We start from the raw sequence: 115,343 nt of genomic DNA, 5'->3' as shown, positions 1-115,343 counted from the left end.
GTGCACCGCCCATCTGAGTCCGGCGGGCAGCGACCGGGCGCATCCCGGCTGGGAGTTCCGCGACGATCAGCTGAAGGCACTGGTAGCGGCGGTTCCCGCACGACGCACGGTGTACGGCGGTGATCTGAACGTGAATCCGCCGGGCGGCGGCAACTCCGCCTCGTGGGTGTGGCCTTCCGCGCCGTACGGCGTCCACCGGGAGTGCGACGGGTCCCCCGGTTCCGCCCGCGGCACCCACGCCTCCGGACACAAACTGGACTACCTGTTCACCGGTCTGCCCAGGACGCGATGCGCCCTGCGCGACACCGGCGCCTCCGACCACTTCGCGCTGGTGATGCGTGTACGGACGGGTTGAACGGACCACACCGGCGGCGCGCTCACGCCGCGGTGGCTGGACGCGGCTGACGGCAAGCGCCTGGGGTGTGCCTGTGAGTGGCGCGCTCATGGCGCGTCGCGGCCCTCTGACCCGGGCGGACGCGGCGGCCGTACGCGCCGGTCGCTCCCGGGGCAGGTACCCGGCGTCACACGACCACGTCCTCGACGGCCCTGCCCTCGGACGCCTGGGCCTGCGAAGGCGTCGTGAAGGGCACGAACCGCTGCATCGTGCGAGGCACCTGGGCGCGCGGCTGCTCGGTGCCGTCGGGATCACCGGCCCACCCGGCGCCCGTCTGCCCGGCCGCCGGGCCGTGCTCCTGCGCCTGGGGCACATCGCCCGTCGGCCCGTGTCCCTGATGCGCGGACTGGCCGGGAATCATGTTCAGCAGCTCGGCCGGGGTCTGGGCAGGGCCCTGCCTGGGAGCGAACCACTGCTGGGCGTTCCAGCGGATGGGGGTGAGCGGGCGTCCCGCGTGGCTGTTGTCCACCGTGCCGACGGCGGGTGCCCGGGCCGCATCCGGAGCGAGGTCACCGCCCGCGACCAGCATCCGGTCGGCGAGCCGCGCCGAGGCATAGCCGTCGTCGAGGTCACAGAACTCGCTCTGGAACCAGCGGTAGCGCTCGGCGTACTTCTCCTGGATCCCGTCGATCTCGCGGATCGCGGTCACCAGTTCCCGGGAGGTGTACACCAGAGGGCCGGGAGCACTGCTCTGGAAGTCGAAATAGAAGCCGCGCAGGGTGTCGCGGTAATGATCCAGGTCGTACGTGAAGAAGAGGATCGGGCGTCCGGTGTTCACGTAGTCGAACATCAGCGACGAATAGTCCGTGATCATCACGTCGGTGATCAGGGACAGGTCGGCCATGTCCGGGTAGTCGGAGACGTCGAAGACGAAGCCGTCGCCGGCTCCTGGCACCGGGTCGACGACGTTGGGGTGACGGCGCACCAGAAGGACGTGGTCGGCACCGAGCCGGGCGCGGGCGTCCGCCAGGTCGATGCGGAAGTCGAGCTTGTACTTGCCGGGGGCGTAGAACTGGTCGTCGCGCCAGGTCGGTGCGTACATGACGACGCGCTTGCCCTCCGGAAGGCCGATGCGGCGCCGTATCTCCCGCTCCCGCCCCTCCATACCGGGCAGTCGCAGGATGTCGTTGCGCGGGTACCCGGACTCCACCATCTCGCCGGGGAAGCCGAATGCGCGCTTGAGGATCGGCGTGGAGAAGCTGTTGGGTGACACCAGCATGTCCCAGTTCTGCACCTCCTTCTCCACGCGCTCCAGATAGCGCTGGTCGGCGAAGTGGATGGCCTCGATGTCATGGCCGATCTTCTTCAGCGGCGTGCCGTGCCAGGTCTGTACGACGACCTGGCCCTCCCGCTTCTGGAACCAGTCGGGCAGGTGGTTGTTCGCGACGATGTACCGACTGGTGGCGAGCGCCTCGTACCACTGGGGGGACCACATGCGCACGGGTGTCGCCGTGGGCGGCACCTCCACCTGGTCGTCGCGAACGACGAACAGATGCTCGAGATCGACGCCCCGCCGCACCAGCTCCTCGTGCAGGGCGCGGGGGCTGTCCGAATACTGGGTGCCCTTGAACGCGTCCAGGAGAATCGCCGGACGCACCTTCTCGCGGCGCGCGGCCGGGTAGGTCTTGGTGCGCAGCAGCTTCTGGCGGTACGGGCCCCGGGCGTGATCGGGCATGGCCGAGTGGACGAGGAGGGAGAGCCTGTCGTAGGCCTCCGCCTCGAGCTCGTACCGGCGCTCGCTCGCCTCGTACTCCTGCGGGAAGGACTCGATGCGGTCCTGCTCGATCTTCAGCATCAGGTCTTCGAGCCGGTCCTCGCGGGCCACCGCCGAAAGGTCCTGACGACGCAGGAAGAAGTCCCAGCGGCCGGCCGCGAGGGGGATGTCACCGGCGAGGGTGCGCATGGCCGCGGGGGTGAGCACAGCGTGGAACTCGTTGCCGTCCCAGGTCAGGGGGACGGGGCGGTCAGCTCCGTGGGCGCGCGACCGCACCACCAGGTGCGCGTCGTGGTACTCCTGCGGGGTGAGGCGGTCGGCTGCCAGATACCGTCCGCTGATCTGCAGCGAGCCGTCCTCCCGCCAGGCGGCGTGCGTCGCGGTGGGCAGGGTCGCACGCTCGAAGAGCACGAGGTAGCCCGAACCGTTGCGGTGGACCACGACCTCCCGGTCGCCCTCGCGGGTCTGCAGCGACGCGGGCATCCGGTAGTGTCCGTCGGTCGTCTCCTCCGCCATGACCGGATACATCGTCATCTTGCGGCCCTCGACGTGGAACGTGGTCTTCCAGCCGTTGCTGCCCATGCTCCAGGACTTCGGGATCTGCCCTTCCGCCTGTGCGTCGGCCCGGAACCCCGGCACCAGGACGCGCAGCGGAACGCGGGCGGCGAACGTGCACCAGCCCTCGCCGCCGGGCGTGAAGTACACCCGGGCATCGTGCCGTCCCGCCCCGCTCATGCTGGTGACGCGGAGTTTGCCCCATTCCGGCACCTTGGGGCCGAGGTAGACGCCGCGCAGCTCCAGCTGGTCACCGCTGACGCGGTGGCCGGTGATGCGGCAGCGCACGATCTCCACGCGTAGCTTGAGCTTGCCCTGCAGGAACAGCGGAAGGACCCGGGTGTTCTTGTCGACATACCGGTACGGCGGGTTGGCGGCGCTCCCCGCGCCGCCACGACCGATGCCCCGGTAGCGGAACAGGCCGCGGCTGAGGACGCCGGCGGCGACGTCCCAGGTTCCCTCGACCCACTCCCCCTTGCGCTTGAGGCGAGTCGTGTCGATACGAGCCTCGAAGCCCGCCCAGTCGTAGCAGTAACGATTCTGGTTGGAGCGTTCGGTGGCCTGCGGTGCGTAGGTGGTCCTGGCCGTGGTGACCACCATCCGCCCCTGCTTCTTGTTCCGCAGGGCGATCGCCTTGACCGACATGTGCTTCTTGTGCACGTTGATGAAGCGGACGTAGGCGGCACCCGTGAGGGTCAGCTGTTCGCCGTTGGCACTCCAGCGCGCGCCGCTGAGCGACCCGTGCAGCGAGAATTCCTTGTCCAGTCGGTAGGCCTTCTTGTCGAGGCCGACCTCGCGATCCCCAAGGAAGGGGTAGTTCAGGTAGCGGCGGACCCGCCGCTGGACCGGCATCGGGCCGCCCTTGCGCTCGAAGTGGACGACCTCCAGGAGCTCGGGCAGCCGCCGGGCGCGTACCAGGAGCCACTTCACCCGGGCGTCCGCGGGGAGTTCGTCGATGATGCTGAGGTCGGCCTCGTCCAGGAAGGCGTTGGCCCACTCCAGGAACGCCTGCTGGTACTCCTCGTCGGCGTCGGGCAGCACCTTGAGATGGAGCATCAGGTCGGACTTGAGACAGGCCAGGTCGTACTTGCGCTTGCTGCCCTCGTACTGCCCGGAGCGCTCGTCGGCGAGGAACCGGCTCACCGACTGCACCGCCGCGACACGGTCGCGCAGGTTCGACAACTCGGTGTGGCGCTGGGTGATGGACGGCGCGCCACCGGCGTCACGGCGGCGCCAGAAGTAGACGATGTCCGATATGACGTCGACCTTGGCGGCCCGGAAGTGGGCGTACATGTTGACCCACGAGTCCTCGTAGAGGACGCCCTCGGGGAATTCGATGGACTGGCGTTCCCAGAAGGAGCGCCGGAACATCTTGTTCCAGACCGTGCGGTCGTAGATCAGCGCGTCGAACTTCGTTATGTGGGTGCCGCGCCGGTTCTTCTCCATCGGGCCCTTGTGGAGCGGGGACTGCCACTTGCTGGTGGAGTTCATCATCTGCACATTGCCGGAGACGAAGTCGGAACCGGACTCCTCGACGGTGCGGATCAGCAACTCGTAGGCGTACTCGGGGATGACGTCGTCGCCGTCGGCGAAGGCGAGGTACTCGCCGCGGGGGTGCATGCACCGCAGACCGACGTTGCGGGCGTGGCCCGGCCCGTGCGCGTGCTGCCGGATCAGCCGGAAGCGCCGGTCCGCCGCACAGAAGTCGGCCGCGATCCGGACGGATCCGTCGGTGGAGCCGTCGTCGACGAGGATCACCTCGAAGTCGCGGAACGACTGCCGGGCGATCGACTCGAGACATTCGGCCAGGTAGAGCTCGACATCCTGAAAGGGCACCACAACACTCAGGCGCGGATGATCCGCCAACTCGCTCTCCTACCCACACATTTCGCCCGCCAGGACATCAAAAGGCCCCGATCGAACGCCCACCCCTTCAAGCGGTGATGCCCGGCCCCGTTGCCGACGACGCATCACCAGCACCTGTGAACCCGACAGAACCCCCTCCATCTTTGTTCACAGATGAACCACATCTTATGTGACTCTTACCTGCGGTCAAGACCTGTTCATGTGCCATGCATCTCAGGTCCGCATCATGGTCACCCGCTCCCCAAAGGCCCTAGCCGCGGCGCCTATAGTGCTCCCACTGCACCGACAGCATCAGCGGGCCGGCCTTCCCCCCACCCGGGCCCCGATCCTCCGCACCGCGGAGCCCGTGAGGAGAGGAACCGAAGGCGATGACGCACAGCGCCACCACCGAGCCCCGCCCCGACGGCCAGGCCCCAGCGAGCGGCGGGCGGCGTCGGCCTCGGCGCGGCGGGAGACGCTGGGGCCGTATCGTCCTGTTGTCCCTCCTCGTCCTCGTGCTGGCGGCGGGCGGCGTCGGCTACTGGCTCTACAGCGACCTCGACAACAACATCAAGGGCGTCGACATCGACACGGCGATCGGCGACGACCGTCCCGAGAAGCTGCCCACCTCCGGTCAGAACATCCTGATCCTGGGCTCCGATTCGCGCGCCGGCGCCAACGCCGCGCTGGGCACGGGCAACGTCGCGGGCGCTCGCTCCGACACCGCGCTGGTGATGCACATACCCGAGGGCCGCACCAGGGCCGTCGCCGTCAGCATCCCCCGCGACACCCTGGTGACCCGGCCCGAGTGCACCAAGTCGAACGGCTCCACGGTCGCGTCCGCGAAGCGTGTGATGTTCAACTCCATCTACTCGCAGGTGGGCCCGGCCTGCGTGGTCAAGACCGTGGAACAGATATCCGGGGTCCGCATGGACCACTACGTCGAAATCGACTTCGCCGGCTTCAAGGGACTGGTGGACGCGATAGGCGGGGTGACCGTCACCGTCGACCAGGACATCCACGACTCCTCCAGCGGCCTGGACCTGGCCGCCGGCACGCATCGGCTCGACGGCACGCAGGCGCTCCAGTTCGTCCGTACCCGGCACGGCATCGGAGACGGCAGCGACCTCGGCCGCATCGGCCTGCAGCAGCAGTTCATGCTCGCCCTGCTCTCCGAGATCAAGAAGCAGGACCTGCTGGGCAGCCCCACCAAGACATACAAGATCGCTGACGAGCTCACCACGGCGCTCACCACCGATTCCGACCTCGCCTCGCTCACCAAACTGGCGGACTTCGGCCGCAGCCTGAACGGCGTGGACCCGTCCACCATGGAAACGATCATGCTCCCCGTGGCCTACGACAAGGTCGATCCCAACCGCGTCGTGGCGGCGCAGCCGCAGGCGACGCAACTGTGGAAGGCGATCCGCTCGGACGCCGTCATCCCCGAGTCCGCGAAGAAGTCTCCCGCGACGGGCGGCTGACACGTTGCCGTCGGCCGATCGCTCCGGGCGAGGCCGGCCGGCACCGGCGGTGGATCACAGCGAGGCCCAGCGGCCGAGGGAGAGGCCGGCGCCGTCGTCCTGACGGGCCACCTTGGGCACGCCGCCGGTGTCGATGAGTGCCATGACCACCCGCCCCAGGCCGTCCCTCGCCAGGGCCGGACCGCCCTGGCAGGACTCGGTCAGCGCGTACCACCAGAAGCCGTCCTCCTCGTTCTCGGTGCCGCCCATGCCCAGCACGGCCGAGCCGTCGGTGCCCCGGCAGGCGAGGACGAGGCAGTCGTAGCCGTCCAATGTGGCGCGCAGCACCGCGTACGGCCGTTCGGCCGGAGACCCGCCGAGCATGCTCGGCCAGCCGCCGATCCGCCAGGCCGCGGCGCCACCGCTGTCGACGTCCGTCCAGAAGAAGGTGGCACGGTCGAGTCCGGTCCCGGCAGCGGCGAGAGTTCCGGGTGCCGCGCGCAGTGAGAATCCGCGCGGCCCGTTGAAGTCGCCGCTCGGGGCGGCCTGACGCCAGATCAGCAGACCCGTCTCCGCGGCGGCGCAGACCTCCACTCTCCCGTCCTCCAGGGCGACCGCCGCGGGCAGCGCGTCGATGCCGCTGCCCCGCAGGTCCTCCCACGCCCGCCATTTCCCGTTCGGGGCCTCGCGGCGCAGCATCAGGCCGCCGTGCGCGCCGCGTACGAAGACGTGCACCGTGCCGTCCGCCGCGACGGCGCCGACCGGCCGGCCGAGTTCCCCGCCGGGGTGCGGGTTGCCGAGCGAACGCCAATCGGTGAAGGCCAGACCGGTCTGATACTGGATGGCGTGGACGACGTCGAAGCTGCTCGCGCCGTCGGTTCCGGCGCGCTCCCTGCGGCCCAGGAAGTGAACGTAGCCATCGGCGCCCTGCAGCACCGTCAGGTCGGTGACCCCCGGGGCCTCGACGAAGTGCGGGCCGCTCCAGGCGGGGCCACCGACCGCTGTCTCCGTCCAGCGCAGGAGTCCGCCCCCCGTGGGAGCGTAGAGCGTGAGCCGACCGCCCTTGCCCAGCGTGAGCCAGTTCCCGTGAGCGGCGCCGGACGCGAACCGCTGCTGCTCCTCGCGCGAGCGCCCGACCGGACGGGCGGCATCCACGGGGCCTTCCGGCCTTCTCCGCATGGCCTCGTGCACCTTCCTCAAGCCCGCCGCATCACCTGTACGGGAACCCTCAAACTCGACACATCATAAGCCGTTCGCGCAATTGTTCCCCGGCGTCCTCCCCGCGGCACGACAGGTCGACGGCGACGGCCCCCGCCCGCCCCTTCAGAGCCGCTTGGCGGTGCGGAACAGCTTGGCGTAGAAGCCGTTGCCGTCCAGGCGTGAGACGCCGCCCTGGTCGCCGATCGTGGGCCCGTTCTGCTCCTTGCGGCTGGAGATGAAGACCTTGTGGCCCTCGGTGTCCGGACCCAGGTAGATGGCGGAGTGGTCCATGTGGTTGCCGGTGCGGTGGTCCATCTTGAAGAACAGCAGATCACCGGGCTGCAGCACGTCGATGTTCTTCGGCCGTTCGTACCAGGGGCTCGGGCCCTGGAGCTTGATGATGTCGACGCCCTCCTTGCCCCGGGCCATGCCGTCTGCGGTGCGCGGCAGCCCGTCGCCCTGGTCGTTGCTGGACATCAGCGGGAAACGGGCGCGGTAGCCGTAGACGAGGCGCAGATAGCCGGAGCAGTCCACGGAACGCAGGCGGTCCGGCTGCGGGTTCACGGTGACCCCGTCCCGGAAGGTGTACGGGATGCCCAGGTAGTCGTAGAAGTCGGTCTGCTCGTAGCGGTCGACGCCGTCGGCCTTGAGCGGGCCGTAGTTGGCGTGGCCGGCGTACTGGACGCCCTGGTCGTCCTTTTTGGCCGGGGCGCCCTGGATGTACTGGAAGGAGAACGCGAAGATGTCGTCCTCCTCGCTGCCGTAGTACTGCTTGAACCAGTCCTTGAACCACTGCTGCTTCTCGGAATCCTTGGTCCAGGTCTCCGGCATCAGACGGACCCAGTCGTCCGTGACCACCTTGGTGCTGGTGTTGGCGGGTTCGCCGAAGGTCCGGGTCGGGCCCTTGAGGGTGGCGGTACGGGCGCCGTCCGTGAAGGTGCCGATGACCGCGCCCTTGCCGTCGCGCAGCACCGAGCGCGCCGGGTTGTTCAGCCGCTCCCAGGTCTGCTCGCCGGCCGCCTTGCCCGAGGAGCGCAGGTTCTCGGTGATCGTCTGGGCGGCGGGGAGCTTGGCCTGCTCGTCCTTGCGCAGTTCGTAGGTGAAGTAGGCGCTGCCCGTGAGCAACGCGAGGACCGTCACCGTGTGCAGAACGGGGCGGCCTTTGCGCTTAGGCATGGTGAGGGCTCCAGAGATACTTCGGATACGGGCGGGGTCAGGCGGACGGCATGGCGCCCAGGAGGATTCCGGCGGTCAGCACCACGTAGGTGGCGAGGGTGACGGATCCGACGGACAGCAGGGTCGCGCCCTTGGGCTGGCGGACCAGCTGGTAGCCGATCAGGCCCGGAACGATGAAGCCCAGCGTCTGGTTGGCGTACAGCAGCGGGAACTCCATCTGGAGCACGATGATCACGGTGGCCTGGATGAGCACGCCGCTGAGCACGACGGCCGCGAAGAGCCGCTTGCCGTACAGGATCACGAACTTCTGCATGAGCAGCGTGACGAGGTACGTCAGCACCGTCACGCCGACCACCAGCGCGGCCCGTTGCAGGTCCTCGATGAGGGTGAGCGCGAGCCAGCCCGGAGTGATCATGCCGCCCGGCGACAGATTGGTCGTCAGGTAGCACATCAGCGAGAACAGCAGGCCCAGACCGATGCCGATCGCGGCGATCTCAGGGGTGAGGACGGAGGGGATCAACGGTGTTCTCCTGGGCTTTGCCACTGCTGGTTGTCGTCGGTCAGGGGCTCGGGAGGGACGTGGGGTTCGAACAGGCCGCGGGGCGAGGCGTGCCCGGCCGGCGGGCCCGGCTCCGGGCGCGCCGGGAACACGGCGGGTGCCGGCCGTTCGGCGTGGTGCGGCCGCCTCTCGGGGGCGGCCGCCGGGCCCGTCGGGTCCTGGTGCGGGTAGGGCCGTACGGCGTCCCGCTGGACGGGGATCTGCGGCACGTACGGCTGCTGCTGGGCGTACCGCGACTCGTACGCCGGGGAGTAGCCCTGGTACGGGTCGAGCCGGGGTGCGTACAGCTGGACGGTCTCGACGTGCTCGACGGTCGCGGCGGCCGGCTCGGGCCGGCCGGCCGGGGCGGTGGCCGCGGGGTCGTCGGCGCTCTCGTCCGGGGCCAGTTCGGCGAGGTGTTCCAGCAGGATCTCGCCCTGGCCGTGGATGTTGCCGATCGCGACCAGTGAGGAGTCGGGGCCGAGCTGTGACAGCAGCTTGGCCATGAACTCCTCCGGGTCGCGCCGGTCGCCGCCGAGGTCCACGGCGCGCGAGCGGAACTCGGCGGGGATGGCGTCGATGGCGGACTTGGCCGGATGGCCGATGACGAAGACCCGCTCGGGGTCGAGTTCGGGGATGATCTCGCCCATCTGCCCGTTGCGTTCGACCCGGTCGGGGCGGCAGTTGATGACCACGTTGAGTGGGCGGTGGATGGCGCCGAGGTCGAGCAGCTGGTTGATGTTCATCAGCGTCGACTCGGGGTCGTTGGCCGCGAAGACGTTGGCGAAGCGCAGCTTCCTGTCCTCGGGCGTCACATAGCGTTCGACGGAGAGGACTCCGGGGTCCGGCGGGGCGTCGTACATGCCCTGCAGGGCCGTCTCCCGGTCGACGCCGAGGAGTTCGGCGACGGTGAGCGCGATGGCCACGTTCTCCTTGAAGGTGAACCAGCTGAAGCCGCGCAGCTCCTCGTCCGTCACCATGTCCGGATCGGCGTAGACGAGTCGGCAGTTACGGGCGTCCGCCTCCTCCTGGAGGATGTCGAAGCGGTCCTTCTCGGCGGTGACGCAGATGCCGTCCTCGGGCATCGAGCGGCACAGCGAGCGCGCCACGTCGTCCAGGGTGGGGCCCATCTCGGCGAGGTGGTCCTCACGGACGTTGCACAGCACGCCGATGGTGGAGCGGATCAGTTTGGACTGGTTGATCTCCTGGAGGGCCGGCATGACGGCCATGCACTCGATGACGAGCGCGTCCGGGTTGTACGCGGCGGCGCGCCGCACGATGCCGATCTGCTCGACCACGTTGGCGATGCCGAACTTGCGGTAGACCGGCTCCTCGGTGGCGTCCGGGTGGATGAAGCGGGCCGCGGTGCCGGTCGTCTTGGCGACGGTGACCATGTCGCCGCCGCGCAGGGCGCCCGCGCACAACCGGGTGATGGAGGACTTGCCGCGGATGCCGTTGACCAGGACCCGGCTGGGTATCCGGTCCAGGTTGGCGAAGTGCCGCCGCTGTTCCACGACACCCGCTATGAGCAGGATCGCGCAGCAGACCAGCAGCACGGTGTAGAGGAAGAGCACTGGTGATCAGTTCCTTGTGTACTGCTGAGACTGGGGCGGGGTGCGGCGGGGCTGCTGCCGCCGCTGGTCCTGCAGCTGCTGGCGGACGAGTTCGAGGGACCGGGTGACGGCGCCGACCTCGTCGTGGTGCTGCGGGAAGAGCACGGTCTTGCGGTCGCCGTCGGCCAGCGCCTCGGCCCGGTCGGCCAGGGTGCGCAGCGGCCGGGCGACGACGATGTGCAGCCAGCCCAGGCAGGCGACGGCCGCGGCGGCGCCGAGCAGCCCGGCGAGCACGGTGCGGTTCTGGGCCTCGTACTGCGGGATGGCGAGACGGTCGACCGGCTGCCAGCTGACCACGCTCCAGCCGAGCGGTTCGGCGGCTCCGCTGCCGGAGAACGGCGCGGCGGCGGCGATCCGTACGCCGTTCTCGCGGTAGAGCACGCCGCTCGGCCGGGGCTTCTTGCCGAGCCGCTGGGCGCTCGCCGCGGCGAGGTCCCGCAGGTGGCCGTCGGGCAGCGACTGGAAGGCGAGGAAGCCGGTGTTGCCGGCGATGACCTGGCCCCGGTCGTCCACGAGCCGGACCACGCCGAGGCCGGGCCGGGTCAGCAGCGCGTTGAGGAACGGGACGCGGAACTCGCCCACGAGTTCGGCTCCCGCGCGGCCGGGGATCTCGGCGGCGGCGACGACCACGGGCTGTCTGCCGCCGTGACCCATCAGTCGCAGCGGCGTGCTGGAGACCCGCTTGGACTGGGTGACCTGGGGTTTCTTGCCCTCGCGCGCCTGTATGGCGCCGTCGGAGTCGACGACGTAGAGGGAGCGGTAGCGCTGGTTCTCGTTGTAGGTGCGCTCCAGAACCCTTTCCATGTCCTCGGGCGTGGTGCGGTCGCCGATGAGGGAGGCCACCGACTGGAGGTCGGCGTCGCCCTCGTTGAGCGCGCGGCGTACCCGGTCGCTGAGGGTGTCGGTGCGTTCGCGCTGGTCGTTGACGAGCTGGCGGGGCACCTCGGCGGTGCGGTCGGCGCGGTTGACCAGCAGCATCAGCGGTGCGGACCAGGCCAGCAGCAGCACCGCGCAGCCGGTGAGGAGGGCCCGGGTGCCGATCCGGCGCACTCCGCGCGGGCGCGGTTCGGGGCCGGTGGTGCCGGTGCCCTCCCCGAGCAGCTGCCGGCGCAGCCGCTCGAGGGCGGCTCCGATCCGGTGCGCCTCGCCGTAGCCGGGGACGGTGACGGGCCGGTTCAGATCGCCGCGGGTGAGCCGGCGGGACTCCAGGAAGAGCCGGATGAGCGGGCGCTGCACGGTGCCCAGCAGTACCGCCACGGCCAGTGCGCCGATGACGAGCAGTGAGCCGCCCGCGAGCAGGCCGAAGACCGGGGAGTGGACACGGGCGGACTCCTCGGTCACCTTGACCATGGCGATCACGGACAGCCCGAGCCCGGAGGCGGTGGTGGTCTCGCCGGGCGACGGCGGGGCGAGCGTGGCGTATCCGGCGACGGACCGGTCACTGAGCAGCATGCCGCCGAGCAGGCTGCCGCTGACACCCTGGTAGCCGCCGCTGCCGGGCTCCTTGCTGCTGCGCGGGTCCTGCCGCGCCTCGCCGGCCGACTGCCGGGCGAAGTCCGCCAGCTGCTTGCGGGAGTCCTTGATGTCCTTGCGGTCGATGCGGTTGTGCGCCGACTCGGGTTCGGCGATGCCGTCGCTGCTGAGGATCGCGCCGCTCGCGTCGGCCACGGCGATGGAGCGGAACTGGCCGAGGCTGATGCCGGGGAACTTCAGGTTCCTGGAGGCCACCAGGAGCAGCTGTGGCTTGCCGGGCCAGTTCAGCAGCCCGAAGGAGAGCAGCCGCACCTCACCGTTCTTCAGCCGGACCATGCGCGGCGCCAGTCCGTTCTCGCCGCTGAGGGAGGAGGTGTCCACATCGGTGAGCGGCACCGTCTCGCCGCGGGCCGCGAGCAGCTTGCCGGTGCGGATCTCGACGACCGCGGTGCCCATCCACTTCTGGTAGGTGCTGCCGAGTTTGTCGAGTACGGCATCGCCGGAGACCGGCTGCCCGGCGCTGAACAGCGCGGCGGAGCGGGTGACGTCGGTCACGGACTCGTCGATGGAGGCGCGCAGGGCGATGGCGCCGTCCTCGGCGAAGTGCTGCTGCGAGGTCAGGACCGCCTTCGGTACCCCGGCGTCGTCGGCGTCGCCGAGCACGAGCGCCGTGAGGGCCGCGAGTGCCAGCAGGAGCGCCGAGAGGACCGCGATCGGCGGGCGGATCCCGCCGATGAGCGACATATCGGCTCGACGGCGGGCTCGGTGATGCCGCGCCGGGGGCGATGACGCCAAGGGGACAGTCCTCTCACGCATACGGTTCCGGGCGTGCCGACGGTAAGGCGCGCCCGGAAATCAGACATGTAAAGGGCAAGTGAAGTTGCAGTGAGTGTGGCGTGATCTGCGCAACATCGCACAAGTGTCGGACAGGAACAGACAAATCCGGTTCGTGTTCGACTGATGGTCATGACTCCTTCAGTCACTGTTCATGAGTCGTGCTGCTACCCGGGCAGGCTCGTCAGCGGCCGCAGACCGTCCGCGGCCGCGCCCCGGTTCAGCAGCGTTCCCTCGGTCCGCTCGAAGGCCAACCGCAGCCGTGAGCGCTGCCTGTCCGTGAGGTCGTGGTCGTCGCGGAGCGCGGCGGGCACGTCCAGCAGACGGTAGTCCCGCACGTCGTCCTCGCCGTAGGCGGCGGTGCCCCCGTCCCGGACGTTCTCGGCGTCCGGCGGGATGGTGAGCATCGTCGGCTCGAAGCGGGGCCGGACGTCCCAGTGGCCCTTGCCGTGCTCGGTGAAGGTGAACCAGGCGATCACCCCCTCCTCCGTCAGCCCGGTCGGCACCTGATGCCGGGCGATCTGGTTGCCGAGGCCGTAGGTGATCCAGGTCCCGTCGACCTTCTCCATCGGCTCCACGACGTGCGCGTGGTGGCCGATGACCAGGTTGATGCCGGTGTCGCGGGCGATCTGCCGGGCGAAGGAGATCTGCGAGGCCGACGGTTCCGGGTGGTGCTCACGGCCCCAGTGCAGGGAGAGGATCACCACCTCGGCGCCGGCCGCGCGGGCCCGCCGCTCGGCGGCCTTGATCCGGCCCAGGTCCTGCAGGTTGGCCAGCCAGGGCTTGTCCTTCGGCAGCGTGTGCGGCTCGTTGAAGCCGTAGCTGAAGGAGATCTGCGCGACCTTGACGCCCTTGACGTCCATGACGAGCGGGCTCAGCGCCTCCTTCCGGGTCCGGGAGGAGCCGGTGTGCTTCACCCCGGCGGCGTCGAGCGCGTCCAGGGTGCGCTTCACACCGTCGTAGCCGTGGTCGAGGCTGTGGTTGGAGGCGGTGGAGCAGGTGTCGTAACCGAGCTTCTTGATCGTCTTCGCGGTCTGCGGCGGCACCTGGAAGTCCGGGAAGCCCTCGAACGGGCCGTTCGCCGGGCCCATCACCGGCTCGAAGTGGCAGATCGCCAGGTCGGCCTTGCTGATCACCGGCTCGATGCCGGCCATCATCGGTCCGAAGTCCAGCCCGTTCACGCCCTTGCCGGTGCGCTTGGCGTCCTTGCGCGCCTGCTCGACCAGCTCGGGGTGCATCAGGATGTCCCCGCCGGCCGCGACGGTGAAGGAGCGTCCGCCGCCCTGGGCCGTGTCGTCGTCCGACAGGAGCCCACAGCCGGAGACGGCGGCGAGCAGGCAGAGCGGGGTCAGCAGGGACAGCGGGGTCCGACTACGGCGTCTTTTCACCGGGATATCTTGATACAACCATGAAAGCCCCTCGCACCCGGGTCATAACGATCGCAACAATACTGCTGGCCGTCGCCGCTCTCGCCGGAGGCCTGACGGCGCTGCTGCGCCCCCCGGGCGCGGCCGGCCGGCCCGCTCAAGGCGGTGGCGAGCGGGTCGATCTGGCACGGTCGGTGGCCGACTACACCGGCCGCTTCGGTCCCGACCAGGCCTTTCTGCCTCCCGGCAGAGCCGACCGCGAGGACATCGCCGAGGCGATCGGCCTGCTGCTCGACGGCCACCGCGATCGCGCGGAACGACGCCTCGCGCAGCGTGACTTCACGGTACGCACCCTCGTCGACCGCGCCTTTGGGCACCGCTACGCCGAGGTGGCCGACCGCACCGACACCGCCGTGACGCCGCGCGGCTGGGGCCGGGTCTACGTCGATCTGGAGCACCGTCCGAGCTGGTCCGTCCAGGTGCCGCACCCTGTTTCCGACCGCGGCACCGAACAGCTGGGGGTACGGGTGCTGCGCGGCTCCCCCGGCGGAGTCCTGGTGATCGCCGGTGCGCATCGCAAATCCGGATCCGACGACTCCGCCGATGTGGCGCACCGCCGGGACACGGTGTTCCACGCCATCTGCGCAGAGCTGGCCCGCCGCGGGATGCCGGGGATCCAGCTGCACGGTTTCGCCGCCTCCTCGGCGCCCGGTTACGACGTCATCGCCTCCACCGGCGCCGGGTCGGAGGGCCGGCAGGAGGGCCGGGAACTGGCCGACCGCCTGCGCGGCCGGGACTTCCGGGTGTGCCGGGCGTGGGTGCGGTCCTGCCCGCTGGAGGGCCGGACGAACCTTCAGGGCCGGGTCGCCGACGCCGAGGACGTGTCCTTTCTGCACGTCGAGTTCTCTCCCGAGGTACGCGCCGGCGGACGGGCCACGGCGCGCGCGGCCGACGCGGTCGCCGGGATCACCCGCGCCTGGGCGGACACCCCCGTGCCAGACTGAACCCGTCACGAACGCGACGAACGGACCGAGGCTCCATGACGGACACGGCGGGCGCCACGGACCCGGCGGACCAGACCCCGCTCCTGCTGATCGTCGACGGCGCGAACGTCGTCGGGTCGCGGCCGGACGGCTGGTGGCGGGACCGCCGGGGCGCCGCCGGGCGGCTGCGGGACCGGCTGGCCGCCGAGGGGCTGCCGGGGCATGACGGCGCCGTGGAGATCGTGCTCGTGGTCGAGGGCGCTGCTCGCGGGGTGGAGTCCGTGCCGGGGGTACGGGTGGAGTCGGCGCCCGGCAGCGGGGACGACCGCATCGTCGAGCTGGCCGCCGAGTACGCCGGCCGGCGCCGTCTGGTGGTCACGGCCGACCGTGAACTGCGGCGCCGGGTGACCGGGCTGGGCGCGGAGGTGACCGGCCCGCGCGCGGTGCTCGGCTGAGCGCCGAGCCGTCGAGGCGTGGCCGGGCGTGCGCGCGACGCCGCCCGAGGACGCCGTCAGCCCGAGAACGCCGCCATCAGGACGAAGAAGCCGGCCAGGCCGAGGGTGCCGAGGACCGTTCCGGTCACGGCGGGCCACATGCGGCCGATGCCCCGGCGGGCGTAGTGGATGCCCGCGAGGCCGAAGGTGACGGCGAGGGCGCCGGCCAGCCACGACCACGGCATCACGGCGAACATGAGGCCGGGCCAGACACCCGGCGCGGCGATGGCCCCGAGGACAAGCGCGGTGGGGCCGAGGGCGACGGCGGGCGTGTCGGTCGGGTCCGGCGTGATCGGCGCAGACATGTGATCCCCCTGGTTCGCATTATTTGAACGTGTTCAAATGACCGTCCCGAGCATAGCAGGGGGGACTCCGCCCGGCTCGGGTCAACTCCCTCTCAGTGACCCGGGATCCGGGCGTAGAGCACCGCTCCGTCGACCCGGCCCACCTCCTCGTACCGCCCGTTCAGCAGCCGGCGCAGGCTGGGGACGCGCTCGGGGCGGTACGGCTTGCCCCTCGAGTCGTCGACCACCAGGACCGGCGCCCGCGCGGCCAGCTCCGCGCGGAAGACGGGCCAGGCGCCCGGGACCGCGTACTTCTCGCCGACCCGGGGGCCGTCGCGGCCGCCGCTGTAGTTGGTGAGCAGGCCCGCCGTGAGGAAGCGGCTGGCCGGGGTGCGGTCCGCCAGCCAGTACGTCTCGGGGTGCATGCCCCACACCAGGACCCGGTCGGCGGGTGCCGTGCGGTGGGCGAGTGCGGCGGCGAGGCGCTGGGCGTGGGCGAGTTCGGGGCGCGGGGCGAGCAGGCCCCAGGTGAGGAACAGGGCGCAGCAGCAGGCCGAGGTGAGGACGGCGGACGTCGGACGGGCGCGGGGCAGGAGCCGGAGTGCCGCCGTGGCCAGCAGGGCGGCGGGCGGGAGGAGTTGCAGGTAGTAGTGCCCGAAGAAGTGGAAGCCCAGGACGACCGCGCCGGCCGAGGAGGCCAGCCAGAGCCACAGGTCGGGCCCCATCGTCCCCACGGCCCCCCGCGCTCGGACGGTGCCGGCGGCGCGGGCGGCGCGGGCGGCGCGCAGCACCCGTAGCACCGGTGGGATCAGGCCCGCGCAGGCCACGGTCAGGATCGCGGCGTTGGCCAGCCCCCGGCCGAGGACGAGCAGTTCCGAGCCGGTGAAGGAGGCGTAGGCGGCGGATCCGGTGACCGTCCAGAACAGGAACCCGGCGGGGTCGGTGGCGAGGGCGGCGCCCAGGACGGGCAGCGCGAAACCGGCCGCGAGCCGTACGGCTCCCGCCAGCACCGGCCCCGTTCGCACCGCACCGCCCACCCGGACGGCGGCCCCCGCCCGCGCCCCGCCCCGCCGGTACAGCAGCCAGGCGACCGGCAGCAGTACCGCGCCGCCCGTCTGCTTGGTGAGGAAGGCGCAGGCGACGGCGGTACCGGCCGCGCCCCAGCGGCCGCGGTCCGCGCACCACAGGGCGGCCGCGGTGCCGGGCAGTATGAACACCTCGAAGGTGGCGGCCTGCGCGTCCTCCGGGTTGAGTCCGACCGACACCAGCAGGTACAGCACCCCGGCGGTGCGTCCGGCGGTGTCGCCCCAGCGGCGCCGGGCCACGGAGGCCAGCAGGGCCGCGGTGAGCAGTTGCGCGACGACCGCCAGCACCCGGAGCGGGGTGAGCGAGCCGGAGCCGCAGACCGCGAAGGCGGCCTCGTACAGCCAGGGCAGCAGCGGCGGCTTACGGTCCACGACCGTCTCGTACAGCCGGCCACCGTGCGCGAGGAGGCCCGCCTGGACGGCCAGATAGCCCTCGTCGGGGTTCCACAGCGGGCGGACGAAGGACGGCACCCGGGTGACACAGGCCAGCGCCGCCAGGGCCGGGAGCAGCCGTATCCAGTACGCCGTCCGGGTGATCGCGGGCCGTGCGGAGCTGGACTGGGCGGCGAGCATGGGCAGCACGCACAGCACGTTATCCGGCCCCGCGGTTCCGGCGAAGCGGAACATACGGGGCCGAAGGGAGCGGTCGGCTGCTTACTGCTTCTTTCCGGGCGGCGCTCCCGGCACCTCACCGGCCGGGGCCTTCTCCCGCAGGGCGAGCAGGCTGTGCTTGCGGCCGTAGAGGAGGTAGACCGCGATGCCGATGACCATCCAGATGGCGAAGCGCAGCCAGGTCTCGGCGGGCAGGTTGAGCATCAGCCACAGCGTGGCGCACACGGACACGATCGGGACCACCGGGACCCAGGGGGTGCGGAACGCGCGGGGCAGGTCCGGGCGCGTCCTGCGCAGGATGATGACACTGATCGCGACGACGACGAACGCGAACAGCGTGCCGATGTTCACCAGTTCGGCCAGCTCGCTCAGGCTGGTGAACCCGGCCACGATCGCGATGATCACGCCGAGCAGGATGGTCGGCCGGTGCGGGGTCTTGAAGCGCGGGTGGACGCGGGAGAAGAAGCGCGGCAGCAGGCCGTCACGGCTCATCGCGAAGAACACCCGGGTCTGTCCGAGCAGCAGGATCATGCAGACGGTCGTCAGGCCGACGGCGGCGCCGAAGCTGATCACGCCCGCGTACCAGGGATGTCCGATGGCCTTGAAGGCGTCGGCCAGCGGGGCCTCCACCGACAGCCGGGTGTACTTCTCCATGCCGGTGACGACGACGGAGACGGCGACGTAGAGCACGGTGCAGATGAGCAGCGAGCCGAGGATGCCGCGCGGCATGTCCCGCTGCGGGTTGCGGGTCTCCTCGGCGGCCGTGGCGACGATGTCGAAGCCGATGAACGCGAAGAACACCACCGAGGCGGCGGTGAAGATGCCCATCACACCGAAGTTGGCGGGCGCCCAGCCGAACATGAGCTGGATGAGCGGGGCCTTGAGATTGCCGCCGGCCGACACCGGCTCCGGGTGCGGGATGAACGGCTTGTAGTTCTCACCGCGGATGAAGAAGGCACCGGCGATGATCACGATGAGGACGACGGCGACCTTGATCGCGACCACGACCGAGGTGATCCGGGCGGACAGCTTCATGCCGAGCACGAGGATGCAGGTGAGCACCAGGACGAGCGCCGCGGCGAGGATGTCGAAGCCGAACCCGGAGGCCCCGTCCCGGCCGGCCAGGTAGTCCGGCAGGTGCCAGCCCGCGTTGTCGAGCAGCGAGCGGATGTAGCCCGACCAGCCGACGGCCACCACCGCCGTACCGAGGGCGAACTCCAGGACGAGGTCCCAGCCGATGATCCAGGCGGGCAGTTCACCGAGGGAGGCGTACGAGAAGGTGTACGCGGAGCCCGCCACGGGGACCGTGGAGGCGAACTCCGCGTAGCAGAGCGCGGCGAGCGCGCAGACCACGCCGGCCGCGACGAAGGCCAGGGACACCGCGGGACCGGCGTTGTTCTTGGCCACCTGTCCGGTGAGGACGAAGATGCCGGTGCCGATGATGACACCCACACCGAAGACGGTCAGATCGAGGGCGGAGAGGGACTTCTTGAGTGAATGCTCGGGTTCCTCGGTGTCCCGGATGGACTGTTCGACGTTCTTCGTCCTGAAGAGCGCGCTGCTCACGTGCCTACCTCCCACGCTTGTCGTCCTCGACATGATCGAGAGGGCCGGGTGTGCGTATGCCCCGGCACAGGCAGGTTCACGCAGAAGGGCCGGTTCCGCCACCGGGGAACGGGGGCGGAACCGGCCCTGAAGCCGCTTTCTCCTAGTCGCGCGCCGGCTGGACGGAGTCGACCTCCGCCGCCGTACGGTCGAACCGGCCGTCCAGCTTGGAGACCAGACCGGTGACCTGGCGGGCGATGTCGGGCGCGGTCAGCCCGATCTCGGTCATGACCTCGGCGCGGGAGGCGTGGTCGAGGAAGCGCGGCGGGATGCCGAAGTCGCGCAGCGGCACGTCCACGCCGGCGTCGCGCAGGGCCTGGGCGATCGCGGAGCCGACACCGCCGACGCGGCTGTTGTCCTCGACGGTGACGACGACCCGGTGCCGCTCGGCGAGCGGGGCCATGGCCTCGTCGACGGGCTTGACCCAGCGCGGGTCGACCACGGTGGTGGAGATGCCCTGCCGCTCGAGCAGGCCGGCGATCTCCAGGCACATCGGCGCGAGGGCGCCCACGGAGACCAGCAGCACGTCCGGGCGGTCGGTGCCGGGCTCGCGCAGCACGTCCATGCCGCCGACCCGGCCCACGGCCGGTACTGCGGGGCCGACGGCGCCCTTGGAGAAGCGGACCACGGTCGGCGCGTCATCGACGGCGACCGCCTCGCGGAGCTGCGCCCGGACCTGGTCGGCGTCGCGCGGGGCGGCCAGCCGCAGGCCCGGCACGACCTGGAGGATCGACATGTCCCACATGCCGTTGTGGGAGGCGCCGTCGGTGCCGGTGACACCGGCCCGGTCCAGGACGAAGGTCACCCCGCACTTGTGCAGGGCCACGTCCATGAGGACCTGGTCGAAGGCGCGGTTGAGGAAGGTGGCGTAGACGGCGAAGACCGGGTGGACGCCGGCGTGGGCCAGGCCCGCCGCCGACACGGCTCCGTGCTGCTCGGCGATGCCGACGTCGTAGACGCGGTCGGGGAAGCGCTTGGCGAACCTGTCCAGGCCGACCGGCTGGAGCATGGCCGCCGTGATGGCGACGACGTCCTCGCGCTCCTCGCCGAGCTTGACCATCTCGTCGCCGAAGACGGAGGTCCAGTCGGCGCCGGAGCTGGCGATCGGCAGACCGGTGTCGGGGTGGATCTTGCCGACGGCGTGGAAACGGTCGGCCTCGTCCTGCAGCGCGGGCTGGTAGCCGCGGCCCTTCTCGGTCAGGCAGTGCACGATGACGGGGCCGCCGAACCGCTTGGCCCGGGCCAGCGCCGACTCCAGGGCCTCGATGTCGTGCCCGTTGATCGGGCCGACGTACTTCAGGCCCAGGTCCTCGAACATGCCCTGCGGGGCGATGAAGTCCTTCAGCCCCTTCTTGGCGCCGTGCAGGGTCTCGTACAGCGGCTTGCCGACGACCGGGGTGCGGTCGAGGATGTCCTTCGTCCGGGCGAGGAAGCGCTCGTAGCCGTCGGTCGTGCGCAGGGTCGCCAGGTGGTTGGCGAGGCCGCCGATGGTCGGCGCGTAGGAGCGCTCGTTGTCGTTGACGACGATGACCAGCGGGCGGTCCTTGGCCTCGGCGATGTTGTTCAGCGCCTCCCAGGCCATGCCGCCGGTCAGCGCCCCGTCACCGATGACGGCGACGACGTGGCTGTCCCGCTTCTTGAGCTGGTTGCCCTTGGCGATGCCGTCCGCCCAGCCGAGCACCGTGGAGGCGTGGCTGTTCTCGATGACGTCGTGCTCGGACTCGGCCTGCGCGGGGTAGCCGGACAGGCCGCCCTTCATCTTCAGCCGGGAGAAGTCCTGCCGGCCGGTGAGCAGCTTGTGGACGTAGGACTGGTGTCCGGTGTCCCACAGGACCTTGTCCTTCGGGGAGTGGAAGACGCGGTGCAGGGCGATGGTGAGCTCGACCACGCCCAGGTTGGGGCCGAGGTGGCCGCCGGTCTTGGAGACGGCGTCGACCAGGAAGGTCCGGATCTCCTCTGCCAGCTGGTCCAGCTCCTCCAGGCTGAGCCGGTCCAGATCGCGCGGTCCCCTGATGCGGGTCAGCAGCGGCACCCGTGCCTCCTTGCAGTAGAGCTGATCGAGCTGTTGCCGGGCTTGTCGAGTCTAATGTTCCGGGTTTGCGGGACACGACAGTGCCCGGCACCTTCCGGTGCCGGGCACTGTTTCGACCCGGGACGCTACGCGCGGCCCGCGGTCTTCTGGGTCTTGCGGGTGACGGAGTCGATGACCACGGTGGTCAGCAGCACCGCCGCGGTGATCATGTACTTCACCGGCTCGGCGATGGACTCCAGCTGGAGACCGTACTGGATGGACACGATCACCAGCACACCCAGCAGGGCGTTCCAGGTGCGGCCGCGGCCACCGAAGAGCGAGGTGCCGCCGATGACGGCCGCGGCGATCGCGTTCATCAGCAGGTCGCCGGTGCCGGCGCTCTGGTTGGCGGAGGCGATCTTGGAGGCCAGGAACAGACCGCCGATCGCGGCGAACCCGCCGGAGATGGCGAACACGGAGATCCGCACCGCGGTGACGTTGATGCCCGCACGCCGGGAGGCCTCGACGCTGCCACCGAGCGCGAAGATCTTGCGGCCGTAGGAGGTGCGGCGCAGCAGGAAGTCCGTGCCGACCAGGAAGGCGAGGAAGATCACCGTGGCCAGCGGCAGGCCCTTGTACTGGTTGTACATGTACGCCGCGGCGAAGGAGACCACGGCCAGCAGGACGGTGCGCAGGACCGTGTCGCTGAGCGGCCGGGACGGGACGCCCGCGGCCTCGCGGCGCCGGTTGCCGAGGAAGGAGCTGACGAAGAACAGCACGACCACGACGGCGGCCAGACCGTAGGCGGCGGCCAGGTCGGTGAAGGTGTACGTGGTCAGCTTGCCGATCAGACCGTCGCTGTCGAGGTTGATCGTGCCGTCCTCGCCCAGCACCTTCAGCATGAAGCCGAGCCAGAACAGCAGACCGGCCAGGGTGACGGCGAAGGCGGGGGCGCCGAGCACCGCGAAGAAGAAGCCGTGCAGCGAGCCGATGGCGGCACCGACGGCGACGGCGACCAGGACGGCCACCCACTCGGGCCAGCCCTGGTTGACCGTGAGGACGGCCGCGAGGGCGCTGGCCGCGCCGCTGACCGAGCCGACCGACAGGTCGATCTCACCGAGCAGCAGCACGAAGACGATGCCGACGGAGATCATGCCCGTGCCGACCATCGTGACCGTGATGTTGCTGATGTTCTGCGCGGAGAGGAACTCGGAGTTCAGGACCTGGAAGATGATGCAGATGATCGCGAGGCCCAGGATCACCGGGAGGGAACCCAGCTCACCGGCCTTCATCTTCCGCTTGAACTCGGTCCAGTAGCCGAGCAGGCCCTGCTCGCGCACCAGCAGCCGGGGATCGACCGCGGTGACCGCGGCGGAGGCGGCCTCGGGGTTCACGACGGGCGCGTGCTTGCCGGGCTCGGGCGTCTTGTCGACGTTCGCGGAGGTCTTGTCGACGCTCACTTGGAAACCTCCCCGTTCGTGCGCGCCGCACGGCGGGTCACGGCGTTGTCGGTGGCGCCGGTGATGGCGGAGATGATCTCCTCCTGCGAGGTCGTCTTGACCTCGAAGACGCCGTTGTTGCGGCCGAGGCGCAGGACGGCGACCTTGTCGGCCACCGCCTTCACGTCCGCCATGTTGTGGCTGATGAGGATGACGGCGTGACCACGCTCGCGCAGACGCTCCACGAGGTCGAGGACCTGGGCGGTCTGCTCGACGCCGAGGGCGGCGGTGGGCTCGTCGAGGATGACGAGCTTGGGGTCACCGAGCATCGAACGGGCGATGGCCACGGTCTGGCGCTGACCGCCGGAGAGCGAGGCGATCGGGATACGGACGCTGGGGATGCGGATCGACAGCGTGGTGAGCAGCTCGCGGGCGCGGCGCTCCATCTCGACCTCGTCCAGGACGCCGAACTTCTTCAGCTCGCGGCCGAGGAAGAGGTTGCCGACGACGTCGATGTTGTCGCACAGCGCGAGGTCCTGGTAGACCGTCGCGATGCCCAGGGCCTGGGCGTCGTGCGGCCGGCTGATCGACACGGGCTTGCCGGCCCACTCGATGGCGCCCTCATCGATGGGGTGCACGCCGGCGATCGTCTTGACCAGCGTGGACTTTCCGGCGCCGTTGTCGCCCACCAGGGCGACAACCTCACCGGCGTGGACCTCAAGCTCTACGTCGGTGAGCGCCTGAACGGCACCGAACCGCTTGGAGACCCCGCGCAACGCCAGCACGGGCGTAGCGGACACGTGAACCATCTCCTTCGCCGCCTGACCCGGCGGGAGGTTGTGCAGAAGAGTTTGGGGGGTAGTTCCGTCCGGCGCCCCGCGCCGAGCTTGCGGGGCTGCGTGAATACGCGGGGCACCGGAGGAGCCTGGGAGCACCCGGTCCGGCCCGGTACCGGCGTTCTCGACCGAACGCCGGTACGGGGGACTGGATTTAGGTGCTGCTTACTTCAGGCCGAGCTTGTCGCAGGCGGACTTGTACTTGCCCGTGCAGATGTCGGCGACGGTGTAGACGCCGTCCTTGATGACGGTGTCGTTGATGTTGTCCTTGGTCAGCGCGGTGACCGGGACGAGCACCGAGGGGACGTCCTTGACGGAGCCGGAGGAGACCTTGTCCTTGGCGACCGAGTCCAGGCTCTCGCCCTTGGCGAGGGCGACGGCCATCTCGGCGGCGGCCTCGGCCTCGGGGGCGTACGGCTTGTAGACGCTCATGTACTGCTCACCGGAGACGATGCGCTGCACACCGGCCAGCTCGGCGTCCTGGCCGGTGACCGGGACGGAGATGCCCGCGGCCTTCAGAGCGGTGATGATACCGCCGGCCATGCCGTCGTTGGCGGAGTAGACACCCGCGATCTTGCCCTTGCCGACCGAGGAGATCGCCGCCTCCATCTCGGAGTTGGCGTTGTCCGGCGACCACTCCTTGGTGTCGTACTCCTTGGCGATGGTGACCTTGCCGTCGAGGACGGAGTGCGCGCCCTTCTTGAACTGGGCGGCGTTCGGGTCGGTGACCGAGCCGTTGACCATGACGATCTTGGAGGACTTGGTGGCCTTGCTGCCCAGCGCCTTCAGCAGGGCCTCACCCTGGGTCTTGCCGACCTCTTCGTTGTCGAACGAGGTGTAGGCGCTGATCGGGCCCTCGGCCAGGCGGTCGTACGCGACGACCTTGATGCCGGCGTCCTTGGCCTTCTGGACCGAGTTCTGGATCGCCTTGGCGTCGACCGCGTCGACGATCAGCACGTCCACCTTGTTGGTGATCATGGTGTCGACCTGCTGGGCCTGCAGGTTCGCGTCCTGACGGGCGTTGTTGTACTGGATCTCCGCCTTGTTGTTCGTCAGCTCCTGGATCTTCTTCGTGATCAGGGGCTTGTCGAACTTCTCGTAGCGGGCGGTCTTGTTCTCCGGAAGCAGGAGACCGACCTTGATGTTGTCGCCCTTCTTGGCGGACGCCGAAGAGCTGTCGTCTCCCTTGGACTCCTTGGCACTGCCACAGGCGGCCAGCGAGACGGCCATCGCACCAGCGGCAACGGCAACGGCGGCACGACGCATACGCGTGTTCACTCTGTAAACCTCCCTGACGAGGCCGCGTCGTTGCGGCCGAGGTGGCTGGAAGTCAACTCGGCCACACGTGCGACGTCAAGAAGTAAATCCTTAACGAGATGGCAACGGTGCCATCCGTTCTCTAAGTGAAGGCAGGGGTGGCCGCCGCGAGCGCACCCGCGACAGATCCGTCCAGAAGGGTCGAATCGCCCATCTCGCTGAGTGCGAGAGCGAGCGCTCCGAGCACCTCCGCACGGCCCCCAAGTGCCCCGGGAAGAACGGACAGTTGGCGCGCCGCGCTGGGGATCGCGTAGCGGCCGACGGACTCCCTGATGGGCCCGAGAACGAGCTCTCCGGCCTCGGCGAGATCACCACCGAGGACCACCCGGCTCGGGTTCAGCAGATTGCAGAGATTGGCCACTCCACTGCCGATGTGGCGGCCGACGTCGGCGATCACCCGACGACAGCCCGGGTCTCCGTCCCTGGCCAGCCGAACGACGCCTTCCATGGTCAGATCGGTGCCGTGGCTGGGCTGGAGCAACGGAAGCACGTAGCGCGCGGCCGTGAAGGTCTCCAGGCAGCCACGGTTTCCGCATCGGCAGACCGGGCCGGATTCGTCGAGTGTAATATGTCCTATTTCGCCAGCCGTGCCGCCCGGGCCGCGATAGATCTTCCCGTTGATCACGAGACCGGCGCCGACACCGCTGGCGACCTTGATGTACGCCAGGTCGCGGACACCCTTGCCGCTGCCCCAGACCAGCTCGCCGAGCGCGCCGAGGTTGGCGTCGTTGTCCACGTGCACGGGCACGCCGAGCCGCTCGCGCAGCTCCTCGGCGGGCCTGGTGCCGGTCCAGCCCGGCAGGATCGCGGTGGACCCCAGGGTCCCCGACTCCACGTCGATCGGGCCGGGCACACCGAGCCCCACGCCGGCCACCTTGGTCCGGTCCACGCCGGTGGCCGCGATCAGCCGGTTGACCAGCTCCTCGGCCCGGTCGAAGCCCTGCGAGGAGGAGGCGTCCACGTCCAGCGGCTCGGACTCCTCGGCCAGCACCTGGTGCGCGAGGTTCCCGATCGCGACGCGCAGGTGCGTGTGCCCGAAGTCCACGCCGATCACGATGCCGGCGTCCCCGCTCAGCGAGACGCTGCGGGCCCGCCGCCCGCCCGCAGACGTGGGCGTGACCTCGACGGTTCCGCCGTCCTTCAGCTCCCGCACGATGTTCGAGACCGTCGCGGCGGACAGGCCGGTCGTCCGTGCGATCTCCGCCTGCGTGAGCGACCCGGCAAGCCGTACTGCCCGCACGACCCGCTCCAGGTTGGCTCGGTGCAGCGACGACTGCGACCCCGGAGTCTCCATCGACCCATCCACTCCCGCCATCGGCCGGGCGGCCCCAGTGCCGCCCGTGGCCCAGGTCACATCCGCGGAACCGGGCCACTTACAAGTTGTGAACTCCAAGCTCGGCTGTACGGGTTACTTGAGTCAAGTCCTTGACGGAAATCGCTCTCGCTTTCACCGTTCCGCCCAGGACACCCCGGGGACATGTACAGGCCACCCGCGAGCAGGGCGGAAGGGCGCCGAGGCGGACATCCCGGAAGGGGGCCGGAGCGGGCGGTGCTCGGCCGGGGCGGGTCCCGGCGCATCGTTCAGCCGCGGAATGCGGAGACCTCGCCGTGACCTGGCCGTGCCCCGGAGCGGGACCGGGGCTCGGGACGGCGGTGCGAATCGCGAGTGCGAAGAACGCGGGGCGGCGGCGGGCACGGGCCGCCCGGTGCGACGGGGCCCGGCGGGCGGACGCGGGAGCCGTCGGGACGGTCGCGGACAGGGACGGGCCCGGGCGCCCCGTGGGGGACGCCCGGGCCGTCGGCGGGGCTGCCGCTACTTCAGGGCCCCCGCGGTCAGTCCCGCCACCACCTGGCGCTGGAAGACGATGTACGCCGCCAGGACCGGCAGCATCGCCATCACCAGGCCGGCGAACAGGCCGGACCAGTCGCCCTTGTAGCCCTGGCTGACCGCGAGCTGGACCAGGCCCTGGGTGAGGACGCGCTTGTCGGGGTCGGTGTTGAGGACCGTGGGCAGCATGTACTGGTTCCACTGGCCGAGGAAGTTGAAGATGCCGACGCTGATCAGGCCCGGCTTGGCCATCGGCAGCATGATCTGGAAGAACGTACGCGTGTGCGAGGCGCCGTCCACGAAGGCCGCTTCCGCCACCGAGGTGGGCAGCGTGCGGAAGAAGGCGGTCAGGAAGAACACCGTGAACGGCAGCGAGTACGCGATGTAGACCAGGATCAGGCCGTGGATGGTGTTCAGCAGGCCCATGTTGTTCACCACGTAGAACAGCGGGACCAGCGCCAGCATGATCGGGAAGCTCATGCCGCCGATGAACAGGAAGTAGATGAAGCGGTTGCCGGGGAAGTCGAAGCGGGCCAGGACGTAGGCCGCCATGGAACCGAGCACCAGTGTGCCGACGAGCGAACCGCCGACCACCAGGATCGTGTTCAGGAAGTAGTCGCTCATGTTGGCCTGGGTCCAGGCCCTCGACCAGTTGTCGAAGTGCAGCCGGTCCGGCAGCGACCAGGGCGAGCCGAAGATGGAGGCGTCGTCCTTGAAGGACGTCATCACCGCCCACAGCAGCGGCAGGACCACCATGATCGCCCACAGGACCAGCATGCCGTGGGAGAAGACGTTGAGGACGGAGCCCTCCCTCTTCTCCACGGCCGGCCGCGCCGGCGCCACGTCGACCTTCGATACGGTCGCGCCGGACTCGGCCGGCAGCGGGGCGGGGGTCTCGGTCGTCTTCATCGCTTCAGTACTCCAGCCGCTCGCGACGGCCCAGCCGCATCACGACCGCCGCGAAGGCGAGCGTGACCACGAGGAGGGCGACGCCGATGGTGGTGGCGTAGGCGGCCTGACCGTCCCGGAACGCCTTCTGGTACACGTACAGGACCATCACGGTGGTCGAGTAGTCGGGACCGCCCGGCCCGGTCGTCATGATCTGGACGACCGCGAAGGACTCGGCGCCGAGCGCGAGGATGCCCATGTAGACCCAGCCGGACTGCACCGTGTCCCACAGCAGCGGCAGGGTGATGCGGAAGAACGTGGTGAAGCGGCTCGCCCCGTCGAGCAGGGCCGCCTCGTACATCTCGGCCGGGATCGACGCCATGCCCGCCGAGAACAGCACCACGAAGAAGCCGACCGTGGACCACACGAGCACGGCCATCACACACCACAGGGCGAGGCCCGGATCGCCCAGCCACAGGGGCTGCACGCTGTCCAGACCGATTCCGCGCAGGAAGGAGTTGATGGCGCCGCTGTCCGGGTTGTAGGCGAAGGCGAACAGCAGCGCGACGATCGCGATCGACAGCACTTGCGGGAAGAAGTAGACGATTTTGTAGAACCCCGAGCCGCGGACACCGGAGATCACCGGGCCGCCCCTCCGGCGCCGTCCGCCCACATTGATCATGAAGGCGAAGAACAGCGCCAGAGCGATCGTCACCAGCGGCAGGACCAGCGCGAACAGCAGGCTGTGCTGCAACGACTTCCAGAAGATGTCGTCGTCGAACATCCTCCGGTAGTTGTCGAAGCCGACCATCTTGAATTCGGGACTCAGTCCGGTCCAGTCCGTGAACGAATAGTAGATGGACTGGATGAAGGGCCATACGACGAAAAGCGCGTAGAGCCCGAGGGGTGCCGCGAGGAACCCCACGATGAACCGGTACTTGCCGTGCTGCATTACTGCCGACCCCGATCTCCGGTCAGGTGCTGCCGCTGGTGACGGGCCCTCACTTCGGGCCTACTGGTGCTTGTAGTGCTTGATCGACGTGTCCTTCGCGGCCTCGTCGGCGAAGCCCTGGATCTTCTTGATGGCCTCCGCCGGGGTGAGGCGGCCGGCCATCATCTCGCCGAGCCCGGCCACACCGATCTTCTCCTTCTGGAGCTGCACGTACCAGTCCTGCAGCCGCGGATTCACCACGTTGGCTCCGGCCTTGTCCAGCGCCGCCACACCCGACTTCAGGCCCGGGGTGAGGGTGATGCCGTCGGTGCCGCCGTTGAAGGCGGTCAGCGACTTCACCTTGGCGGTGAAGTTCTTCGAGGAGGCCTCGGAGAGCATGATGCGCAGCTGCTCCATGCCGCCCTCGGAGTTCGCCGCCTTGGCCGGCACGACGAAGGGCTCGCCGCCGGAGGCCCAGATGGTGCCGAACGGCATCTTGTCGGAGCCGTCGAGGCCGGTGGGCGCGGAGACCGCGAGGTTGAAGTCGGCCGGGATGACGTTGGCCGACTCGTTCTCCACCCAGGAGCCGTTCGGGATGAACAGCGCCTTGCCCTTGGCCCACGCCGTCTGCGACTGGATGTGGTCCAGGCCCGGGGTGCCCCTGAGGACGTAGCCCTTCTTGTAGAGCTCGTAGTAGGCCTCGAAGCAGGCCTTGACGGCCGGGTGCTTCCAGGCGTTCGGCTCCAGGTTGTCGATGGCGTCCAGCACCTCGCGGCCGCCGACCTTGCCGATCATCGGGTACAGCGAGAAGGGCAGGTAGTACGGGTACTTGCCCGCGTACGTCCAGCCCGCCATGCCCTTCTTCTTGGCCTTCTCGCAGACCTTGAGCATCTCGTCCCAGGTCTCCGGGTACTTCTCGTCGAGCGAGTCCAGGGCCTTCTGCGAGTACCAGACGCCGTACACCGTGTAGGCGTAGTACAGGATCCAGACCTTGTCGCCGTCGAACTGGCCCATCTCCACGATGCCCGGGCGCAGCGTGTCGCGGACCTTCTTGCCCGGGTCGTCGAACGACGGCGCGTCCAGCAGCGGGGTGAGGTCGGCGAGCTGGTTCTTGCCGACGAGCACGCCCATGTCCATCTGCTCGGCACCGGAGTTGTCGATGAGGTCCGGCGGGTTGCCCTGGTTGAAGCGGGGCTGCAGGGTGGACTGGATCTTCTGGGTGGCGGCGAACTTCACCGTGGCCTTGGGGAAGTCCTTCTGGTAGATCTTCACCGCGTCCTGGGCGTACTCCTTGCCGAAGCCGCCGTCGAAGAGGACGAACTCCATCTTCGCGCCGTCGTTGACGCCGAGCGGGTTCTTCGCGGTCTTCTTGCCGGCCTTCGCCTTGTCCTGTCCGTCGCCGCCGCTGCTCGCGCAGGCGGAGAGCAGACCCATTCCGGGGGCGGCCACCAGGCCGAGCGCCGCGGACCGCTTGATCAGATCGCGGCGGCCGACACCCTCGCCACCGTGGTGCGCAGTGGATCCCATGCTCAAGTCCTCGCCTTCTCCAGGACTCAGGCGGTGAACCGGATCCTCCCCGGCACCGCTGTCGGGTAGTGCAGGGTCATGCGGGAAACGTCGACAGGTATAGTCCACTTCCCGCCAGCGGAGCAAGATCGAATGCAAGGTTCGCGATGGGTCTTTTCCGACTTGAGACCTCGCGGAAATATGAAGCGCCTGTGGGCGCCGTGCTGGAAAAAGTCGCGACATAAGACCCTGAATGCCACGCTCAACACCCTTGACATCACCGGCCACTTGACCACCTACTGGTTCCTGCGCGTCGAGCTGACAACGTTGTCCGAAGTGAGCGCAGGAGGGGAAGCTGTAGATGCAGCGCAGAAGTCGACTCAGAAACGGTCCGGCGGTCGTGCTCACGGCCGCCTTTGTCATGGCCGTCGGCACCCAGGGCGCGGCGGTCGCCCTGCCGGCGAAGGCACCGGCCGCCGACCGGGAGTTCGCATCCTCGTTCGAGGCGGGCGATCCGGCGCCGGACTGGCTGAACACCGTGGACACAGGGGCGGATGGGGGCAAACGCGCCTCGGGCGTGGACGGCGGCTACAGCACGGGCATCCCGGGCAACGTCGACGACCATGTGACCGAGGTCCGGGCCAGCGACGAGAACGCGGGCGCGGGCGAGGTGAAGGAGAACCTCGTCGACGGCGAGCCCGGCACCAAGTGGCTGGCCTTCCAGCGCACCGGCTGGGTGGAGCTCGACCTGGACAAGCCGGTCAAGCTGGTGACGTACGCGCTCACTTCGGCCAACGACTACGCCGAGCGCGACCCGAAGGACTGGACGCTCCAGGGTTCGGCGGACGGCAAGGACTGGAAGACGCTCGACACCCGCTCGGGTGAGAGCTTCAAGGAGCGGTTCCAGACGAAATCGTTCGATCTGGCCGAGCCCGCCGAGTACCAGCACTTCCGGCTCGACGTGACCGCGAACAACGGCGCCTCGGGCATCCTGCAACTCGCCGACGTGCAGTTCTCCACCGGCGGCGGGGACACCACGGTGCCCCAGGACATGCTGTCCCTGGTCGACAAGGGACCGATCGGCTCGCCCACGGCCAAGGCCGGCGCCGGATTCACCGGAAAGCGTGCCCTGCGCTACGCCGGACGGCACACGGCGGACGGGCGGGCGTACTCGTACAACAAGATCTTCGACGTGAACGTGAAGGTCGGCGGCGACACCCGGCTGTCCTACCGCGTCTTCCCGTCGATGGCCGACGGCGACCGCGACTACGACGCCACCAACGTCTCCGTCGACCTCGCCTTCACCGACGGCACCTACCTCAGCGGCCTCGGCGCCACCGACCAGCACGGCTTCGCGCTGACACCGCGCGGCCAGGGCGCGTCGAAGGCGCTCTACGTCAACCAGTGGAACGACGTGGCCTCCCGGATCGGCTCGGTGGCGGCCGGCAAGACGGTGGACCGGATACTGGTGGCGTACGACTCGCCGGACGGCCCGGCGAAGTTCCGCGGCTGGATGGACGACATCGCCCTGAAGCCGGTGGCGCCCGAGAAGCCGAAGGCGCACCTGTCGGACTACGCGCTGACCACCCGCGGCACCAACTCCAGCGGCAGCTTCTCGCGCGGCAACAACTTCCCGGCGACGGCCGTCCCGCACGGCTTCAACTTCTGGACGCCGGTCACCAACGCGTCTTCGCTGAGCTGGCTCTACGAGTACGCACATGCGAACAACGGCGACAACCTGCCGACGATCCAGGCGTTCAGCGCGAGCCATGAGCCGAGCCCCTGGATGGGCGACCGGCAGACCTTCCAGCTCATGCCGTCGGCCGCCTCCGGCGCCCCGGACACCGGCCGTGCGGCGCGCGAGCTGGCCTTCCGGCACGAGAACGAGACCGCGCGGCCGTACTACTACGGCGTCCGGTTCGAGAACGGCCTGAAGGCGGAGATAGCCCCGACCGACCACGCGGCCGCACTGCGCTTCACCTACCCGGGTGATGACGCGAGCGTGGTGTTCGACAACGTGACCGAGCAGGCGGGGCTGACCCTGGACAAGGAGCACGGCGTCGTCACCGGCTACTCGGACGTGAAGTCGGGCCTGTCCACGGGCGCGACCCGGCTGTTCGTGTACGGCCGGTTCGACAAGCCGGTGTCCGGCGGCGACTCCAGCGGGGTGAAGGGCTTTCTGCGTTTCGACGCGGGCGCCGACCACACGGTCACTCTGCGGCTCGCGACCTCGCTGATCAGCGTGGACCAGGCGAAGGACAACCTGGCGCAGGAGATCCCGGACGGCACCTCCTTCGGCACGGTGAAGGAGCGGGCCCAGCGGGCCTGGGACAAGCTGCTCGGCAAGGTCGAGGTGGAGGGCGCGACCCCGGACCAGCTGACCACCCTGTACTCCAGCATGTACCGGCTGTACCTGTACCCGAACTCGGGCTTCGAGAAGGTCGGCGGCAAGGACCAGTACGCCTCGCCCTTCTCCCCCATGCCGGGCCCGGACTCCCCGACGCACACCGGGGCGAAGATCGTCGACGGCAAGGTGTACGTCAACAACGGCTTCTGGGACACGTACCGGACCACCTGGCCCGCGTACTCGTTCCTGACCCCGTCGCAGGCGGGTGAGATGGTCGACGGGTTCGTGCAGCAGTACAAGGACGGCGGCTGGACCTCCCGCTGGTCCTCCCCCGGCTACGCGGACCTGATGACCGGCACCTCCTCGGACGTCGCGTTCGCCGACGCGTACGTCAAGGGCGTGAAGTTCGACGCGAAGGCGGCGTACGACGCGGCGGTCAAGAACGCCACGGTCGTCCCGCCGTCCTCGGGCGTGGGCCGCAAGGGCATGAGCACCTCGCCGTTCCTCGGCTACACCAGCACCGACACGCACGAGGGCCTGTCCTGGGCGATGGAGGGCTACGTCAACGACTACGGCATCGCCAGGATGGGCGAGGCCCTCTACAAGAAGACGGGCGAGAAGCGGTACAAGGAGGAGTCGCAGTACTTCCTCAACCGCGCCCGGGACTACGTGAACCTCTTCGACTCCAAGGCCGGCTTCTTCCAGGGCCGGGACGCCAAGGGCGACTGGCGCGTGGACTCCTCGAAGTACGACCCGCGCGTGTGGGGCTACGACTACACGGAGACCAACGGCTGGGGCTACGCCTTCACCGCCCCGCAGGACAGCCGGGGCCTGGCCAACCTGTACGGCGGCCGGCAGGGCCTCGCCGACAAGCTCGACGAGTACTTCGCCACGCCCGAGACGGCCTCCCCGGACTACGTCGGCTCCTACGGCGGTGTCATCCACGAGATGACCGAGGCGCGGGACGTCCGGATGGGCATGTACGGCCACTCCAACCAGGTCGCCCACCACGTCATCTACATGTACGACGCGGCCGGTGAGCCCTGGAAGGCGCAGGGACACGTGCGCGAGGCGCTGTCCCGGCTCTACACGGGCAGCGAGATCGGCCAGGGCTACCACGGCGACGAGGACAACGGCGAGCAGTCGGCCTGGTACCTCTTCTCCTCGCTCGGCTTCTACCCGCTGGTCATGGGCGGCGACGAGTACGCCATCGGCTCCCCGCTGTTCAAGAAGGCGACCGTGCACCTGGAGAACGGCCGCGACCTGGTGATCAAGGCACCGCACAACAGCGCGAAGAACGTGTACGTGCAGGGCGTGAAGGTGAACGGCAGCCCCTGGACGTCCACCTCGCTCCCCCACTCGCTGCTGTCCAAGGGCGGGGAGCTGGAGTTCTTCATGGGGTCCAGGCCCTCGACGTGGGGCACCGGCGCGAAGGCGGCGCCGGTCTCCGTCACCCAGGACGACAAGGTGCCGGCGCCCCGCGCGGACGTGCTGAAGGGCGACGGCGCCCTGTTCGACAACACGTCGGCGACGAGCGCGACGGTCACCACGGTGGACCTGCCGGCCGCCGACGGCGCCAAGCCGGTCCAATACACGCTGACCTCGGCGGCGGACCACACGAAGGCACCGGCCGGCTGGAGCCTGCAGGGTTCCGCGGACGGCACGGCCTGGAAGACCCTGGACCACCGCTCCGGCGAATCGTTCCGCTGGGACCGGCAGACCAGGGCGTTCACCATCGCCGCCCCGGGCACCTACGCGAAGTACCGCCTGGTGCTCGACGGTGAGGCGACGCTGGCGGAGGTGGAGCTGCTGGGCTGACCGGCGCATCAGCGAGGGGGCGGACCCGGCCGGGTCCGCCCCCTCTTCGTGTGCGCGCTCAGCCGGTGGCGAGGGTGAAGAGGTGCAGATCGGTGTCGTTCGGGAGGGTCACGCTGCGGACGGCCTTGCCGTCCGGGGCCGCGACGGGCTTCGTGGCGAACACGTAGGTCGCCACCGGGTCCTTGTCGGCGCCCGCGACATTGCGGTACGCCGCCTTCGCGACCACCTCGTTGCCGTAGGCCACGGTGCCGCCCCCGCCGCCGACGGTCCAGTCGGTGAAGGCGAGGTCGACGGTGCCGGTGGTGCCGTCGGTGTAGGTGACGGTGGCCTTGGTCTGCTGGTTGCCGTTGACGGCGCTGCCGATGAAGGACAACCGGGCCGCGGGCTCGGCGAGTTCGATCGTCTGGCCGGAGGCCGAGGCGTTGTCCGGGCGGCCGGCGGGCGAGCCCGGCCAGGTGAAGGCGAGACCGTCCACCGTGCCGTGGCCGCCCGGGGTCAGACCGGCCGCGGCGAGGGCCTGGCGGGAGTAGCTCCAGCCGCCGCCGTCGTAGTCGGCCTCGTCGTGGTCGCCCGCGTCGTCCGAGACCCCGGTGCTGTCGTAGGCGGCCAGCAGGGTGCCGGGAGCGGCCACGGTCAGGGAGACCGGCTGGTCGTAGGAGGTGTCGCCGGAGGTCACCGTGACCTTGACGTCGTAGAAGCCCTGGGTGGCGTCCTTCGCCGCGGCCAGGGTGATCTGCCGGGCGCCGTCGGTGACCGTGCCCTCGGCGGGCGTGGCCGTGACACCGGCCGGGGCCTGGACCCGGAAGCGCACCTCGGGTCCGGTGCCGCCGCTCAGCGCCAGCGCGCGGATGCCGATGCTCGTGCTGTCACCGGGTGCGACCGTGGCGGTGGTGGGGCCGACGCCGATCTGGTAGGGCTGCTCGCCCTCCCGGAAGGACGGCGGCGGCGAGGACGCGCCCCAGGTGCGGTTCGGGGTGGCGGACAGGGTGTAGTCCAGCCGGCCGCCGTCACGGACGAACGAGGCGGGCAGCCAAGGGCGGTCACTGTCGCGGCCGTCGACCTTCAGGGACTGGACGTACGGGGCGTCGGCCGCCGCTCCGGTGGCCCGGACGGAGATGTCGTTGCCGTGCGGGCGGGCTATCTCCACCCGCTCGAACAGCGGTGAGGCCAGGACGAGTTCGGCACGGGAGGGCACCTGCGGGTACATGCCGAGCGCGGAGAAGACATACCAGGACGACATGGCGCCGAGGTCGTCGTTGCCGGGGATGCCGCCCGGCTCGGTCGACCAGAGCCGGCTCATCGCCGCCCGGACGGTCTCCTGCGCCTTGTACGGGGCTCCGGCGTAGTCGTACAGGTAGGGCACGTTGATGGACGGTTCGTTGTCCAGTTCGGACTTGGCGCCGCCCTTGCCGCTCAGGGCCCAGCTCCCGTCGGCGTTGTGGAAGAAGGTGTCGAGCCGGGCGAGCGCCTTGCCGGTGCCGCCCATCGCCGCGAAGAGCCCGGCCGGGTTGTGCTGGACCATCCAGGTGTACTGGGCGGCCGAGCCCTCCACGAAGCCGTTGCCGGTGTCCGGCGTGAAGCCGGTGACCCAGCTCCCGTCGGCCTTGCGGTTCGCGATGTAGCCACCGCCCTGGTCGGCCGCGAGATTGAAGTTGTTCTGCCACCACTGGGCCCGGCGGGCGAAGGTGCCGGCCGTCTCCTTCTCCCCCGCCGCGGCGGCCAGTTGGGCGAGGGAGAAGTCCGCGGTGGACATCTCCAGGGTCTCGGCGGCGCCGCCCCAGGCGTTGGAGACGCTCGGCATGTAGTGCAGCTTCAGGTACTTGTCGAGCGACGGGCGCTGGCCCACCGACAGCACCGGCTTGCCGGCCGCCGACAGGTCCTGTGCCGTGGGCACGGTCGCCGCCTTCACCAGCGAGTCCAGGGCGCCCTCGAGGTCGAAGCCGGTGCCGCCGAACGCGCGGATGCCGGCCAGGGCGGTGGGCGCGGGGTCACCGTTCATGACGTGGGTGCCGCTCGCGCCGTGCAGCCAGCGGTCCCAGACGCCGCCGTTCTGCCGGGCGAGTTCGTACAGCGACTGGGCGATGTCGGAGCCCGTGTCCGGGTCGAGCAGGGTCAGCAGTTGCACCTGGTCGCGGTAGACGTCCCAGCCGGAGAAGGTGCCGTACTGGGCGCGGTGGCCGCGGCCGGTCCTGTGCACCTTGCCGTCGGAGCCCCGGTAGCGGCCGTCGGCGTCACTGATGACGTTCGGGTGCAGCAGGGCGTGGTAGAGGGCGGTGTAGAAGGTGGTGCGTTCGGCGTCCGTGCCGCCGCCGACCCGGACGGCGCCGAGCCGGTCGCGCCAGGCGCGGCGGGCCGCGTCCGCGACCGCGTCGAAGGACCGCTTCGGGGGGTTCTCCGCCTTGAGGTTGGCCGCGGCGGCCGCCTGACTGACGTAGGAGATGCCGACCTTGGCGTTCACCGGTCCGGTGCCGGGCGCGAACTCGACGTACCCGCCGGCGCCCTTGCCCGCCACGGGCCGGCCGCCGTGCGAGAAGCCGCCGGTGCCGCCGGTGGCCCGGGTGGAGCCGGCCTGGAGCTTGTCGTCCTGCCAGGTGCCGGTGGCCTTGAAGGCGCGGTCGAAGCGGGCGGTGAAGTACAGGGTGTAGTAGGAGCGCTGCCCCTCCGGGTCGAGGTAGCCGCAGAAGTCGCCGGAGGTGACGGAGCCGGAGACGGTACGGGTCGCCGGGTCGATCGTGACCGAGGAATTCTCGGAGCCCAGCTCGGAGTTGGCGGTGCGGACGAGCAGCGAGGCGGGCTTGTCCGCGGGGTAGGTGAAGCGGGCCGAGCCCGTGCGGGCGGTCGCCGTGAGGTCGGCGGTGACGCCGGAGGCCAGGTCCACCTTGTAGTGCCCGGGCCCGGCGCTCTCGTCGGAGTGCCGGAAGTCCGAGGCGTAGACGGCGTCCTTGGTGTCACTCGCCGGGGAGGAGGTGACCTCGCCCGCGTACGGGAAGAACGGGATGTCACCACTGCCGCCCGCGCAGCCGGTGCCGGACATGTGGGTCAGGCTGAAGCCCCGGATGCGGGTGGCGTCGTACTGGTAGCCGCCGGGCGCGGCGGTGCGGGTGGCGTCGCCTCTGGTGTTCTCCGGGCTCCAGGAGAGCATGCCGAACGGCACCACGGCGCCCGGGAAGACGTTGCCGCCGTTCCTGGTACCGATCAGCGGATCGACGTACGGGGTAGGGTCCTTGACGAGTTCGGGGGGTGCTGCGGTCGCCGCGAGGGCGGGGGTGGCCCCGCCGGTCGCGAGCACCGCGGCCAGCAGCAGGGACGTGGAACGGAAACGCATGACGCGGCCCTTCCTCGGGATGGACGGGTCGCGCACCACAGGTCGCACAAGCCGCAGGGACAGTAACGCGCTCCACCGGTGACACGGAAGACCGCGTGCTCCCCCACGGGCACACTCCGCTGCCACCCGGCCGGGCTACCCCAAGTGGGTTGACATCGTTGTCCGTTGACGCGGTAGAGTCTTGTACGGACCATACGACAACGTTGTCGCGCTCCACTCGGTCGAGGCCTGCCCACAGCCCGGCCGCCACAAGCCAGCACCACCCGGACAGGGACCGAACCCCCCTCACCTGCCCGGCTCGCGGACCCGGTGCGTCACTTCACCGGGTCCGCCCAGAGCGGCTCAGCCGACCCGGCAGGGAAGGCCGGCGGAGTCGTCGGCGCCGGAGCCCCGGACCACATAGCCGAACGTCGTGCTCCGCCCCGGACTCAGGGAGCCGTTCCAATCGGCGTTGTGCACCATCACGTCCTGCCCGGTGTAGGTGGCGTCGCCGTTCCAGAGACCGGCCACCGACTGGCCGGCGGGCAGGGTCCAGTCGACCATCCAGCCGAGCATCGGCACGGTCCCGGTGTTGGTCACGGTCACCTCGGACTGATGCCCGCCGGACCAGGTACCGGTGGTCCTGCGGCTCGCGGTGCAGGCGCCGGGCGGGGGCTCGGCGGGGCCGCCCGGGTCGTGGATGCCGGTGACCTCCCCGTCGCCGCCGTCGAAGACGACGTCGGAGCAGGAGTAGAAGGTCTCCGCGCTGTCCGAACGCTGCCACACCATGTAGACGATGTGGCGGCCCGTCTTCCCGGCCGGCAGCCTGCCCGACCAGGAGTAGTCGGCGTCGACCGTGCCGGGCGTGCCGTTCAGCGGCGGGTGGTCGACGGTGAGGAACGGCTGGTCCTCCATCGCGGACCAGGTGAGCGGCTCGGCCGGGTCGTAGCCGTCCTTCGTGACGTACACGTGGAACCAGCCGGGGTGGGCGGCCCAGGCGTTGTAGGAGAAGTCGACCGTGGCGCCGGCGGTCAGATGGGTCACCGGCCAGTCGTCGCGGGCCAGGTCGAACCCGGTGAAGTCGGGGTTGCCGCCGCTGCAGAGCCGCCCGTCCGGCACGAAGCCGCGGGTGCGGCCGGCGCCGTCCGAGCGGAGCACCGAGAACCAGTTGTAGAAGGGGGTGGTGCCGCCGGCCTGCTGGGCCGCCCTGCAGGCCGGGTTCACGGGCTTGATCTCACCGGTTTCGGTGAGCCCGTCCCGCCAGCACAGGAAGGTACGGCTGCCCGGCTTCATGGGGGTGCCGTGGGCGGCGGCCGGGATGCCCGCGGCGAGCATCAGGCCGAGGGCGGGGAGAGTGGTCAGCAGGGCGAGGACCACCAGGAACAGGCCTCTGCCGCGGGTGGGGTGAGGTAATCGCGGGCCCCTCGGGAGACCGGGCGCGGTGATTGGCGCAGACATGACACGTACACCTCCGACTGTGTCCGGGGCCGTACGGCCGGACGGGAACGGGGCGGGCGGAAAAGGGAAGGGCGGGACGGGGTGGGAGCGGACCCGGCCCGGCCACGGCGGGTTCCGGTCCGCCGGGACCGATCCTTATGTGGGAGCGCTCCCACCCCTGGTCTGTGAAGTTAGCGCGCCCGGCACCCGCTGTAAACGCCTGCCGCCACACCTGTGACACGGCACTGGTGAGAAGGCGTGGGGCGCACGAGGCAGGAGGGGCCGGGGCGTCCACGGCTCGGGACGGACGTAGCCATCGTCAATCACCCAGTGCTAGAAATGTCGCATGTCGGACCAATTCGGCCGATTCAGGCGCCTGTCTTGGCGCTCGATGGTCGGCAGAAGCCCACGCAGTGTCGCCGGACAGGTCTTCCTCCTGCAGGTGGTCCTGGTGGTCCTCCTCGTGGCCTGCGCCGTCATCGCCCTCGTGCTGCAGTCGGAGCGGGACACCACCACGGAGGCCAAGCGCCGTTCCATAGCCGTCGCGCAGACCTTCGCCCACTCGCCTGGCGTCCAGCAGGCACTGAACAGCCCCGACCCCTCGAAGGTCCTCCAGCCGCTCACCGAGGCGGGGCGCAAGACCGCGGGCGTCGACTTCATCGTGGTCATGGACACCAAGGGCATCCGCTACACCCATCCGATACCGGACCGGATCGGCAAGCGGTTCGTGGGGCGGATAGGCCCCCCGCTGGCCGGCCGGGTCTACACCGAGAGCGTGCACGGCCCACTGGGCCACGAGGTGCAGGCGACCGTGCCCATCCGGGACCACGACGGCAAGGTGAACGCCCTGGTCTCCGCCGGCCTGAAGGTCAAGAACGTCACCAGCCAGGTCGACCGGCAGCTGCCGATCATCCTGGCCGCCGGGGCCGGCGCGCTCGTGCTGTCGACCGGCGGGACGGCCCTGGTGGGCCGGCGGCTGCGGCGGCAGACCCACAGCCTGGCCCCGGAAGAGATGACCAGCATGTACGAGCACCACGACACGGTGCTGCACTCGGTACGGGAGGGCGTGCTCATCGTCGGCCACGACGGGCGGATGCTGCTGGCCAACGACGAGGCCAGGCGGCTGCTGGAGCTGCCCCCGCAGGCCGAAGGACGCAATGTGCGGGAGCTGTCGCACCTGGAGCCGGACACGGTGGAACTGCTCGGCTCCGGGCGCGAGGCGAGCGACGAGGTGCACTTCGCCGGCGGGCGGCTGCTGGTGGTCAACCAGCGGCCCACCGACGGCGCCGGCGCCTGCGGCGGCACCGTGGTGACGCTGCGCGACTCCACCGAGCTCCAGGCGGTGTCCGGCAGGGCCGAGGTGACCCGGGAGCGGCTGGAGCTGCTGTACGACGCGGGCCTGGGCGTCGGCACCACCCTCGACGTGGTCCGCACGGCCGACGAGCTGGCCGCGGTCGCCGTCCCCCGCTTCGCGGACTTCGTCACCGTGGACCTGGCCGACAACGTCCTGCACGGGGAGGAGCCCGCCCCGACCGCCACGGACATCCGGCGGGTCACCGTGAGCGGCATCCGGGACGACCACCCGCTCTACGAGAAGGGCCGGCTGATCGACTTCCTGCCCTCCACCCCCCAGGCGCGCGGTTACAACGCCGGTCGCTCCGAGCTGGTGCCCAATCTGGCGAGCGCCCCGGGCTGGCAGGCCCAGGACCCCTCCCGCACCCAGCGAATACTGGAGTACGGCATCCACTCGCTCATCGCCGCCCCGATCCAGGCGCGCGGTGTCGTCCTCGGCATGGCCAACTTCTACCGTTCCAAACAGGAGCCCTTCGACGAGGAGGAGCTGTCCCTGGCGGACGAGCTGGTGGCCCGGGCCGCGGTGAGCATCGACAACGCCCGCCGGTACACCCGTGAGCACGCCCTCGCGGTCACCCTGCAGCGCAGCCTGCTGCCGCGGGCGCTGCCCGAGCAGAGCGCCCTCGACGTCGCCTACCGCTACCTTCCGGCGCAGTCCGGCGTGAGCGGGGACTGGTTCGACGTGATCCCGCTGCCCGGGGGCCGGGTGGCGCTGGCCGTGGGCGACGTGGTCGGGCACGGCCTGCACGCGGCGGCGACGATGGGCCGGCTGCGCACCGCGGTGCACAACTTCTCCACGCTCGACCTGCCGCCGGACGAGCTGCTCAGCCATCTGGACGACCTGGTCGGCCGCATCGACCAGGACGAGGCCCGCGCCGAGGCGGCCGCGGAGATCGTCGGGGCCACCTGTCTGTACGCGATCTACGACCCGGTGACCCGCCGCTGCGCGATGGCGCGGGCCGGGCATCTGGCGCCCGCGCTGGTCTACCCCGACGGCGGTGTCACCTTCCCCGACGTACCGGCCGGACCGCCGCTGGGCCTGGGCGGCATGCCGTTCCGGACGGCCGAGCTGGAGCTGCCCGAGGGCAGTCAGCTCGTTCTCTACACCGACGGGCTCATCGAGGACCGCAGGCGCGACCTGGACGTGAGCATGGAGCTGTTGCGCCTGGCGCTGTCGGGCCATCCCGACCGGTCGCCGGAGGAGAGCTGCCGGGCGGCGCTGGACGAGCTGCTGCCCGAGCGCCCCAAGGACGACGTGGCCCTGCTGATCGCGCGTACCCGGGCGCTGCCGCCGGAGAACGTCGCCGACTGGGACGTGTCGCGCGACCCGGCCGCCGTGTCGGGGATGCGCGGTGCGGTGTCCGCCAAGCTCGAGGAGTGGGGCCTGTCGGAGCTGGGCTTCGGCATGGAACTGGTCCTGAGCGAGCTGATCACCAACGCCATCCGCTACGGCTCGGACCCGATCCATGTGCGGCTGATCCGGGACCGTGTGCTGATCTGCGAGGTGGCCGACGGCAGCAGCACCTCGCCGCATCTGCGGTACGCCGCGACGACCGACGAGGGAGGCCGGGGTCTGTTCCTGGTCTCCCAGATGACCGAGCGCTGGGGCACCCGGTACACGCCGCAGGGCAAGGTGATCTGGGCGGAGGTGGCGCTGCCGGACCTCTCGGCGCTCCTCGGGGAGTGAGCGGAGCGCGGACGGCGCGAGGGCCGCACCCCCGGTGCCGGGGGTGCGGCCCTCGTCCGCACCGTGCCGTGCCGCTTACTTGCGGATCAGGCTGCGCAGCACGTACTGCATGATGCCGCCGTTGCGGTAGTAGTCGGCCTCACCGGGGGTGTCGATGCGGACGACCGCGTCGAACTCCACACCCGTGTCGGTGGTGACCTTCACCGTGCGCGGGGTGGTGCCGTTGTTGAGCTCCTCGACACCGGTGAAGGAGAAGGTCTCCTCGCCGGTCAGGCCGAGGGACTCGGCGGTCCGGCCCTCGGGGAACTGCAGCGGCAGAACGCCCATGCCGATCAGGTTCGAGCGGTGGATGCGCTCGTAGGACTCGGCGATGACGGCCTTGACGCCGAGCAGCGCGGTGCCCTTGGCGGCCCAGTCGCGCGACGAGCCGGAGCCGTACTCCTTGCCGGCCAGGACGACCAGCGGGATGCCCTGCTCGATGTAGTTGCGGGAGGCGTCGTAGATGAACGACACCGGCGCGTCCGCCTGGGTGAAGTCGCGGGTGTAGCCGCCCTCGGTGCCCGGCGCGATCTGGTTGCGCAGGCGGATGTTGGCGAACGTGCCGCGGATCATGACCTCGTGGTTGCCTCGGCGGGAGCCGTAGGAGTTGAAGTCACGACGCTCCACACCGTGCTCGGTGAGGTACTGGCCGGCCGGGGTGTCGGCCTTGATGGCACCGGCCGGGGAGATGTGGTCGGTGGTGACCGAGTCGCCCAGCTTGGCGAGCACGCGGGCGCCGGCGATGTCCTCGACCGGGGCCGGCTCCATGCCCATGCCCTCGAAGTACGGGGGCTTGCGGACGTAGGTGGACTCGGCGTCCCACTCGAAGGTGTTGCCGGTCGGGACCGGGAGGGACTGCCACTGGGCGTCGCCGGCGAAGACGTCGCTGTAGGACTTGGCGAACATGTCCTCGCCGATGGCGTTGGCGACGACGTCGTTGACCTCGGCCTCGGAGGGCCAGATGTCCTTCAGGAAGACCGGGTTGCCGTCGGTGTCGGTGCCCAGCGCCTCACGGGTGATGTCCACCTTCATGGAACCGGCGAGGGCGTACGCGACGACCAGCGGCGGGGACGCCAGGTAGTTCATCTTGACGTCGGGGTTGATGCGGCCCTCGAAGTTCCGGTTGCCGGAGAGGACCGAGGTGACGGCGAGGTCGTGGTCGTTGACGGCCTTGGAGACCTCCTCCGGCAGCGGGCCGGAGTTGCCGATGCAGGTGGTGCAGCCGTAGCCGACCAGGTTGAAGCCGACCTTGTCGAGGTACGGGGTCAGGCCCGCCTTCTCGAAGTAGTCGGTGACGACCTTGGAGCCCGGGGCGAGGGTGGTCTTGACCCACGGCTTGCGGGTCAGGCCCTTCTCGACCGCCTTCTTGGCCACCAGGGCGGCGGCGACCATGACGTACGGGTTGGAGGTGTTGGTGCAGGAGGTGATGGCCGCGACCGTCACCGCACCGTGGTCCAGCTCGTAGGTGGTGCCGTCGGGGGCGGTCACCCGGACCGGGTTGGACGGGACGGAACCGGTGCCCTGGCCGTGCTGCGGGGCGCCGGCGCCGTTCTCCTCGTGGCCGTAGGCAGGGGCGTCGGAGGCCGGGAAGGACTCGGCGCTCGCCTCGTCGACCACCGAGGCGGCGGCGGCCGGCGTCTGGGCGACGGGGGCCTCGACGTAGTTCAGGACGTCCTTGGCGAACTGCTGGGCGGCCTCGGCCAGGACGATGCGGTCCTGCGGGCGCTTCGGGCCGGCGATCGACGGCACGACGGTGGACAGGTCCAGCTCGAGCTTCTCGGAGAAGTCCGGCTCGGCCTTCGGGTCCAGCCAGAGGCCCTGCTCCTTGGCGTACGCCTCGACGAGCGCGACCTGCTGGTCGGAGCGGCCGGTCAGGCGCAGGTAGTTCAGGGTCTCGTCGTCGATCGGGAAGATCGCGGCGGTGGAGCCGAACTCCGGCGACATGTTGCCGATGGTGGCGCGGTTGGCGAGGCTCGTCGCGGACACGCCCTCGCCGTAGAACTCGACGAACTTGCCGACCACACCGTGCTTGCGCAGCATCTCGGTGATGGTGAGCACGAGGTCGGTGGCGGTGGTACCGGCCTGCAGCTCACCGGTGAGCTTGAAGCCGACGACGCGCGGGATGAGCATGGAGACCGGCTGGCCGAGCATGGCGGCCTCGGCCTCGATGCCGCCGACGCCCCAGCCGAGGACGCCGAGGCCGTTGACCATGGTGGTGTGCGAGTCGGTGCCGACCAGGGTGTCGGGGTACGCCTGGCCGCCCCGGACCATCACGGTGCGGGCGAGGTGCTCGATGTTCACCTGGTGGACGATGCCGGTGCCCGGCGGGACGACCTTGAACTCGTCGAAGGCGGTCTGGCCCCAGCGCAGGAACTGGTAGCGCTCCTTGTTGCGGCCGTACTCCAGCTCGACGTTCTGCTTGAAGGCGTCGTTCGTGCCGAACTTGTCGGCGATGACGGAGTGGTCGATGACCAGCTCGGCCGGCGCCAGCGGGTTGATCTTCGCCGGGTCGCCGCCCAGCTCCTTCACGGCCTCACGCATGGTCGCGAGGTCCACGACGCAGGGGACGCCGGTGAAGTCCTGCATGATCACGCGAGCCGGCGTGAACTGGATCTCCTGGGACGGCTGGGCCTGGGAGTCCCAGCCGCCGAGGGCACGGATGTGGTCGGCGGTGATGTTCGCGCCGTCCTCCGTGCGGAGCAGGTTCTCCAGCAGGACCTTGAGGCTGTACGGCAGGCGAGCGGAGCCCTCCACCTTGTCCAGCCGGAAGATCTCGTACGACTCGTCGCCCACCTGCAGCGTGCTGCGGGCGTCGAAGCTGTTCGCCGACACGACAGTCTCCTTCATTGATGTGCGCGTACCACCGTCAATCGTGCCGCCACGTCGGCTTGGCCGATTCAGTAAGGTCAGGCTAAGTTAGGCAAGCCTTACTGAAGTGGCGGCTACGGTGCGCCTCGGCAGATATCTCGATGTCGAGATAACTCTAGTACATGGGGCCCGGCTGGTCATGTCCGGCCGGGCCCGGCCCCGCCGTTTTCCGGTGGCGTCCGCCACAGCGGAGCCCGTCGCGCCGGGCGGATCGGCGCACACCGGACACGGCCGCGCGACCGCCCCCGATCACCTGCCATCCCTCCGCACTTACGGGGTATCCGAGTTGAGCGCCACCCAGCCCCGAAGACCACCGAAGGAGGCACCCATGCCGCTCACTTTCCGCAAGAGCTTCCGGATCCTGCCCGGGGTACGGCTGAACATCAACCGGCACTCCTGGTCCATCACCACCGGCGGCGGCAAACACGGCCCGCGGCACACTCACAGCAGCACCGGACGACGTACGACATCGATGGATTTGCCCGGACCTTTCGGATGGCGCCGCACGACCAAGGGGCATTGACGGGGCATCACCCGAACGGACCCCCCAGGAGGCGCCATCTCATATCTGAGATAACCTCGGCCTCATGGCAGACGACTACCTCGTACGCATCGGCAAGCTCATCCGTGACGCCCGGCAACACCGGGGCTGGACACAGGCACAGCTCGCGGAGGCGCTCGGCACCAGCCAGAGCGCCGTCAATCGTATCGAGCGCGGGAACCAGAACATTAGCCTTGAGATGATCGCCCGGATCGGTGAAGCCCTGGACAGCGAGATCGTGTCGCTGGGCTACGCGGGTCCGATGCATCTGCGGGTGGTCGGCGGCCGCCGGCTGTCCGGTGCCATCGACGTCAAGACCAGCAAGAACGCCTGCGTGGCGCTGCTGTGCGCCTCACTGCTCAACAAGGGGCGCACGGTGCTGCGCCGGGTGGCCCGGATCGAGGAGGTCTACCGCCTGCTGGAGGTGCTCAACTCCATCGGCGTGCGCACCCGCTGGATCAACGACGGCGTCGACCTGGAACTCGTCCCGCCGGCCGAGCTGGAGATGGCGGCGATCGACGCCGAGGCGGCCGTCCGCACCCGCTCCATCATCATGTTCCTCGGCCCGCTGCTGCACCGCATGGACAGCTTCAAGCTGCCGTACGCCGGCGGCTGCGACCTCGGCACTCGGACCATCGAACCGCACATGATCGCGCTGCGCCGGTTCGGCCTGGACGTCGCGGCCACCGAGGGTCAATACCACGCCCAGGTGGACCGCACCGTCAGCCCCGACCGCCCGATCGTCCTGACCGAGCGCGGCGACACGGTGACCGAGAACGCGCTGCTCGCCGCCGCCCGGCACGACGGCGTGACGGTCATCCGCAACGCCTCCTCCAACTACATGGTCCAGGACCTGTGCTTCTTCCTGGAGGCGCTGGGCGTCCGGGTCGAGGGCATCGGCACCACCACGCTGACCGTGCACGGTGTGCCGAATATCGACGCCGACGTCGACTACTCCCCCTCCGAGGACCCGGTCGAGGCGATGAGCCTGCTGGCCGCCGCCGTGGTGACCGAGTCGGAGCTGACGGTGCGCCGGGTGCCGATCGAGTTCCTGGAGATCGAGCTGGCGGTCCTGGAGGAGATGGGCCTCGACCACGACCGGTCCCCCGAGTACTTCGCGGACAACGGCCGCACCCGCCTGGTCGACCTCACCGTCCGCCCCTCCAAGCTCGAAGCCCCGATCGACAAGATCCACCCCATGCCCTTCCCGGGCCTGAACATCGACAACGTCCCCTTCTTCGCGGCCATCGCGGCGGTGGCCTCCGGCCAGACCCTGATCCACGACTGGGTCTACGACAACCGCGCGATCTACCTGACCGACCTCAACCGCCTCGGCGGCCGCCTGCAGTTGCTCGACCCGCACCGCGTCCTGGTCGAGGGCCCGACCCGCTGGCGCGCCGCCGAGATGATGTGCCCGCCGGCCCTGCGCCCCGCGGTCGTCGTCCTGCTGGCGATGATGGCGGCCGAGGGCACCTCGGTCCTGCGCAACGTGTACGTCATCAACCGGGGTTACGAGGACCTGGCGGAGCGGCTGAACTCGATCGGGGCTCAGATCGAGATCTTCCGGGACATCTGAGGATCCTCACAAGGACATCACCGCACCCTTCCGGCCCGCGCGAACGCCGGCCCGGAGGGGTGGGGTGGCGTCACCCCGTGGGGTTCGAGGGCTTCTCGCGCTTCCCGGAGGTGACGACGAAGGCCATGATCAGCGCGCCGGTGAGGAACACCCCGGCACCGCCGGCCAGGGCGCGCGTGTAGCCGTACGTCATGGCGTCCTGGGCGCGCGCCACGAGGGCCGTGTCGCCCCGGTCGACGGCGTCTAGGTACACCAGGCCGGCCCGCGGCAGGCGGGTGTCGGCGACGGTGGCCGCCAGCATGGCGAGGCCGGCGATGCCGAGCGCGCCCCCGATCTGCTGGGCGGTGTTGAGCAGGCCCGACGCGCTGCCCGAGTCGGACTCGTCGACGCCGCTCACCGCGCCGAGCGTCAACGGCACGAAGGAGCAGCCGAGTCCGGCGGCGGTGACGAACATGGCGGGCAGCAGGGTGCTCGGGTAGGAGGAGTGCGGGGTCAGCCGGCTCAGCCACAGCATCCCGGCCGCGGCGACGGCGAGGCCGGGAGCGGCCACCAGCCGGGGCGGCAGCCTGACCACCAGCTTCGAGGCGATCGGGGCCGTCATGCCGATGCCGACGCTGAACGGCAGGTACGCCAGGCCGGTCCTGACCGCTCCGTAGTCCAGCACGTGCTGCATGTAGAAGGTCAGGAAGTAGAAGGTCGAGAACATGCCGAACCCGGTGAGGAACAGCGTCGCGTACGTGCCCGCGCGGTTGCGGTCCTTGAGGATGTGCAGGGGCAGCATGGGGTGTGCGATGCGGGCCTGCCGCTCCATGAACACCACCAGCAGCACCGTGGCGACCGCGATGTAGACCGATGTGACCAGGCCGGTCCAGTGGGTCTGTCCGCCGCGGGTGACCCCGTAGATCAGGCAGAGCAGACCGGCCGTGCCGACCGCCGCGCCCAGGGCGTCGAGCCGGCCGTTGTCGCGGTCGGCCTCTTCGAGCACCGTCGTCCCGGCCAGCACGCCGATCCCGATGGGAATGTTCACCAGCAGCACCCAGCGCCAGTCGAGGTACTCGGTGAGGAGTCCGCCGAGGATCAGGCCCAGGACCGACCCGACGCCGGCCATCGCGGCGTACGTGCCCATGGCCCGGTTGCGCGGCTTGCCCTCGGGGAAGTTCGTCGCGATCAGTGCGAGCGCCGTGGGTGCCGCGACGGCCGCGCCGAGGCCCTGGAGCACCCGCGCGGAGATGAGCAGCGCCGCGTTGGGGGCCAGGCCGCCGAGCACGGAGGCCAGCACGAAGGTCACGATGCCGAGCCGGAACACGCGGCGGCGGCCGAAGAGGTCGCCGGCCCGGCCGCCGAGGAGCATCAGCCCGCCGAAGGTGACCGCGTACGCGTTGACCACCCAGGCCAGGCCGCTGTCGGACATGTCGAGCCCGCTCTGGATGCTCGGCAGGGCGATGTTCACGATGGTGGCGTCGAGCACCACCATCAGTTCCGCCGCGGCGATGACCAGCAGGGCGAGTACCGGACGGCGGCTGAACCCCGCGGCCTTCGTGCCGGGGCTCGCGCCGGTCTGTACTGCGGATGACATGGGACCTCCAGGTCGTGGCCCCCGCTACCGTGGACTCCTCGTCCTCGCGGCGATGTGTGCAGCAAGAGCCTGATTGCTCAACTGAGGGAAGACATATGCGTGTTCGCGTAACGAAGGCCATTGCGGTCACCGCCACCGGACTGCTCGCCGGCGCGTTCGGCTACGGCGCGGTCAATCTGGCACCGACCTTCTGGAGCGTGCCGCTGGACACGCGGCTGTCGTTCCACGCCGAACTCATGAAGATGAACTCTCCGGTGATGCTGACGGCGATGGGCACCGCCGCTCTCGGCTCACTGGCCCTGGCCCTGCAGACGCGTGGCCGCGAGCGCGGGCTCGCGGCCGCGGCGACGGCGTTGACCGCGACGTCGTTCCTGGTCACGCGCTTCGGCAACGTACCGATCAACGCGCGGATCAAGACATGGGCGGTCACCTCGCCACCGGCCGACTACGCCGAGATCCTGCACCGCTGGGACCTGTTCAACCGGACCCGCACCGTCACGGCGCTGGCCGCCTTCGTGCTGCTGGTCATCGCTCAGAGTGGTTCCGGGCCGCGTGAGACCCCTTCCGACAGCCCTTCCAGCTGACGGTCGAGAGCCAGCTCCGTCTCCGTCAGGGGCTGGTGCCAGAGCATGCTTTCGGGGTGCCCGGGTGCCGCCGGCCGGCCCGGGTCCGGGCCGGGGATGAAGAAGTGGCTCTGGCCGTAGGCGGTGAAACCGTCCGCGCAAAAGCGCCACAGGGACCGCAGGAACAAGCGCATGTGAACATCGTGGCCGGTCATGAAAAAGCAGGGATAAAGCCCGGATTTCTTCATGACCGGCCGTCGTCCGTCCCTCAGGCGGACGCGCGCAGCAACGTGTGGAACGCCTCGTCGTCGGCGAGCACGGTCTGGTGGGCCATGCGCAGTTCCAGCCCCGGTTCGATGCCGAGTTCCTCGATGAGGTGCGCACGGGTGCGACGGTAGGAGGCGAGAGCGTCGCCACTGCGGCCGCTGCGGTGCAGCACCGTCATGAGCCGGGCGCAGAACCCCTCGCTGAGCGGGTTCTCCGCCACCAGCCTGCTGAGTTCACCGATGAGTTCGAGGTGCCGGCCCAGCTCCAGGTCCAGGTCGATGCGCCGCTTGAGCGCGCTCATCCAGGCCTCGTCGTACTGCAGCGCGGTGCCGGAGAGGGCCGAGCTCTCCCGCAGGCCCTCCAGCGTGGGCCCCCGGCGGAGGTCCAGCGCCTCCCGGTACTGCTTCGAGGCCAGTTCATGGTGGCCCGCCGCCGCGGACTCCGCGGCCATGGCGCAGAGCCGGTCGAAGCACACGGTGTCCAGGATGCCCTCGTTGACCTGGAGCTGGTACCCGGGTGCCCGGGTGCGCAGGGTGCACCAGCGGCCGTCGAGCTCGTAGCGGATCAGGAACTTGCGCAGCTGCGAGACGTACACGCGGAGGGCGGCGAGCGCGGTGGTCGGCGGCGTGTCGCCCCACAGCTCGCGGATGAGGGCCTCGTTGGACACCGTCGCGTTGGGCCGCACGAGCAGGGCGGCCAGGAGCTGGCGCAACTTGCGCTGGGGCAGCGGGACCTCCGACGCCCCCACGACGATCTCGAGCGGGCCCAGCAGGCGCAGCGCGACCCCGCGCGGGGTGATGTCCTGCAGCCCGTGCGTCGGCTGTTCCTCCATGGTGACGGTCATCCCTGCACCTCCAGGCGCGGGTGGCCGCTGCGGAAGTACGTCAGCGGCTGCTCCTCGCGCAGCAGGCCCAGGTCGACGACCTCACCGACGACGATGGTGTGGTCCCCGCCCGGGAAGGTGGTGTGCAGCCGGCAGTCGAGGAAGGCCAGCGCGTCACCCAGAACCGGGGAGCCGGTCACGCCGGCGTCGTGCGGCAGGCCGCCGAAATCCGCGGTGTCGCGGCGTGCGAAGGCCCGGCACAGGGCCGCCTGGTCGGCCGCCAGGATGTTGACGGCGAAAGCGCCGGCCTTCTCGACCGCGGCGAGCGCCCGCGAATCCCTGTGCATGCAGAACAGCACCAGGGCCGGGTCGAGGGAGACCGAAGTGAAGGAATTCACAGTGACCCCGACCGGGTTTTCTCCACCGGCTCCCCGGCACGTCACCACGGCGACTCCGGTCGGATAGCGGCCGCAGATCTCGCGCAGCACCCGTGTCTCCACAGGTGCTGCGCCCCTATCTCCAGTCACGGAAACGGTCATGCTGTCCAACGTGTTTCCCCCTAGAAATACAGCGCTCGCCTCTCTCACCGGCACCAAGCCTGCGCCGGGAACGGGCCGCGCTGACACCCGACCCTAACGAGACCGGTCGGCACCGCCTACGTCCCAAAGGACGAGGCGGGACGTACTTTCGGCCGGGCAGCCCCTGCCTGAGCACGGTACTGATCACATAACCCCTGCTCAAGGCCTGGTCTGGAGGACGATTCGAGCCAGGACGACACCACCGACTGGGCAATCTGGGAGAGCCGGGGGTGCGGGCACGCGGCCGGCCGCCGGCTCCGGCCGCGGCCAGGGGCGCCGCGCGGCGCCCCCGCGTTCGCCGCTCTTTCCCCGGCCGTTTTTCCCCGCCCTCATCCGCGCTTTATCGCACCGAGTGAATCTGTTTTGGCCGGTCACCCAGCGACCGGACCCGGAACGGAAGGAATCCGAATGCGCAGCACTCTCATCGTGGCTCGCATGAAGCCGTCCGCCGAATCTGACGTGAAGCGCATCTTCGCCGAATCCGACTCCGGCGAACTTCCCCATCTGATCGGCGTGAAGGAACGCAGGCTGTTTCGCTTCCACGATCTCTACATGCATTACATGGCGTCCGACGAGGACGTGCGCGGACCGATCTCCGAAATGAAGGGGCACGAGCTCTTCGCCTCTGTCAGCGAGCGGCTGAGCCCCTACATCGCGGCTTACGCCCCGGAGACGTGGCGCGGCCCTCAGGACGCCATGGCCCAGGAGTTCTACACCTGGCGCGCGGAGGGCTGAGGCAACCCGCGCCCGCACGGCCCGGCGACGACGCGTCACCGGTTGGGGGGCCCGCACCGCCGGTGCGGGACAGCGAGAGGAGGCTGGCGTGGCCAGCGAAGGAATGACCAAGATCGCGGTGAAGGACGTCGAGTCGAACCGGCGCCGGGGCGGTGACCTGCGCACGCTGCTCAGCCCGGCCACCGCACAGGCCACCGCGGGCTTCATGGGGGTGCTCACTCTCCAGCCGGGCGAGGTCGTCACCGAGCACTACCACCCGTACTCCGAGGAGTTCCTGTACCTGGTCAGCGGGAACCTGCTGGCGAGGATCGACGGGGAGCCCGTCCCGCTCGCCTCGGGTGAGGCGCTGCATCTGCAGATCAACGTCCGTCACCGGCTGGAGAACCACGGCACGGAGCCGGCCTTCATGGTCTTCCAGCTGGGCCCGCTGGCGCCCCGTCCCGAGCTGGGGCACGTCGACACCGAGCCCCTGCCGGGCCAGGAGCCGGCGTGACCCGGCGCAGGGCCGTCATCACCGGGATCGGGGTCGTGGCTCCGGGCGACACCGGCACCAAGGCCTTCTGGCAGCTGCTGACCGACGGCCGTACCGCCACCCGCGCCATCTCCCACTTCGACGCCTCGGCCTACCGCTCGAGGATCGCGGCGGAGTGCGACTTCGACGGCACCGCCGCGGGGCTCGCCCCCGAGGAGGTCGAACGCATGGACCGGGCCGCGCAGTTCGCCGTGGTCGCCGCGCGGGAGGCGCTGACGGACAGCGGTGCGGTGACCGAACGGGTGCCGCCGCACCGCATCGGCGTCTCGATCGGCAGCGCGGTGGGTGCCACCAGCACGCTGGAGCAGCAGTACGTCAAGGTCAGCGACCGCGGCGACAACTGGGTCGTGGACGCCTCGAACCCGTACCCGCACCTGTACGGGGCGCTGGTTCCGGGCACGCTCGCCGCCGAGGTGGCGTGGACCGCCGGTGCCCAGGGGCCGGTCCGGGTGGTGTCGACGGGCTGCACCTCGGGGCTCGACTCCGTGGCCCAGGGCGCCCAGTTCATCGAGGACGGGTCGGCGGACGTCGTCCTGGCCGGCGCCACCGAGGCGCCCATCTCGCCGATCACCGTCGCCTGTTTCGACGCGATCAGGGCGACCTCGCCCAACAACGCGGACCCCGCTCACGCCTCGCGGCCCTTCGACCGCGACCGGGACGGCTTCGTGCTCGGCGAGGGCGCGGCCGTACTGGTGCTGGAGGACGAGGAGTCGGCGCGGCGCCGGGGGGCGCGCGTGTACTGCGAGGTGGCGGGATACGCGCAGCGCAGCAACGCGTTCCACATGACCGGGCTGCGCCCGGACGGCAAGGAGCTGGCCGAGGCGGTACGGGTGGCGCTGGACCGCGCACGGGTGCCGGCCGATGCCGTGGACTACGTCAACGCCCATGGTTCGGGCACCCGCCAGAACGACAAGCACGAGACGGCCGCGGTGAAGGTCTCGCTCGGCGAGCACGCGTACCGGGTCCCGATGAGCTCGATCAAGTCGATGGTGGGTCACTCCCTCGGTGCGATCGGTGCCCTGGAGGTCGCCGCCTGCGCCCTCGCCATCGAGCAGGACACCATCCCGCCCACCGCCAACCTCCATGTCGCCGATCCCGAACTCGGTCTGGACTACGTTCCGCTGACGGCTCGTGAGCAGCGGACCGACACCGTGCTCAGCGTGGGCAGCGGCTTCGGCGGGTTCCAGACGGCGATGGTGCTGACCGCGCCGGGGAAGGCGGGCCGCCATGTCTGACACCGTGACGGCCACGCGCCGTGCGGTGGTCACCGGGATCTCGGCGGTGGCACCGAACGGGGTCGGCGTCAAGGAGTTCCGCGAGGCCGTGCTGGAAGGCCGCGGCGGTCTCGGTCCGGTGACGCACTTCGAGGCGGACGGCTTTCCCGTGCGTACCGTCGGCGAGGTCTTCGGGGACGGCACCCTGCCCGGCGTCGATCCCCGGCTGGCGGTGCAGACCGACCGCTGGAGCCAGTTCGCGCTGCTGGCGGCGGACGAGGCGCTGGCGGACGCCGGCGTGCGTCCGGAGGAGTTCTCCCCGTACGACCTCGGAGTCATCACGGCGTCCTCTTCCGGGGGGAACGCCTTCGGCCAGCGCGAGATCGCGGCCCTGTGGTCGAAGGGGCCGCGGCACGTCGGCCCGTACCAGTCGATCGCCTGGTTCTACGCGGCCACCACCGGCCAGCTGTCCATCCGGCACGGCATGAAGGGACCGTGCGGTGTCGCCGTGGCCGAGCAGGCCGGCGGCCTGGACGCGATCGCGCAGGCCCGCCACGCGCTGCGGCGGGGCGATGCCAGGGCCGTCCTGACCGGCGGCACCGAGGCGCCGCTGAGCCCCTACGCGCTGACCTGCCAGATCACCTCCGGGCGGCTGAGCGACAGCGCGGACCCGGAGCGTGCCTACCTGCCGTTCGACGCGGCCGCCCGGGGCCATGTGCCCGGTGAGGGCGGAGCGATCCTCGTGCTGGAGGACGAGGAGAGCGCGCGCGAGCGCGGCGTCGAGACGCCGTACGGAGAGATCGCCGGTCACGGGGCCACCTTCGACCCCGCTCCCGGCACACCGGGGGCCGGGACCGGCGACGCGCTGCGCCGGGCCGTCCTGCTCGCCCTGGCCGACGCCCGGGTCCGGCCGGACGAGGTCGACGTCGTCTTCGCGGACGCGGCCGGCACGCCCGGACTCGACCGGGCCGAGGCGGACTGCCTGGCCGAGGTCTTCGGGCCGTGCGCGGTGCCGGTCACGGCGCCCAAGGCGCGCTACGGGCGGCTGTACGCGGGCGGCGCGCCACTCGACGTGGTGACCGCCCTGCTCGCCCTGCGCGAGCAGGTCGTCCCTCCGACCGGGCCGGGTGTGGTGGCGGACGCCTCCTACGGCCTCGACCTCGTGACGCGGCCGCGGCCCGCGCGGCTGCGCACGGCCGTGGTCATCGCCCGCGGCCACGGCGGCTTCAACTCCGCGCTCGTCGTCCGGGCCCTGACCCCATGACGACGCATCAGACGAATCCAGACCCGCGCGACAGCGAAAGGACCCCGCCCATGACCGCGGCGCCCCTTGAGTACGACTTCTTCCTGACCATCGTCGAGCAGTGCACCGGCGTCTCCCGGGACACGCTCCGGACGGACGACCCGACGACGAGCGTCGTCGACCTGGGCATCGACTCGCTGGGCCTGATCAACGTCCTCACCGAGGTGGAGAACCGCTACGACATCCGCCTGGACGCCGAGGGCCTCACCCGCCTCCCGGAGGTCTGTGCCCTGATCAACGAGCAGCTCCGGCCGGCGGCCGCGCGCACCGGGAACAGCATCGTCATCGACGCGCCGTTCGACCTGGTCTGGGAGATGACCAACGACGTGGCGAACTGGCCGAACCTGTTCAGCGAGTACGCCTCGGCCGAGATCCTGGAGCGGCACGGCGACACGGTGCGCTTCCGTCTCGCCCTCCACCCGGAGGCCGACGGCAAGGTCTGGAGCTGGGTCTCCGAGCGCGTCATGGACCGCGCCGGCCGGACGGTCAGGGCGCACCGGGTCGAGACCGGCCCGTTCGCCTTCATGAACATCGACTGGACGTACGTGGAGACCGGCGCCGGTGTGGAGATGCGCTGGGAGCAGGAGTTCCGCATGAAGCCGGACGCCCCGGTGGACGACGCCGCCATGACGGAGCGCATCAACAGGAACTCGAAGATCCAGCTCGCGCTCATCAAGGAGCGCGTGGAGGCGGCCGCCCGCGCCGGCGCGGGTGCGGTGGTGGCCCGATGAGCGGCCTGGACTTCGCTCTCAAGGGCCGGCACGCCCTCGTCACCGGCGGCGCCCGGGGCATCGGGCGGGCCACCGTGCTCGCCCTGGCGGAACAGGGCGCCGCGGTGACGGCCTGCTACGTCCACGAGAGCGAACAGGTCGCGACGCTGCGCGCGGAGCTGGCGCAACTGGGCGCCGACGGCACCCTCGTGCGCTGCGACGTAGCCGATCACGGGCAGGCCGCCCGGCTGTCGGCCGAGGCGTACGAACAGTACGGGCCCATCGACGTCGTCGTGAACAACGCGGGCGTCATCAGCCACCTCCCGCTCACGGACCTGTCTCCCGACGAGTGGCACCGCGTGCTCGACACCAACCTGTCCGGCATGTACCACGTGATCCGCGGGGCACTGCCGCACCTCACCAAGGCCGCCTCGATCGTCAACATCAGCTCCGCGGTGGCCCACCACGGCATGCCGGCCGCCGCCCACTACGTGGCGTCCAAGGCCGGCGTGATGGGCCTCACCCGGGCGCTGGCCAAGGAACTGGGCCCGCGTGGCGTCCGCGTCAACTGCATCGCCTCCGGACTGGTCGAGACGGACCAGATGAAGGCCGTCACCGCCGAGGGCCGGGCCGCCTACGAACAGCGGATCTCGCTGCGCCGGCTCGGCCGGCCGGCGGAGATCGCCGACGCGGTGCTGTTCCTCGCCTCGGACGCCGCCCGCTACGTCACCGGCGCCACGCTCGACGTCGACGGTGGCATCTGACTGACGAGGAGACCGAACGCCGTGCTCCGCACCGTGTTGGAGATGACGGTCCGGGAGGGCTGCGAGGACGCGTTCCGAGCGGCCTGGCTGGAGACCGCGCGGGCCGCCGCGCGACTGCCGGGCTCCGTGGCCCAGTCACTGCTCCGGGACCCGCGCGACCCCAGGACGCACCTGGTGATGGCCGACTGGGCCGACCGGGCAGCCCTCGAGGCCTTCCAGAACGGCCCCGAGAGGGAGCGGCTCAGCGCCCGTCTGGAGCCGTTCCGTGAATCCGCCCGCAAGCACGTGCTCGACGTCGTCGAGCACGTGCCGGGCGCCGCATCGATGAAAGGTGGTCCGTCGTGACCGTACGCATCATGGTTTCCGCCCGGGTCCAGGAGAAGGACCGGGAGGCCTTCGAGGAGGCCTACCGGCAGGTCACCGCCGTGGTCCAGGGCACCCCGGGCCACCTGCGCGACGAGTTGCTGCACGACGCCGAGCAGCCCGGCCGCTACATCCTGCTCGCCGAGTGGGAGAGCGAGCAGGCGTTCCGCGCCTGGGAGGACGCCCCCTCCCACCGCGAGATGGCGGCCCCGATGTACCCGTACTGGAGCGGCGGTGACATCGAGCGGCGCATCTTCGATCTGCGCGCCCGCCTCGACGGCGTGCCGTCCCAGGCCTGAGCGGGTCACTTCCATGGCGACCATCCGCAAGGCCCTGGTGATCGGGGCCGGTATCGGCGGACTCACCACGGCGGCGGGCCTGCTGCGGCAGGGCATCGCGTGCGAGGTCTTCGAGGCGCGTCCGAGCCCCGGCCGGCTGCTGACGGGCGGTGGGTTCATGCTCTGGCACAACGCCTTCCTGGCGCTGCGGCGGATCGGACTCGACGAGGCCGTCGCCGCGGACGCGGTGCGCATGCGCTTCCACGAGTTCCGTTCCGACTCCGGGCGGCGCCTCGCGCGATGGCCGCTGGACGGTCCGACGGAGCAGGCCGGCGCGCCGGCCTGTGCGCTGCGGAGGTCCGTTCTGCACACGGTGCTCACCGAGGCGGTCGGTGAGCACCGGATCCACCTCGGCCGCCGGCTGACCGGCTTCACCGAGGACGCCGACGGAGTCGTCGCGCACTTCGAGGACGGATCCACGGCCCGGGGCGACGTGCTGGTCGGGGCGGACGGCCTGCGCTCCACCGTGCGCGCCGCGATGCGGGGCGGGTTCGAGCGGCCGCCGCGGTACGCCGGCTACACGGCCTGGCAGGCCATCACCCGGCTGCCCGGGGAGTCGCTGGTGCCCACCGGCACGTTCTTCAACCTGTGGGGCAAGGGCGGGCTGCGCTTCCTGTACTGCCGGCTCAACGAGAACGAGGTCTACTGGGACGCCATCACCAGTGACAGGGCGTCGGCCGGTATCGACACCCTGCGTCTCACGCGGGGGGCGGCGCTGTCGGCCGCCTACCGCGACTGGCCGGACCCGATCGGCAGGATCATCTCATCGACGGACGAAGAGGCGATCCTGCCGGTGCCCATCCACGACCGGCCGCCGGCCGGCGGCTGGAGCAAGGGCCGGGTCGTGCTCGTCGGTGACGCCGCCCACCCGATGACCCTCAACCTCAGCCAGGGCGCCGGACAGGCCGTCGAGAGCGGCGTGGTGCTCGCCGACATGCTGGGGCGCTGCGAGCCGGACGCCGTGCCCGCGACGCTGCGTGCCTTCGAGGCGGCGCGTCGTCCCCGAGCCGCGGACATGGTGACGACCTCGTGGCGGATCGGCACGCTGGGGCTGGTGCACTCCGGTCCGCTGTGCCGGCTGCGCGACGTGATGATGTACGCGTTCTTCGACTCGGTCGCGCGTGCCCAGAGCTACTCGCTGATGCTGGACGACCGGCTGGAGCGGGCTCCGCTGCGGACGGCCGAGCCGCTCGGCCACGGGGCGGGGTGAGCCGGCCCGTGCTGGTCGAGTTCCTGGCCGTCGTCCTCGTCCTGTGCACGGGGGTCCTGGCGGGTGCCCTGATCGCGGTGGAGCGCGCCGTCGTGCCCATGCTGCTGCGGCTGCCGCGGCAGACGTGGTCCGACGTGCACCGGCTGCTGGATCCCGGGTTCGACCCGCTGATGCCGACCGTCAACAAGGTGGGCCTGGCAGCGGGTCTGGGCCTCGCCGTACTGGCGCCCGGTGCCGCCGCGAAGACCGTCTTCGCGGCGGCACTGGCCGCGGTGGCCGGCGTCGCCCTGGTGTCGGAGCTGCGCAACGTCCGGATGAACCGGCGGATCGACGACTGGGCCGCGGCCGGGGAGATCCCCGACGACTGGGACACGCTGCGCGCCCGCTGGGCGCGTGCCAACCGGCTGCGGACGCTCTTCGCCGCCCTCGCGTTCTGCGTCACGCTCGGCGGCTGCTGGCTGGTGTGGGCCTGAGCGGGCGCCGCGGGTCCTCCCGGCCCCGTCCGTTGCCCGCCCGCGCTTCGTTTCCGTACTCCGTCCTCCTGACGACGAGTACCCGTTCCCGATGTGAGGAGCTGATCCGGTGAACCCGGCACACATGGAGCCCGAACCGCACACGTCCGAGCCCGGGGCCGCCGGGCGGACGCCCGAACCCCCCGAGTTCCAGGGCCGGGTCGCCCTGGTCACGGGCGCCGCCCGCGGCATCGGCGCGGCCACCGCGCGCATCCTGGCGGCCCGCGGTGCCCGGGTCGCGGTCAACTACCACAAGAGCGCGGACCGGGCCGAGGAGGTCGTGGCCGCGATCCGGCAGCGCGGCGGGGATGCGGTGGCCGTCCAGGGTGACGTCACCGACCCCGACGGGGTGTCGGCTCTGGTCGGGTCCGTCGGGGCCGAACTGGGCCCGGTCGACGTCCTGGTGCTCAACGCCGCCGGCCTGGGCGCCCACGAGGCGCGCATCGCCCCGGCCGCCGACCTGGCCTGGGAGGACCTCGAGCACGTGGTGAACCAGCAGCTCAAGGCGCTGTTCCTGTGCGTGCGCGCGGTGCTGCCGGAGATGACCGCCCGGGGCGGCGGCTCGGTGGTGGCGGTCGGGGCGGCGCTCGCCCGCCGGCCGGCGCCGCGGTTCCTGCCGCTCACCGTGGCCAAGGCCGGTGTCGAGGCCGCCGTGCGCACCCTGGCCCTGGAGGCGGGCCCGCACGGGGTGCGGGTCAACGCGGTGGAGCCGAACCTCGTTCTCACCGAACTCGCCCGCTTCATCCCCGAGGAGCAGCGCCGGGCCGCCGCCGAGCGCGCCGCGCTGCGGCGCAACGGCACTCCGGAGGACATCGCCGAGGTCATCGCGTTCCTCGCCTCGGAGCGCGCCGCGTACCTGACGGGCAGCTGCCTCGTCGCGGACGGCGGCACGGCGCTCGCCTGACCGGGCCGGCGCCCGCCGCCTTCGGATTTTCCCCGTCTTTATCAGCGCCTTTGCGGCCGCTGATTGCCTGTCACCACGGTTGCCGTCCGCTTCGGACGACCCCAGCGAGAGGAATGAACCTTGTCGAAGACCGAACGGAAGGTCGTCAGCCGCGACGACGTCGAACCCGTCTGCTGGTTCGGTGAGGAGGGCCGGTTCCTGCTGCGCAAGGAGGACACCGGCGGGCTGTACAGCTTCTACCAGATCACCACTCAGCCGGGCAGCGGCCCGCCGCTGCACGTCCACGAGAGCGCCGACGAGGCGTTCTTCGTCAGCGAGGGCACCTACGAGTTCGAGGTCGGCGGGGTCACCGAGACGATCGGTGAGGGCACCGTGATCTACGGCCCGCGCGGGGTGCCGCACCGTTTCCTCAACATCGGTGACGAGCCGGGCCGGCTCCTCGTCATCGCGACACCCGGTGGTGTGGAGAACTTCTTCATCGGCCTGTCCGAGCTCGTCTCGGGCGGCGGCATGCCGGACTGGGAGAAGATGCAGCAGCTCGCCAACGACAACGAGATGCGCGGGTTCATGCCGAAGCCGGGCGCACGCGGCGACCTCGGCGGTCCGCCTGCCGGGCTGCACGGCCGCCCCGGCGGCGCACCGGCCGGCGCGCCGTCCCGCGGCTGACCGCCCGGCCCCCGGGCCGCGCCGCCGCCTCCCGGCGCCGGCCGTCCCGCGCGTCCACCGCCGCGGGCCGCACACCCCCGGCCGGGGCAGCGCGCCGTTCCGCGCCGCCCCGGCCGGCCCCGTTCCCCTCCGGCGCACTTCCGGCGCCGCCCCACCGCTTCCAGTCCGACCAGTCCGACCAGGAGGACACATGCCCGGACAACCCTCCGGCGACCGCGCCGGTCTGCGGCTCGCCGCGCCGGCCCCGCACGACGTGATCATTCTGGGTTCCGGCATCGCCGGGTCGACCCTGGGGGCCATCCTGGCTAAGCAGGGCGTCTCCGTCCTCCTCCTCGACGGCGGCACCCATCCCCGGTTCGCCGTGGGCGAGTCGACGACGCTCTACACCCTGAAGGTCTTCCGGCTGCTCGCCCGCCGCTACGGCGTTCCCGAGCTGGAGTCGCTGACCTCCACCGACGGCATCCGCGACGACATCGCGCCGACGTCGGGTACCAAGCGGCACTTCGGGTTCATCCGGCACGAGGAGGGCAAGGAACCGGATCCCGCCGAGTTCCTGCAGTTCAGCCCGCCGTCCAAGGCTCTGCAGACCGGCCACCTGTTCCGTCAGGACACCGACGCGTATCTCTTCCACACCGCCATCCGCTACGGCTGCGACGTCCGGCAGGCGTTCCGTGTCGAGGATGTCGAGCTGGCGGCGGACCACGTCGCGGTGACCGGCCCGAACGGCGAGCGGTACGAGGGCCGTTACCTGGTGGACGCCAGCGGTTTCCGGTCACCGATCGCCGGCAAGCTCGGGCTGCGCCGGCCGCCGGAGGCGCTCGAGCACCACTCCCGTTCCATGTTCACCCACATGCTGGGCGTACGGCCGACCGACGAATGCCTGCGCGTGGGCCCCGAGGACGCGCCGCCGATCCCGTGGGTCGAGGGCACCATGCACCACCTCTTCGATCGCGGCTGGTTCTGGTCGATCCCGTTCAACAACACCTCGGGATCGAGGAATCCGCTGGTCAGCGTCGGGCTGACGCTCGACGAGCGGATGTACCCGAAGAACAACGACATCTCCCCGGAGCAGGAGTTCCGCGAGTTCGCCTCGCGCTTCCCCGCGGTGGAGCGGCTGTTCGCGGACGCGCGCACCGTACGGCCCTGGGTGTCGGCCGACCGGATCCAGTACTCCTCGACGAAGTCCGTGGGTCACCGCTGGTGCCTGATGTCGCACGCGGCCGGGTTCATCGACCCGCTGTACTCGCGCGGCCTCACCAACACCGGCGAGGTGGTCAACTCGCTCGCGTGGCGGCTGCTGGACGCGCTGGCCGAGGACGACTTCGACGAGGAGCGCTTCGCTTACGTCGACGAGCTCCAGCAGGGGCTGATCCGGTACAACGACGAACTGGTCAACTGCTCCTTCGTCTCCTTCCAGGACCACTCGCTGTGGAACGCCGTCTACCGCGTCTGGTGCGCCGCCGAGGTACCGATCAACCTGCGCTTCGACCGCTTCACCGAACGCTTCACGGAGTCCGGTGACGACAGCGTGCTGCGCGCGATGGAGAAGGCGGACCACCCGGGACTGCCCGTCCCCGGATCCCACGGCTACAAGGCGCTGTTCGACGACATGGTGCGCGTCTGCCGGGCGGTGGACCGGGGCGAGCGGACGGCCGCCGACGCGGGCGCCGAGCTGCTGAAGACGGTGGTCGGGGCGCCGGTGGTGCTGGACCACCTGGGGCTGCGCGACCCCGAGTGCCGGTTCGTCTTCCCCATGCCCGACGATCTGCGGCGGATGGCGAAGTGGCTGCGCCACGAGGGTCCCGACGAGCTGCGCTACCTCATCACCGGGGTCGACGGTCACGGTGCGCCGCTGCCGGCCGAGCCGGACACCGAGAAGGCACTGCCGCACTGACCCGGAAGAACGCGGACACAGCGGTGAGCGGGCGGACCCCACGGATTCGTGGGAGCCGCCCGCTCACCGCTGTGCGCGGCCCGCGGGCGCGCCGCGGGCCGCGCCTCAGGGCGTGCGGGGAACGACGCGGAAGACGGGGCAGCGCGCCGCGGCCGCCGCGAAGTGCTCCGGGGATCCGGACTCGACCAGCCCGTTGCGTACGAACGCGGCGACGCCCCGCGGTACTTGGCCGGGGAACTCGCGCAGGACGCGGCCCCGCTCCTCCTCCGGCAGCTCGACGAGGTCCACCTCCTGCGAGTGCCGGCCCCGGGTCAGCACCCCGTGTCCCGCGGCCCGGGCGTTCCTGACCCAGTCGGACCGCGGGTACGCCTGCGCGATGTAGCGGGTGCCGTCGACGACCACCGGGGCCACGGGACTGGTCCGGGGCAGGCCGCTGCGGCGGCCGGGCACCGTGAGCAGGTGCATGGGGCCGAACGGGAGCCCGAGCCGGTGGAAGAGGATGACGACCTTGTTGCGGGCCCTGTGCCGGGGCGACAGGGAGCGCTGCGCGGCCATGCGGGTCACCTCTCGTGGACGCGTCGTGTGATGGCCCGCACCACGGACCTCGGCATCGCCCGCATGAGGGGCAGCCTGATCCGGTAGGCCAGCCCCGGCACGGTGGACGTCCGCCCCTCGGCCACCGCCTCCAGGCCGGCCGCTGCCACCTGCTCTGCCGTCAGCCACTTCATACTGGGCAGCGCCTCCGTCGGCACTCCGGCGGCCTCGTGGAACCCGGAGCGGGTCAGGCCCGTGTGCACGGTGGTGACGTGGACGCCGTGGCGGGCGACCTCCATGGCCAGGCTCTCGCCCAGTGACGACAGGAAGGCCTTGGAGGCGGCGTACGTCGCGGAGCGCGGCTTGGGCAGGACGGCGACGAGCGAGGAGACGTTCACTATGCCGCCGGCGCCGCGGGCGATCATGCCCGGCAGGCAGGCACGGGACAGGCGCAGGGGGACGACCGCGTTGAGCACCGCCGTGTGCAGCTCGCGTTCGGCGGGCAGCTCCGCGAAGTAACCGGAGCCGCTGGAACCGGCGTTGTTGACCAGGAGCTCCACCGGCCGCTCGGGGTCGGTGAGCCGTTCCTCGGCTACCGCCAGCTGCTTGTCGTCGGTGAGGTCGAGCCGGAGCACCTCCACGGTGACGCCGTGCGCGGACTCCAGGTCGCTCGCGAGCCGCTCGAGCAGATGTCCCCGCCTCGCCACGAGGACGAGATCGACCCCCTTCTGGGCGAGGAGTCCGGCGAACCCCTCACCGATTCCGCTCGACGCCCCGGTCACCATCGCCGAGGCGTACGGAAATCGCCGCATGACATTCCTCGAATCTCTTCGGAAATACGACTGGATACGCCTCGACACATTAGCTTCCGAAGCAGGTGACGAGCCAGTGAATGGCGGACTTGAAACAGGTCCGCGGGACGGGTTTATTCGGCCTTAAGCGAGGGTTCATCGACCGGTGGTGAAATACTTCCGCACGATTGGCCGGCTTCGAGAGTCCGCCGCCCGCACCACGTCCCCGTCCCCGTCGAAATGGCTGGTGTCGTCTCCATGAATCCCTCCGCGCAAACGCGGAATTCACAGTCCCCGACGGCTCTCGCGTCCGGCGGTACGGCCGACCGGCTGCCCTCCCTCACCGGCCTGCGCTGGATCGCGGCCCTCGCCGTCTTCCTCAACCACGTCGCCACCCTGCTGCCGCTGCCCGATGCCAGGCCGGTGCTGATCCTGGGCTCCTCCGGCGTGACGTTCTTCTTCGTGCTGTCCGGCTTCGTCCTCACCTGGACGTACACGGCGGGCGACCGGGCAATGCCGTTCTACGGCCGCCGGTTCGCCCGCGTCTGGCCGATGCTGCTGGTGGGCGTGCTGGTGCCGCTGTTCCTGCAGCTGCCCGACGCGGCGCCGGGCCAGGGCCACGACCTGGAGCTCATGGCGCTCTCCGCGGTGCTGCTGTACCAGGCGTGGGTGCCCGGCCACATCCTGGGCAGCACGAACCCGGTGACCTGGTCCCTCGCCTGCGAGGCGTTCTTCTACGCCCTTTTCCCGTTCGTCGTGAGGTTCACGGTGCGCCGGTCGGTGCGCTGGCTCGGCGGGGCGGCCGTGGCCCTGGTGCTGGTGGGCTGGGGCATCAAGCTGTGGCTGTGGGACGCCTATCCGCCGCAGATCCCTCCGGCGTTCACGGGCGTGGACGGCCTGATCTTCGGCGTCTACTCGCCGATCGCCCGGGTCTGGGAGTTCCTCCTCGGCGTGGTCGCGGCGGCCGCCCTGCGCAAGGGCCGGCGCCTGCCGCTGAGCGTGGCCTCGGCCACCGCCCTGCTCGCCGGCGGCTTCCTCGCCCTGTGGGTGCTGCGTTTCGAGACCTGGCGTTTGTTCACCATCTACGACGCCCTGCCCCAGTTCACCGCTCCGCTGTTCGCGCTGCTGGTGGTCACCGTGGCCCAGCGGGACATGGCCGGCGGCCGGTCGTGGCTGAGGACGAAGCCGATGGTGGCGCTCGGCGAATGGTCGTACGCGTTCTACCTTCTGCACTTCACCGTGCTTTTCGAGATCGCCTCCGCGGTGTTCGACAGGAAGAGCGTCATGGAGTTCTACACGCGTCCTGCCGCGGCGAGCTGGTCGAATGCCGGATACGCGGCGCTCGCGCTTGTCATCAGCGTCGCGATCGCCGCACTTCTGTACCAGTTCTACGAGCGCCCCGTGGAGCGCCGGCTGCGTCTGCGGATCGGACGGCGGGATCCACGGATTCCGGCCTCCGGCCTTCCGTCGGCGGCCTCCGGGAAACCACGCGCCGAAAGCGGTGACGGGCCGAGGAAAGAGGTTCGGCAGGCATGACGTCGACAGAATTCGAAACGGACGCGGCCGCCCTGCGGCGGTCCCGGCGGACCGGGGAACAGCCGCTGGAGGACCCGTTCGACGTGATGTTCGTCGGATGGTCCTTCTTCCGGAGCAAGCTCCTGACCGCGGCGATGGAGCTGCGGGTCTTCTCGATCCTGGGCGAAGGCTCGCTGGAGGGAGCGGAGCTGGCCGGCCGGGCGGGGCTGCACCCGCGCGCCGGCCAGGTCTTCCTCGACGCGCTGGCCGCCGTCGGTCTCCTGGTGCGGCAGGACGGCCGCTACCGCAACAGCCCCGGCACCCTGCGGCACCTGCTGCCGGACCGCGACGGATTCGTGGGCGGCTTCCTGCGGATGACCACCGAACTCATGGGCAGTGACCAGGAGTCCTTCACCGGACTGCTGCGTGGCGGCACCGCCCGCGGCCAGGGCGCCGGCGGCGAGGTCCCGTTCACGAAGATCTTCCACGACCCTGAGCGGCTGCGTCAGTTCCTGTCCGCCATGGACAGCTTCAGCGGAGCCGTCGGGGCGGAACTGGCGGAGGTCTTCGACTGGTCGCGGGTGGCGTCGTTCAGCGATGTCGGCGGTGCCCGCGGCAACCTGGCGGCGCACCTCGCGGCCGCCCATCCCGGTCTGACCGGCACCGTGCTGGACCGGCCGTCCATGGCCGAGCACTTCGACCGGCTCGTGTCCGAGCGTGGCGTCGGGGAGCGACTGCGCTTCGTCGGGGCCGACTTCTTCCAGGCCGAACTGCCGCGCGCGGACGTCGTCATCCTCGGCGGCGTGCTGCACGACTGGCCGATGGGGCAGCGTGCGACCCTGCTGCGCAAGGCGTACGACGCCGTCCACGACGGGGGCTGGGTGATCGTGTACGACACGATGCTGGACGACGAGCGGCGCGAGGCGGACAGCCTGATGCTCAGCCTCATCATGATGCTGCAGTCCGCTCAGGCCGGCGGTTTCACGCCGGCCGAGTGCGGCGCGTGGATGACGGACGCGGGTTTCGCGGTCGAGCGAACGGTCCGGCTGCCCGCCCTGACGACGGCGGTGGTCGGGCGCAAGATCTGACGGAAACGGCGAACCGAACATCCGCTGCCGGACCGGCGATCGGCCCGGCAGCGGATGTTCGGCACGTCCTCCCGACGGCTCGCACTACGGCGGAAAGCCGGCCACAGTCCTGCATCCGCGGGCAAGAGGGACCGAGTTATTCTGGCCAGTCACTGCACAACTGCGCTCGGGGGAGAAACATGTCTGTGACGCCACAGCTCAGCATCCTCGTCATCGATTCCCACCCCATCTCGCTGACGGGACTGCACACAATTCTCGACAATTACCCGGATTTAAGGGTGGTTGGCACGGCGCACGACGGCGAGACCGCGGCCGCCCGGTACCACGAGCTGCACCCCGACGTGGTCGTCCTCAATACGCACAAAGACGCGGGCCAGGCCCTGGACATCGTCCGAGCGATGTCCAGGGCCCGTTCCCCGCTGTCCGCGGCCAGGGCTCTCGTCCTGATCGACGACGTCGACGCGACCACTGACCAGGTCCTGCAGGCCGGCGTCCAGGGCGTGCTGTCGAGCGGGAGCAGTCCCGAGGAACTCGCGGCCGCGGTCCGTATCACGGCCACGGGCCGGTCACTGCTCATTCCCCGGGCCCGCAAGGAGGCCGGCGAGTCTCCACTGGAAATTCTCACGGACCGGGAGGCCGAGGTATTCCGCCTCATGACGCGCGGATACAGCAACGCCGAGATTTCAGCGGAATTGGCACTCAGCCAGAGCACCGTCAAATCACACATCCAGAAAGTAATGGAGAAACTGTGCCTCCGCAACCGCGTACATGCCGTCATCTTCGCCTACGAGAACAACGTCATCCGCGAAGGTCCGTAGCGAACGGAGCCGGCCCCGAGACCTTCCCGTCCGGCGTCCGCAACTGGCGCAGGACCCGCTGCACATCGAAGACATTGCGGTCCTCGACGACCAGACCGTTTTCCACCCGCCACAACTGAATTCCCTCCGACGAGATCAGGCGTCCGGTGGGCGCCACCCCGGCGAACTCCCCCACGTGCGAACCCCGCGTCGTGTACCAGCTGGCCACCCACGGGCCCTCGGCCACCTGCAGCCCGACCTCCACCGTGAGCCCGGCGAACGCCGCGCGCCGCAGCCGCACGCTCTCCTTGGGGCCCTCGGGGCCGACCGGCTTGCCCCCGAGCAGGAACCGCGGGGCGAAGATCTCGTCGGCCACGTCCAGCGCCCCGCGGCTCCAGCCCTCGTCGAACCAACGGCGGGCGAGGACCTTGTTGGCTTCCTGGACGCTGGTCCGCCCGTCCTGGGCCGCGGCTGTCACCGGCCCGCCGCCCCGGGACGGGAGGCCGGCGCGCCGCCCGCGGAACGCAGCGCCTCGAGACTCTCCCGGCCGATGCCGCTGAGCGCCGGAACGGGGGACCGCGCGGCCCATTGCAGGAAATCGGCTATCTGGTCACGGCCCGGGTGGATGAAGCGCTGGTTCACGTCCTTCCAGCCGAACCCCGGGTGCACCGCCTCGGATTCCTCGATCAGCCCGAGAACGATATCCGCCGCCCGGTCGCCGTCGATCTCCTTCGCCTCGTACTGCGCGCAGGCACGGGCCGTTCCGTCGAGGAGGGCCTTGAAATGATCGTTGTCGGGCCACCAGAGGCCGGTGTGCGGCACCTTCTCCAAGGCGTCGAAGACGCTCGCGTCGCGGTCGGCCCGGTACTTGCGCAGCGCATTGTTGATCCGCAGGGTGCCCGGCGTGTTGCCGCTTCCCCAGATCCGGAATACCGCGTCCCAGAGGCGGAAGTGCGAGAAGGCGATGAACGAGCAATTGACGAGCGTGTCGTTGTAGTCGAGCAGACCCTGCTCGAGCTCCTCGACGTAGCGGAACCGCTCCTCGTCGAAGTCGTCGTCCGCGAGGGCGGCGAGGAGCCGCGGGGCGAGGGCGTGGATGATCTCGAACGTGTTGGACATGCCGCGCGAGTACAGCGGGTCCAGGAAGCCCGCGGCGTGCGACATCAGGCACCACCGCTGTCCCACGGTCCGGTCGGAGGAGTACTGCAGCCGTCCGGTGGACACCCACTCCCTGACCTTCCGCGCCCCCTCGAACTGCCGCTCCACCGCCGGGAACAGGCTCACCAGCCGCGCGAACTCCTCCTCCGCGCCGATCCCCTCCGGCTTGGGGTACAGCCTCGGGTCGAGTGTGACGCCCACGCTGCACAGCGGGTTGCGGGACAGCTCGTGGTTGTCGAAGGGGATGATCCAGAACCAGCCCCGCTCGAAGAGGTGGTGCATGGTCCCGTTGTGCCAGGGCACCGGCGGCCGGCTCTTCTCGGGCACGTCCAGCACGTCGTCGAAGGGCTTCACGCCGATCATGTGCGTGAACAGCGACCGGGAGTGGTGCCGGAACCGGGCCGGCTGCTCGCGCAGACCGAGCTTGTCGGCCAGCGGCGAGCGGAACCCGCTCGCGTCCACCAGGTAGCGCGCCCGGACCACGTGTCCGTCGGTGCCGGTCACGGTGACGCCGTGGTCGTCGAAGTCGACGGTCTCCGCGCGCCACTGCTGGCGCGTGTCGCAGCCGTGCCCGACCGCGACCCGCAGCAGGTAGGCGTCGCTGTCCTGGCGGAAGAGGTGGCTGGCGGAGGTCAGCGCGTCGGGGATGACGAACTGGTGCGACTCGTCCGGATCGGGCTCCTGGCCCGGCCGGTGCAGCATGAAGCCGAAGTGCTGCTTACGGCCGAAGGTGTTGCTCACCTTCTCGTTGATGGTCGTCGCGTCGGTGAGGGCCTCGAACTCGGGGATGTCGTAGCGCTCGGCGAGCACCTGGAGCCAGGCGACGAGCTGGGGAATCATGGACTCCCCGACCGCGAAGCGGGGGTGGGTGCCCGCGTCGGCGATCAGCACCTTGGCCCCGCTGCGGGCCAGCACCGCGCCAAGGGTGGAGCCGGCGATTCCCGATCCCAGGATCACCACGTCGTGGCTGGGCCTGTGTGTGGACACTGTCGGTTCCCTTCGCACTCGTATGGTCGGGCCGCCGTACTGCCGTCGGCGCCCGCGCGACCACCCTTGCGTACACCGATGAAGGCGTGAGAAAGCGCGCGCAGGTCACCGCGCCGCGGCGCGGTGACCTGCGTGGTCAGGCGCGGCTTCGGGAGCCGGCCTGCTCGGTGGGGTCTGCGGCGGCGGACGCCGCCTCCTGCCCCCCGCACCCGGCCGCGTCGTCTTCGGCGGGGTGGGTCCTCGGGCCGGGTGCCTGTCCGGGGGTCGTGACGAGCAGCCGGCCCAAGGAGCGCGGGAACCACCAGTTGGACCGCCCGAGAAGGGTGACCAGAGCCGGGGTGAGCAGACCCCGGACCACGGTGGCGTCGATGACGATGCCCGCCGCCAGAGCGGTGGCGAACACCTTCACGTCGGTGATCGGAATGCTGGCCAGCGCGGTGAAAGCCAGGAAGAGGATGAGCGCGGCGGAGGTGACGAGCCGGCCCGTGCGGCTGATGCCGGTCACGACGGAGGGGACCACGGTGTCGCGTTCGCCCCCGGCCGTCAGCTCCAGGTGGGTCTCCCGGATGCGGTGGAGGATGAACACCTCGTAGTCCATGGAGAGCCCGAAGAGGAAGGCGAAGACGGCCATGGGGATCCAGATGGTGATCGCGCCGATCGCCGGGGTGTCGAACAGCGCCTCGCTGCCGTAGCCCTTCTGCCACACGAGGACGACCACACCGTAGGCCGCGCAGGTGGAGAGCGCGTTGAGGACCAGGGCCTTGAGGGGCAGGACGGCCGAGCGCAGGGTCCGGGCGAGCACGACGAACGTGAGCAGGGCGACGAAGGCCAGGATCAGCCCGAGGGAGCCGTAGACCGCGTCGATGAAGTCGACGTCCGTGGCGGGTCCGCCGCCGGCGAGGGCGCCGGGGGTGTCCTTGGCCAGGTCCATGACCGCGGTGACGGTGGACCGGCCGGTGCCGCTGGACGGGTCGGCCGTGGTCCACACGTCGATGACGCGCTGTCCGCCGCGGGTCCAGTCGGCCGGGGCCGCGGATCCCGCGACGCCGTCGATCCCGGCGAGTGCGGTGTGCACGGCGTCGCCGCGCCCCTCGGGAACGATGACCTCGAGGGGTCGGGCGATGCCCTCGCCGAAGCCCGCGTCGACGATCCGCTGGAACGCGGCGGCGGGCTTGCCGCCCTGGGCGAGGGTCGCGGTGGCCGGCTGCCCCAGCCGCAGGGCGAGGACGGGCGCGGCCAGAGCGAGCAGTACCGCGCCGCTGAGCACGGCGCACAGCGCCGGACGGCGCGTGGTGAGCCCGGCGATCCGGCTCCACACCTTGCTGTCCGGGCGGTGGGCCCGGCGCGGCCGGTCGAGCTTGTCGCCCCAGCCGTACAGCATGACGGGCAGCAGGGTGACGGCGATGGCGACGCTGACCAGCGGGATCAGCAGGCCCGCGTATCCGACGCTGCGCAGGAACGGAACGGGCAGGACCACGAGCGCGGCGAGGGAGATCGCCACCGTGGCGCCGCTGAGCGCGACCGCGTGACCGGCACTGGCGACGGCTCGTACGACCGCCTCGCGTCGCGCCTCGGGGTCGGCGCCGTCGGCCCCGGGCTTCTGCCGCTCCTCGCGCCAGCGGGTGACGATGAGGAGCGCGTAGTCGATCGCGATGCCCAGTCCGATGAGTGCCACCAGGAACTGGACGATGAACGAGACGTCGGTGACACCGGTGACGCCGCGCACCAGCAGGAAGGTGGTCGGGATGGCCACCGCGGCCATCAGCAGGGGCACGACGGCGAGGCCGCTGGCGAAGACCAGGGCCAGGACCACCAGGGCCCCGAGGGCGCCGATCAGGGTCTCGTAGATCGGGCTCCGGGTGGCTCCGCTGTCACGGCCGGAGAGGACCGGCTGGCCGGTCAGCTCGACCGGGGCGCCGGCGATCCTCGCGTGCTCGACGGCCGCCTTGACGCCGGGGAGGGACTGGGCGTACGGGGCGTTGGAGCGGTTCGCGGGCGGATAGACCAGCGCCACGGTGGTGCGCTGGTCCTTGGAGACCAGGGATTCGCCGCCGGTGCCCGCGTAGGAGACACTGCGGCCGCCCTTCGGGGTGACCTTGGCGATCAGGTCGCGCCACTCTTCCCGGACCTCGTCGTCGTCGACGGTCGCACCTCGGGGCACGGTCACCACGAGCAGCAGCGGGGCGTTCTTGCCGCCGGTCTGCGAGAACCGCTGGGCCAGGGCGTCGTTGGCCGCCTGCGACTGCTTGTCGGGAAGCCTCGACTCGTAGGAGAGCTTGTCGATCGTGCTGCCCGACAGGGCACCTCCGGCCAGGGTGAGCACCACCCAGACGAGTACGACGGGCAGCCGATGGGAGAGCACCCATCGCGTCATGCGCTCCAAGGTAACCCTCCTGTAGGGACGCTACTGTGTAGCCACGCTACATATGTCGATGGACAAGCTAGCCCGGCCGTCGGCATGACGCAACATCAAATGGGCTTCATTCGGCACCAGTTGGCGTGGAGCGGCGCGCTCCGCAAACGACGGAGCCCTCGGTGGGCGGCGCTCCTGAGCCGGGAGCGCCGCCCACCGAGGGCTCTCTTCGACCGATGTCCTAGGGTCGGTCGGCTCCGCGCAGGACGCCGAGGAAACGCTTCAGGGCCGTGCCGAAGTACGCGCCGGCCAGGAGGGTCAGCGTCGCGGGGACGGCGACCATGGGCCAGTCCAACGACTCCGGGTGGCTCAGGCCCCGGTTGAGCAGCAGCAGGACCAGCGCGGCGAGCACGCCGAGCATGCCGATGAGCGCCGCGAGGGTGCCGGTGGTCACCATCTGGTCGCGCCGGGCGGCCGCCGCGGCGATACCGGTGCCCTTGCGGAGCCCGGAGAACGCGCCGGCCAGGGACAGCACGCAGCTGAAGGCCACGACCGACAGCCCCGTCAGCAGCAGCGGCGGATGGTACGGCCAGGGCCCGGCCGGGCCACCGAGCAGCGCGGACGCCCAGGTCGCCGCGAGCAGCGGCAGGGCGCAGATCGCGTGCAGGGACAGCCGGTTGGCGCTGATGCGCAGCGTGGCGTCGTTGTAGGCGCGGGCGACCTCGGACGGCGGGCCCCACTCCAGTACGGCGCGGTTCGCCGCTTCGTCGACGTCGGTGCAGTCGTCCAGATTGCACTCGGCCGCGCACTGCAGCCCGTCCAGCACCTCGTCGAGGATCGCCGAGCGGCGCGAGTCGGGTCCGACCAGGTGCCGGGCCAGATGGTCGGTGTAGCGCTCCAGTACGGCCGTCACGCCTGCCCGCCCAGTACGACCGAGATGAGGGAGGAGACCTCCTGCCACGCCGTCCGCTTGTCGGCCAGGGCCCGACGTCCGGCGGCGGTGAGGAAGTAGTTGCGGCGGCGACGGCCGTTGTGGGTGTTCCACTCGCTGCCGACCAGTCCCGCGGCCTCCAGCCGGTGCAGTGCCGGATAGACCGTGCCGGTGGGGAGGTTGATGGCATCGCCGCTGCGCCGCCTGAGTTCCTCGATGACGGCGTAGCCGTGCTGCGCGCCGGGCTCGAGCACCGACAGCAGCATGCCTTCCAGGTTGCCTCTCAGGTTCTCCGCCTTCACGTCTCCCCACATTACACAGCGGGACCGGACCCGGACACGCCCGTTTGCGCCGGACTGTCCGGCACCGCGGTCGCGTTGGGGCGGGCCCTCCCCGGGACGGCCGGCCGGCGGACCGGTTCAGCCGGCCGCACGGGCGTCCCGTCCGGCGGTGTCCACGCCTTCCCCGGCCGGGTCGGCGCCGGCGGCACCACCCGGCTCGGGCACCACGGCCAGGCCCCGCCGGGAGCTCCTGGCACGGATGAGGTTCAGCATCGGCCCCGTCATGGCGGTGGTCACCAGAGCCATGACGACCATCATGGAGTACAACCGGCCGTCGAGAAGCCCCAGTTCCAGGCCCACCCCGAGGACGACCAGCTCGGTCAGGCCACGGGTGTTCATCAGCGCCGCCAGGGTGCCCGAGCTCTCGGCGGGGAGCCCCTGCGAACGCGCGCCGAGGTAGGTGCCGCCGAACTTGCCCACGACGGCGACGAACAGGATGGCGGCGAGCTCGGTGAGCCCTTCCAGGCCCAGGCCGCGCAGGTCGACCTTGAGCCCCGCGACCACGAAGTAGACGGGGAGCAGCAGCGAGGTGATCTCACCGGTGCGCTCGTGGATCTCCTCGCGCAGCGCCTGCGTGCCCTCGCGGGGCATCAGCGCGCCGAACAGGAAGGCGCCGAAGATGTAGTGCAGCCCCATCAACTCGGTCGCCACGCCGGACAGGAAGACGCCGACCATCACGACGGCCATGCCGGTCGCGGTGAGGGTGCCGGAGCCGCCGTGGACGAGGAACCGGCGCAGCAGGGGCCGCACGGCCAGCAGGAGCAGCATGAACGGGATGAGCAGCAAGACCTGCCAGTAGTCGTCGGCGCCGGCGACCACCGCCTGCACCCCGGCCAGCGCCGACCAGGCGAAGACGTCGACGACCGCGGCGGTGGCCAGCGCGAGGCCGCCGATGGCCAGCCGGGACATGCCCCGGCCGACCAGGATGCGCGCGAGGACGGGGAACGCGGTCACCGAGACCGACAGGCCGATGAACACGACGAAGGCGGCGTGCTGCTGGGCCGGGTGGTTGCGCAGCAGGAAGAAGGCGAGCGGGATGCCGAGGGCGAACGGCACCAGGGTGGAGCCCAGGGCCGCGCCGAGGGTGATCCTCACCCGGCCGCGCAGGAAGCGGTGTTCCAGCTCCAGTCCGACGACGAACATGAACACCGCCACGCCGATGTTCGCCAGCGCGCCCAGGAGCGGCCGCACGTCGGCGGGGACGAGGTGGTCGGTGGCCGAGGCGCCGAACAGGGTGGGACCCATGAGGACGCCGGCCAGGATCTCGCCGACCACGGGCGGCTGGCCGAGGCGGCCGGCCAGGGCACCCAGGCCGCGGGCGAGCAGCATGATCAACCCGAAGTCCAGGAAGAGGAATTGCACTTGATGACTGGTCATGATCGTTACGGTCCTCGATCGGCTGGCGTCGACGGGCGCGGGTGGCGGGGCGCCATCCGCGCGATGGAGCACGGCAGCGAGGCGGTTCACGGTGTTGACGGGGGACGACCACGTGGCGAACCACTCACCTGACGCCTCGCGGCCATGCGGTGGCGCGGGCTAGGTGCGGGACAGGCGCGCGACCTCGGGGGACTGGCGAGGGCGATGAACGAACCCGGAGCGCCAACCGCCCCGTACGGCGGCCGCGCCGCGGGCGGCGATTCCCGGCGGGAAGGACGCACGTCCCCGGCCGGCGTCCACAGCATGGCGCCCGGTCCGCTCCCCTGTCATCGCCCAGATTGCTCAAGTGGCCGGTACGCACCGGCCGGAATCAGCCGGGTGGTGTTCGCACCGGCCCCGGGTTCCAGATCCTTCGCTTCCCCGGACGTACAGGGATATCGCCGGAGAATCACCGAGACCGACCTTTGCCGCCGCCATTCCGCGGTGGCGCGTTATCGGTTGCTCCGGGGCGTACTCGTGTGCGAAGCTCAATCAGTCGTGACTGATTGCAACGGGGGTTGCCACATGTTCAAGTTTGAACTCAGGCGTTTGCGACGCAGATTCCGGCGCGCCGAGCCGCACAGTCGGTTCCACTGATTCGCCGTTCATTCCTTCACCTCGCCTCCCGGCGGGAGTTCCCACTCGCCATCCGGCACGCACGCAACGCCCTCGGCACGTTCGGCTGAGGACGCGGCCGTGCGCGCGGCCGGCCCCTCGGCCCCGGACCCGAGGGCCCCTTCAGACCGGCTGAGCTGCGATGCCGCGGTCCGGTGCGAGGTGTGCGGCACACCCGCGCGGGGTCTCGCCCACTTCAGGGTTCCTGCTCGGCGAGCACTGCCCCGCGTTCGTACGGGTGCGTTTCCGTGCTGCCGTCACACGTCTCGGCGAGACGGCGCGGGCCCCATGACGGCCACACATCCATGCCGTACCGTCGTCGACCAGATCAGGGAGTGCCCAGACAATGGAGCGTCTCACCCGCCGCGCCGTCACGACCATTCGCGAGAACTACCAGGAGCCATTGGTGCTGGACGACCTGGCCCGCTCGGTGATGATGAGCAAGTTCCATTTCATCAGGGTTTTCCAGCGCACCACGGGCGTGACACCCGGGCGTTTCCTGAGTGCCGTACGCCTGCATGAGGCGAAGTCACTGCTGATTCACAGCTCTTTGAATGTGGCCGATATATCCGCACGAGTGGGTTACAGCAGCGCCAGCACCTTCTCGCGGCGTTTCACGGGCTCGGTCGGGCTCTCCCCCACCCAGTTCCGGCGGGCCGGCCGGGGCGACACGCTCGAGGATCCGCAGATCGCGCCCGCGCCCGTCGCGGGCGGTGCCCACGGGTCCGTGGCGGGGACGGCCCGTACGCAGGGAAGGTCGCGGTACCCGCTCTACATCGGCTTGTTCGACAGCCCCATCCTCCAGGGGCAGCCCGCGGCCTGGACGAAGCTCGACAGGGCCGGGGCGTTCCAGTTGCAGAGCGTTCCGCCCGGCATGTGGCACCTGCACGCGGTGACACTCGGTGCCCGGGCGACGGGCGACCAGTGGGGCGACTCCCCCCTGCTCGTGGGGACGGTCGGCCCCGTGCAGGTCGGCGCGAACGGCTGCACGCGCGTCGACGTGGTGCTCCGGCGGGAGGACTGGACCCGTCCGCCGGTCCTGCTGGCCCTGCCCGGCTTCGGTTCGCGTCCGGCGCGGCCGCGAGCCGCGGACGGTGCCTGTCCGTCCGGACCGCACCGCTCCGAAGCCGGGTTCCGGCCCCCGCACCGGCGCGCGGCGGCGGGCGCCTGACGCGGGCTGCGCCCCGCTCGGCGATCGGGAACGGCCCGTCATCGGCCAGTACCGGCATACCGCGTGACCACCGGTCATGCGGGCCTGATGGCGAAGACCCGCCAGAACCACATCTGGCCCAGTGCCACGAGAACCAGCGCCGGAAGCACGGTCGCGGTCAGCAGCGTCAGGGAGCCGGAGTCGGCGATCGCGCGGGAGAGCTCCACGCCTCCCACACCCGAGCGGGTGGCCAGAACCGTGGTGCCGTTCGCCGCGCCGACCATGGCGGGCAGGGCGGCCAGCGGCGCGGCCCCCAGCAGCAGGGCCGCTCCGGTGCGGCCCGTCGCCTGCACCCGGTCGGAGGCGTACACGCCGGCCGCGGCCAGGGCGGCGGCGGTGCCCACCGCCACGGGGGCGCCGGTCACCATCCCGCAGGTGGCCACGACCAGCAGCGGCAGCACCAGCAGTACCGGCGTGAGCACCCGCGTCAGGCGGCCGAGCGCGACCCGCAGCGCGCTGCCCTCCGGCAGGCGGCGGGCGGCGTGGAGCGACCCCTGGCGCAGGCTGCCGGTGACGGCCAGGGCCGCGCAGAGCAGCGTGAAGGGGTGGGTCAGATCGGCCATGGTGACCACGGCGTGCCCGTCGGACGAGGTGGACAGGCCCCGGACCAGCATGCCCAGGACGATGCCCCAGCCGGCCGCCAGTACCAGGCTGGCGCCCGCCAGCGTCGCGTCCCACGCCCGTCGCCAGGCGGCGCCCTCGTGCGCCGTACGGAACCACAGCGCGCCGTCGCGCAGGAACCACGCGGTGAGCACGGCGAGGAAGGGCAGCCGCAGCGCCCGCAGCACCTCGCCCTCCGCCACGGGCAGGGCCCCGAAGAGCAGGCCGCCGAAGGCGACCAGCCACACCTCGTTCGCGAGGAAGAGCGGGACGATCGAGCGCCGCAGCCGGGCGCGGCCGGTCTCCGTGCCGGCGAACGGCATCAGCATGCCGACGCCGAAGTCGGTACTTTCCAGCGCCAGATAGCCGGCGAGGAGGAGCCCGACCAGGGCGTACCAGAAGACATCCACGGTTGATTCCCCGTCAGCTGGGTGTACGTGCGGTCATCGAGGTTTCAGTAGGAGGGGCGGACGTCCGCCGGGGGTGTCCCGCGCTCGTCCTCCCGCAGCACCCGGCGCTCCTCGTCGTCCGGGAAGAGCCCCGTGTCACCGAGCAGCCCCACGTCCGGTCCGAGCCGCGCGAACCGGGTCATCAGCACCCAGTCGACGACGGCCAGGACGACGAGGACGAGCGTGAACAGCACGAACGAGGCGAGCATGCCCCCGGGGGAGACGTCGGCGACGGCGTCGCGGACGGTGAGCTCGCCGGTGACCATCCACGGCTGCCGGCCGACCTCCCTGCTGAGCCAGCCGCACACCAGGGCCAGGAACCCCAGGGGCAGCATGACCGCGGGGAGCCGCAGCCTGAACCGCCGGCGCGCGAGCGTCTCGCCCGGTGCCCCGCCCCGGGCCGCCGTGGCGGGGATCCAGGCCACGCAGGCCAGCAGGACGCCGATGACGAGCATGACCACGGAGGCCACGCCCACCCAGGCGGGCGGCATCCAGTCGCCGGCGCCGTACCGGGCCGCCGCATCGGCCCGCACGGCGTCGAGTTCCTCGCCGCTGCGGCCCATCAGCACGGCGTACTTCTCGGGCTGGTAGTCCTTCAGCGCGCCCAGGTGCACGAAACCCGCCACGACGGTGACGAACGCACCGCCGCCCGCGAGGAGCGAGCCCTGGACCAGCGTCGGGCGGAAGAAGTCGGTGTCCCGGCCGCGGCGCAGGTGGTGGGCGCTGACGGTGGCCAGGAGCAGTCCGGCGAGCAGGGCCACGGCCCCCGCGATGTGCAGTACGGCGTACCAGGTCGCGCCGTTGGCCAGGAGGGCGCCCCAGTCGGTGACGACCGCGGTGCCGTGGCGCATCTCGTAGCCGACCGGCTTCTGCATGAAGCCGTTGACCACCATGACCCAGAAGGTGGAGAGGTACGCGGTGAGGGCGACGCCCCAGATCAGCGCGAGATGGACGCGGGGCGGCACGCGGTTGAAGCCGAAGGCCCAGAGCCCGAGGAACGTCGATTCGAGGAAGAACGCGACGACGCTCTCGACGGCCAGCGGAGCGCCGACGACATTGCCCATGACGTGGGAGAGACCCGACCAGTTCAGCCCGAACTGGAACTCCTGGACGAGTCCGCTGATGATGCCGAGCCCGTAGTTGATGACGTAGAGGCCGCCCCAGAAGCGCACGCGGCGCATGCGGGTGGCCCGCAGGGCGAGTTCCTCGGTGCGTAACGCCCGGGTCTGGGTCAGGGCGACGACCGTGACCAGTCCGAGGGTCACCGCGACGAACAGGAAGTGCAGTGTCGCGGTGACGGCGAACTGGAGTCGGGCGAGGTCAACTGCGTTCACGTGGCGCTTTCGGTGAGAGTGGGGGTCAGGGACGGCCGGCCGGCGGTCCGTGCTGGTGGGCCGGCGTCACGGACCAGCCGAGCTGGGTGCGCGCCTGTGCCACGAGGGCCCTGGCCGCCGGGCTCATGCGTCCGCCGGCCCGCCAGGCGAGGGCGAGGCCGCCGCGCAGGTGCATGCTCGGGATGGCGACGGGGTGCAGCTCGTCCGGCCGGGAGAGCACGAACCGCTCCGGAAGGATCGCCATCCCCACGCCACGCGCCGCGAGTTGGGCCAGGACCCGCGGGTCGCTCGCCTCGAAGGCCACGCGGGGCTTGACGCCCGCGGCCGCCCATGCGGCGTCGGACGCGGCCCGCAGGGCGCTGCCGCCGGGCAGGCACATCAGGGGGTGACACTCCACCTCGTCGACGGTGATGCCGGTGCGCTGGGCGAGCGGGTGGTCGTGGCTCACCGCCCCGATCAGCAACTCGTCGGCGATGACCAGTGTTTCGAGGCCGGCCGGCGAGTCGGAGCCGACGCCTATGACCGCGACGTCGATCCGTCCCGCCCGCACGGCGTCGACCAGTTGTTCCGTGCTCCCCTCGCTGAGGGATATCTCCACGGCGGGGTGCTGTTCGCTGAAGTCCGCGACCAGTTCGGGAAGCCGCATGGACAGGGAGGAGGCGACGGAGCCCAGCGTCACCGGGCCCTGCACGACGCCGGACACGCTCTCCACCGCGTCCCGCACACCGTCGATACCGGCCAGCACCGCGCGCGCGTGCGGCAGTACCGCCGCGCCCACGCCCGTCAGCTGGACCGTCCGGCCACCGCGGTCGAGCAGGTCATGTCCCAACTCGCGCTCCAGCCGCCTGATCTGCGCACTCACACAGGGCTGGGTCACGAAGACACGCGCGGCCGCCTTCGTGAAGCTGGCCTCTTCGGCCACCGCCACGAGGTACTCCAGCTGACGCAGTTCCATGCGCTGATCGTACCGGCGGGCCCGCGACGGAGACCTCGCATTCCGGACAACCTGGGAACGACATGTACACGAACTCTCATATGCGCCTGCGGGAAATGTCAGATCACTGTGAACCCGTCGCCGCGGCCTCCGGCACGGCGAGCCGGTTCAGCGTGCCGGCCAGGTACTGCTCGCGGCAGGGGCGGCGGCGCACCTTGCCGCTGGTCGTCTTCGGCAGGGTGCCGCGGCGGATCAGCACCACGTCCGCCACGTCGATCCGGTGGTTGAGGCGCAGCGCCTCCCGCACGGCGGTCGTCACCTCCTCCGCGCTCGCGTACCTGCTCACCCGGCTGTCCCCCTCGACCACCACGACCACGGACTCCTCCGTGCCGTCGTCCACCGGGAACGCCGCGGCGGACGCCGGGCGCAGCAGCGGGTGGCTGCCCTCGACGGTGTGCTCCAGGTCCTGCGGGTAGTGGTTACGGCCCTTGACGATGATCAGGTCCTTCAGGCGGCCGGTGACGAAGACGTCCCCGCCGTGCACGAATCCCATGTCACCGGTGCGCAGGTACGGACCGTCCGACTCGGCGCCGGCGATGCGTGCGCGGAAGGTCCGCTCGCTCTCCTCCTCGCGCCCGAAGTAGCCGGCCGTCACGCACGGGCCGGACACCCAGATCTCGCCGACCTCGTCGGGTGCCGCCTCCTTCAGGGTGTGGGGGTCGACGATGCGTACCCGGGTGTCCCCGACGGTGCGGCCGACGCTCATGACCGTGCTGGTCGCCACCGTCGCGCGCAGCTCGTCGGGGACCGGTGCCACCGTGCCGAGGCTCAGCGCCCGCGCGTCCAGTACGAGGGGCGCCGGCTCGGCGTCGGGCGCGCTTCCGCTGACCTTGAGGGTGTGCTCCGCCAGGCCATAACTCGGTGAGAGGGCACGGCTGTCCAGGCCGTCGGCGGCGTACTTGCCGACGAACTCCCGCAGCGTGTGCTCACGGACCGGCTCGGCGCCGTTGGCGGCCATCCGCCAGCTCGAGAGGTCGATCGAGCCGCGCACGCTGTCGCTGCGCACGCACAGGTCGTACGCGAAGTTCGGGGCCGAGGAGTGGGTGCCGCCGAACCTCGAGACCGCCTCCAGCCAGCGCCCGGGACGGCGTATGAAGGCCTCGGGGCCCATCAGGTACGAGGGCCGGCCCGCCCACAGGGGCAGCACGATGCCCAGCAGGAGGCCCATGTCGTGGAAGAACGGCAGCCAGGAGACGACGGAGCCGTCGTCCGCCATGGGCCAGAGGCGGTCCGTCTCCCAGGCGTTGAACCAGAAGTTGGAGTGCGTGACCATCACGCCCTTGGGCGTTCCGGTGGAACCGGAGGTGTACTGCAGCAGCGCCACGTCCGAGAGGGCCGGCACGGGCAGCTCCGTCCCGGCGGACGGCGCCGGGAGCTCGTCGGTGGCGACGATCTCCAGGCCGGCCAGCTCGGGCGACCCGGCGAAGTCGGCGAGCACCTGGTCGCGGACCTCACGGGTGGTCAGCACCAGCGTCGTACGCGCGTCGTCGGCGATGGTGCGCAGCCGCCGCACCGCCTGCGTGCGCGTCGGCACCTGGACCGGGGCTCCCATGAGACCGGCCGTGGTGCAGGCCAGCCAGGCCCGGATGAACTCCAGGCCGTTGGGATACATCAGCACGGCGCTCCGGCGGGGGCCGGCCAGCCCGGCGAGGGCGCCGGCCCGTGCCCGCACCTCCTCGTGCAGCTGCCCGTAGGTGACCTGCTCGCCGATCTCCTCGCCGTTGCGCAGGTAGACGTAGGCGACGGTGCCGGGCATCTCGTCCGCCCGCCGGGCCAGCAGGGCGGGCAGCGGCAGCGGGGTGCGCTCGGTCATGGAATCAGTGGTCATTGCCGTCCGTTCGTCGAGCGTGGCAGGCGGACATTTCCCGGGGACCGTTCAGGCGAGGCCGGTCAGCCCCGCCCGCGGCGCGTTGATGAGCGCGGCCATGTTTCCGGGGGGCTGGCGGTTCTCGTGCATCAGCTGGTGGGCCTCGCCGATCTCCTCGAGGCCGAACAGCCCGGAGAGGCAGGGGTCGAGCTGCCCGGAGGCGACCAGGTGGATCACGGCGCGGCACTGGGCCGGGTTGAAGCCGTGCGAGCCCTGCAGCCGCTTCTGCCGCATCCACAAGAAGCGCAGGTCTACGTCGGCCGCGTAACCGGAGGTGCCGCCGCAGATGGTGACCATGCCGCCGTTCTCGCACATGTACATGGAGGTGGGGATGGTGTCCTGACCGCTGTGCTCCAGGACGATCCTGGGCGCGCGGCGCTCGCCCAGCGCCTTCCAGTAGGCGCGGCCGAAGCGCCGCAGCTCCCCCATCCACGTGCCGAAGGCGACGGGATCGTTGAGGTCGGGCATCCGGCCCCAGTGCGAGAAGTCGCGCCGGTTGACCGTGCCGACGGCTCCGAGGCCGCGGCAGTACTCGGCGCGCTCCTCGCTGGAGACCACCGCGACGGGCAGACCGCCCGCGTTGCGCACCAGCTGGATGGCCATGGAACCCAGCCCGCCGGCGCCGCCCCAGACGAGCACCGGGTCCCCCGGCCTGACCGTGTTGGGCGCCCAGCCGAACAGCTGGCGGTACGCGGTCGAACCGGTGAGGATGAAGGAGGCCGCGGACTCCCAGGTGAGGTTCTCCGGCTTCGGGTGGCACTGGTAGTCGTCGACGAGCGCGAACTGGGCGAAGGTGCCGTAGTTGGACTCGTATCCCCATGCCTGGAGGGTGGGCGAGAGGGTCGGGTCTCCGCCGAGGCGGATGTCCTCCGCGGTCTCGTCCCACTGGCCGCCGGAGAGCACCACCTGGTCGCCCACGGAGACCCCGGAGACCCCCTCGCCCACGGCGAAGACCACGCCCGAGCCCTCGGAGCCGCCGATGTGGAAGTCCTCGGGCTCGCCACGCTTCTGGCGGGCGGCGATCACGTCCAGCGGGTAGCCGAGGCCGGCCCAGACGTTGTTGTAGTTGATGCCCGCCGCCATCACCCAGACGAGGACCTGGCCGCGCCCCGGCTTCGGGGTGTCGATGACCTCGGTGGTGAAGGACTTGCGCGGCTCGCCGTAGCGGTCCGGGCGGATCACGGACGCGTACATCTTCTCGGGAACGGTGCCGAGCGGCGGCATCTCGCCCAGCTCGTAGAGGCTCTTGCCCATGGTCGAAGCTCTCCTGGTCTGCGTGGTCGATGGGTGGGTCGAGCGGAGTGCGAAGTGCGGGAGGCGCCCGGTCAGGCCGCGGGCGCGGGGAACGCGGTGCGCTCGTAGGGGTAGCCCGGCAGCGAGGTCCTGCGGGGGGCGCGCCCGGGGTGCAGCGCCGGCCAGGCGATGTCGACGCCGGCGGCCCACAGCGCACCGACCGCCGACAGCAGGACCTTCGGGTCGGGCGTCTCGTCGGTCGGGTGCGGCAGGGCGGGCAGGATCGGGTGGTTCCAGCGCAGCTCGGCGTGGCGGCGGGCCAGCGAGGTGAGGGTGGTGCCGGGGCCGACCTCGACGAGGGCACAGCCCTGGAAGGCGTTCAGCGTCTCCAGCACGTCGTGGTACCGCACCGCGTGGCGCATGTGGCGGCACCAGTACGCGGGGGTGCGGATCTCCTCCGGGTCGGCCCAGGTCCCGGTGGTGTCGGAGACCACCCGGATCGCCGGCCGGTGGAACGTGATGGCGGCGAGGAAGGCCTCGTACTCGTCCAGCACGGCGTCGACCAGCGAGGAGTGGCCGGCGCCCGGGACCTTCAGCAGGCGCGTCTCCAGCCCCTTGGCGGCGTGCTCCTCGACGAACCGCGCCACCTGCTCGCGCGGCCCGGACACGGTCACCTGGTCGGGGCCGCTGATCACGGCGATCCCGACGCCCTCGGGGAGCAGCGGGAGCAGTTCGGCCTCGGGCAGCCGTACCGCCGCCATGGCGCCCGGCGCGAGGCTCAGCAGCAGCTCGGTGCGCTTGAGGACCATCCTGACCGCGTCGGGGAAGGAGAACACCCCGGCGACGCACGCCGCGGCGTAACCGCCGAGGCTGTGGCCGACGACCGCCGCCGGCCGGACGCCCCAGCGGATGAACGTCTTCGCGAGGGCGTATTCCAGCACGAACACCGCGAGTTGAGCGATCCGACCGTCCGCGACGGACCGCCGGGCCGCCTCCTCGCGCTCCTCCCCCTCGGGGTCGAAGACGACGCCGAGGTCGATGCCGGAGGCTTCCCGGACGTGCGCGACGCACGCGTCCAGGTCCGCCCGGAAGCGCGGATCGAGGCGGTACAGCCCGCGTGCCATGCCGGCGTGCTGGCCGCCGTGCCCGGGGAAGGTGAAGACCACGGGCGGCGGGCTTCCCGCCTGAGCCCCGCCGGACCGGTCCTTGGTCCTGACCTTGACCTCGGCGAGCGCGGCGGCGGCCTCGTCCGCGTCCTGGGCCACGACGAAGCCGCGGTGCGCGTACCGCGTCCGGCCGGTCTGCAGGGTCCATGCCGCGTCCTGGAGCTCCTCGCTGCTCCCGGCCCGCCGCAGCCGCTGTCCTAGCCGCGCCGCCACCGCGGCGAGCGCGGTCGCCGACCTGGCCGAGTACGGCAGCAGCTGCCAGCCAGTGGCGGCCGGGGAAGCCCCGGCGACGGCCGCCGGGGGCTGTTCGACGATCGCGTGGGCGTGCGTGCCGAAGGGGCCACGGGCGCTGACCGCGGCGCGGCGCGGCACGCCCTCGTGGCCGGTCCGGCCGGCCGCGCCGTGCACGGCGAGGACGGCCCGTACGAAGGCGGCCGCGGCCGGTGCCGTGTCGGTGACGCTCGTCCCGGCGGGCGCGTCCTCCACGGCGTCCGGTGCCGCGGCGAGCCCGCTCACCGCCAGGGCGTCCCGGGCGATACGGGCCCGGCCCGCCTCCGGGGACTCGCCGGCCCCCGCGGAGCCGACGGCGGTGCCGCGGACGACGGCGTGGATCCGGTCGCCTGCGTCCAGGGCCGCCCGGAGCGGCTTCAGCACGGCGACCGCGCAGCCGCCGGCGGCGGCGTCGCCGGGGTCGTGCACGGTGACCGACCCGGCCAGGGCGAGGTCGCACTCGCCACCCAGCAGCGCCTGGACGGCGGTGTGCACCGTGACCAGCGCGGTCGCCCCGGCGGCCTGCACCGAGACGGCGGGACCGGTCAGCCCCAGCTTGTAGGCGACCCGCGAGGCCAGGAAGTCGGCCCCGGTGGCGGCCCGGACCTGCCGGTCGTCGAAGTGGGGCGTCCCGGCGCCCCGACCGCGCAGCCGCGCCGCGTGCCCGGTGGTCGCGCCGCCCGCGTAGATGCCGACGACCGTCTCGTCGCGGGCCGGGTCGTGGGCGGCGTCCTCCAGGGCGTGCTGGGCGCACTCCAGGAGGATCCGCTGCTGCGGGTCGAGCATCACCGACTCGCGCGGCGAGACGCCGAAGAACCTGTGGTCGAACGCGTAGGCGTCGGCCGGCGGCCCGGCGGTCGCGTCCGTGGCGCCGTCGGCCCCGTGCTCGCGGAACGCGTCGAGGTCCGTGGCCTGTCCGAAGCGCGCCGCCATGCCGATGACGGCGACGTGGCCCTCGGGGTCGAAGCCGGGCTCGTCCGGTGCGAGATCCGTCATGCGGTCCGCCCTTCCCTTTCTCGTGTGGGTTCCGTGCTCGCGCGGGCCTGTCAGGCCACGGGGGTGACCGGCCGGACGAACCGGCCGGACTGACGGCCCAGCGCGGCGTCCCGGTGGCCGGCGATCAGCTCGTAGGGCTGTCCCGGACGGATGACGGACGCCTGCTCCAGGCGCTCGAACTGCGTCTCGTCCAAGGCGAGTTCCAGCGCGGTGAGGTAGTCCTCGAGCTGGTCGGCGGTGCGCGGGCCGATGACCGGCACCATCGTGGTGGCCGAGCGTTCCGCGCGGGCGCGCAGCCAGGCCATGGCGACCTGCCCGGCGGGGGCGCCGGTCTCCTCCGCCACGGCGAGCACGGCGTCGATGATCCCGGTGCGCTGCTCGGAGTCCTCGACCCGGATGGCCTGGCCCTCCCAGTCGCTGAGGCGGCCGCGGCGGCTCTGCCGGTACTTGCCGGTGAGCAGCCCTCCGCCGAGCGGGGCCCAGAGGGCGGTGCCCAGGCCCAGGGCCTCGGCCATGGGAATCAGCTCGCGGTCGGCGCCGCGCTCGGCGAGGCTGTACTCGAACTGGATGCCCACCAGGCGGGCCGTCGCGCGCAGTTCGGCGAGGGTGACGGCGCGGGAGATCCGCCAGGCCGGGAAGTTGGAGAGCCCGGCGTGCAGGATCTTGCCGTCCCGGACGAGGCGGTCGAGGGCCGTGAGGATCTCCTCGACCGGGGTGACCGAGTCGGGCAGGTGCGCCCAGTAGACGTCGATGTAGTCGGTGCCGAGCCGCCGGAGGCTGGCCTCGACCGAGCCGCGGATGTTCTTGGCGCTGTTGCCCGTGTTGGAGATCCGGGCGCGCCCGGCGCCCAGCGTGAACTTGGTGCCGACCACGAAGTGGTCGCGGTCGGCGCCCAGGAACTCGCCCAGGAGCTTCTCGGACTCGCCGATCTGGTAGTTGTCGGCCGAGTCGATGAAGGTGCCGCCGGCTTCGGCGAAGCGGTCGAAGATCTTGCGGGACTCCTCGCGGCTGGCGCCGCCGCCCCACAGGGTGCCGAAGTTGGCGGTACCGAGCGCGTATTCGGAGACGCGCAGGCCGGTGTTGCGGCCGAAGGTGGTGTAACGCATGGCTGTCCTTCAGATCTCCGTGGCGAGCGCGTCGCCTATGAGGCGCAGGAGTTCGGCCTGCGTCCGCGGGTCGCGGAAGTAGAAATGGCCGCCGGGCAGGAGGTGCTTGGTGAAGGTGCTCCGGGTGTGGGCGGACCAGTCGAGCTGGCCGGGGTCCTCCTCGTCGCCCGCGAACGTGGTGATCGGGATGTCCAGCGGTTCCTCGGCGACGTACTCGTGGGAGTCGGCGAGTTCGGCGTCGGCGCGCAGGTAGCGCAGCGCGAGCCGCTTGAGGTCCGGCGCCTCCTGGACGACCAGGGGCAGCGCGCCCCAGCGGCGCTCGATCTCGGCCAGCAGCTCGTCGTCGGGGAGCTGGTGGACGTTGCGCCGCGTGCTGATGGGCGGCGGCCGCATGGAGGACAGGAGCAGGGCGCGGGGCACGCGCAGACCGGCCCGGCGCAGGGCCCGGGTGGTCTCGAAGGCGATCAGCGCGCCCAGACTGTGCCCGAAGAAGGCGAAGTCACGCTGTCCGAAGTCGACCTGCTCGACGAGGTCGCTGACCAGGTCGCTGATGCTCAGGTACGGGGCCTCGTCCTGCCGCGGCACGCGGCCGGGCAGCTTCACCGCCCACAGGCGGATGCCGGGCAGGGCGCCGCCCCAGCGTACGAACTCCCCCGCCGAGCCGCCCGCGTGGGCGAAGCAGTACAGGTCGAGCGTGGTCTCCGTCTTGGGCCGGCGGCCGGAGAGCCACCGCGCCCGCAGCTCGGCCGTCGTGCCGGCCTCGGGCGCGGGGCCGGTGCCGGTCGCCGCTCCGGTGGCGCTCATGCGGACTCCTCTTCCGTGTCCAGGTGCGGGTCGGCCAGCCGCTGCTCGATCAGCGCGGCCAGATCGGCCGCGGTCGCGGCGTCGAAAAGCGAACGCATCTTGATCTCGACCGGGTAGATCTCCTTGAGCTGGGCGAAGAGCTTCATGGCGATGAGGGAGTCGCCGCCGAGCTCGAAGAAGCTCTCGTCCGGTTCGATGTCGGGCAGTCCGAGCGCCTCGCCGAACAGCCGCAGCACCACGCCGAGGGGGGTGTCGTCGGCGGGGCGGTCGCCGGAGTCCGGCCCGCTCTCCCGCGCCGGGTCGCCGCTGACCGCGGTGGGCTCGCCGGCCATGGGCGCGTCGGCCGCGGCACCGCTCACGGGGGTGCCGCCGGTGGCCGTCCGCGCCTCCTGCGCGGGGTGGCGCACCAGGTACGGCAGCCGTTCGAAGGGGTAGGTCGGCAGCGCCACCTTGGCCCTGCGCTCTCCGTCGTGCACGCCCGTCCAGGAGACCCTGGCGCCGGACAGCCACAGCCGCCCGAGTGCGTCGTAGAGGACCGCCAGCGCGTCACCGCCGTCGTCGAGCCCGTCCAGCGCGGCCAGCAGGAGGTGGCCGTCGGTGTGGCGGGGCTGCTGCCGGGCGAGCGTGACCAGGCCCGAGCCGGCGCCGACCTGAAGGAGGATCCGCTCGGGGTCGGCCAGGACCGTGTCCAGCGCGGCGTCCGGTCCGGTGGCGGTGCGCAGTTCATCCGCCCAGCGTTCGGCCGGGATCGGGGTACCGGTGTCGTTCCAGGTGCCGTCGCCGAGGACCACGGGTATCCGGTGCGGCCGCGGGTCCAGGCCCGTCACCGGCGTGCGGAGTCCGTCCTCGCCGCCGCGGGCCCGGTCCGGGTCCGCGATGAGCCGTACCGCGTCGGCGACCGTGAGGACGCCCGCCACGACGGCCGCGGTCAGGGAGCCGGTCCCGGTGCCGAGGACCGCGCCGGGCCGGATGCCCCAGCGCTGCCAGAGCGCCGCCAGGGCGTACTCGAAGGCGAGGACGTAGGTGTCGCGCACCACCGGGTCGTCGGGCCAGGCCAGCCCTCTGGCGACGGCGCGCACCGTGGGGACGATCCGGTCGTCGGCGCTGTCCAGGACGGCGTCGAAGGCCGCCCGGAACGCGGGCTCGCCGGTGTGCAGCCGCCAGGCCTCCGCCGGGCCGACCCGGCCGGGGAAGGCGAACACCACGGGCCTGACCCGCGGGGGTTCGGCCGAGCGGACCGGTTCGCGCGCCGGGCCGTCGCCGGCGACGGTGAACGCGCGGTACTCGTGCTCGCGCCGGCCCGTCTGGAGCGTCCAGGCGGCATCGGCGTGTGCCGGGGCCGACGCGCCGGCCGGCCGCTCGTCGAACCGGGCCATCCGGGCGCGCAGCGCGGCGGGGGTGCGCGCGGAGTGCACCAGCAGGCGGGCGCGCCGCTCGGACTCGACCGGCGTCCGCCGCGGGGCCTCCTCCAGCACCAGGTGGGCGTTGACGCCGCCGACGGCGAAGGAGCTGACCCCGGCGCGCCGGACGAGGGCGTCGCCCGGCTCCCAGTCGGTGAGTTCGGTCGCGACCCTGAACGGGCCGGTCTCGAAGTCGATCGCCGGGTTCGGCTCGGTGAAGTGCAGGCTCGGCGGGATCCGCCGGTGCCCGAGCGCCAGGACGGTCTTGATGAAGCCCGCGGCACCGGCCGCCGCGTCGGCGTGCCCGATGTTGGTCTTCACCGAGCCGATGGAGCAGAAGCCCCGCTCGTCGGTGTCGGCGCGGAAGGCCTGCGTGAGGGCCGCGACCTCGATCGGATCGCCGAGCGGGGTGGCGGTGCCGTGGGTCTCGACGTAGGTGACGGTGCGCGCGTCGGTGCCGGCGGTGAGCTGCGCCTCGCGCACCGCGGCGGCCTGCCCGGCCACGGTGGGGGCGGTGAAGCCGATGCGGCCGGAACCGTCGTTGGTCACGGCGGACCCCCGGACGACCGCGCGGATGTGGTCGCCGTCGGCGAGCGCGTCGGACAGCCGCCTGAGGACGACGACGCCGACTCCGTTGCCGGCGACGGTGCCCTCGCCCTTGGCGTCGAAGGCGCGGCAGACGCCGTCGGGCGCCAGCGTGCCGTCCGGTCCGGTCCACGTGATCGTCTTGGGCGGCACGTGCACGGCGACGCCGCCCGCCAGGGCCATGTCGCAGTCCCCGGCGAGCAGGGCCCGGCCGGCCGTGTGGACGGCCACCAGGGCGGTCGCGCAGGCCGACTGCACGGCGACCGCGGGGCCGCGCAGGCCGAGGCGCTCGGCCGTGCGGGAGACCAGGAAGTCGGGGGCGGTGCCCAGCGCGATGTCGTCCTCGGTGACTCCGGTGAGCCGCGCCCGCTGGGCCCGGAGCGCGTCCGCGTACCGGGTTTCGGTGCAGCCGCCGTAGACGCCGATCGCGCCGGGGAAGCGGTCCGGGTCCGCGCCGGCGTCCTCCAGGGCCGCTGCCGCGCATTCCAGGAAGACCCGGTGCTGCGGGTCGATCAGGAACGCCTCCCTCGCGGAGTAGCCGAAGTAGCCGGCGTCGAACCACTCGGCGCCGTCGAGCCGGCCGCGGGACGGCACATAGGTGAGGTCGCCACCGTCGGGGGCGCCGCCCGGGAAGATCTGAGGGGTGTCGCGGGTGATGGAGTCCGTGCCCGCCGAGAGGTTGGCCCAGAATTCGTCCACGTCGGCGGCGCCGGGAAAACGGCCCGCCATTCCGACGACGGCGATGAAACCGTCGCCTCCTTCTCGGGTTTCGAAATCACTCACCGAATTCTCCGCGGGTGTCCGAGGCGTTTTCGCCGAGCCGGGCCCGCCGATTTCCCAGCCGGTTCGGCCGGCCGGCCGGGCGGCGCCGGGCATCGGCCGCCGTGGCCCCCTCGCCCGCGAGGCGGCGCGCGAGCGACCGTACGGTCGGGTGCGTGAAGAACTCGATGAGCTCGATGTCCTCACCGGTGCGCTGGATGACTCGCTCGCGGACCATCTGGAGCAGCAGGGAGTGCCCGCCGAGATCGAAGAAGTTGTCCTCGTCGCCCACCGCGGGGACTTCCAGAACCTCACACCAGATTTCGGCGACGACGGCTGCGAAATTCACTTCCCGTGGATTCGCATGGGATGCGTGCACTCCACTCCTCCCCTTCGGATCGCCACTCGGCGGTTCCCCAGAATCATCTGCCGCCCACCGGAAGGTGTCCAATAAAAACCTTCCCTGACCGGCAGAACTGTCGTTTATGGACGTGGGTATGACACAGCGGCACGACCCGGCCCGGCATTCCGCTTATGGAATGCCCGGCCGGGTCGTGCCGCCGGGGTTCAGGCGGTGACGCCCTGGGTGGCCATGACGGCGCGGTGGATGTCCAGCGTCGCCGTGGACCGGTTCAGCGTGATGTAGTGCAGCCCCGGCGCTCCTTCCGCCAGCAGCCGCTCGGACATGGCGACGGCGTACTCCACACCGATGCGGTGGCCCTCGGCGGGCCGGTCGCGTGCGGCTTCGAGCCGGTCGGCGAGCCGCGCCGGGAAGGCCGCGTCGCTGAGTTCGGCGAAGCGGCGGATCTGCCGCGCGTCGGTCGCCGGCATGATCTCCGGGATGATCGGCAGGTCGCAGCCCGCGGCGGCCACCCGGTCGCGCAGCCGCAGGTAGTCGTCGACGTCGAAGAACATCTGCGTGATGGCGTAGTGGGCGCCCGCCCGGCACTTGGCCACGAAGTGCCGGATCTCGCTGTCCCAGTCGGCGGAGCGCGGATGGCGTTCCGGGAACGCCGCCACGCCGACGCTGAACGCCCCGGACTCCCTTACCAGGGTGACCAGTTCGTGGGCGTAGGTGAGACCGTCCGGGTGCGGTGTCCAGGGCCCGCGCGGGTCCCCCGGCGGATCTCCCCGCAGGACCAGGACGTCGCGCACCCCGGCGTCCGCGTACTGGCCGATGATGCGGCGCAGTTCGGCGACCGAGTGCCCCACGGCGGTGAGATGCGCCACCGGGCGCAGGGTCGTGTCGGACGCGATCCGCTTGGTCAGTTCGACGGTCCGGTCCCGGGAGGAGCCGCCCGCTCCGTAGGTGACCGAGACGAAGGTGGGCGCCAGCGCCTCGATGCGCCGGATGGCGTCCCACACGTTGCGGTGTCCGGCCTGCGTCCTGGGCGGGAAGAACTCGAAGGAGAACGACCGGGTGCCGGAGGCGAGCGTCTCGCGCAGCGTCATGTGCCCGACCCGAGGACGGGCCGCAGTTGTGCGGCGGCCGCGGGCCCGTAGGTGGCCCGTACGCGTTCCTCCAGCCGGCCGGTGTCGGCCTCGTAGCCCTGGGGGCCGACGGCGTCCAGCACCGAGGCGGCCACGGCGCAGCCCAGCCGGCCGGCCGCGGCCGGCGGCAGGCCGGCGGCGACGGCCGCGAGGAAGCCGGCCCGGAATCCGTCGCCGGCACCGGTCGGGTCGGTCACCCGGGCGCACGGGACGGCCGGGACGAGGAGCTCCGGCTCGCCCTGCCGCTCGATCCGTACGCCGCGTTCGCCGAGGGTGGTCACCCAGGTGCCGGCGCTCGCGAGGAGGTCCTCGCGCGTGCGGCCGGTCCGCTCGACGAGCAGTGCGGCCTCGTACTCGTTGGTGAACAGCCAGGTGGCGCCGTCCACGAGTTCGGCGGCCTCCGGGCCCGTCAGCCGGGCGAGCTGCTGGGAGGGGTCGGCGGCGAAGGGGACGCCCAGTTCCCGGGCCTGCCGGGTGTGGCGGATCATCGCCGCCGGGTCGTTCGCGCAGACCAGGACGAGGTCCGGCCGCTGCCGTGCGGCCAGGGGCCGCAGGTCGATCTCCCGGGCCTCGCTCATCGCGCCCGCGTAGAAGGCGGCGATCTGGTTGCTGTCCTGGTCCGTGAGGCAGACGAACCGTGCGGTCTGCGCCGTCTCCGACACCCGCACCGCGCTCGTGTCGACGCCGTGGTCCTTGAGCCAGACCTCGTACGCGCCGAAGTCGAGACCGACGGACCCGACCAGCAGGGGGGTCAGGCCCAGCCGGCCGAGGCCGTAGGCGATGTTGGCGGCGACCCCGCCCCGGCGCACTTCCAGGTCGTCGACCAGGAAGGACAAGGAGACGTGGTCGAGCTGGTCGGGGATCAGCTGGTCGGTGAATCGGCCGGGGAAGGCCATGAGGTGGTCGGTCGCTATCGACCCTGACACCGCTATGCGCATCGCTGCGTGCTCCCGTCGAGTCTCGTCCGTGTCCCGTCAGAGGCCCACGGACCGGCGCAGCGCGTCGACGCGGTCGGTGCGCTCCCAGGTGAAGTCCGGCAGTTCACGGCCGAAGTGGCCGTAGGCGGCGGTCCGGGCGTAGATCGGGCGGAGCAGGTCGAGGTCGCGGATGATGGCCGCCGGGCGCAGGTCGAAGACCGCCGCGATGGCGTCCTCGATCAGGTTCACGTCCACGGTGTGGGTGCCGAAGGTCTCCACGAACAGGCCCACCGGTTCGGCCTTGCCGATGGCGTACGCGACCTGCACCTCGCAGCGCGCGGCGAGGCCGGCCGCGACCACGTTCTTGGCCACGTACCGCATGGCGTACGCGGCCGAGCGGTCCACCTTCGACGGGTCCTTGCCGGAGAAGGCGCCGCCGCCGTGCCGCGCCATGCCGCCGTACGTGTCGATGATGATCTTCCGGCCGGTCAGGCCCGCGTCGCCCATCGGGCCACCGATCTCGAACCGGCCCGTCGGGTTGACCAGCAGGCGGTAGCCCTCGGTCTCCAGTTTCAGGCCGTCGGCGGCCAGTTGGGCCAGCACGTGCTCGACCACGTGCTCGCGGACGTCGGGCGTCAGCAGGGACTCCAGGTCGATGTCCGGGGCGTGCTGCGTGGAGACCACGACGGTGTCCAGGCGGACCGCCCGGTCGCCGTCGTACTCGACGGTGACCTGGGTCTTGCCGTCGGGACGCAGGTACGCGAGGGTCCCGTCCCTGCGGACCTCGGTCAGCCGCCGCGACAGCCGGTGGGCGAGGTGGATCGGGAGCGGCATCAGTTCGGGCGTCTCGTCGGTGGCGTAGCCGAACATCAGGCCCTGGTCGCCCGCGCCCTGCCGGTCAAGCTCGTCCCCGTCCTCCCGCCGGGGGGCACCCTCGACCCGCTGCTCGTACGCCGTGTCGACGCCCTGCGCGATGTCCGGGGACTGCGCGCCGATGGAGACCTCCACACCGCACGACGCGCCGTCGAAGCCCTTCTGCGAGGAGTCGTAGCCGATCTCCAGGACCTTGGCGCGGATCAGCGCCGGGATGTCGGCGTACGCCCTGGTCGTCACCTCGCCGGCGACATGGACCAGGCCGGTGGTGATCAGGGTCTCCACGGCGACGCGCGAGGTGGGGTCCTGGCGCAGGAGCTCGTCGAGGATGGCGTCGCTGATCTGGTCAGCGATCTTGTCGGGGTGACCTTCGGTCACGGACTCCGAGGTGAAAAGGCGGCGGGACACATCGCTCCCTGGGTTCGCAGCGGCTGCTGACCGGACATTGCTCGGGCCGTCCGGGGCGGACGGTGTGCGTCTGCGCTCTCGGCTCCCTGCTTCAGACGCGGACGACGGTCTTGCTTCGCATCAGGAACTCGCCCAGGTAGCCGTCGTGCGGCAGACCGGGACGGTGCCAGTGGGTGGCGTGGCTGCCGATGTGCACGTTGCTGATCGTCGGTTCGTCGATCAGCGCCTGCACGAGGTCCTCGTCCTCGGTGACGGCGGTGAGGACCAGGGTGTCGCGCAGTGCCTCGGCACCGTCCGCACGGCTCCACGGCGCCACCCACACGCAAGGGAAGGGGACTTCGGCGGAGAGCTGGGGAGCGCCGGCGGAGTCGACCTGGTGGACGGCCGGGCGCAGGACGGCGCTGCCGTCACCGAGTTCGTCGACGAACCCGGTGCCGCCGAGCCAGGCGCGGGTGCCCTGGGCCCGGTCCAGCACGAACTTCTCCAGCGCCCGCGCCGCCTTGGTGTTCTGCACGGGCAGGACGGCCTTCTCGTCGTGCGGCGGCAGGCTGGGCAGCGCGGCCAGCCGCTCGGCGATCGCGCCCGCGAGCGGGGCGGGGTCGCCCTCGACCAGTACGGCGGTGGCATTGACGCAGCCGCTGCCGGCGTGCCGGGCGACCGAGTCGACGATCATGTCGAGGTGATCGCGCCAGTCGGTGTCGGCGGTCAGGAGGATCTTCGAGCGGCCGGGCTGCAGGGAGAGCACGCCGGGGTCGTCGGCGTACCGCCGGATGATCTCGTCGCCGCCGTAGGCGAGGTCGGCGCTCCGCACGATGGCGTCGGCCGCCTCGTGGCCGCAGGGCAGCAGGACGACGTGGTCGCCGCCGAACCCGGCCTCCCGCAGGGCGAGGACCAGGCGGTGCGCGGTGAACGGCTCGCGGACGGCGGGGCGGACGGCGATCCGGTAGCCGAGAGCCAGCGCCTCCGGCCAGAACCCGTGCGTGCCGGGGTGGTTGCCGGGCACGTGGACGGCCATGACCTCGCCGCGCCGCGTCCACACGGCCTCGGAGGTGCGCACCAGCGGGTCGCGCCAGTCGGGTACGGCTCCGGTGGGCCGGGCGAGCTGGACGCTGCGGTAGGAGTTCGCGACGCGGTCGGCGCAGGTGACGGTCGCGATCCGGACGACCTCGATCGGCAGGCCGCAGACGCGGCTGACGGCCGTCTCGTACTCGCGGACCGTCATCCCGCCCAGGGTCGCCGTGCGGAACAGCTCGGCGGCGCGGGCCAGGGCGCCCGCCCGCTCGGCTGCGGGCAGCGGCGTCGCGGCGTGCAGGGCCTTCATCGCCCGGTTGACGTAGAGCGCGGGCACGAGGCTCAGCTCGGCCATGACCGCCCCGGTCACGTCGGTGACCTCCTGGCGGCTGTGGGCGCGGTACGGCCCGGCCGGGCCGAGTGCGTCCAGTACGGGCACCCCGGCGTCCGGTGCGTCCGGCCGCCCCGGCTCGGCGGACATCAGTAGACCCCCTCGATGACGGCCTCGTCCTCGAAGCGGGCGACCGGGGCGATGCCGGCGGCCGAGTCACCCGTCCGGCCCTCGGGCGCCGGCACCCTGATCGCGGTGTCGCGCTCGAGGTTGTTGGGCAGCAGCAGGGCCTTGCTGACGTGGTGCATGACGACCTGGCCGCGCTCCCCGTGGGCGACGGGTTCGCGGGTGGCGGGGTCCACGACCTGGAAGGTGATGTACGGCGAGAACGTGTCGAACACGCAGGGCTCGCCCAGCGGGGTGCCGTGGCGCTGGCCGGCGATGCCCAGGATCATCGTGCTGCCGTAGTGCCCGTAGAGGGTCGTGCCGGGGAAGATGTCGGTCCGGTAGAGGGCCTCCGTGTCGGGGTCCATCTGGGTGCCGCCCCACCGGATGGCCTTCACCTTCCGGTTGACCAGCTCGACGAGTTCCTCGCGCTGGGCGATGCGCTCCAGCAGCGGCGGGGTGACCGTCATGACGCCGATGTCCTGGGTGCGCAGGATGAACGCGGCCTGGTCGATGACGTGTTCGGCGTACGCGTCCGCCTGGCCGCCCTTGCCCTCCGAGATCAGGCGCTTGACCCAGCGGGGGTCGAGGTCGATCTGGAAGGCGTAGCGGCCGTGGGTACGGGCCGAGCGCCGGAAGATCTCACCGACGACGTGGGGTCCGGACGGGGTGATGCCCAGCCAGTCGACGCCGCGCGGGAAGCCGTGCACGTCGAGGTTGGCGTTGCTCCAGCCGACCAGCTTCCGCAGCCAGTCCTCCGTGCAGACCACCCGCTTGGGCGCGCCGGTGGTGCCGCCGCTCTCGAAGACGCCCACGACGTCCGCGTGTTCGCCGTAGCCGCGCGGCACCAGGTCCGCCGCCGGCACGTCCCGCAGCTCGTTCGCCACATTGGGGAAGAGGGCCAGGTCGGAATGGCTCTTGACGTCCGACAGGGGGTTGAAGTCCAGGGACTCCGCCCGCTTCAGCCAGAACGGCGATCCGGTCTCCGGGCTGAAGTGCCACTCCATCGCCGCCCGGACCAGCTCGTCGGGGTCCGGATCCGCGTCGTGCGGCAGGTCCAGGATCGACAGATCGGTTGGCGCCACTCGTCCTCCAATGTCAGCAGCCGGCATGGCGGGGGCCGGACGGTCCGTGTCGTGCGGGTCCCGCGCCGGCCGTGGCCGATATCCCTCATTCGATCACCGCCCCGCGGCCCCCGCCTGAGTAATCACTACTCAATTCGCCATCGCGGCACGGTCTTTGTTTGAGCAGCCCGCGACGGGTGGGGTTCCGCGCCCCTAGACTGAGGGAATGAAGGCAATGATTGCGTGGTGGGACCTCACCGAATCACGGCAGACCGCGGGAACTCTGCGCGATTTCATTCGCGAGGAGTCGAAGCACTGGACGGACATACCGGGTCTGCTGCTGAAGACATGGCTCTCGGACCCGTCGACCGGCCGGTGGGGAGCCCTTCTGCTGTGGGAGTCGGAGGAAGCCGCCCGGGCCGCCGAGCTGCCCCGCAGCCCTGCCGAACTCATCGGGTATCCGGTGGACTTCCGGGCGTGGTTCGACGTGGAGGCGACCATCGAGGGCCCGCATTCCCTGGATTCCCTGGGCAATCTCGGCCCCGCCCTGGCCGGGCTCGGCCGTACGGATTCCGCGGCATAGGAAATGCCTGAGCGGCGCCCCGGGAATTCGGGGCGCCGCACACCGTGAACGGCTTGTTCCGCGGTTTTTTCCGTTCAGCCCGCGGGCTCGATGTTCCGGTTGAGGCGGAACATGTTGGCGGGGTCGATTTCCTTCTTCAGCGCGGCCAGTCGGCGGTGATCGGCCGGCTCCCAGAAATCCGTGGCCGGTGCCGCCGGGGGCCCGTCCGCGCACCCTCCGTACACGAGGCTCTGGAACCGGCCGCCGACGGACTCCGCCGCGAGCGCCCCCAGCACCTTGCCGGCGATGGCCCGCGCCTCGTCCGGCCCCGCGCCCATCAGGGGCGTCAGCACGCGCAGCAGGTACCGGGCGGAGCGGTGCCCCACCGCGTTGGGCACCTGGGCGGGCCGGCCGAGGGCCCCGCCCAGATGGCGGACGTCGAGCACACACGGCACGGCGGCACCCGGTCCCACCAGATCCGTCACCTCGGCCGCCTGGTCCGGGCCGAAGGCGCGCAGCAGGACGTTGTCGCCCTGGTAGGCGTGCGGCTGCGGCGGGTCGTCGTAGATCGCGCCGCACTCGGTGTAGGGCATCTCCGCGACGGTGTCCGACAGACGGGGGCCGAGGGCCCGCAGCGGGGCGAGCAGCCGCTCACCGTCGCGGGAGTCGCCGGTGTACGCGACGCGCACGTGGGCCGCGAACCGGCCGCGCAGCACGGCCGGGAAGAACGGCAGGTCAGGGTAGTCGAGCAGGGAGACCGAGGACGTCAGCTCCTCGGGGAGCGTTTCGGTCCAGCGGAGGTAGTCGGCGAGCAGGCCCGGGGTGCGGGCGAGGTCGAAGACCAGCTCTCCCCCGTACAGTCGGCTGACCGGGACGAGGTCGATCTCCATGCCGGTGACCACGCCGAAGTTCGCGCCGGCGCCGCGCAGGGCCCAGAACAACTCGGGGTCGCTGTCCGCGGTGACCCGCCGCGACCGGGCGTCGGCGGTGACGAGGTCGATGGACCTGACCCGGTCCGCCGCGTACCCGAACTCTCTTCCCAGCAGCCCCAGTCCACCGCCCAGGACGTACCCCGTCACCCCCACACCGGGCGCCGAGCCGTTGAGCGGGGCCAGGCCGTGGCGGGACGCGGCGTCGATGACGGCGGCGAAACGCGTGCCCGCCCCGATCCGTGCCGTGCGGGCCGCGGCGTCGACCTCGACCCGGGTGAGCCGCGCGGTGCTGATGAGCACGCCCCCGTCCGTGGCGACCGAGAGGCCGTGCCCGGTCGCCTGGACCGCCACCGGAAGGTCCCGCTCGGCGGCGTACGTCACGGCGGCCGCCACGTCGTCGGCCCCGGCGGCGCGGACGAGTACGGAGGGCCGGTGCCGGTAGGCGGTCTGGAAGCCCGCGCACCGGGCGGCGAACCCGTCGTCACCCGGCAGCAGCACCTCACCGCGCACGCGGTCTCGCAGGGCTGCGATCGCGGCAGCGTGGTTCATCTGCGGCGTTCCTCTCTGATCGGACACGTTCTGATCGGACACGTTGACGGAGGGCCTCGACGACCCGCTCACAGAAGGACCGGCTCCAGTTCCCCGGACTCGACCCGCCGGCGCAGCGCCTTGCGGTCGACCTTGCCGTTGTCGTTCAGCGGAAAGGCGTCCAGCAGGTGGTAGGTGAGGGGGATCATGTACGGGGGCAGCGTCCGGCGCAGTTCCTCGTCCACGTCGTAGACGTCGATGCCGTCGCCCGCGAGGATGCCGGCCAGCACCGTCACGCCCTCCTCGTCCCCCGGGACGGGCACGACCACGGCCTGGTCGACGCGCTCCTGGCGGAGCAGGTGCGCCTCCACTTCGCCCGTCTCGATGCGGTGGCCCAGGATCTTGACCTGGGTGTCCAGCCGGCCCACGTAGCCGTACTCGCCGCTCACCAGCCGGCGCACGAGGTCGCCGGTGCGGTACCAGCGGTGGTCGGGGCCGAACGCGGACGAAAGAACGTGGAAGGCGCTCCTGGTCTGCTCGGGTGCGTTCAGGTAGCCCTCGAAGACCTGGCGACCGGTGAGGCAGAGTTCGCCGGTCTCACCGTCCGGAACGGGGCTGCCGTCCTCGGCCAGTACGGCGGCGGCCATGCCCGGGTAGGGGGAACCGATCGAGACGACCCCGTTGACCACACCGGCCGGGGACGTCCTCGGATCCCAGCGGTGCACCAGGCAGGCGATGGTCGCCTCCGTCGGCCCGTACAGGTTCTCCACCACGGATCCGGGCGCCGCTTCCTGCCAGGCCTGCGCGGTGGCCGCCGGCAGCGCCTCCCCGCAGAACAGGCTCCACCGCAGCGACGGCAGGCGGCCCGGCTCCAGTGCGCCGCGGCGGTGCTGGAGCACCGCCACCGACGGGACCGAGAACCAGACGGTGATGTCGTTGTCGCGCACGAAGTCCAGCGGGGTCATCAGGTCGTAGGTGTCCATCGGCACCAGGCATCCGCCGCTTCCCCAGGCCATGAACAGATCGAAGACCGACAGGTCGAAGGTCTGGTCGAAGGTGTTGGTGAACCGGTCGTGCTCCGTGAACCGGTACCGCTCGGTGTTGGCGGACAGGAACGCGGCCGCGTTGGCGTGCGAGATCGGCACGCCCTTGGGAAGGCCCGTGGTGCCGGACGTGAACAGCAGATAGGCACCGTCCCCGGGAGCGACGGCCACGGGCTCGGCCGGCTGGACGCGGTCCGCCAGATCACCGCGGGTGAGGGTGCGGACCGTCGCGGGGAGCGTGCCGGGCGCCTCGTCGCTCTCCGGCAGCACCACGGCGGGGGCGTCGGCCAGGCCGTCGAGGAGCGGGCCGAGATGTGCGTGGGAGCCCGCGTCGGCCAGCAGGGCGTCGGCCTCCGCGCGCTCCAGGATGTCCCTGTTGCGCGCGACGGGATACTTCTTGTTCAGCGGGACCACGGTCGCGCCCGCGTACAGCGCGGCCAGGAATCCCGCGTAGGTGACGATGCTGCGGTGGCCGAGGATGGCGACGCGCCCCGGCCGCCCGCCCGGCCGCGTGAGCGCCCCGGCCCACAGGCGGGCGATGCCGTCCAGTTCCCGGTAGGTCCACGTCCGTCCGTGCAGGGACAGGGCGGGGTTCTCCGGGACGCGCCGGACCGAGGCCAGGAATCCGGAGTGGAGGAGGGAGGCGGCTGACTGCATGGTGTACTCGCGTTCCGCTTCGACGGGTTCGACGGGTTCGACGGGTTCGGCTTGGACGGGTGGTGCGGTGCGTGGGTGCCGGGTCAGGGCTGCAGGCGCCCGACGCGCCAGCCGTCGCCGGTACGGTCGTAACGCAGCCTCTCGTGCAGCCGGTCGGTGCCGTTGGCCCAGAACTCCACTCCCTCGAAGCGCAGTTCGTAGCCGGCGAAGCCCGCCGGGCGGGGCAGCGGCGCCCCGCTCTCCCCCAGTTCCAGGGCTCGCCGGCGCAGCTCCTCGACCTCGTCGAGTCCGCCGATCGGCTCGCTCTGCCGGGAGGCGGTCGTCATGGCGTGGGTGAACACGGGGCGGGCGTGCCACAGGGCGTCGGTCCGCGCGTCGGAAAGCTTGACCGCGGTCCCGTCGACGACGATCTGCTGGCTGGTCTCGCGCCAGTACAGGACACCCGACGCCCATGGGTTGACCGCCAGTTCGCGGCCCTTGCGGCTTCCCTCGTGCGTGATGAACACGAGTCCGTCGTCCGTCACCTCGTTGATCACCACGATGCGGGTCGAGGGCCGGCCGGCCGCGTCCGCGGTGGCCAGTGCCAGCGCCCGCGGCTCGCGGATCCGGTGGTGCGCCGCGTCGGCGAGCCACGTCCTGAGCAGGCCCATGGGCTCGGCGGGCGGCTCCGCGTACTCGGGGAAGGAGACCTCGACGGTCCCGCTCATGCTTTCCGACCTGGTGCTGTTCATGAGTCCTTCCGGTGTGCCGGCCACGGGGGGATGAGCTGCGCGCGCACGCGTCACAGGCGGAGCGCTCCCTCTAGCGCGATGACCCCGTCACCGCCGACCTCGACGCGGGTGATCTGCTCCCCGCCGCCCTCGGCGAGGGCGTGCATGGGCGAGGGCCGGCCCATTTCCACGCCCTGGGTGATGACGATCCGCTGCCCGTACTCGATCAGGCCGTGCCGGGCCAGGTGGATGGCGATGGGGCCGGCCGCGGAGCCCGTGGCCGCGTCCTCCACGACGCCGTACGCGGGTGAGAACATCCGGCTGCGCCACCGCGTGCCGGAACCGGCGAAGCAGTTGGCCGCCATGTCCTCGAACGCGCCGAGCGCGCGGTGGTCGGGGCGGAGCGCGGACAGCTCCGCGACGCTGCTCAGCCCGACCAGGACGTGCCGGGGCCCGTTGCGGTAGATCTCCACCGGCAGCGCGGTGTCCCGCACCCCGAGCGCGGCCAGCAGTTCCTCGCGGCGGTCGAAGGGCTCCCACTCCGGTATGGGCTGCTGCATCCAGGCGGAGGTGACCGTGCCGTCCGCACGGACCAGCTCGAAGGGGATGACGCCCTTGGCCGTCTCCAGCTTGAGCTGGTCCAGCGGGCCGCGGTTGCCGATCGCGATGGCGGTGCCGAGGAGCGGGTGCCCCGCGAAGGGCAGTTCGTTGACCGGGGTGAAGATCCGCACGCGGGCGTCGCCGCCCTGCTCGGGGGCGAGGACGAAGGTGGTCTCGGAGAGGTTCATCTCCCGTGCCACCGCCTGCATCTGATTGACCGTCAGGTCGTCCGCGTCGAAGTAGACGGCGACCGGGTTGCCTTTCAGTACCTCGGTCGCGAAGGCGTCGACGACCACGTAGGGGTGCATGGAGATCTCCCGCTGTTCTTTCGTCATGGGGTGAAAACGTCCTGAAGGGCGGCGGCCAGGATGCGCGGGCCGTTCTGGGTGAGCACGGACTCGGCGTGGAACTGCATGGACATGAAGTGCGGTCCGCGCAGCCCGTGGACCTCGCCCGTCACCGGGTCCCGGCTGACCTCGACCACGCCGACGCCCTCGACCGCGCGCTTGTCGTCGTCGCTCACCACGGCGAAGGCGTTGTAGAAGCCCACCCGCTCGACGGCCCCGAAGTAGTCGATCTCCCGCTGCAGTCCCTGGTTGGGAACGGGCAGCCGGGACACGTCCAGGCCGAGCGCGAGACCGAGCACCTGGTGGCTCAGGCACACCGCGAGAAAGGGCCGGCGTTCGGCGAGCAGGGTGCGCACGGCGGTGTGGAGGTGGCCGATCCGGGGGTGGGCCGTGTCACGGGGATTGCCGGGTCCGGGGCCCATCACGACGAGGTCGTGGTCCTCGAAGGCGTACTCCTCGTCGAACCGGCGCACCGCGACGTCCAGGCCGAGGGCGCGCAGCTGGCCGGCGATCATGGACGTGAAGGTGTCCTCCGCGTCGACGACCAGGACGCGCCGGCCGGCGAGCCGGGGGTGCTCCCGCGGTCCGTCCCCGCCGCCGTCCAGCCAGAAACCGGCGATGGAGTCGTTGCGCCGCTCCAGGGCGCCGCGCACCTCGGGGTGGTCGGCGAAGCCCCCGGTCCCGCCGGATTCCAGCGCGCTCACCAGGGCGGCCGCCTTGGCCCGGGTCTCGGCGGCCTCGCGGACGGGGTCGGAGTGCCGCACCAGAGTGGCACCGACACCGATCTCGACACGGCCGGACGCGTCCATCTCCGCGGTGCGGATGAGGATCGCGGAGTCCATCGCCCGGTCGCCGTTCTCGTCCCGTCCCACGAGCGCGGCGACGCCGCTGTAGTAACCGCGCTCCGTGGGCTCGTACGCGTCGATGATCCGGCAGGCGCTCTCCAGCGGGGAGCCGGTCACCGTCGGGGCGAACATGGTCTCGCGCAGGATGTCCCGCACGTCGTGCCCGGTGCGGCCCTCGATGAAGTACTCGGTGTGCGCGAGGCGGGCCATCTCCTTGAGGTACGGCCCCTTGACCCGGCCTCCCGCCTCGCAGATCCGGGCCATCATCTTGAGTTCCTCGTCGACCACCATGTACAGCTCGTCGGCCTCCTTGCGGTCGGCGAGGAAGTCCATGACGCCCGGCAGGGTGGGGCCGGACGGCGGGTAGCGGTAGGTGCCGCTGATCGGGTTCATCACGGCCGTGCCGGCGTCGAGGCTGACGTGCCGCTCGGGCGAGGCGCCGACGAGGGTGCGCTCCCCCGTGTGGATCAGGAACGTCCAGTAGGCGCCGACCTCGCGCTGGAGGAGCCGGGAGAAGAACGACAGGGCGCTGCCGGGCCGGTAGTCGGTGATGGTGGCGACGAAGGACCGTTTGATGACGAAGTTGGCCCCCTCGCCCGTGCCGATCACCTCGTCGACGACCCTGCGGACGAGTCGCTGGTAGGTCTCGTCGTCCACGTCGAAGTGGGCGTCCGCGAGCTCGGTCGGCACCTGGGGGATGCGGCGCAGGGCGTCCGCCAGCAGGACCCGTTCCTGCCCGGTCACGCTGAGCGCGACGAGGGGCGAGCCGTCGTCGGCCGCCACGAAGCCGCGCTCGGCGATCTGACGGTACGGCACGACCGCCAGGACCTCGTGGTGGGCGCCGGCCGGCCGGGCCGGGGCGTCCGGGAGCGGGATCTCCGCGAGCGTCGCGGGGGTGGTGACGTCGCCGACCAGCACGTCGAGACCGCCGCGGCCGCCGGCCTCCGGCCGGTGCAGCAGGGCGAAGGCGCCGGCGCGGCCGGACAGTACGTGGTCGAGCAGGTCGCCGGTCGCGCCGGTCATGCGAAGACCTCCTTGGCGGTGACGACCATCGCGCAGCGCCCGGCGGCGTACTCGAGTGCCATCCGGTGGTGGCTCTCGTCGAAGTCGGCGACGGCGTCGGCGACCAGGAACGGCTGGATGTCGTTCGTGAAGGCCTCGACCGCCGTCATCAGGACGCCGATGTGGGCGTAGACGCCGCACAGGATCAGCTGGTCGCGGCCGGCCTCCCGCATCCGTTCCAGGAGCGAGGAGTTGTGGAAGGCGCTGTAGCGCCACTTCGTCAGCCGCCAGTCGCCCTCGCGCGGAGCCAGATCGTCGGCGACGTCGCGGTCCGTGGGATCGCGCCGCATGCCGGCGCCCCAGAAGTCGGCCAGCAGACCGCGCTCCTGCTGGGTCATGCTGCCGGGCTGGGCGGTGTACGCCACGGGGACGCCGAGGGCGGCGGCGCGGTCGCGCAGGGCCGTCGCGTTGCTGATCAGCGGGCCGCGGACGCCGTCCGGGAAGGGTGCCAGGAAGAAGTGCTGCATGTCGTGGACGAGCAGCACGGCACGGTCGGCGTCGGCGGTCCACTGGGCGGTGTTGGCGGGCAAGGTGTCCGCCGTCGGCAACACATAGGGCTCGATGGGAGGAATCCCGGCCATGACTGCCTTTCGATGTCCGGCTTGACTCGGAGGGAGCGGGGTTCGACGCGTGGTCAGACGTTCCAGGTGGACACGACGGAGACGGCCTGCCGCGCGTTGAGCCGCGGATCGCAGAACGTCGTGTACTTGTCGCCGACACGGCCGAGGTCCGCCTGGCACGAGACGCACTCGGTCACGTCGGTGGGGGTGGTCTCCAGGTGCAGCCCGCCGCCCACGCCCCCGGCGCCGGTGACGGCCTCCTGGAACCGCCGGACCTCGTCCACGACCGTCTCGACATGGCGGGTCTTGTTGCCGTCCGGCGCCGTGACGGTGTTGCCGTGCATGGGATCGGTCAGCCAGACGACCGGGTGGCCGGCCTCGCGCACCGCCTCGACCAGCCGGGGAAGCCGCTGAGAGACGCGTTCCGCGCCCATCCGGGAGATGAGCGTCAGCCGTCCGGGGTCGCGGCCGGGATCGAGGCGTTCGCACAGCGCCACCAGCTCGGCGGGGTCCATCGAGGGACCCACCTTGCAGGCCACGGGGTTGCTCACCTTGGCGAGCAGCGCCACGTGCGCTCCGTCCAGTTGGCGGGTGCGCTCACCGATCCAGGGCCAGTGCGTGGAGCCGAGGAACAGCCTGCCGTCCTCGGCCGTGCGCACCATGGAGAGCTCGTAGTCGAGCAGCAGTGCCTCGTGGCTGGCCCACACCGACGGCCCGAGGGGGTCGTGCGGCGACACCTCCCGCTGCCAGCCCAGATGCTTCATGATCTCGTCCGCCGCCATGTGACAGGTGAGCATGCGCAGCGGGTCGGCGCGCCTGGCCTCGGGGTCCGGTTCCGGCCCGTTGACCATGTGGCCCCGGAACACGGGCAGCAGGGCGGAGCCCACCGGCTCCGCCGTGCCGGAGCGGGGCTTGGCGAACTGGCCCGCGATCCGGCCGACCCTGATGACGGGCTTGAGCGCGTTCATGCGCAGTGTTCCGGCGAGCAGGTCGAGGAGCGCCGCCTTGCGGGAGACGTCCGCGGCGGAGCACTCGGCGGGGTCCTCCGCACAGTCGCCGGCCTGGATCACCACGGCCTCGCCGGCCGCGACCCGGGCCAGCGCCGCGCGCAGCACCTCCAGGTCACGGGCGCGTACGAGCGCCGGCCTGGCCGCCAGCATGTCCCCCACCCGCTCGGCCTGGGCCAGGTCGGGCCATTCGGGCTGCTGCAGTGCCTTTCGGACGCGGATGTCGCGCACGACTTCATCCATGGGATCCTCCTCTGCGGCGGAGCGACGGCCGGTCAGGTGGGTATGCCGGCGCGCTTGATCTCAGGGACGGGAATGCCGAGGGAGCGCAGCTGCTCGAACGGGTTCATGAACTCCCGCTGCAGCTTGATCCGGCCGTTCTCCAGCTCGAACGAATGCAGGAAGTGGTTCTCGTACCAGCCCTCGGGGTAGTCCGCGAAGCGGATCTTGCCGCGGCCGTCGCACTCCACCCAGAAGCGGTTCGGGTCCTGGGTCTCGAAGATCTGGATGTTGTACCACTCCCAGTCCGGGAAGGTCTTCAGCGACCACACCGCGTGCTCGCCGAGCCGGTCCCGGCCGCGGATGGCGATCGGGGCCCCGGTGTCCGTGGTCCACAGACCGCCGACGCCGTCTTCCGTGAAGAGCAGGTGGCGCTCGAGGCGGGCCGGGCCGAGGGCGGCCATGTACTTCTCCACCGTCGCGCGGTTGAGGCGGCGCAGTTCGGCTTCGTCGGTGCGGACGTTGCTCTGGGCGGATTCAGCCATGGAAGAACTCCAAAGGGTGCGCTGACGGTCGTTTTCCTGCGGGAGAGGGTGAAGGCGCCAGGGCGGTCGACCGGTACGGGAGGACACGGGTGGGGCTCGCTGACGCGCCACTGATACTGCCCGGTGGCCTGGACGCGTTCAAGGAAAGGACACTCAACTCGGCGTCAGAGTCAGTGCACGTTCCTCAGACGGCTTGCGGTCTTCGTCAGAGGAGTGTCAACTCCCTTGCTAACAAAGTGAGTTGTGCCTGGCGTAGGCGCACGCGAAGCGGCCCCCGGGACCGTGTCCCGGGGGCCGCTTCGCTGGTGGGCGGCCGTGGCGGCCGCCGGGTGGAGGTGACGGGGTTCAGGCGCAGCCGAGCTGGAAGCCGACGCCGCGGACGTTGCGGATCCACTCACTGCTGCCGAGTTTGCCCCTCAGGCTGCTGATGTGCGTGTCGATGGTGCGCCGGGACCAGACGTCGCCCCAGACGGTCTGCATGATCGTCTTTCGCGAGACCACGGTGTCGGGCTGGAGCGCCAGCAGGTACAGCAGGTCGAACTCCTTGCGGGTGACGTCGATCAGCCGGCCGTGCAGGCGCACCCGGCGGGCGGCCGCGTCGATGCACAGGGGGCCCCTGACGATCAGCGACGGATCGGTGGACGAGATCCGGACGCGGCGCATGACCGCTTCCATGCGCGCCAGCAGCTCCTGGAAGCCGTAGGGCTTGACGACGTAGTCGTCGGCACCCGCCTGCAGTCCGAGGACCCGGTCGAGTTCCGTGCCCCGGGCGGTCACGGCGATGACCGCCGTGTCGCCCGCGGCGCGGATCTGCCGGCACACTTCCAGCCCGTCCAGGTCGGGCAGTTCCAGGTCCAGCAGGACCAGGTCGGCCTCACCGTAGCCGTCGAGGGCCGCGATGCCGCCGGACACCCGGTCCACGTGGTGCCCGTGCCGTGCGAGTCTCCTCATCAGGGGCTCGGCGTCCTCGTCGTCGTTCTCCACGACGAGGACGCGCCAGACGGCCGCCGCACCGCGATGCTGCGGCCGCGGTCCCGGCGCTTCCGCGGAGGCCAAGGACGCTTGGTGACGGCTCATCAGGTCAGAACGGGCGGCCACGGTCCCCCCTTCCGACGGTCCGCGCGGCGGGCCGGGCCCCCGCGGGTGCGTGTGCGCGCGAAGTTCTTCCCGGACTCTCGCCGAGCCCGGATAAACCGCGCACACCTGGTCGACCAAATGCCAAGCACATACTCTCCCCCGTACCACAAACCGGAATAGTGCAGGCCTTGGCCTTCCCGCCCGAGGCGGACGAAAAGGCCTGGAATTCCGGGCGAAACCTTCTCCGTCGGACCCGAATCGGGCCCGATCGAGATGCCTCCCCGGCAAGGCGGTGAGGGAACCTCGACTCCATGGCCATCTTACACAGCGGTAGCTGACGTTCCATCAGATTGCACGCCGAACCGTTAAGCGCGGATAAAGCCGAAGCCGGCTCGCGGTGAAATCACCGGCCGGCGGCACCGCCTCGGCCGGACGAAAGTGGCGCGAAATCGCCGTCCGGTTCCCTGTTCCGCACGGCTCGCGGAGCCCGCCCGCGCAGGGTCCCGTCGTCCGCCGGGGAACTGAGTAGCGGTTACTCAGGCGCCGGGCCGCGGACCGTGGTCGTCTTGGGACGGCGCAGCACACCTCGGCCGCGCAGCATCCGCATCGGTGCGCATCGGAAGGGAACCACGATGAAGTTTGAGGACGTCTACCTGTCGGGCCTGGGCACGTTCGTGCCCGGCCTGGTCACGACAGAGCGGGCCGTGGAGTCCGGCTGGTACGGCGCGGACGTCCGCGAGGCCTCGCAGCTCGAGTCCGTCGCCGTCTCCGATTCACTGTCGGCCCCCGAAATGGCCGTACTGGCCGCCAAGGAGGCGATCCAGCGGTCGGGACACGCGAAAGAGGATTTCGGCGCGCTGTTCCACAGCTCCGCCTACCACCAGGGCCCCGACGGCTGGTCCCCGGCCCACTACATTCTCAACAACACTCTGAACACCCCGATAACGGCGCTGGAAGTCAAGCAGGGCTGCCAGGGAATGCTTTCCTCCCTTGCCATTTCCGCGCACCGGCTCGCCTGCGACACACGCAAGTCGGCGGTTCTGCTCACCGCGGCGGACAATTACTCGACTCCGCTGGTCGACCGCTGGACCACGTCCCGTCTTTCCATCTTCGGTGACGGCGCGGCGGCCGCGGTCGTCTCGCGCACCGGCGGTATCGCCCGGCTGCTGTCCGTCGGCACGTATTCCGCCCCCGGTATGGAGGCACTCCACCGCGGCAGCGAGCCGATCTTCCCGCCGGCGGTGACCCTCGGCAGGGCGCTGGACTACGAGGCCCGGGTCAGGTTCTGGATGGAGGAGTGGGCCAAGGGCAACACTCCCCCCATGGAGCACCCGGGCGAGGTGCTGCAGAAGGCCCTCGACGAGGCGCTTGAGGACGCCGGCATCACCGCCGCCGACATCAAGCGGGTGTGCCACCCGAGCGCCACCATGGACGCCCTGCGCGACCAGTTCCTCGACCCGATCGGCTTCACCGTCGACAGCGGGATCTGGGAGCACACCAGCAAGGTCGGCCACATCAGCGCCGCCGATGTCTTCATCGGTCTGGAGCACCTGTGGAGCACCCGTCAGGTCGGTCCGGGCGACAAGGTGATGCTCTTCACCGGGAGCCCCGGCTTCGAGGCCGGCGTGGCGATCCTGGAGATCGTCGCCGAAGCCGCCGAATGACCCACCACATCAGGCCGGAAAGGAAGACCCCACCACCATGAGCGACAGCGGCAACCGGACGGACGTCACGGCCCCGGCCGCCCTCACGGGCGAGGAACTGCGCGCGGCCCTGGCCGAACTGATCGGCGTCAGCCCGTCCGAGATCGAGGACGACGCCAATCTCATCCAACTGGGCCTGGAATCACTGCAGATGATGCGGCTGGTCACCAAGTGGCGCCGCGCGGGCCTCGCCGTCGCCTTCGGGGACCTGACCGGCACCCCGACGTTCGCCGCGTGGAACGAGCGGATCACGCGGGAACTGGCCAGGACCGACGGTTGACCGGTGCGGGCTGCCCCATGCCCAGCACGGGAGCGAGCTGCGTCCTGGCGGTGACGCCGAGCTTGCCGTACGCACGGTAGAGGTGGTTCTCCACCGTGCGTACGGAGAGCACGAGCCGGTCGGCGATCTCCTGGTTGGAGAGCCGGCACACCGCGAGGGTCACCACCTCTCGCTCCCGGGCGGTCAGTTCGGTCCCGGCACCCGCTTCCCGGCGGTCCGCGGGCACGGCCCACGCCGGCGGCTCGGCGCCGCCACGGGCGGCGAGCCCGGCGCCGGCGGCCTGCGCCGCCCGGGCGCCGCGGCGGTCGCCGGACGCCTGACGGACGTGGGCCGCCTGCGCCGCGGCCTCCGCGGCCAGCGGCAGCAGCCCCAGGCCACCGAACCGCCGGGCGACCTCCTCGAGTGCGTTCCCGTCCGGCTCCGCGAGCGCGAACACGTGCCTGAGCACCACCTGGCCGGCCGTCGGCGCGCCGAGGCCCGCGGTGGTCCAGATCGCGGCGGCCCGGGGCGCCTCGCCCGCCCTGGCCGCGAGGTGCAGGGCGGCCAGCGCCTGGGCCCGCCGGCCGGCGGACAGCGCCCGTTCGGCGACGTCGCACGCCTGGCCGGCCGCCGCCGCGCGGTCGCCGAGGTATGCCGTCACCAGCGCCGCCTCCAGTTCCACGGCATCCGCCATCAGCGGGTACGCGCACTCCTCCCGCTGTGCTTCGCGGGCCTCCGCGAGCAGCGACGCGGCCTCGGGGGCGTCCCCCGACTCGGCCACCGCCCCGGCGAGCCGGGCCAGGCGCAGCGAGCGGGTGCTGAGCCAGTCGGCGGTCCCGCGGTGCGCGGCCGCCTGCCGGAGCAGCTCGACCGCCTCGGCCGGGCGGCCCTCGGCGCGCAGCACGCGCGCCGCGAGGAGACGGGCGTAGGTGCCGGCGCGCGGGCCGCCGCTCACGGCCAGCTCGCGCAGTTCCTCCAGCACCGCCCCGGCCTCGGCCGGGCCCCTGGCCGCGACGGTGACGCATCCGCCGACGTAGAGGTGCTCCAGGCGTGCCGACCCGCTCCGGCCCGCCAGGGCCGGCCGGGCGGCCGCCAGCGCGGCCAGGGCGCTGTCGTCGTCGCCCGACTCGTGGCAGACCAGGGCGAGCAGCGCTTCGGCCCCCACCGCCGTCGCGGCCAGCCGACGTGCCTCGCCGATCCGGTCCTTGAGCAGCCGCACGGTGGCCCGCGCCGCCCGATCCGTCCCGGCGACCGCCTCCGCCTCGGCGAGCCGCCCCAGGCCGAGAGCCATGTTGAGGGCTCGCGGGCGCGGCACCGCGGCGGACCGGGGGGCCCGCGCGAAGCAGGCCTCGGCCTCCACGTGACGGGCCTGGCCCGCCAGGGCCTCGCCGAGGACGAGCGCCGTGTCGGCGTCGGCCCCGGCGGTCAGCGCCGCGCGGCTCAGCCGCTCGGCGAGCGGGTGGTCCTCGCCGCGAAGGGCGTCGACGGCGGCCTCGCGCAGCCTCGCGGGCTCGGGCAGCGTGCCGCTGCCCAGGCCGAGGCGGGCGAGGCGGGCGGCGTCGTGGTGCCGGCGGGCACCGGTGCCCCTGATCGCGTCGGCGATCTCCTGCCGGAGCCGACGGGCCGTCAGCTCGGGCAGGGTCGCCGCGACGACGACCGCGCAGAGGGGGTGCGCGAGTCTCAGGGAGAGCCGGTACCGGGCGTGCTCGGCGACGAGGACGCCACGGCGGTTCAGGGACTCCGCCGCCTCTCCCAGCGCCTCGACGACGGGCAGCCCGGCCTCCAGCGGCCCGCCGAGCGCCAGCAGGTTCACCAGCTCGCGCTCGTCCGCGTCCAGGTCGCCCAGGAGCAGGTCGCACAGGTCGGTCAGCCGGCTGTCGGGCACACCCGGCAGGCCGGGCCAGTGCCAGCGGCCCCGGACCCGGCGCAGGGTTCCGGCGACCAGGGCCTGGTCGGCGAGTTCGCGCAGGACGAGGGCGTTTCCGCGGGTCAGTTCCCAGAAGCGCTCCGCCGTGTCGACGGCCACCGGGCCGCCGAGCCGGGCACCGAGCACGCGCACGGTGCCCGAGCGGTCGAGGGCGTCGACGGCGAGCCGCCGCAGGCGCTTGTCGATGAGCAGGCGGCGCAGGGCCCTGGGCAGGGCGGCGCCGGGCTGGGCGGTGGCCAGCAGCAGCGCCCGGCCGCTGTCCACCAGCCGGCACACCAGCGCCAGCGTCACCGGATCGACCCTGTGCACGTCGTCCATGGCCACGATGACCCGGCGGCGCGCGGCCCGCGGCCGCGCGTCGCCGTGCAGCTGGTCGCGCACGGCGTCCCCGCGCACCACCCGCGCCCCACCGCGCTCGGCCCGCTCCAGCGCGGCGTTCAGCAGGGTGGTCTTCCCCACCCCCTGATCACCGACCAGCAGCGCACCGGTCCCGGCGGCCGCCCATTCCCTGATTTCCGCGAGTTCCGCCTCCCTCGCGGTGACCGGCCAATCGCCTTCGACCCCTGCTGCCACTTCTCCCCCATACGGACCGCGGTCGTCGCGCTCGATATCGCGAATTACCAAAAGGCCGGCATCAGGCCTTCGGGGCGCTCGCCCGCATGTAGACGATCGGCACCGGAACGGTGATCACGCCGTTCTCGTCCCGCAGCGTGTCCAGTCGCCGGGAAACCTCGGCGATCACCTGCCGGCGCTCGTCCTCCTCGATTCGCTCCCACATTCCGCGCATTCCAGTGGTGTAAGTGAATTCGACCCACTGCTCGCCCGACTTCACGACGACGGGCAGTTCCTCCTCCACCACCTCGATGTCGACGAATCCGGCGTCCGCCAGCGTCTTCTCGATCGAGTCGGCCGTGATGAGCCAGTTCGCGCCGGCGTTGGCGAACTGCGAGTCGTAGGCACCGCTCTGCTTCAGCGACTGCAGCATGTAGGGCATCAGCAGCTCGTTGACGATCTCCGGGAAGAGCGCCCACTTGCCGCGCGCGGTCGAGAAGAACGACGGCGCGGCCGTCGCGAACCGGCCGCCCGGGCGCAGCAACTCGAAGTAGGGGCGCACGTCGTCGGGGCCCTTGACCCAGATGAAGAGGCTGCAGCTGCCGATCACGGCGTCGAACCGGCCCGCGTCGAACTCGGGCCGCTGTCCGTTCATGACCCGCAGACCGACCTGGGCCAGACCGAACTCGGCCGCGTCCGCCTGCGCGTACTTGACCATCTCCTCGGAGATGTCGATGCCGATCACCTCGCCGCTCGCGCCGACGGCGGCGGCGGCCGGGAAGAGCGCGGCCCCGCGGCCGGCCCCGACGTCGAGCACGGACGCCCCGGCGGGTATTCCGGAGAACTCGACGAGACGGCGGCCTATGGGACGGAAGAACTCCACGCCGCTCTGGTCATAGGCCTTCGCTGCTTTGTTGAAAAGATTGTACATTTCTTCGGTGTTCTCTACGGTTCCCATGCGAGTCTCCAAAGTTCATGGGGCCGGCACCATGGCCACCCACCGCATTTTCCGGGCAATATCAACATAATTTCAGCCACCCTGTCCAATACAAAGGCATACTCTCAGCCATCAGGAATCGTTATGGCGTCGCGCGCCGCGTATCCGGAATTAATAAATCCGGCTGAGGCGTCGGCACGTCCCCGCCGGTGCCGTGCCGCCGGGCCGGTGAGTGAACGGACGTGGACGCGGAGTGATCAGCTTGTTGATCAAGGGCGACAGGTTCGGGCGGTGTGGTGTCACTAAGCGACATGTCGGCGCGTGGCCGCGCGGACTGCACTGGAATGGCCCGTCTCAATGCCTGGGGGGCGATGATGACGATCAGTGAGCCGACCGCGGCACGACCACCGGACTCCGCCGGTCCGGTGCCGCAGCGGACGTGCCGGTGCGGCGGCGCACCGGACGGGGCGGCGGGTCCGGGGGCCGCCGAGGAGAAGTTCCGAGGGCTGCTGGAGGCGGCGCCGGACGCGATGGTCATCGTGGACGACCAGGGCATGATCCGCCTCGTCAACGCCCAGACCGAAGCCCTCTTCGGCTACCGCCGCGAGGAACTCCTCGGCCACCCCGTCGAACTCCTCGTCCCCGGACGCTTCCGCGCCCACCACACCGAACACCGCAACGCCTACACCCACAACCAGCAGGTCCGCCCCATGGGCGCCGGACTCGACCTCTACGGACTGCGCAAGGACGGCACCGAGTTCCCCGTCGAGATCAGCCTCAGCCCGCTCGAGACCGCCGACGGCCTCCTCGTCTCCGCCGCCGTACGCGACGTCAGCGAACGCAAGGCCGCCGAGGAAAGGTTCCGGGGGCTGCTGGAGGCGGCGCCGGACGCGATGGTCATCGTGGACGACAAGGGCATGATCCGCCTCGTCAACGCCCAGACCGAAGCCCTCTTCGGCTACCGCCGCGAGGAACTCCTCGGCCACCCCGTCGAACTCCTCGTCCCCGGACGCTTCCGCGCCCACCACACCGAACACCGCAACGCCTACACCCACAACCAGCAGGTCCGCCCCATGGGCGCCGGACTCGACCTCTACGGACTGCGCAAGGACGGCACCGAGTTCCCCGTCGAGATCAGCCTCAGCCCGCTCGAGACCGCCGACGGCCTCCTCGTCTCCGCCGCCGTACGCGACGTCAGCGAACGCAAGGCCGCCGAGGAACGCATCAACGAACTCGCCGCGCTGGTCGAGTCCTCGCAGGACGCCATCCTCGCCAAGACCCTCGACGGTCACATCACGTACTGGAACGCCGCGGCCCAGCGGCTCTACGGGTTCACGGCGGACGAGGTGCTGGGGCGGCACGTGGCCCTGCTGGCGCCGCCCGAGCGCGGGGACGAGATCACGGCGCTCCTGAAGCGGCTGCGGCGGGGCGAGAAGGTCGAGCACTTCGAGACGCTGCGGGTCACCCGCTCCGGGAACCTGCTGGACGTGGACGTCACCCTGTGGCCGACCCGGGGCCGCAACGGCAGGGTCGTCGGGGCGTGCGCGATCGTCCGGGACATCAGCGACCGCAAGCGCGCCGAGGCCGAACTGACGGAACTGTACGAGCAGCAGCGGCACATCGCGCTCACGCTGCAGCGCAGCCTCATGGGCACGCCGCCCGCGATCCCCGGCCTCGCCACCGCCAGCCGCTACCTTCCGGCGACCCAGGGCGCCGGCGTGGGCGGCGACTGGTTCGACCTGATCCCGCTGGGCGCCGGCCGGGTGGGGGTGCTGATCGGCGACGTCATGGGCCGTGGCCTCGAAGCCGCCGCCGTCATGGGCCAACTACGTTCGGCCGCACACGCGTTGGCCAAGACCGGAGTGCAGCCGCGGCAGCTCATGCAGACCCTGGAGAGCGTCGTCGCCGACCTCGACGTCCCGGACCAGCTGGTCACCTGCTGCTACCTGGTGATCGCCGCCGACACCGGGGAGGTGACGATGTGCTCCGCCGGTCACCTGCCGGTCCTCGTCACCGCGCCCGGCCGGAACGCCCAGGTGCTCCCGGCACCCGTGAACGCCCCCCTCGGGGTCGGCGGTGTGATCTACGAGCAGCGCTGCACCACCGTCGCGCCCGGCGCCACCCTCGTGCTCTACACGGACGGGCTGATCGAGACGCCGGGGGCCGACATCGAGGACCAGCTCGGCGAGCTGATCGCCACGCTGGACGGACTGCCGGACACGCCGCCCGACCTGGAGGCCGCCGCGGACCACGTCCTGTCCACGCTGCTCCCCGACGCGGACGGACACGACGACGTCACGCTGCTGCTGACCCAGCTGCCCGCGGCTCCGCTGGCCACGGTCGCGACGGATCTGCCCGCCGCCGCCGAGTCCGTCCGCACCGGCCGCGACTTCCTGGGCAAGGCACTCGTGGCCTGGGACTGCGCGGGCGCGGCGGACGACGCGCTCCTGCTGCTCTCCGAGATCCTCACCAACGCCGTGCGGCACGCCCAGGGACCGATCGGGGTGTATGTGTGCCGCACGGACACCGCCCTGACCGTGGAGATCAGCGACCGCGGACTGCATCTGCCCCAGCCCCGGCTCGCGACGGAGGACGACGAGTCCGGCCGCGGTCTGCTGCTCGTCCGCGCGCTCGCCGACGACTGGGGCGTACGTCCGACCGACGAGGGCAAGACGACCTGGTTCAGCCTCGAGCTCCGGGGACCGGTCCCGGACTCCGGTGACACACCGGAATGACGGGGGCGGCCGTCGCTGTTGTGCTCACCGGTGGTCGACGGTGTCCCGAACCGGGACGTACAGTACCCCTAGGGGTATTTCTCGAGGAGTGATCGTGGAACTGGATCTCGCGGGTGCGGAACTCAAGTCCGTCCTGAACCGTCTGCGCCGAGCGCAGGGTCAGATCTCGGGCGTGATCCGCATGATCGAGGAGGGCCGGGACTGCGAGGAGGTCGTCACGCAGCTGGCCGCCGCGTCCCGGGCGCTGGACCGGGCGGGTTTCGCGATCATCGCCACCGGCCTGCAGAAGTGCATCACCGACATGGAGGCGGGCCGCAAGAACGGCGAGGACCCCGAGCAGATGCGGACGCGGCTGGAGAAGCTCTTCCTCTCGCTGGCCTGAGCGGCGCCCGCCGGGCGGGGCTTCCCGTACAACCTCTTGATCGCGCCGGAGGTCTGGTGGTCACCAGTACCCGTACCTCCGGAGAGCCCGCACGTGACCACCGCCAAGAGACGCGCCCGACTCGCCCTGACCCTTGCCGGTCTGCTCATCGCCGTCATCGGGCTGATCATCTACGCCGACGCCGACAGCGACAGTGACGTGGCCGACCAGGCCGCCATCCACGCCTCCGCCGCCGACTGGGCCGACGCCCTCGGTTACGAGGCCTCCCAGTCCGCCAAGGACGAGAGGTTCGAGGCCGAGCAGGCCAAGCGCATCGCCGAGGAGGACAAGACCTTCGGTCTGGTCATCGCCGGTATCGGCATCGCGGTGTTCGCCGCGCGCTGGGCGGTCAGGCCGGCGCCGGCCGCGTCCGCCGCGCCGGCGCACGCCCTGTCGGCCGTGCCGCCCGCGCCGGTGCCCGCGCCCGCCCCGGCTCCCCCGGCCTCGGTCGCCGACGAGCTGGCCAAGCTGGCCGCGCTCCGCGACCGGGGCGTCCTCAGCGACTCCGAGTTCGAGCGGCAGAAGCGGCAGCTCCTCGACGGATGACGCTAAGACGTCATCTCATTTGGCTGAGTAGGCTGCTGGCTGTGGTGGGGATTGTTGAGCGGCTGGTGCCGGATGAGTTGTGGGAGCTGTTTCAGCGGGT

91 protein-coding genes and 1 pseudogene (1 of these 92 running past the window's edge) are annotated in these 115,343 nt (G+C 71.2%); 33 read left to right on the top strand and 59 right to left on the bottom strand.

Annotated features, from left to right (window positions below; translation table 11 throughout):
- Positions 1-355 carry the final stretch of an endonuclease/exonuclease/phosphatase family protein gene (locus tag ABZ478_RS28245; RefSeq protein ID WP_359553536.1) on the top strand. 515 nt of this gene lie to the left of the window's left edge, so 355 of the gene's 870 nt are visible here — the last part of the coding sequence; the start codon falls outside the window, past its left edge; its stop codon occupies positions 353-355.
- A gap of 166 nt (positions 356-521) precedes the next feature.
- Here ABZ478_RS28245 and ABZ478_RS28240 read toward each other — a convergent pair whose 3' ends face one another.
- Positions 522-4,529 carry a bifunctional glycosyltransferase family 2 protein/CDP-glycerol:glycerophosphate glycerophosphotransferase gene (locus ABZ478_RS28240; protein ID WP_359553534.1) on the bottom strand — a complete coding sequence of 1,336 codons (4,008 nt, stop codon included), beginning with the start codon at positions 4,527-4,529 and terminating at the stop codon, positions 522-524.
- A 368-nt stretch (positions 4,530-4,897) separates the two neighbouring features.
- On the opposite strand from ABZ478_RS28240, the gene ABZ478_RS28235 reads away from it, so the two are divergent.
- Positions 4,898-5,989, top strand: coding sequence for an LCP family protein (locus tag ABZ478_RS28235; RefSeq protein ID WP_359553532.1), 1,092 nt, complete (start codon positions 4,898-4,900; stop codon positions 5,987-5,989).
- Positions 5,990-6,043: 54 nt separating this feature from the next.
- Here ABZ478_RS28235 and ABZ478_RS28230 read toward each other — a convergent pair whose 3' ends face one another.
- The 6 genes from ABZ478_RS28230 to ABZ478_RS28205 all read right to left on the bottom strand — a co-directional run bounded on the left by ABZ478_RS28230 (position 6,044) and on the right by ABZ478_RS28205 (position 14,190).
- Positions 6,044-7,123 (bottom strand): hypothetical protein, encoded by a 1,080-nt coding sequence (locus ABZ478_RS28230; RefSeq protein ID WP_359553531.1) that lies wholly within the window; start codon positions 7,121-7,123, stop codon positions 6,044-6,046.
- 168 nt (positions 7,124-7,291) lie between these two features.
- The gene (locus tag ABZ478_RS28225; protein WP_359553529.1) at positions 7,292-8,344 is read right to left on the bottom strand and encodes an NlpC/P60 family protein; all 1,053 of its coding nucleotides are present in this window, start codon (positions 8,342-8,344) and stop codon (positions 7,292-7,294) included.
- Between the two features lie 37 nt (positions 8,345-8,381).
- Positions 8,382-8,864: a poly-gamma-glutamate biosynthesis protein PgsC/CapC gene (locus ABZ478_RS28220; RefSeq protein ID WP_358934452.1), complete on the bottom strand. Its 483-nt coding sequence runs from the start codon at positions 8,862-8,864 to the stop codon at positions 8,382-8,384.
- Complete coding sequence (gene pgsB, locus ABZ478_RS28215; protein WP_359553528.1) at positions 8,861-10,456, bottom strand: poly-gamma-glutamate synthase PgsB; 1,596 nt, start codon at positions 10,454-10,456, stop codon at positions 8,861-8,863. The genes ABZ478_RS28220 and pgsB overlap by 4 nt, the downstream gene beginning before the upstream one ends.
- A 6-nt stretch (positions 10,457-10,462) precedes the next feature.
- Complete coding sequence (locus ABZ478_RS28210) at positions 10,463-12,712, bottom strand: HAMP domain-containing protein (protein WP_359553527.1); 2,250 nt, start codon at positions 12,710-12,712, stop codon at positions 10,463-10,465.
- Positions 12,713-12,969: 257 nt separating this feature from the next.
- The gene (locus tag ABZ478_RS28205) at positions 12,970-14,190 is read right to left on the bottom strand and encodes a CapA family protein (RefSeq protein WP_359553526.1); all 1,221 of its coding nucleotides are present in this window, start codon (positions 14,188-14,190) and stop codon (positions 12,970-12,972) included.
- Positions 14,191-14,210: 20 nt separating this feature from the next.
- Between ABZ478_RS28205 and ABZ478_RS28200 the strand changes: the two genes are divergently transcribed.
- Positions 14,211-15,173, top strand: coding sequence for a hypothetical protein (locus tag ABZ478_RS28200; RefSeq protein ID WP_359553525.1), 963 nt, complete (start codon positions 14,211-14,213; stop codon positions 15,171-15,173).
- A 35-nt stretch (positions 15,174-15,208) separates the two neighbouring features.
- On the top strand, positions 15,209-15,607 hold the full coding sequence (locus tag ABZ478_RS28195; protein WP_359553523.1) for an NTP pyrophosphohydrolase: 399 nt from the start codon (positions 15,209-15,211) through the stop codon (positions 15,605-15,607).
- Between the two features lie 56 nt (positions 15,608-15,663).
- Here ABZ478_RS28195 and ABZ478_RS28190 read toward each other — a convergent pair whose 3' ends face one another.
- The 11 genes from ABZ478_RS28190 to ngcE all read right to left on the bottom strand — a co-directional run bounded on the left by ABZ478_RS28190 (position 15,664) and on the right by ngcE (position 30,009).
- The gene (locus ABZ478_RS28190) at positions 15,664-15,951 is read right to left on the bottom strand and encodes a hypothetical protein (protein WP_359553522.1); all 288 of its coding nucleotides are present in this window, start codon (positions 15,949-15,951) and stop codon (positions 15,664-15,666) included.
- A 92-nt stretch (positions 15,952-16,043) separates the two neighbouring features.
- Positions 16,044-17,588 (bottom strand): glycosyltransferase family 39 protein, encoded by a 1,545-nt coding sequence (locus tag ABZ478_RS28185; protein WP_359553552.1) that lies wholly within the window; start codon positions 17,586-17,588, stop codon positions 16,044-16,046.
- Between the two features lie 81 nt (positions 17,589-17,669).
- Positions 17,670-19,193 carry an amino acid permease gene (locus ABZ478_RS28180; protein ID WP_359553521.1) on the bottom strand — a complete coding sequence of 508 codons (1,524 nt, stop codon included), beginning with the start codon at positions 19,191-19,193 and terminating at the stop codon, positions 17,670-17,672.
- 142 nt (positions 19,194-19,335) lie between these two features.
- Positions 19,336-21,264 (bottom strand): 1-deoxy-D-xylulose-5-phosphate synthase, encoded by a 1,929-nt coding sequence (dxs, locus tag ABZ478_RS28175; protein ID WP_359553520.1) that lies wholly within the window; start codon positions 21,262-21,264, stop codon positions 19,336-19,338.
- 125 nt (positions 21,265-21,389) lie between these two features.
- A complete protein-coding gene (locus ABZ478_RS28170; RefSeq protein WP_359553519.1) occupies positions 21,390-22,703 on the bottom strand; it encodes a sugar ABC transporter permease in 1,314 nt (437 codons plus the stop codon).
- Entirely contained in the window at positions 22,700-23,491 is a 792-nt protein-coding gene (locus tag ABZ478_RS28165) for an ATP-binding cassette domain-containing protein (protein WP_199212467.1), read from the bottom strand. Before ABZ478_RS28165 ends, ABZ478_RS28170 begins: the two co-directional genes overlap by 4 nt.
- A gap of 192 nt (positions 23,492-23,683) precedes the next feature.
- Positions 23,684-24,784 (bottom strand): substrate-binding domain-containing protein, encoded by a 1,101-nt coding sequence (locus ABZ478_RS28160; protein ID WP_359553550.1) that lies wholly within the window; start codon positions 24,782-24,784, stop codon positions 23,684-23,686.
- A 133-nt stretch (positions 24,785-24,917) separates the two neighbouring features.
- A complete protein-coding gene (locus ABZ478_RS28155; protein ID WP_359553517.1) occupies positions 24,918-26,129 on the bottom strand; it encodes an ROK family transcriptional regulator in 1,212 nt (403 codons plus the stop codon).
- A 519-nt stretch (positions 26,130-26,648) separates the two neighbouring features.
- Positions 26,649-27,572, bottom strand: a complete 924-nt coding sequence (locus ABZ478_RS28150) for a carbohydrate ABC transporter permease (protein WP_359553515.1) — start codon at positions 27,570-27,572, stop codon at positions 26,649-26,651.
- A 4-nt stretch (positions 27,573-27,576) separates the two neighbouring features.
- Positions 27,577-28,503 (bottom strand): sugar ABC transporter permease, encoded by a 927-nt coding sequence (locus ABZ478_RS28145; protein WP_359553514.1) that lies wholly within the window; start codon positions 28,501-28,503, stop codon positions 27,577-27,579.
- A gap of 60 nt (positions 28,504-28,563) precedes the next feature.
- Complete coding sequence (ngcE, locus tag ABZ478_RS28140) at positions 28,564-30,009, bottom strand: N-acetylglucosamine/diacetylchitobiose ABC transporter substrate-binding protein (RefSeq protein ID WP_359553512.1); 1,446 nt, start codon at positions 30,007-30,009, stop codon at positions 28,564-28,566.
- Positions 30,010-30,349: 340 nt separating this feature from the next.
- On the opposite strand from ngcE, the gene ABZ478_RS28135 reads away from it, so the two are divergent.
- On the top strand, positions 30,350-34,153 hold the full coding sequence (locus tag ABZ478_RS28135) for a GH92 family glycosyl hydrolase (RefSeq protein ID WP_359553510.1): 3,804 nt from the start codon (positions 30,350-30,352) through the stop codon (positions 34,151-34,153).
- A 58-nt stretch (positions 34,154-34,211) separates the two neighbouring features.
- Here the strand turns inward: ABZ478_RS28135 and ABZ478_RS28130 are convergent, their stop codons facing one another.
- Positions 34,212-37,478 carry a GH92 family glycosyl hydrolase gene (locus ABZ478_RS28130; RefSeq protein ID WP_359553508.1) on the bottom strand — a complete coding sequence of 1,089 codons (3,267 nt, stop codon included), beginning with the start codon at positions 37,476-37,478 and terminating at the stop codon, positions 34,212-34,214.
- Between the two features lie 342 nt (positions 37,479-37,820).
- The gene (locus ABZ478_RS28125) at positions 37,821-38,915 is read right to left on the bottom strand and encodes a lytic polysaccharide monooxygenase (RefSeq protein WP_359553507.1); all 1,095 of its coding nucleotides are present in this window, start codon (positions 38,913-38,915) and stop codon (positions 37,821-37,823) included.
- A gap of 370 nt (positions 38,916-39,285) precedes the next feature.
- Between ABZ478_RS28125 and ABZ478_RS28120 the strand changes: the two genes are divergently transcribed.
- Positions 39,286-41,934 carry a SpoIIE family protein phosphatase gene (locus ABZ478_RS28120; RefSeq protein WP_359553505.1) on the top strand — a complete coding sequence of 883 codons (2,649 nt, stop codon included), beginning with the start codon at positions 39,286-39,288 and terminating at the stop codon, positions 41,932-41,934.
- A gap of 75 nt (positions 41,935-42,009) precedes the next feature.
- On the opposite strand, the gene ABZ478_RS28115 is transcribed toward ABZ478_RS28120, so the two are convergent.
- Positions 42,010-44,805, bottom strand: a complete 2,796-nt coding sequence (locus ABZ478_RS28115; RefSeq protein WP_359553503.1) for an aconitate hydratase — start codon at positions 44,803-44,805, stop codon at positions 42,010-42,012.
- A gap of 364 nt (positions 44,806-45,169) precedes the next feature.
- On the opposite strand from ABZ478_RS28115, the gene ABZ478_RS28110 reads away from it, so the two are divergent.
- The gene (locus tag ABZ478_RS28110; protein ID WP_199212458.1) at positions 45,170-45,364 is read left to right on the top strand and encodes a DUF4236 domain-containing protein; all 195 of its coding nucleotides are present in this window, start codon (positions 45,170-45,172) and stop codon (positions 45,362-45,364) included.
- Positions 45,365-45,428: 64 nt separating this feature from the next.
- A complete protein-coding gene (locus ABZ478_RS28105; RefSeq protein WP_250401081.1) occupies positions 45,429-46,958 on the top strand; it encodes a UDP-N-acetylglucosamine 1-carboxyvinyltransferase in 1,530 nt (509 codons plus the stop codon).
- Between the two features lie 70 nt (positions 46,959-47,028).
- Here the strand turns inward: ABZ478_RS28105 and ABZ478_RS28100 are convergent, their stop codons facing one another.
- Entirely contained in the window at positions 47,029-48,534 is a 1,506-nt protein-coding gene (locus ABZ478_RS28100; protein ID WP_359553500.1) for an MFS transporter, read from the bottom strand.
- Between the two features lie 95 nt (positions 48,535-48,629).
- Between ABZ478_RS28100 and ABZ478_RS28095 the strand changes: the two genes are divergently transcribed.
- Entirely contained in the window at positions 48,630-49,118 is a 489-nt protein-coding gene (locus ABZ478_RS28095; RefSeq protein WP_359553499.1) for a DUF1772 domain-containing protein, read from the top strand.
- On the opposite strand, the gene ABZ478_RS28090 is transcribed toward ABZ478_RS28095, so the two are convergent.
- The 3 genes from ABZ478_RS28090 to ABZ478_RS28080 form a co-directional block, all read right to left on the bottom strand.
- Positions 49,067-49,291, bottom strand: a complete 225-nt coding sequence (locus tag ABZ478_RS28090; RefSeq protein ID WP_359553548.1) for a DUF6059 family protein — start codon at positions 49,289-49,291, stop codon at positions 49,067-49,069. The genes ABZ478_RS28095 and ABZ478_RS28090 overlap by 52 nt on opposite strands.
- Positions 49,292-49,365: 74 nt before the next feature.
- Positions 49,366-50,208 (bottom strand): AfsR/SARP family transcriptional regulator, encoded by an 843-nt coding sequence (locus ABZ478_RS28085; protein ID WP_358934499.1) that lies wholly within the window; start codon positions 50,206-50,208, stop codon positions 49,366-49,368.
- Positions 50,205-50,687: a flavin reductase family protein gene (locus ABZ478_RS28080; RefSeq protein ID WP_359553497.1), complete on the bottom strand. Its 483-nt coding sequence runs from the start codon at positions 50,685-50,687 to the stop codon at positions 50,205-50,207. The genes ABZ478_RS28085 and ABZ478_RS28080 overlap by 4 nt, the downstream gene beginning before the upstream one ends.
- 486 nt (positions 50,688-51,173) lie before the next feature.
- On the opposite strand from ABZ478_RS28080, the gene ABZ478_RS28075 reads away from it, so the two are divergent.
- The 14 genes and pseudogenes from ABZ478_RS28075 (at position 51,174) to ABZ478_RS28010 (ending at position 61,910) form a co-directional block, all read left to right on the top strand.
- Positions 51,174-51,500: a TcmI family type II polyketide cyclase gene (locus tag ABZ478_RS28075; protein WP_359553496.1), complete on the top strand. Its 327-nt coding sequence runs from the start codon at positions 51,174-51,176 to the stop codon at positions 51,498-51,500.
- 88 nt (positions 51,501-51,588) lie between these two features.
- Positions 51,589-51,993 (top strand): cupin domain-containing protein, encoded by a 405-nt coding sequence (locus ABZ478_RS28070; protein WP_359553494.1) that lies wholly within the window; start codon positions 51,589-51,591, stop codon positions 51,991-51,993.
- Positions 51,990-53,267: a beta-ketoacyl-[acyl-carrier-protein] synthase family protein gene (locus tag ABZ478_RS28065; RefSeq protein ID WP_358934507.1), complete on the top strand. Its 1,278-nt coding sequence runs from the start codon at positions 51,990-51,992 to the stop codon at positions 53,265-53,267. Before ABZ478_RS28070 ends, ABZ478_RS28065 begins: the two co-directional genes overlap by 4 nt.
- Entirely contained in the window at positions 53,260-54,510 is a 1,251-nt protein-coding gene (locus ABZ478_RS28060) for a ketosynthase chain-length factor (RefSeq protein ID WP_359553492.1), read from the top strand. Before ABZ478_RS28065 ends, ABZ478_RS28060 begins: the two co-directional genes overlap by 8 nt.
- Positions 54,507-54,743: pseudogene (locus ABZ478_RS28055) on the top strand (acyl carrier protein); the annotation flags it as partial. The gene ABZ478_RS28060 and the pseudogene ABZ478_RS28055, both read left to right, overlap by 4 nt.
- Positions 54,744-54,782: 39 nt before the next feature.
- The gene (locus tag ABZ478_RS28050; RefSeq protein ID WP_359553547.1) at positions 54,783-55,280 is read left to right on the top strand and encodes an SRPBCC family protein; all 498 of its coding nucleotides are present in this window, start codon (positions 54,783-54,785) and stop codon (positions 55,278-55,280) included.
- Entirely contained in the window at positions 55,277-56,023 is a 747-nt protein-coding gene (locus ABZ478_RS28045; RefSeq protein WP_359553490.1) for an SDR family NAD(P)-dependent oxidoreductase, read from the top strand. Before ABZ478_RS28050 ends, ABZ478_RS28045 begins: the two co-directional genes overlap by 4 nt.
- Before the next feature lie 21 nt (positions 56,024-56,044).
- Positions 56,045-56,368, top strand: coding sequence for an antibiotic biosynthesis monooxygenase family protein (locus ABZ478_RS28040; protein ID WP_358934513.1), 324 nt, complete (start codon positions 56,045-56,047; stop codon positions 56,366-56,368).
- Positions 56,365-56,685: an antibiotic biosynthesis monooxygenase family protein gene (locus tag ABZ478_RS28035; protein WP_358934515.1), complete on the top strand. Its 321-nt coding sequence runs from the start codon at positions 56,365-56,367 to the stop codon at positions 56,683-56,685. The genes ABZ478_RS28040 and ABZ478_RS28035 overlap by 4 nt, the downstream gene beginning before the upstream one ends.
- 13 nt (positions 56,686-56,698) lie before the next feature.
- On the top strand, positions 56,699-57,934 hold the full coding sequence (locus tag ABZ478_RS28030) for an FAD-dependent monooxygenase (protein WP_359553489.1): 1,236 nt from the start codon (positions 56,699-56,701) through the stop codon (positions 57,932-57,934).
- Between the two features lie 8 nt (positions 57,935-57,942).
- Positions 57,943-58,407 (top strand): anthrone oxygenase family protein, encoded by a 465-nt coding sequence (locus ABZ478_RS28025; protein ID WP_358934519.1) that lies wholly within the window; start codon positions 57,943-57,945, stop codon positions 58,405-58,407.
- 109 nt (positions 58,408-58,516) lie between these two features.
- The gene (locus tag ABZ478_RS28020; protein WP_359553487.1) at positions 58,517-59,350 is read left to right on the top strand and encodes an SDR family oxidoreductase; all 834 of its coding nucleotides are present in this window, start codon (positions 58,517-58,519) and stop codon (positions 59,348-59,350) included.
- A 120-nt stretch (positions 59,351-59,470) separates the two neighbouring features.
- Positions 59,471-60,016: a cupin domain-containing protein gene (locus ABZ478_RS28015; RefSeq protein ID WP_359553486.1), complete on the top strand. Its 546-nt coding sequence runs from the start codon at positions 59,471-59,473 to the stop codon at positions 60,014-60,016.
- A gap of 190 nt (positions 60,017-60,206) precedes the next feature.
- Entirely contained in the window at positions 60,207-61,910 is a 1,704-nt protein-coding gene (locus ABZ478_RS28010; RefSeq protein WP_359553484.1) for a tryptophan 7-halogenase, read from the top strand.
- Between the two features lie 105 nt (positions 61,911-62,015).
- Here the strand turns inward: ABZ478_RS28010 and ABZ478_RS28005 are convergent, their stop codons facing one another.
- Positions 62,016-62,465: a nitroreductase family deazaflavin-dependent oxidoreductase gene (locus ABZ478_RS28005; RefSeq protein WP_359553482.1), complete on the bottom strand. Its 450-nt coding sequence runs from the start codon at positions 62,463-62,465 to the stop codon at positions 62,016-62,018.
- Positions 62,466-62,470: 5 nt separating this feature from the next.
- On the bottom strand, positions 62,471-63,256 hold the full coding sequence (locus ABZ478_RS28000) for an SDR family oxidoreductase (RefSeq protein WP_359553481.1): 786 nt from the start codon (positions 63,254-63,256) through the stop codon (positions 62,471-62,473).
- A gap of 237 nt (positions 63,257-63,493) precedes the next feature.
- Between ABZ478_RS28000 and ABZ478_RS27995 the strand changes: the two genes are divergently transcribed.
- The 3 genes from ABZ478_RS27995 to ABZ478_RS27985 all read left to right on the top strand — a co-directional run bounded on the left by ABZ478_RS27995 (position 63,494) and on the right by ABZ478_RS27985 (position 66,656).
- Positions 63,494-64,771, top strand: a complete 1,278-nt coding sequence (locus ABZ478_RS27995) for an acyltransferase (RefSeq protein ID WP_359553480.1) — start codon at positions 63,494-63,496, stop codon at positions 64,769-64,771.
- Positions 64,768-65,838 (top strand): methyltransferase, encoded by a 1,071-nt coding sequence (locus tag ABZ478_RS27990; RefSeq protein WP_359553479.1) that lies wholly within the window; start codon positions 64,768-64,770, stop codon positions 65,836-65,838. Before ABZ478_RS27995 ends, ABZ478_RS27990 begins: the two co-directional genes overlap by 4 nt.
- 185 nt (positions 65,839-66,023) lie before the next feature.
- The gene (locus ABZ478_RS27985; protein WP_359553477.1) at positions 66,024-66,656 is read left to right on the top strand and encodes a response regulator transcription factor; all 633 of its coding nucleotides are present in this window, start codon (positions 66,024-66,026) and stop codon (positions 66,654-66,656) included.
- On the opposite strand, the gene ABZ478_RS27980 is transcribed toward ABZ478_RS27985, so the two are convergent.
- The 6 genes from ABZ478_RS27980 to ABZ478_RS27955 all read right to left on the bottom strand — a co-directional run bounded on the left by ABZ478_RS27980 (position 66,637) and on the right by ABZ478_RS27955 (position 73,782).
- Positions 66,637-67,113 carry an ester cyclase gene (locus ABZ478_RS27980; protein ID WP_359553475.1) on the bottom strand — a complete coding sequence of 159 codons (477 nt, stop codon included), beginning with the start codon at positions 67,111-67,113 and terminating at the stop codon, positions 66,637-66,639. The genes ABZ478_RS27985 and ABZ478_RS27980 overlap by 20 nt on opposite strands.
- A complete protein-coding gene (locus ABZ478_RS27975; RefSeq protein WP_359553473.1) occupies positions 67,110-68,780 on the bottom strand; it encodes a tryptophan 7-halogenase in 1,671 nt (556 codons plus the stop codon). Before ABZ478_RS27975 ends, ABZ478_RS27980 begins: the two co-directional genes overlap by 4 nt.
- 136 nt (positions 68,781-68,916) lie before the next feature.
- Positions 68,917-71,154: an MMPL family transporter gene (locus ABZ478_RS27970; protein ID WP_359553471.1), complete on the bottom strand. Its 2,238-nt coding sequence runs from the start codon at positions 71,152-71,154 to the stop codon at positions 68,917-68,919.
- Between the two features lie 220 nt (positions 71,155-71,374).
- The gene (locus ABZ478_RS27965; protein WP_359553469.1) at positions 71,375-72,046 is read right to left on the bottom strand and encodes a hypothetical protein; all 672 of its coding nucleotides are present in this window, start codon (positions 72,044-72,046) and stop codon (positions 71,375-71,377) included.
- Positions 72,043-72,366 carry a helix-turn-helix transcriptional regulator gene (locus tag ABZ478_RS27960; protein ID WP_358934546.1) on the bottom strand — a complete coding sequence of 108 codons (324 nt, stop codon included), beginning with the start codon at positions 72,364-72,366 and terminating at the stop codon, positions 72,043-72,045. Before ABZ478_RS27960 ends, ABZ478_RS27965 begins: the two co-directional genes overlap by 4 nt.
- 117 nt (positions 72,367-72,483) lie before the next feature.
- The gene (locus ABZ478_RS27955) at positions 72,484-73,782 is read right to left on the bottom strand and encodes a cation:proton antiporter (protein ID WP_359553467.1); all 1,299 of its coding nucleotides are present in this window, start codon (positions 73,780-73,782) and stop codon (positions 72,484-72,486) included.
- A 1,000-nt stretch (positions 73,783-74,782) separates the two neighbouring features.
- On the opposite strand from ABZ478_RS27955, the gene ABZ478_RS27950 reads away from it, so the two are divergent.
- Complete coding sequence (locus ABZ478_RS27950) at positions 74,783-75,607, top strand: AraC family transcriptional regulator (protein ID WP_359553466.1); 825 nt, start codon at positions 74,783-74,785, stop codon at positions 75,605-75,607.
- 74 nt (positions 75,608-75,681) lie between these two features.
- Here the strand turns inward: ABZ478_RS27950 and ABZ478_RS27945 are convergent, their stop codons facing one another.
- The 15 genes from ABZ478_RS27945 to ABZ478_RS27875 all read right to left on the bottom strand — a co-directional run bounded on the left by ABZ478_RS27945 (position 75,682) and on the right by ABZ478_RS27875 (position 95,490).
- Positions 75,682-76,656, bottom strand: coding sequence for a cytochrome d ubiquinol oxidase subunit II (locus ABZ478_RS27945; RefSeq protein ID WP_359553465.1), 975 nt, complete (start codon positions 76,654-76,656; stop codon positions 75,682-75,684).
- Positions 76,657-76,700: 44 nt separating this feature from the next.
- On the bottom strand, positions 76,701-78,029 hold the full coding sequence (locus ABZ478_RS27940; protein WP_359553464.1) for a cytochrome ubiquinol oxidase subunit I: 1,329 nt from the start codon (positions 78,027-78,029) through the stop codon (positions 76,701-76,703).
- A 25-nt stretch (positions 78,030-78,054) separates the two neighbouring features.
- Positions 78,055-78,984: a LysR family transcriptional regulator gene (locus tag ABZ478_RS27935; RefSeq protein ID WP_359553463.1), complete on the bottom strand. Its 930-nt coding sequence runs from the start codon at positions 78,982-78,984 to the stop codon at positions 78,055-78,057.
- A 103-nt stretch (positions 78,985-79,087) separates the two neighbouring features.
- Positions 79,088-80,836, bottom strand: coding sequence for a fatty acyl-AMP ligase (locus ABZ478_RS27930; RefSeq protein WP_359553462.1), 1,749 nt, complete (start codon positions 80,834-80,836; stop codon positions 79,088-79,090).
- A gap of 63 nt (positions 80,837-80,899) precedes the next feature.
- Complete coding sequence (gene ccrA, locus ABZ478_RS27925) at positions 80,900-82,144, bottom strand: crotonyl-CoA carboxylase/reductase (RefSeq protein ID WP_359553461.1); 1,245 nt, start codon at positions 82,142-82,144, stop codon at positions 80,900-80,902.
- A gap of 71 nt (positions 82,145-82,215) precedes the next feature.
- A complete protein-coding gene (locus ABZ478_RS27920; protein ID WP_359553459.1) occupies positions 82,216-84,555 on the bottom strand; it encodes a type I polyketide synthase in 2,340 nt (779 codons plus the stop codon).
- Between the two features lie 50 nt (positions 84,556-84,605).
- The gene (locus ABZ478_RS27915) at positions 84,606-85,661 is read right to left on the bottom strand and encodes an aldo/keto reductase (protein WP_359553458.1); all 1,056 of its coding nucleotides are present in this window, start codon (positions 85,659-85,661) and stop codon (positions 84,606-84,608) included.
- Positions 85,662-85,670: 9 nt separating this feature from the next.
- The gene (locus ABZ478_RS27910; protein WP_359553457.1) at positions 85,671-86,465 is read right to left on the bottom strand and encodes an alpha/beta fold hydrolase; all 795 of its coding nucleotides are present in this window, start codon (positions 86,463-86,465) and stop codon (positions 85,671-85,673) included.
- Positions 86,462-89,233 carry a beta-ketoacyl synthase N-terminal-like domain-containing protein gene (locus tag ABZ478_RS27905; protein ID WP_359553456.1) on the bottom strand — a complete coding sequence of 924 codons (2,772 nt, stop codon included), beginning with the start codon at positions 89,231-89,233 and terminating at the stop codon, positions 86,462-86,464. Before ABZ478_RS27905 ends, ABZ478_RS27910 begins: the two co-directional genes overlap by 4 nt.
- Positions 89,226-89,588 (bottom strand): phosphopantetheine-binding protein, encoded by a 363-nt coding sequence (locus ABZ478_RS27900; protein WP_359553454.1) that lies wholly within the window; start codon positions 89,586-89,588, stop codon positions 89,226-89,228. The genes ABZ478_RS27905 and ABZ478_RS27900 overlap by 8 nt, the downstream gene beginning before the upstream one ends.
- Before the next feature lie 188 nt (positions 89,589-89,776).
- The gene (gene metF / locus ABZ478_RS27895; protein ID WP_359553453.1) at positions 89,777-90,661 is read right to left on the bottom strand and encodes a methylenetetrahydrofolate reductase [NAD(P)H]; all 885 of its coding nucleotides are present in this window, start codon (positions 90,659-90,661) and stop codon (positions 89,777-89,779) included.
- Positions 90,658-91,638, bottom strand: a complete 981-nt coding sequence (locus tag ABZ478_RS27890; RefSeq protein WP_359553451.1) for a carbohydrate kinase family protein — start codon at positions 91,636-91,638, stop codon at positions 90,658-90,660. The genes metF and ABZ478_RS27890 overlap by 4 nt, the downstream gene beginning before the upstream one ends.
- A 36-nt stretch (positions 91,639-91,674) precedes the next feature.
- Positions 91,675-92,898 (bottom strand): methionine adenosyltransferase, encoded by a 1,224-nt coding sequence (gene metK, locus ABZ478_RS27885; protein ID WP_359553449.1) that lies wholly within the window; start codon positions 92,896-92,898, stop codon positions 91,675-91,677.
- Positions 92,899-92,989: 91 nt separating this feature from the next.
- Positions 92,990-94,390 (bottom strand): aldehyde dehydrogenase family protein, encoded by a 1,401-nt coding sequence (locus tag ABZ478_RS27880; protein WP_359553448.1) that lies wholly within the window; start codon positions 94,388-94,390, stop codon positions 92,990-92,992.
- Positions 94,390-95,490, bottom strand: a complete 1,101-nt coding sequence (locus ABZ478_RS27875) for a phenazine antibiotic biosynthesis protein (protein WP_359553447.1) — start codon at positions 95,488-95,490, stop codon at positions 94,390-94,392. The genes ABZ478_RS27880 and ABZ478_RS27875 overlap by 1 nt, the downstream gene beginning before the upstream one ends.
- A 205-nt stretch (positions 95,491-95,695) precedes the next feature.
- Here ABZ478_RS27875 and ABZ478_RS27870 point away from each other — a divergent pair, with 205 nt between their 5' ends.
- Positions 95,696-96,052 (top strand): hypothetical protein, encoded by a 357-nt coding sequence (locus tag ABZ478_RS27870; RefSeq protein ID WP_359553445.1) that lies wholly within the window; start codon positions 95,696-95,698, stop codon positions 96,050-96,052.
- A 74-nt stretch (positions 96,053-96,126) separates the two neighbouring features.
- Here ABZ478_RS27870 and ABZ478_RS27865 read toward each other — a convergent pair whose 3' ends face one another.
- The 9 genes from ABZ478_RS27865 to ABZ478_RS27825 form a co-directional block, all read right to left on the bottom strand.
- A complete protein-coding gene (locus ABZ478_RS27865) occupies positions 96,127-97,512 on the bottom strand; it encodes an FAD-binding oxidoreductase (RefSeq protein ID WP_359553443.1) in 1,386 nt (461 codons plus the stop codon).
- A gap of 68 nt (positions 97,513-97,580) precedes the next feature.
- Positions 97,581-99,191, bottom strand: coding sequence for an amino acid adenylation domain-containing protein (locus ABZ478_RS27860; RefSeq protein WP_359553442.1), 1,611 nt, complete (start codon positions 99,189-99,191; stop codon positions 97,581-97,583).
- Positions 99,192-99,274: 83 nt separating this feature from the next.
- Entirely contained in the window at positions 99,275-99,898 is a 624-nt protein-coding gene (gene phzG / locus ABZ478_RS27855; protein ID WP_359553441.1) for a phenazine biosynthesis FMN-dependent oxidase PhzG, read from the bottom strand.
- Between the two features lie 74 nt (positions 99,899-99,972).
- Complete coding sequence (locus tag ABZ478_RS27850; protein ID WP_359553439.1) at positions 99,973-100,836, bottom strand: PhzF family phenazine biosynthesis isomerase; 864 nt, start codon at positions 100,834-100,836, stop codon at positions 99,973-99,975.
- Positions 100,833-102,716 carry an anthranilate synthase family protein gene (locus ABZ478_RS27845; RefSeq protein ID WP_359553438.1) on the bottom strand — a complete coding sequence of 628 codons (1,884 nt, stop codon included), beginning with the start codon at positions 102,714-102,716 and terminating at the stop codon, positions 100,833-100,835. Before ABZ478_RS27845 ends, ABZ478_RS27850 begins: the two co-directional genes overlap by 4 nt.
- On the bottom strand, positions 102,713-103,336 hold the full coding sequence (locus ABZ478_RS27840) for an isochorismatase family protein (protein ID WP_359553437.1): 624 nt from the start codon (positions 103,334-103,336) through the stop codon (positions 102,713-102,715). The genes ABZ478_RS27845 and ABZ478_RS27840 overlap by 4 nt, the downstream gene beginning before the upstream one ends.
- A 53-nt stretch (positions 103,337-103,389) precedes the next feature.
- Positions 103,390-104,565 (bottom strand): 3-deoxy-7-phosphoheptulonate synthase, encoded by a 1,176-nt coding sequence (locus ABZ478_RS27835; RefSeq protein WP_359553436.1) that lies wholly within the window; start codon positions 104,563-104,565, stop codon positions 103,390-103,392.
- A gap of 32 nt (positions 104,566-104,597) precedes the next feature.
- The gene (locus ABZ478_RS27830; protein WP_359553434.1) at positions 104,598-105,086 is read right to left on the bottom strand and encodes a PhzA/PhzB family protein; all 489 of its coding nucleotides are present in this window, start codon (positions 105,084-105,086) and stop codon (positions 104,598-104,600) included.
- Between the two features lie 345 nt (positions 105,087-105,431).
- A complete protein-coding gene (locus ABZ478_RS27825; protein ID WP_359553432.1) occupies positions 105,432-106,142 on the bottom strand; it encodes a response regulator transcription factor in 711 nt (236 codons plus the stop codon).
- A 653-nt stretch (positions 106,143-106,795) separates the two neighbouring features.
- On the opposite strand from ABZ478_RS27825, the gene ABZ478_RS27820 reads away from it, so the two are divergent.
- Entirely contained in the window at positions 106,796-107,827 is a 1,032-nt protein-coding gene (locus ABZ478_RS27820; RefSeq protein WP_359553430.1) for a ketoacyl-ACP synthase III family protein, read from the top strand.
- A 37-nt stretch (positions 107,828-107,864) separates the two neighbouring features.
- Positions 107,865-108,146, top strand: coding sequence for a phosphopantetheine-binding protein (locus tag ABZ478_RS27815; RefSeq protein WP_358934606.1), 282 nt, complete (start codon positions 107,865-107,867; stop codon positions 108,144-108,146).
- Here the strand turns inward: ABZ478_RS27815 and ABZ478_RS27810 are convergent.
- Both ABZ478_RS27810 and ABZ478_RS27805 read right to left on the bottom strand, forming a co-directional pair.
- Positions 108,115-110,625 (bottom strand): LuxR family transcriptional regulator, encoded by a 2,511-nt coding sequence (locus ABZ478_RS27810; RefSeq protein ID WP_359553428.1) that lies wholly within the window; start codon positions 110,623-110,625, stop codon positions 108,115-108,117. The genes ABZ478_RS27815 and ABZ478_RS27810 overlap by 32 nt on opposite strands.
- Before the next feature lie 61 nt (positions 110,626-110,686).
- Positions 110,687-111,562, bottom strand: a complete 876-nt coding sequence (locus ABZ478_RS27805; protein WP_359553426.1) for a methyltransferase domain-containing protein — start codon at positions 111,560-111,562, stop codon at positions 110,687-110,689.
- 353 nt (positions 111,563-111,915) lie between these two features.
- On the opposite strand from ABZ478_RS27805, the gene ABZ478_RS27800 reads away from it, so the two are divergent.
- The 3 genes from ABZ478_RS27800 to ABZ478_RS27790 all read left to right on the top strand — a co-directional run bounded on the left by ABZ478_RS27800 (position 111,916) and on the right by ABZ478_RS27790 (position 115,243).
- The gene (locus ABZ478_RS27800; RefSeq protein ID WP_359553425.1) at positions 111,916-114,276 is read left to right on the top strand and encodes a PAS domain S-box protein; all 2,361 of its coding nucleotides are present in this window, start codon (positions 111,916-111,918) and stop codon (positions 114,274-114,276) included.
- Positions 114,277-114,370: 94 nt separating this feature from the next.
- Positions 114,371-114,658 carry a metal-sensitive transcriptional regulator gene (locus ABZ478_RS27795; protein WP_358934614.1) on the top strand — a complete coding sequence of 96 codons (288 nt, stop codon included), beginning with the start codon at positions 114,371-114,373 and terminating at the stop codon, positions 114,656-114,658.
- Positions 114,659-114,751: 93 nt separating this feature from the next.
- The gene (locus ABZ478_RS27790) at positions 114,752-115,243 is read left to right on the top strand and encodes an SHOCT domain-containing protein (RefSeq protein WP_359553423.1); all 492 of its coding nucleotides are present in this window, start codon (positions 114,752-114,754) and stop codon (positions 115,241-115,243) included.
- Positions 115,244-115,343 lie beyond the last annotated feature (100 nt).

This window comes from Streptomyces sp. NPDC005706 (assembly GCF_040631045.1).
Classification (GTDB): Bacteria; Actinomycetota; Actinomycetes; order Streptomycetales; family Streptomycetaceae; genus Streptomyces.
The sequence above is the reverse complement of the archived record's forward strand: the minus strand, read 5'-3'. Positions and strand labels throughout refer to the sequence as shown.

Bases quoted from the DNA above. Each gene is read 5' to 3' on its own strand.
- ABZ478_RS28235 (WP_359553532.1), top strand. From the start codon at position 4,898: ATGACGCACAGCGCCACCACCGAGCCCCGCCCCGACGGCCAGGCCCCA.
- ABZ478_RS28225 (WP_359553529.1), bottom strand. From the start codon at position 8,344: ATGCCTAAGCGCAAAGGCCGCCCCGTTCTGCACACGGTGACGGTCCTC.
- ABZ478_RS28210 (WP_359553527.1), bottom strand. From the start codon at position 12,712: ATGTCGCTCATCGGCGGGATCCGCCCGCCGATCGCGGTCCTCTCGGCG.
- ABZ478_RS28200 (WP_359553525.1), top strand. From the start codon at position 14,211: ATGAAAGCCCCTCGCACCCGGGTCATAACGATCGCAACAATACTGCTG.
- ABZ478_RS28195 (WP_359553523.1), top strand. From the start codon at position 15,209: ATGACGGACACGGCGGGCGCCACGGACCCGGCGGACCAGACCCCGCTC.
- ABZ478_RS28190 (WP_359553522.1), bottom strand. From the start codon at position 15,951: ATGTCTGCGCCGATCACGCCGGACCCGACCGACACGCCCGCCGTCGCC.
- ABZ478_RS28185 (WP_359553552.1), bottom strand. From the start codon at position 17,588: ATGCTCGCCGCCCAGTCCAGCTCCGCACGGCCCGCGATCACCCGGACG.
- ABZ478_RS28165 (WP_199212467.1), bottom strand. From the start codon at position 23,491: ATGGTTCACGTGTCCGCTACGCCCGTGCTGGCGTTGCGCGGGGTCTCC.
- ABZ478_RS28160 (WP_359553550.1), bottom strand. From the start codon at position 24,784: ATGCGTCGTGCCGCCGTTGCCGTTGCCGCTGGTGCGATGGCCGTCTCG.
- ABZ478_RS28155 (WP_359553517.1), bottom strand. From the start codon at position 26,129: ATGGAGACTCCGGGGTCGCAGTCGTCGCTGCACCGAGCCAACCTGGAG.
- ABZ478_RS28150 (WP_359553515.1), bottom strand. From the start codon at position 27,572: ATGAAGACGACCGAGACCCCCGCCCCGCTGCCGGCCGAGTCCGGCGCG.
- ABZ478_RS28145 (WP_359553514.1), bottom strand. From the start codon at position 28,503: ATGCAGCACGGCAAGTACCGGTTCATCGTGGGGTTCCTCGCGGCACCC.
- ngcE (WP_359553512.1), bottom strand. From the start codon at position 30,009: ATGGGATCCACTGCGCACCACGGTGGCGAGGGTGTCGGCCGCCGCGAT.
- ABZ478_RS28135 (WP_359553510.1), top strand. From the start codon at position 30,350: ATGCAGCGCAGAAGTCGACTCAGAAACGGTCCGGCGGTCGTGCTCACG.
- ABZ478_RS28130 (WP_359553508.1), bottom strand. From the start codon at position 37,478: ATGCGTTTCCGTTCCACGTCCCTGCTGCTGGCCGCGGTGCTCGCGACC.
- ABZ478_RS28125 (WP_359553507.1), bottom strand. From the start codon at position 38,915: ATGTCTGCGCCAATCACCGCGCCCGGTCTCCCGAGGGGCCCGCGATTA.
- ABZ478_RS28120 (WP_359553505.1), top strand. From the start codon at position 39,286: ATGGTCGGCAGAAGCCCACGCAGTGTCGCCGGACAGGTCTTCCTCCTG.
- ABZ478_RS28110 (WP_199212458.1), top strand. From the start codon at position 45,170: ATGCCGCTCACTTTCCGCAAGAGCTTCCGGATCCTGCCCGGGGTACGG.
- ABZ478_RS28105 (WP_250401081.1), top strand. From the start codon at position 45,429: ATGGCAGACGACTACCTCGTACGCATCGGCAAGCTCATCCGTGACGCC.
- ABZ478_RS28100 (WP_359553500.1), bottom strand. From the start codon at position 48,534: ATGTCATCCGCAGTACAGACCGGCGCGAGCCCCGGCACGAAGGCCGCG.
- ABZ478_RS28095 (WP_359553499.1), top strand. From the start codon at position 48,630: ATGCGTGTTCGCGTAACGAAGGCCATTGCGGTCACCGCCACCGGACTG.
- ABZ478_RS28090 (WP_359553548.1), bottom strand. From the start codon at position 49,291: ATGCGCTTGTTCCTGCGGTCCCTGTGGCGCTTTTGCGCGGACGGTTTC.
- ABZ478_RS28085 (WP_358934499.1), bottom strand. From the start codon at position 50,208: ATGACCGTCACCATGGAGGAACAGCCGACGCACGGGCTGCAGGACATC.
- ABZ478_RS28075 (WP_359553496.1), top strand. From the start codon at position 51,174: ATGCGCAGCACTCTCATCGTGGCTCGCATGAAGCCGTCCGCCGAATCT.
- ABZ478_RS28060 (WP_359553492.1), top strand. From the start codon at position 53,260: ATGTCTGACACCGTGACGGCCACGCGCCGTGCGGTGGTCACCGGGATC.
- ABZ478_RS28045 (WP_359553490.1), top strand. From the start codon at position 55,277: ATGAGCGGCCTGGACTTCGCTCTCAAGGGCCGGCACGCCCTCGTCACC.
- ABZ478_RS28030 (WP_359553489.1), top strand. From the start codon at position 56,699: ATGGCGACCATCCGCAAGGCCCTGGTGATCGGGGCCGGTATCGGCGGA.
- ABZ478_RS28010 (WP_359553484.1), top strand. From the start codon at position 60,207: ATGCCCGGACAACCCTCCGGCGACCGCGCCGGTCTGCGGCTCGCCGCG.
- ABZ478_RS28005 (WP_359553482.1), bottom strand. From the start codon at position 62,465: ATGGCCGCGCAGCGCTCCCTGTCGCCCCGGCACAGGGCCCGCAACAAG.
- ABZ478_RS28000 (WP_359553481.1), bottom strand. From the start codon at position 63,256: ATGCGGCGATTTCCGTACGCCTCGGCGATGGTGACCGGGGCGTCGAGC.
- ABZ478_RS27995 (WP_359553480.1), top strand. From the start codon at position 63,494: ATGAATCCCTCCGCGCAAACGCGGAATTCACAGTCCCCGACGGCTCTC.
- ABZ478_RS27990 (WP_359553479.1), top strand. From the start codon at position 64,768: ATGACGTCGACAGAATTCGAAACGGACGCGGCCGCCCTGCGGCGGTCC.
- ABZ478_RS27970 (WP_359553471.1), bottom strand. From the start codon at position 71,154: ATGACGCGATGGGTGCTCTCCCATCGGCTGCCCGTCGTACTCGTCTGG.
- ABZ478_RS27955 (WP_359553467.1), bottom strand. From the start codon at position 73,782: ATGACCAGTCATCAAGTGCAATTCCTCTTCCTGGACTTCGGGTTGATC.
- ABZ478_RS27950 (WP_359553466.1), top strand. From the start codon at position 74,783: ATGGAGCGTCTCACCCGCCGCGCCGTCACGACCATTCGCGAGAACTAC.
- ABZ478_RS27935 (WP_359553463.1), bottom strand. From the start codon at position 78,984: ATGGAACTGCGTCAGCTGGAGTACCTCGTGGCGGTGGCCGAAGAGGCC.
- ABZ478_RS27930 (WP_359553462.1), bottom strand. From the start codon at position 80,836: ATGACCGAGCGCACCCCGCTGCCGCTGCCCGCCCTGCTGGCCCGGCGG.
- ccrA (WP_359553461.1), bottom strand. From the start codon at position 82,144: ATGGGCAAGAGCCTCTACGAGCTGGGCGAGATGCCGCCGCTCGGCACC.
- ABZ478_RS27920 (WP_359553459.1), bottom strand. From the start codon at position 84,555: ATGACGGATCTCGCACCGGACGAGCCCGGCTTCGACCCCGAGGGCCAC.
- ABZ478_RS27915 (WP_359553458.1), bottom strand. From the start codon at position 85,661: ATGCGTTACACCACCTTCGGCCGCAACACCGGCCTGCGCGTCTCCGAA.
- ABZ478_RS27910 (WP_359553457.1), bottom strand. From the start codon at position 86,465: ATGAGCGCCACCGGAGCGGCGACCGGCACCGGCCCCGCGCCCGAGGCC.
- metF (WP_359553453.1), bottom strand. From the start codon at position 90,661: ATGACGCTGCGCGAGACGCTCGCCTCCGGCACCCGGTCGTTCTCCTTC.
- ABZ478_RS27890 (WP_359553451.1), bottom strand. From the start codon at position 91,638: ATGCGCATAGCGGTGTCAGGGTCGATAGCGACCGACCACCTCATGGCC.
- ABZ478_RS27880 (WP_359553448.1), bottom strand. From the start codon at position 94,390: ATGTCCGCCGAGCCGGGGCGGCCGGACGCACCGGACGCCGGGGTGCCC.
- ABZ478_RS27870 (WP_359553445.1), top strand. From the start codon at position 95,696: ATGAAGGCAATGATTGCGTGGTGGGACCTCACCGAATCACGGCAGACC.
- ABZ478_RS27865 (WP_359553443.1), bottom strand. From the start codon at position 97,512: ATGAACCACGCTGCCGCGATCGCAGCCCTGCGAGACCGCGTGCGCGGT.
- ABZ478_RS27860 (WP_359553442.1), bottom strand. From the start codon at position 99,191: ATGCAGTCAGCCGCCTCCCTCCTCCACTCCGGATTCCTGGCCTCGGTC.
- phzG (WP_359553441.1), bottom strand. From the start codon at position 99,898: ATGAGCGGGACCGTCGAGGTCTCCTTCCCCGAGTACGCGGAGCCGCCC.
- ABZ478_RS27850 (WP_359553439.1), bottom strand. From the start codon at position 100,836: ATGACGAAAGAACAGCGGGAGATCTCCATGCACCCCTACGTGGTCGTC.
- ABZ478_RS27845 (WP_359553438.1), bottom strand. From the start codon at position 102,716: ATGACCGGCGCGACCGGCGACCTGCTCGACCACGTACTGTCCGGCCGC.
- ABZ478_RS27840 (WP_359553437.1), bottom strand. From the start codon at position 103,336: ATGGCCGGGATTCCTCCCATCGAGCCCTATGTGTTGCCGACGGCGGAC.
- ABZ478_RS27835 (WP_359553436.1), bottom strand. From the start codon at position 104,565: ATGGATGAAGTCGTGCGCGACATCCGCGTCCGAAAGGCACTGCAGCAG.
- ABZ478_RS27830 (WP_359553434.1), bottom strand. From the start codon at position 105,086: ATGGCTGAATCCGCCCAGAGCAACGTCCGCACCGACGAAGCCGAACTG.
- ABZ478_RS27820 (WP_359553430.1), top strand. From the start codon at position 106,796: ATGAAGTTTGAGGACGTCTACCTGTCGGGCCTGGGCACGTTCGTGCCC.
- ABZ478_RS27815 (WP_358934606.1), top strand. From the start codon at position 107,865: ATGAGCGACAGCGGCAACCGGACGGACGTCACGGCCCCGGCCGCCCTC.
- ABZ478_RS27805 (WP_359553426.1), bottom strand. From the start codon at position 111,562: ATGGGAACCGTAGAGAACACCGAAGAAATGTACAATCTTTTCAACAAA.
- ABZ478_RS27800 (WP_359553425.1), top strand. From the start codon at position 111,916: ATGACGATCAGTGAGCCGACCGCGGCACGACCACCGGACTCCGCCGGT.